Annotated in this window: 91 protein-coding genes (1 of these 91 only partly in view); 63 read left to right on the plus strand and 28 right to left on the minus strand. The window is 72.7% G+C overall.

The annotated features are described in order from the left end of the window. Positions 1 to 423: the 5' portion of a thioesterase II family protein gene (locus ACF059_RS09000; protein WP_392053541.1), read on the minus strand. The gene continues 360 nt to the left of window position 1, outside the view; 423 of the gene's 783 nt are visible here — the first part of the coding sequence; the start codon lies at positions 421 to 423; its stop codon lies off the left edge, out of view. Positions 424 to 529: 106 nt separating this feature from the next. On the opposite strand from ACF059_RS09000, the gene ACF059_RS09005 reads away from it, so the two are divergent. Further along, positions 530 to 2,143, plus strand: coding sequence for a (2,3-dihydroxybenzoyl)adenylate synthase (locus tag ACF059_RS09005; RefSeq protein ID WP_392053544.1), 1,614 nt, complete (start codon positions 530 to 532; stop codon positions 2,141 to 2,143). A 93-nt stretch (positions 2,144 to 2,236) separates the two neighbouring features. Here ACF059_RS09005 and ACF059_RS09010 read toward each other — a convergent pair whose 3' ends face one another. Beyond that, positions 2,237 to 3,295: a cytochrome P450 gene (locus tag ACF059_RS09010; protein WP_392053547.1), complete on the minus strand. Its 1,059-nt coding sequence runs from the start codon at positions 3,293 to 3,295 to the stop codon at positions 2,237 to 2,239. A gap of 490 nt (positions 3,296 to 3,785) precedes the next feature. On the opposite strand from ACF059_RS09010, the gene ACF059_RS09015 reads away from it, so the two are divergent. After that, the gene (locus tag ACF059_RS09015; RefSeq protein WP_392053550.1) at positions 3,786 to 4,013 is read left to right on the plus strand and encodes an MbtH family protein; all 228 of its coding nucleotides are present in this window, start codon (positions 3,786 to 3,788) and stop codon (positions 4,011 to 4,013) included. A 102-nt stretch (positions 4,014 to 4,115) separates the two neighbouring features. Further along, the gene (locus ACF059_RS09020; RefSeq protein WP_392053553.1) at positions 4,116 to 4,616 is read left to right on the plus strand and encodes a winged helix-turn-helix domain-containing protein; all 501 of its coding nucleotides are present in this window, start codon (positions 4,116 to 4,118) and stop codon (positions 4,614 to 4,616) included. Positions 4,617 to 4,774: 158 nt separating this feature from the next. Here ACF059_RS09020 and ACF059_RS09025 read toward each other — a convergent pair whose 3' ends face one another. Further along, entirely contained in the window at positions 4,775 to 5,494 is a 720-nt protein-coding gene (locus ACF059_RS09025) for a tryptophan 2,3-dioxygenase family protein (protein ID WP_361940070.1), read from the minus strand. A gap of 405 nt (positions 5,495 to 5,899) precedes the next feature. Here ACF059_RS09025 and ACF059_RS09030 point away from each other — a divergent pair, with 405 nt between their 5' ends. The 14 genes from ACF059_RS09030 (at position 5,900) to ACF059_RS09095 (ending at position 30,481) form a co-directional block, all read left to right on the plus strand. After that, a complete protein-coding gene (locus ACF059_RS09030) occupies positions 5,900 to 7,729 on the plus strand; it encodes a non-ribosomal peptide synthetase (RefSeq protein WP_392053556.1) in 1,830 nt (609 codons plus the stop codon). A 95-nt stretch (positions 7,730 to 7,824) separates the two neighbouring features. Further along, entirely contained in the window at positions 7,825 to 12,474 is a 4,650-nt protein-coding gene (locus ACF059_RS09035; protein WP_392053559.1) for an amino acid adenylation domain-containing protein, read from the plus strand. Then, positions 12,471 to 16,481, plus strand: coding sequence for an amino acid adenylation domain-containing protein (locus tag ACF059_RS09040; protein ID WP_392053562.1), 4,011 nt, complete (start codon positions 12,471 to 12,473; stop codon positions 16,479 to 16,481). Before ACF059_RS09035 ends, ACF059_RS09040 begins: the two co-directional genes overlap by 4 nt. Further along, positions 16,478 to 17,530 carry a Gfo/Idh/MocA family oxidoreductase gene (locus tag ACF059_RS09045; protein ID WP_392053565.1) on the plus strand — a complete coding sequence of 351 codons (1,053 nt, stop codon included), beginning with the start codon at positions 16,478 to 16,480 and terminating at the stop codon, positions 17,528 to 17,530. Before ACF059_RS09040 ends, ACF059_RS09045 begins: the two co-directional genes overlap by 4 nt. A gap of 173 nt (positions 17,531 to 17,703) precedes the next feature. Continuing rightward, positions 17,704 to 19,464, plus strand: a complete 1,761-nt coding sequence (locus tag ACF059_RS09050) for an ABC transporter ATP-binding protein (RefSeq protein WP_392056541.1) — start codon at positions 17,704 to 17,706, stop codon at positions 19,462 to 19,464. Beyond that, a complete protein-coding gene (locus ACF059_RS09055; protein ID WP_392053568.1) occupies positions 19,461 to 21,176 on the plus strand; it encodes an ABC transporter ATP-binding protein in 1,716 nt (571 codons plus the stop codon). The genes ACF059_RS09050 and ACF059_RS09055 overlap by 4 nt, the downstream gene beginning before the upstream one ends. Before the next feature lie 89 nt (positions 21,177 to 21,265). Then, entirely contained in the window at positions 21,266 to 21,985 is a 720-nt protein-coding gene (locus tag ACF059_RS09060) for a thioesterase II family protein (RefSeq protein WP_392053571.1), read from the plus strand. Between the two features lie 96 nt (positions 21,986 to 22,081). Further along, positions 22,082 to 22,696: an MptD family putative ECF transporter S component gene (locus ACF059_RS09065; protein ID WP_366868085.1), complete on the plus strand. Its 615-nt coding sequence runs from the start codon at positions 22,082 to 22,084 to the stop codon at positions 22,694 to 22,696. Then, a complete protein-coding gene (locus ACF059_RS09070; RefSeq protein ID WP_392053574.1) occupies positions 22,693 to 23,463 on the plus strand; it encodes an energy-coupling factor transporter transmembrane component T in 771 nt (256 codons plus the stop codon). Before ACF059_RS09065 ends, ACF059_RS09070 begins: the two co-directional genes overlap by 4 nt. Then, positions 23,460 to 24,893 (plus strand): ABC transporter ATP-binding protein, encoded by a 1,434-nt coding sequence (locus ACF059_RS09075; protein WP_392053577.1) that lies wholly within the window; start codon positions 23,460 to 23,462, stop codon positions 24,891 to 24,893. The genes ACF059_RS09070 and ACF059_RS09075 overlap by 4 nt, the downstream gene beginning before the upstream one ends. A 123-nt stretch (positions 24,894 to 25,016) precedes the next feature. Continuing rightward, complete coding sequence (gene asnB / locus ACF059_RS09080; RefSeq protein WP_392053580.1) at positions 25,017 to 26,861, plus strand: asparagine synthase (glutamine-hydrolyzing); 1,845 nt, start codon at positions 25,017 to 25,019, stop codon at positions 26,859 to 26,861. 143 nt (positions 26,862 to 27,004) lie between these two features. After that, positions 27,005 to 27,502, plus strand: a complete 498-nt coding sequence (locus ACF059_RS09085; RefSeq protein ID WP_392053583.1) for a hypothetical protein — start codon at positions 27,005 to 27,007, stop codon at positions 27,500 to 27,502. Next, positions 27,499 to 29,094 carry a multicopper oxidase family protein gene (locus ACF059_RS09090; RefSeq protein ID WP_392053587.1) on the plus strand — a complete coding sequence of 532 codons (1,596 nt, stop codon included), beginning with the start codon at positions 27,499 to 27,501 and terminating at the stop codon, positions 29,092 to 29,094. Before ACF059_RS09085 ends, ACF059_RS09090 begins: the two co-directional genes overlap by 4 nt. A 172-nt stretch (positions 29,095 to 29,266) precedes the next feature. Next, positions 29,267 to 30,481 (plus strand): beta-ketoacyl-[acyl-carrier-protein] synthase family protein, encoded by a 1,215-nt coding sequence (locus ACF059_RS09095; RefSeq protein WP_392053590.1) that lies wholly within the window; start codon positions 29,267 to 29,269, stop codon positions 30,479 to 30,481. A 70-nt stretch (positions 30,482 to 30,551) separates the two neighbouring features. Here ACF059_RS09095 and ACF059_RS09100 read toward each other — a convergent pair whose 3' ends face one another. The 4 genes from ACF059_RS09100 to ACF059_RS09115 all read right to left on the minus strand — a co-directional run bounded on the left by ACF059_RS09100 (position 30,552) and on the right by ACF059_RS09115 (position 36,378). After that, positions 30,552 to 32,756: a protein kinase gene (locus ACF059_RS09100; protein WP_392053593.1), complete on the minus strand. Its 2,205-nt coding sequence runs from the start codon at positions 32,754 to 32,756 to the stop codon at positions 30,552 to 30,554. Between the two features lie 3 nt (positions 32,757 to 32,759). Beyond that, positions 32,760 to 33,692, minus strand: coding sequence for a serine/threonine protein kinase (locus ACF059_RS09105; protein ID WP_392053596.1), 933 nt, complete (start codon positions 33,690 to 33,692; stop codon positions 32,760 to 32,762). Positions 33,693 to 33,764: 72 nt separating this feature from the next. Continuing rightward, on the minus strand, positions 33,765 to 35,867 hold the full coding sequence (locus tag ACF059_RS09110) for a PQQ-binding-like beta-propeller repeat protein (RefSeq protein WP_392053598.1): 2,103 nt from the start codon (positions 35,865 to 35,867) through the stop codon (positions 33,765 to 33,767). A 55-nt stretch (positions 35,868 to 35,922) separates the two neighbouring features. Beyond that, complete coding sequence (locus ACF059_RS09115; protein WP_360897754.1) at positions 35,923 to 36,378, minus strand: Lrp/AsnC family transcriptional regulator; 456 nt, start codon at positions 36,376 to 36,378, stop codon at positions 35,923 to 35,925. 128 nt (positions 36,379 to 36,506) lie between these two features. On the opposite strand from ACF059_RS09115, the gene ACF059_RS09120 reads away from it, so the two are divergent. Then, positions 36,507 to 37,508, plus strand: a complete 1,002-nt coding sequence (locus tag ACF059_RS09120) for an asparaginase (protein WP_392053601.1) — start codon at positions 36,507 to 36,509, stop codon at positions 37,506 to 37,508. Between the two features lie 80 nt (positions 37,509 to 37,588). Beyond that, complete coding sequence (locus ACF059_RS09125) at positions 37,589 to 40,849, plus strand: NACHT domain-containing protein (protein WP_392053603.1); 3,261 nt, start codon at positions 37,589 to 37,591, stop codon at positions 40,847 to 40,849. 48 nt (positions 40,850 to 40,897) lie between these two features. Here ACF059_RS09125 and meaB read toward each other — a convergent pair whose 3' ends face one another. From meaB to ACF059_RS09140, 3 genes are read right to left on the minus strand one after another with little or no spacing between them, the layout of a single operon-like run. Beyond that, on the minus strand, positions 40,898 to 41,878 hold the full coding sequence (gene meaB / locus ACF059_RS09130; RefSeq protein ID WP_392053605.1) for a methylmalonyl Co-A mutase-associated GTPase MeaB: 981 nt from the start codon (positions 41,876 to 41,878) through the stop codon (positions 40,898 to 40,900). A 10-nt stretch (positions 41,879 to 41,888) separates the two neighbouring features. Beyond that, positions 41,889 to 44,075 carry a methylmalonyl-CoA mutase gene (gene scpA / locus ACF059_RS09135; RefSeq protein ID WP_392053607.1) on the minus strand — a complete coding sequence of 729 codons (2,187 nt, stop codon included), beginning with the start codon at positions 44,073 to 44,075 and terminating at the stop codon, positions 41,889 to 41,891. Beyond that, entirely contained in the window at positions 44,072 to 45,937 is a 1,866-nt protein-coding gene (locus ACF059_RS09140) for a methylmalonyl-CoA mutase family protein (RefSeq protein WP_392053610.1), read from the minus strand. The genes scpA and ACF059_RS09140 overlap by 4 nt, the downstream gene beginning before the upstream one ends. An 875-nt stretch (positions 45,938 to 46,812) precedes the next feature. Between ACF059_RS09140 and ACF059_RS09145 the strand changes: the two genes are divergently transcribed. The 6 genes from ACF059_RS09145 (at position 46,813) to ACF059_RS09170 (ending at position 52,676) form a co-directional block, all read left to right on the plus strand. Then, on the plus strand, positions 46,813 to 47,754 hold the full coding sequence (locus ACF059_RS09145; RefSeq protein ID WP_392053613.1) for a TauD/TfdA dioxygenase family protein: 942 nt from the start codon (positions 46,813 to 46,815) through the stop codon (positions 47,752 to 47,754). Positions 47,755 to 47,792: 38 nt separating this feature from the next. Then, on the plus strand, positions 47,793 to 48,356 hold the full coding sequence (ssuE, locus tag ACF059_RS09150) for an NADPH-dependent FMN reductase (RefSeq protein WP_392053617.1): 564 nt from the start codon (positions 47,793 to 47,795) through the stop codon (positions 48,354 to 48,356). Positions 48,357 to 48,395: 39 nt separating this feature from the next. Next, positions 48,396 to 49,430 carry an ABC transporter substrate-binding protein gene (locus tag ACF059_RS09155; protein ID WP_392053620.1) on the plus strand — a complete coding sequence of 345 codons (1,035 nt, stop codon included), beginning with the start codon at positions 48,396 to 48,398 and terminating at the stop codon, positions 49,428 to 49,430. 8 nt (positions 49,431 to 49,438) lie between these two features. Beyond that, positions 49,439 to 50,233 carry an ABC transporter ATP-binding protein gene (locus ACF059_RS09160; RefSeq protein ID WP_392053623.1) on the plus strand — a complete coding sequence of 265 codons (795 nt, stop codon included), beginning with the start codon at positions 49,439 to 49,441 and terminating at the stop codon, positions 50,231 to 50,233. Beyond that, complete coding sequence (locus ACF059_RS09165; RefSeq protein ID WP_392053626.1) at positions 50,230 to 51,063, plus strand: ABC transporter permease; 834 nt, start codon at positions 50,230 to 50,232, stop codon at positions 51,061 to 51,063. Before ACF059_RS09160 ends, ACF059_RS09165 begins: the two co-directional genes overlap by 4 nt. Positions 51,064 to 51,335: 272 nt before the next feature. Continuing rightward, positions 51,336 to 52,676 (plus strand): LLM class flavin-dependent oxidoreductase, encoded by a 1,341-nt coding sequence (locus tag ACF059_RS09170; RefSeq protein ID WP_392053629.1) that lies wholly within the window; start codon positions 51,336 to 51,338, stop codon positions 52,674 to 52,676. A gap of 27 nt (positions 52,677 to 52,703) precedes the next feature. Here ACF059_RS09170 and ACF059_RS09175 read toward each other — a convergent pair whose 3' ends face one another. Together ACF059_RS09175 and ACF059_RS09180 are read right to left on the minus strand one after the other, a co-directional pair. After that, positions 52,704 to 53,624: an NADP-dependent oxidoreductase gene (locus ACF059_RS09175; protein WP_392053632.1), complete on the minus strand. Its 921-nt coding sequence runs from the start codon at positions 53,622 to 53,624 to the stop codon at positions 52,704 to 52,706. An 85-nt stretch (positions 53,625 to 53,709) separates the two neighbouring features. Further along, positions 53,710 to 54,423 (minus strand): DUF2470 domain-containing protein, encoded by a 714-nt coding sequence (locus ACF059_RS09180; protein ID WP_392053634.1) that lies wholly within the window; start codon positions 54,421 to 54,423, stop codon positions 53,710 to 53,712. Positions 54,424 to 54,579: 156 nt separating this feature from the next. Here ACF059_RS09180 and ACF059_RS09185 point away from each other — a divergent pair, with 156 nt between their 5' ends. The 4 genes from ACF059_RS09185 to ACF059_RS09200 all read left to right on the plus strand — a co-directional run bounded on the left by ACF059_RS09185 (position 54,580) and on the right by ACF059_RS09200 (position 57,348). Further along, positions 54,580 to 54,975 carry a cell division protein SepF gene (locus ACF059_RS09185; protein ID WP_392053637.1) on the plus strand — a complete coding sequence of 132 codons (396 nt, stop codon included), beginning with the start codon at positions 54,580 to 54,582 and terminating at the stop codon, positions 54,973 to 54,975. 67 nt (positions 54,976 to 55,042) lie between these two features. Continuing rightward, entirely contained in the window at positions 55,043 to 56,353 is a 1,311-nt protein-coding gene (locus ACF059_RS09190; RefSeq protein ID WP_392053640.1) for an AAA family ATPase, read from the plus strand. After that, a complete protein-coding gene (locus tag ACF059_RS09195; protein WP_361940136.1) occupies positions 56,350 to 56,739 on the plus strand; it encodes a nucleotide pyrophosphohydrolase in 390 nt (129 codons plus the stop codon). Before ACF059_RS09190 ends, ACF059_RS09195 begins: the two co-directional genes overlap by 4 nt. A gap of 123 nt (positions 56,740 to 56,862) precedes the next feature. Further along, positions 56,863 to 57,348 carry a DUF6099 family protein gene (locus ACF059_RS09200; protein WP_392053643.1) on the plus strand — a complete coding sequence of 162 codons (486 nt, stop codon included), beginning with the start codon at positions 56,863 to 56,865 and terminating at the stop codon, positions 57,346 to 57,348. 115 nt (positions 57,349 to 57,463) lie between these two features. Here ACF059_RS09200 and ACF059_RS09205 read toward each other — a convergent pair whose 3' ends face one another. Further along, positions 57,464 to 57,718, minus strand: a complete 255-nt coding sequence (locus ACF059_RS09205; RefSeq protein ID WP_392053646.1) for a hypothetical protein — start codon at positions 57,716 to 57,718, stop codon at positions 57,464 to 57,466. A 201-nt stretch (positions 57,719 to 57,919) separates the two neighbouring features. On the opposite strand from ACF059_RS09205, the gene ACF059_RS09210 reads away from it, so the two are divergent. The 9 genes from ACF059_RS09210 to ACF059_RS09250 all read left to right on the plus strand — a co-directional run bounded on the left by ACF059_RS09210 (position 57,920) and on the right by ACF059_RS09250 (position 70,181). Beyond that, the gene (locus ACF059_RS09210) at positions 57,920 to 58,843 is read left to right on the plus strand and encodes an LLM class F420-dependent oxidoreductase (RefSeq protein ID WP_392053649.1); all 924 of its coding nucleotides are present in this window, start codon (positions 57,920 to 57,922) and stop codon (positions 58,841 to 58,843) included. A gap of 17 nt (positions 58,844 to 58,860) precedes the next feature. Next, positions 58,861 to 59,760 (plus strand): homocysteine S-methyltransferase, encoded by a 900-nt coding sequence (gene mmuM / locus ACF059_RS09215; RefSeq protein WP_392053653.1) that lies wholly within the window; start codon positions 58,861 to 58,863, stop codon positions 59,758 to 59,760. Between the two features lie 38 nt (positions 59,761 to 59,798). Next, positions 59,799 to 61,289 (plus strand): 3' terminal RNA ribose 2'-O-methyltransferase Hen1, encoded by a 1,491-nt coding sequence (locus ACF059_RS09220; RefSeq protein WP_392053656.1) that lies wholly within the window; start codon positions 59,799 to 59,801, stop codon positions 61,287 to 61,289. After that, a complete protein-coding gene (locus ACF059_RS09225) occupies positions 61,286 to 63,841 on the plus strand; it encodes a polynucleotide kinase-phosphatase (protein ID WP_392053659.1) in 2,556 nt (851 codons plus the stop codon). The genes ACF059_RS09220 and ACF059_RS09225 overlap by 4 nt, the downstream gene beginning before the upstream one ends. A gap of 176 nt (positions 63,842 to 64,017) precedes the next feature. After that, positions 64,018 to 64,494, plus strand: a complete 477-nt coding sequence (locus ACF059_RS09230) for a hypothetical protein (RefSeq protein ID WP_392053662.1) — start codon at positions 64,018 to 64,020, stop codon at positions 64,492 to 64,494. A 46-nt stretch (positions 64,495 to 64,540) separates the two neighbouring features. Then, complete coding sequence (locus tag ACF059_RS09235; RefSeq protein ID WP_392053665.1) at positions 64,541 to 65,770, plus strand: arginine deiminase; 1,230 nt, start codon at positions 64,541 to 64,543, stop codon at positions 65,768 to 65,770. Positions 65,771 to 65,909: 139 nt separating this feature from the next. Continuing rightward, positions 65,910 to 66,932, plus strand: a complete 1,023-nt coding sequence (gene argF / locus ACF059_RS09240; protein WP_361940157.1) for an ornithine carbamoyltransferase — start codon at positions 65,910 to 65,912, stop codon at positions 66,930 to 66,932. 95 nt (positions 66,933 to 67,027) lie between these two features. Further along, on the plus strand, positions 67,028 to 67,855 hold the full coding sequence (locus tag ACF059_RS09245) for an enoyl-CoA hydratase family protein (RefSeq protein WP_392053668.1): 828 nt from the start codon (positions 67,028 to 67,030) through the stop codon (positions 67,853 to 67,855). A gap of 4 nt (positions 67,856 to 67,859) precedes the next feature. After that, the gene (locus ACF059_RS09250; protein ID WP_392053671.1) at positions 67,860 to 70,181 is read left to right on the plus strand and encodes a bifunctional salicylyl-CoA 5-hydroxylase/oxidoreductase; all 2,322 of its coding nucleotides are present in this window, start codon (positions 67,860 to 67,862) and stop codon (positions 70,179 to 70,181) included. A 43-nt stretch (positions 70,182 to 70,224) separates the two neighbouring features. Here ACF059_RS09250 and ACF059_RS09255 read toward each other — a convergent pair whose 3' ends face one another. The 3 genes from ACF059_RS09255 to ACF059_RS09265 form a co-directional block, all read right to left on the minus strand. After that, complete coding sequence (locus ACF059_RS09255) at positions 70,225 to 71,064, minus strand: GNAT family N-acetyltransferase (protein ID WP_392053673.1); 840 nt, start codon at positions 71,062 to 71,064, stop codon at positions 70,225 to 70,227. A gap of 76 nt (positions 71,065 to 71,140) precedes the next feature. Continuing rightward, a complete protein-coding gene (locus ACF059_RS09260) occupies positions 71,141 to 71,941 on the minus strand; it encodes a PaaX family transcriptional regulator C-terminal domain-containing protein (protein WP_392053676.1) in 801 nt (266 codons plus the stop codon). 4 nt (positions 71,942 to 71,945) lie between these two features. Next, positions 71,946 to 73,595: an AMP-binding protein gene (locus tag ACF059_RS09265; protein WP_392053679.1), complete on the minus strand. Its 1,650-nt coding sequence runs from the start codon at positions 73,593 to 73,595 to the stop codon at positions 71,946 to 71,948. Between the two features lie 120 nt (positions 73,596 to 73,715). Between ACF059_RS09265 and ACF059_RS09270 the strand changes: the two genes are divergently transcribed. Next, positions 73,716 to 74,912, plus strand: a complete 1,197-nt coding sequence (locus ACF059_RS09270; protein ID WP_392053682.1) for an acyl-CoA dehydrogenase family protein — start codon at positions 73,716 to 73,718, stop codon at positions 74,910 to 74,912. After that, positions 74,909 to 75,307, plus strand: coding sequence for a RidA family protein (locus ACF059_RS09275; protein ID WP_392053685.1), 399 nt, complete (start codon positions 74,909 to 74,911; stop codon positions 75,305 to 75,307). The genes ACF059_RS09270 and ACF059_RS09275 overlap by 4 nt, the downstream gene beginning before the upstream one ends. Positions 75,308 to 75,447: 140 nt before the next feature. Here ACF059_RS09275 and ACF059_RS09280 read toward each other — a convergent pair whose 3' ends face one another. Then, positions 75,448 to 75,867: a VOC family protein gene (locus ACF059_RS09280; RefSeq protein ID WP_392053688.1), complete on the minus strand. Its 420-nt coding sequence runs from the start codon at positions 75,865 to 75,867 to the stop codon at positions 75,448 to 75,450. A gap of 288 nt (positions 75,868 to 76,155) precedes the next feature. Here ACF059_RS09280 and ACF059_RS09285 point away from each other — a divergent pair, with 288 nt between their 5' ends. The 4 genes from ACF059_RS09285 (at position 76,156) to ACF059_RS09300 (ending at position 80,112) form a co-directional block, all read left to right on the plus strand. Beyond that, on the plus strand, positions 76,156 to 77,814 hold the full coding sequence (locus ACF059_RS09285; protein ID WP_392053691.1) for a hypothetical protein: 1,659 nt from the start codon (positions 76,156 to 76,158) through the stop codon (positions 77,812 to 77,814). A 50-nt stretch (positions 77,815 to 77,864) separates the two neighbouring features. Then, positions 77,865 to 78,743 (plus strand): hypothetical protein, encoded by an 879-nt coding sequence (locus ACF059_RS09290; RefSeq protein ID WP_392053694.1) that lies wholly within the window; start codon positions 77,865 to 77,867, stop codon positions 78,741 to 78,743. Positions 78,744 to 78,892: 149 nt separating this feature from the next. Then, positions 78,893 to 79,600 (plus strand): DUF4304 domain-containing protein, encoded by a 708-nt coding sequence (locus ACF059_RS09295; protein ID WP_392053697.1) that lies wholly within the window; start codon positions 78,893 to 78,895, stop codon positions 79,598 to 79,600. Positions 79,601 to 79,929: 329 nt separating this feature from the next. Beyond that, positions 79,930 to 80,112, plus strand: coding sequence for a hypothetical protein (locus tag ACF059_RS09300; protein ID WP_392053700.1), 183 nt, complete (start codon positions 79,930 to 79,932; stop codon positions 80,110 to 80,112). A 54-nt stretch (positions 80,113 to 80,166) separates the two neighbouring features. Here ACF059_RS09300 and ACF059_RS09305 read toward each other — a convergent pair whose 3' ends face one another. Beyond that, positions 80,167 to 80,931 (minus strand): SDR family NAD(P)-dependent oxidoreductase, encoded by a 765-nt coding sequence (locus tag ACF059_RS09305; protein ID WP_392053703.1) that lies wholly within the window; start codon positions 80,929 to 80,931, stop codon positions 80,167 to 80,169. A gap of 108 nt (positions 80,932 to 81,039) precedes the next feature. Here ACF059_RS09305 and ACF059_RS09310 point away from each other — a divergent pair, with 108 nt between their 5' ends. Both ACF059_RS09310 and ACF059_RS09315 read left to right on the plus strand, forming a co-directional pair. Beyond that, on the plus strand, positions 81,040 to 81,966 hold the full coding sequence (locus ACF059_RS09310) for a LysR family transcriptional regulator (protein ID WP_392053706.1): 927 nt from the start codon (positions 81,040 to 81,042) through the stop codon (positions 81,964 to 81,966). Positions 81,967 to 82,040: 74 nt separating this feature from the next. Next, positions 82,041 to 83,936, plus strand: a complete 1,896-nt coding sequence (locus tag ACF059_RS09315; protein ID WP_392053709.1) for a protein kinase — start codon at positions 82,041 to 82,043, stop codon at positions 83,934 to 83,936. A gap of 53 nt (positions 83,937 to 83,989) precedes the next feature. On the opposite strand, the gene ACF059_RS09320 is transcribed toward ACF059_RS09315, so the two are convergent. Next, positions 83,990 to 85,360 (minus strand): aminopeptidase P family protein, encoded by a 1,371-nt coding sequence (locus ACF059_RS09320; protein WP_392053712.1) that lies wholly within the window; start codon positions 85,358 to 85,360, stop codon positions 83,990 to 83,992. Positions 85,361 to 85,560: 200 nt separating this feature from the next. On the opposite strand from ACF059_RS09320, the gene ACF059_RS09325 reads away from it, so the two are divergent. The 14 genes from ACF059_RS09325 (at position 85,561) to ACF059_RS09390 (ending at position 101,845) form a co-directional block, all read left to right on the plus strand. Beyond that, entirely contained in the window at positions 85,561 to 87,954 is a 2,394-nt protein-coding gene (locus ACF059_RS09325) for a collagenase (protein ID WP_392053716.1), read from the plus strand. A gap of 81 nt (positions 87,955 to 88,035) precedes the next feature. Next, positions 88,036 to 89,184 carry an NAD(P)/FAD-dependent oxidoreductase gene (locus ACF059_RS09330; protein ID WP_392053719.1) on the plus strand — a complete coding sequence of 383 codons (1,149 nt, stop codon included), beginning with the start codon at positions 88,036 to 88,038 and terminating at the stop codon, positions 89,182 to 89,184. Continuing rightward, positions 89,181 to 89,510 (plus strand): (2Fe-2S)-binding protein, encoded by a 330-nt coding sequence (locus ACF059_RS09335; protein WP_392053722.1) that lies wholly within the window; start codon positions 89,181 to 89,183, stop codon positions 89,508 to 89,510. Before ACF059_RS09330 ends, ACF059_RS09335 begins: the two co-directional genes overlap by 4 nt. Next, positions 89,491 to 91,023, plus strand: a complete 1,533-nt coding sequence (locus tag ACF059_RS09340; RefSeq protein WP_392053725.1) for an NAD(P)/FAD-dependent oxidoreductase — start codon at positions 89,491 to 89,493, stop codon at positions 91,021 to 91,023. The genes ACF059_RS09335 and ACF059_RS09340 overlap by 20 nt, the downstream gene beginning before the upstream one ends. Positions 91,024 to 91,098: 75 nt before the next feature. After that, on the plus strand, positions 91,099 to 92,013 hold the full coding sequence (locus ACF059_RS09345) for a dihydrodipicolinate synthase family protein (RefSeq protein ID WP_392053728.1): 915 nt from the start codon (positions 91,099 to 91,101) through the stop codon (positions 92,011 to 92,013). A gap of 21 nt (positions 92,014 to 92,034) precedes the next feature. Beyond that, positions 92,035 to 93,039, plus strand: a complete 1,005-nt coding sequence (locus ACF059_RS09350) for a proline racemase family protein (RefSeq protein WP_392053731.1) — start codon at positions 92,035 to 92,037, stop codon at positions 93,037 to 93,039. Beyond that, positions 93,036 to 94,055 carry a proline racemase family protein gene (locus ACF059_RS09355; RefSeq protein WP_392053734.1) on the plus strand — a complete coding sequence of 340 codons (1,020 nt, stop codon included), beginning with the start codon at positions 93,036 to 93,038 and terminating at the stop codon, positions 94,053 to 94,055. Before ACF059_RS09350 ends, ACF059_RS09355 begins: the two co-directional genes overlap by 4 nt. A gap of 110 nt (positions 94,056 to 94,165) precedes the next feature. Next, positions 94,166 to 95,083, plus strand: a complete 918-nt coding sequence (locus ACF059_RS09360) for an ornithine cyclodeaminase family protein (protein ID WP_392056543.1) — start codon at positions 94,166 to 94,168, stop codon at positions 95,081 to 95,083. 56 nt (positions 95,084 to 95,139) lie between these two features. Continuing rightward, positions 95,140 to 95,856 carry a GntR family transcriptional regulator gene (locus ACF059_RS09365; RefSeq protein ID WP_361940226.1) on the plus strand — a complete coding sequence of 239 codons (717 nt, stop codon included), beginning with the start codon at positions 95,140 to 95,142 and terminating at the stop codon, positions 95,854 to 95,856. 188 nt (positions 95,857 to 96,044) lie between these two features. Next, positions 96,045 to 97,787 carry an ABC transporter substrate-binding protein gene (locus ACF059_RS09370; protein WP_366864312.1) on the plus strand — a complete coding sequence of 581 codons (1,743 nt, stop codon included), beginning with the start codon at positions 96,045 to 96,047 and terminating at the stop codon, positions 97,785 to 97,787. A gap of 20 nt (positions 97,788 to 97,807) precedes the next feature. Next, a complete protein-coding gene (locus tag ACF059_RS09375; RefSeq protein WP_392053738.1) occupies positions 97,808 to 98,833 on the plus strand; it encodes an ABC transporter permease in 1,026 nt (341 codons plus the stop codon). After that, positions 98,830 to 99,816 (plus strand): ABC transporter permease, encoded by a 987-nt coding sequence (locus ACF059_RS09380; protein WP_360897653.1) that lies wholly within the window; start codon positions 98,830 to 98,832, stop codon positions 99,814 to 99,816. The genes ACF059_RS09375 and ACF059_RS09380 overlap by 4 nt, the downstream gene beginning before the upstream one ends. Next, positions 99,816 to 100,826, plus strand: coding sequence for an ABC transporter ATP-binding protein (locus ACF059_RS09385; RefSeq protein WP_361940235.1), 1,011 nt, complete (start codon positions 99,816 to 99,818; stop codon positions 100,824 to 100,826). Before ACF059_RS09380 ends, ACF059_RS09385 begins: the two co-directional genes overlap by 1 nt. Then, positions 100,823 to 101,845 (plus strand): ABC transporter ATP-binding protein, encoded by a 1,023-nt coding sequence (locus ACF059_RS09390; protein WP_392053742.1) that lies wholly within the window; start codon positions 100,823 to 100,825, stop codon positions 101,843 to 101,845. The genes ACF059_RS09385 and ACF059_RS09390 overlap by 4 nt, the downstream gene beginning before the upstream one ends. A 79-nt stretch (positions 101,846 to 101,924) precedes the next feature. Here ACF059_RS09390 and ACF059_RS09395 read toward each other — a convergent pair whose 3' ends face one another. Continuing rightward, on the minus strand, positions 101,925 to 103,991 hold the full coding sequence (locus ACF059_RS09395; protein ID WP_392053745.1) for an alpha/beta fold hydrolase: 2,067 nt from the start codon (positions 103,989 to 103,991) through the stop codon (positions 101,925 to 101,927). An 83-nt stretch (positions 103,992 to 104,074) separates the two neighbouring features. Here ACF059_RS09395 and ACF059_RS09400 point away from each other — a divergent pair, with 83 nt between their 5' ends. Next, entirely contained in the window at positions 104,075 to 105,628 is a 1,554-nt protein-coding gene (locus tag ACF059_RS09400) for an MFS transporter (RefSeq protein ID WP_392053748.1), read from the plus strand. 29 nt (positions 105,629 to 105,657) lie between these two features. Here the strand turns inward: ACF059_RS09400 and ACF059_RS09405 are convergent, their stop codons facing one another. The 5 genes from ACF059_RS09405 to ACF059_RS09425 all read right to left on the minus strand — a co-directional run bounded on the left by ACF059_RS09405 (position 105,658) and on the right by ACF059_RS09425 (position 110,457). Further along, positions 105,658 to 106,905 (minus strand): hypothetical protein, encoded by a 1,248-nt coding sequence (locus tag ACF059_RS09405; RefSeq protein ID WP_392053751.1) that lies wholly within the window; start codon positions 106,903 to 106,905, stop codon positions 105,658 to 105,660. A gap of 210 nt (positions 106,906 to 107,115) precedes the next feature. Further along, positions 107,116 to 107,619 (minus strand): FBP domain-containing protein, encoded by a 504-nt coding sequence (locus tag ACF059_RS09410; protein WP_392053754.1) that lies wholly within the window; start codon positions 107,617 to 107,619, stop codon positions 107,116 to 107,118. Further along, positions 107,603 to 108,274: a hypothetical protein gene (locus ACF059_RS09415; RefSeq protein ID WP_392053757.1), complete on the minus strand. Its 672-nt coding sequence runs from the start codon at positions 108,272 to 108,274 to the stop codon at positions 107,603 to 107,605. The genes ACF059_RS09410 and ACF059_RS09415 overlap by 17 nt, the downstream gene beginning before the upstream one ends. Before the next feature lie 24 nt (positions 108,275 to 108,298). Continuing rightward, positions 108,299 to 109,750 (minus strand): cytochrome P450, encoded by a 1,452-nt coding sequence (locus ACF059_RS09420; RefSeq protein ID WP_392053760.1) that lies wholly within the window; start codon positions 109,748 to 109,750, stop codon positions 108,299 to 108,301. 116 nt (positions 109,751 to 109,866) lie between these two features. Further along, positions 109,867 to 110,457: an excalibur calcium-binding domain-containing protein gene (locus ACF059_RS09425; protein WP_392053763.1), complete on the minus strand. Its 591-nt coding sequence runs from the start codon at positions 110,455 to 110,457 to the stop codon at positions 109,867 to 109,869. Positions 110,458 to 110,664: 207 nt separating this feature from the next. Here ACF059_RS09425 and ACF059_RS09430 point away from each other — a divergent pair, with 207 nt between their 5' ends. Together ACF059_RS09430 and ACF059_RS09435 are read left to right on the plus strand one after the other, a co-directional pair. Next, a complete protein-coding gene (locus tag ACF059_RS09430; RefSeq protein WP_392053766.1) occupies positions 110,665 to 110,991 on the plus strand; it encodes a GYD domain-containing protein in 327 nt (108 codons plus the stop codon). A gap of 106 nt (positions 110,992 to 111,097) precedes the next feature. After that, a complete protein-coding gene (locus tag ACF059_RS09435) occupies positions 111,098 to 112,444 on the plus strand; it encodes a lipase family protein (protein WP_392053769.1) in 1,347 nt (448 codons plus the stop codon). Positions 112,445 to 112,552: 108 nt separating this feature from the next. Here ACF059_RS09435 and rocD read toward each other — a convergent pair whose 3' ends face one another. The 3 genes from rocD to ACF059_RS09450 all read right to left on the minus strand — a co-directional run bounded on the left by rocD (position 112,553) and on the right by ACF059_RS09450 (position 115,306). Continuing rightward, positions 112,553 to 113,803 carry an ornithine--oxo-acid transaminase gene (rocD, locus tag ACF059_RS09440; RefSeq protein WP_392053772.1) on the minus strand — a complete coding sequence of 417 codons (1,251 nt, stop codon included), beginning with the start codon at positions 113,801 to 113,803 and terminating at the stop codon, positions 112,553 to 112,555. Further along, positions 113,800 to 114,615, minus strand: coding sequence for a dimethylargininase (ddaH, locus tag ACF059_RS09445; protein WP_392056546.1), 816 nt, complete (start codon positions 114,613 to 114,615; stop codon positions 113,800 to 113,802). Before ddaH ends, rocD begins: the two co-directional genes overlap by 4 nt. A 184-nt stretch (positions 114,616 to 114,799) precedes the next feature. Continuing rightward, positions 114,800 to 115,306: an Lrp/AsnC family transcriptional regulator gene (locus ACF059_RS09450; protein WP_360896337.1), complete on the minus strand. Its 507-nt coding sequence runs from the start codon at positions 115,304 to 115,306 to the stop codon at positions 114,800 to 114,802. Positions 115,307 to 115,343 lie beyond the last annotated feature (37 nt).

A 115,343-nucleotide genomic window follows, 5' to 3' on the forward strand; every position in this document is an offset into this window, starting at 1 on the left:
GTGGGTGGTGCCGCCTCCGGCGTGCCACGGCGCCGGGGCGCCCGACACGAACAGGCAGCGCGGGGGCCTGCCGTTCTCCTGGAGCACGCGCGCGGTCTCGTACGCGACCAGGGCGCCCAGACTGTGCCCGAACAGGGCGCAGGGGGCGGGCTCCAGCCGCATCAGTTCCTCGGCAACCCGCGACGCGATCTCGGCCACGCTGTCCGCGGGCGCTTCGGACATCCGGTCGGCGTGCCCCGGGTACTGCACGGCGAGCAGCTGCGCGGTCGCGGGCATCGCTGACGACCAGGCGCGATAGGTGCCCGCCGAACCCCCGGAATGCGGAAAGCAGACCCATCGGTCAGCCGGGACCTCCACACTGGTCAGGGCCCGCAACCAGCCTCGGTCACGCGTTCGTAAGCGATTCACGCCACCGAGCTTCACCGAAAGCGTCGGCCCGTCCGCGGCAATCTGTCAAAGCTCTGTCGGGCCGTCGACGGCTCCCGGGCCCCGTGCCCGAACCTGAAGGCGTCGCAACCTAGGAGGACACATGCTGGACGGGTTCGTGCCCTGGCCCACCGCCTTCGCCGATCGCTACCGCCGTGCCGGCTACTGGCGCGGCGTCTCGCTGCGGCAGCTGATCGCCGACAGCGCCGGACGCCACCCGGACAAGATAGCCGCCGTGGACGCGACGAGCCGCATCACCTACGCGGAGTTGACCGACCAGGCCGACCGCATCGCGTCGGGCCTGCTGGAACTCGGCATCGCGCCTCGGGACCGGGTGGTGGTGCACCTGCCGAACCGGATCGAGTTCCTGACGGCCGTCGTCGCCATGCTGAGCATCGGCGCGATCCCCGTCATGGCGCTGCCCGGTCACCGCCGCGACGAGATCCTCCACCTGGCGCGCTCCTCGGACGCGGTGGCCTACGTCGGCCAGGACCGCTTCCAGGGCTTCGACTACCGCAACCTCGCCCGCGAGGTCCGCCGCGACGCCCCGAACCTGCGGCACGTGGTGATCGTGGGCGACGCGCAGGAGTTCACGCCGCTGTCCGAGCTCGTCGGCTCCGCCGTACGGGAACTGCCGCCGGTCGACTCCTCCGAGGTGGCGCTGCTGCTGCTGTCGGGCGGAACCACCGGGGTGCCCAAGCTGATCCCGCGGACCCACGACGACTACGCGTACAACATCTTCGCGTGCGCCGAGGTCGTGGAGTTCGACGACAGCGGCGTCTACCTCGCGGCCAACCCCGTGCCGCACAACGCCGCGCTCGGCTGCCCGGGGGCGCTGGGCGCGCTGCTCCTCGGCGGCAAGGCCGTGCTCGCCGCCAACCCCAGCCCCGACCACGTGTTCCCGCTCATCGAGCGGGAGGGCGTCACCCTCACGACCCTGGTCCCCGCACTGGCCCTGCTGTGGGCGGACGCGGCGCGCACCACCCCGGTCGACATGAGCCGCATGACCATCCAGGTGGGCAGCTCGAAGTTCGGGCCCGCCGCCGCGGAGCGGGTCAGCGGGAGCCTGGGCTGCCGCATCCTGAACGTGTACGGCATCGGGGAAGGGCTGATCACCCACACGCGGCTCGACGACCCGCCGGAGGTCGTCTTCGGTACGGAGGGCAGGCCGGTCTCCCCGGACGACGAGGTCAAGATCGTCGACGAGGACGGCAAGGAGGTCGCCACCGGGGTGACCGGTGAGCTGCTGACCCGTGGCCCGTACACGATCCGCGGGTACTTCGCCGCTCCGGAGCACAACCGTCGGTCCTTCACCGACGACGGCTTCTACCGCAGCGGCGACCTGGCCCGGATGACCGAGGACGGCAACGTCATCATCGAGGGCCGGCTGAAGGACATCATCCACCACCTGGGGGAGAAGGTCTCGGCGGAGGAGGTGGAGGGCCACGTGCTGACCCACCCCCTGGTCCTGGACACCGCGGTGGTCGGCATCCCGGACGACGAACTCGACGAGCGGCTCGTGGTGTTCGTCGTCCTCGCCGGCGACGCGGACACGGGCCAGGACGCGGTGGCGCCGCTGACGCTGCGCACGCTCAGGGACCACATCCGCGGCCGGGGGCTGGCGTCCTACAAACTGCCGGACGAACTGATCGTCGTGTCCGACCTGCCCCGTACGCCGGTGGGCAAGATCGACAAGAAGGCGCTGAAGGCCTCGTAGGGGGCTTCAGCGGGAAACACCGCGGGGCAGTGACCGGTCCGGTCACTGCCCCGCGGTGTTTCCCCGAGCAGTCGTGTCGGCGAGGCCGTCGCGTCAGCGGCGTTCGAAGTGGACCGGCAGGCTTTCGTAACCGGTGAGGAAGTTCGAGTAGATGGGGCGGGGCGTCCCGCGCAGCTCCATCCGTCCGACGTGGGCCACCAGGGCGCTGAGCAGCGCCCGCAGCTCCGCCCGGCCGAGGAACGCGCCGAGGCAGTAGTGCGGCCCGTGGCCGAACGAGAGGTGCTTGTTGGGCGAGCGGGACACGTTGAACCGGCGCGGTTCGTCGAAGACCGCCTCGTCGTTGTTGGCCGAGATGTTCCACAGCGTGACGATGTCGCCCTTGCGTATCGTCTCGCCGTGGAGTTCGAGGTCCTCCACGGCGGTACGGGCCAGGTGGATGCCCGGCGTCGACCAGCGGATGATCTCCTCGGCCGCCGACTCGAAGGAGGCCTCGCCCGTCTGCAGCGCGCGCCACTGGTCGGGGTTCTCGATCAGGGCGAGCACCGCGCAGATCGCCGATATGCGGGACGTCTCGTCGCCGCCGAGAATCAGGCTGTAGCAGTTGACGGCGAGCTCTTCGAGGGTGAGCGGACGGTCCTCGACCTCCGCGGTCGCCAGCATGCTGATGACGTCGCTGCCGGGATTGTCCCGCCGCTCCTGCGCCAACTCCATGAAATAGAGCACGATTTCGTTGCGGGCGCTGAGCGCGTCGAGCTCGCTGCCGTCCGCATGGCCCGACGACAGCGCCATCTTGTTCCACTGGAGCAGGTTCTTGCGGTCCCCGAGCGGAATGGACAGGAGATCGCAGATCGTGTTCATGGGAATCTGCTCGGCGACCTCGGCGGCGAAGTCGAAGGTGTCCAGACCGACCACCGTCGACACCAGCTCGGTCGTGCGCTGCTGGACCTTCTCGACGACCTCGCCGAGGACCCGGGGCGTGAACGCGCTGAACAGGACGTTGCGCAGGCGCCGGTGGCGCGGGCCGTCGGTGACCGCCAGCATGCTCCCGCCGGCGGAGTCGTCGCCGCGCAGCACGACGTCGAGGACGTTGCCCCTGACGGACGTCAGGGCTGCGTTGTGGAACAACGACTGGATGTCGGCATATCGGGACACCACCCAGAATCCGGGGTTTCGGTCAGTGGGTTCATGCCAGTAGACGGGTCGTTCGGCACGGACTCCACGCCAGAACTCGTGGACGTCGTTCTCAATGAAAGTGGCCGGATCCGTGAGATCCAGGGAACGAAGATCGAGATCGGACTGACTCATTGCGCGATGGTGACAGGTCCACCCCGCGGGCCGCCGGGACTCTTGCCCGTTCCTTTCCGGCTCCGCTCCGTCCCGGGCGCGCGTCCGGCCCCGGGCCTGGTCCGCCGGCCGGCCCGGCGGCCGACCCCGCGCCGCGCGACGGGGCGCCCCCCGGGCCTGGAAGAGGTCACAGGGGCCCTGTCAATATGCAAAACACACGGGCACGGATGTGGAGTGAATCTGTTTGGTGTGACGTCTGACTGCTAATGTCGATATCGCTTCCAGGGGCCGAGGCAGAGGCAGCTGGAGCATTATTCGAAGGTATCAGAAAATTTCTGCTCGATGAGGGGATCGACGCATGCCTAATGTATTCGAGGACGACAGCCGAGACTATCTGGCACTGCGCAATGATGAAGAGCAGTACTCGCTCTGGCCGCACGACATCGCCGTTCCCGACGGCTGGCACGTCGTATACGGACCCGCGGACCGGGCGACGACCGTCGACTACATCGAAAACACCTGGTCGGACATGCGGCCGAAGAGCCTGCGGGACGCGATGGCCGCCCACGGCGGCACGTCGGCATGACCTGACGACGTGCTGTTCGGAGGGAACTTCGATGGCCGACCGGCTGGAAAGCGCTGCGATTGAGAGTCCTGATTCTCGATGTCAACGAAGCGGGGGATACCTGTGAAGGTAGATGTGAAGGACCGGGTCAAATTTGTTCGCTGGCCTGCGGAAAGCAATATCCGCGAGCAATGTAAGGTGCGGGGGCATCTTTGTCTTCTGGTGGTCGAGCACGGCGCGTCCCCGCCGGAGCATCTGAGCCTCCACGAGGACTGGGTGCGCCCGCCCATCGTCCAGGAAGACCTGCAGGCCCGACTGCGCCAGCTGGCCGATCGGGCCGTTCTCAAGTCGAAGCCTGTGCTGGACCCGGCAGGGATCCTCTACTTCAAGGACTCGTCCGTCACGCTGTCGTTGACACAATGCGAAATGCTCGCTCCCCTGGTGGCGCAATACGGCGAGATAATCTACCGGACTGAATTACGCGATATTCTCGAACACTCCGGTTCCAGCTCGTCCAGCAACGCCCTGGACCTTCATGTGATGCGGCTGCGCCGGCGTCTGCAGCTCGTCGGCCTCGCGGTACGCAACGTCTGGGGACGCGGTTTCGTCCTGGAGCCCATCTAGGGTCCGTCTAGAGCGCGTTCAGGTTGATTCGTCGGCAGTCGGGCCGGGCGGCCGGGCGGTCGGGCAGACGATCGCACCACCGCCCCGTGCCGGACCGCCGGCGAATCAACGACTCAGCAAAGGGGCGATCGGCCGGCGACGGTCACCACGTCACCACGTCACGACGTCGCGACGCTGAGACCGATGTGGGCCTGACTGCGCAGATCACGCAGCTCCGCGAACGGCAGGGTGCAGTGACTGATCAGGTAGTTGGCCCCCGTCGTGCCGCCCGTTCCGGCATGGTTGCCCATCACCCGTGTGATCAGGCTGATGTGGCTGACCTGCCAGCGCCAGTAGCCGTTGCCGACGTCGAGCAGGGCTTCGATGATCCTGTAGTAGACGTCGGCCTCGATGCCCCGCCGGGCCAGGTCGGAAACGGTGTGCCCCGACCTGGCCACCCACGCGACGAACGACTCGTACAGGGGACCGTCCTGCTCGGCGTTGCCGATGAGGTGCGCCAGCCGGTGGAACTGCTTCGACTGCGCACCGCTCGCCGTGCCGAGGTACTGCCGGAACATGGCGAAATCGCGCAGGGGCAGCCGGTCGAGGGCGGTCAGCTGAGTGCTCAGCAGGCGCATGAGTTCCCCGGCGCGCTGCAGGAGATCGACGATCCATTCCGCGTTGGACGTGTCGTCCGTCGTCGTGAAGGTATCGATGGCCGCTTCCAAATCGGCGATGATCTGCGTGAGCCACAGTTCGCTCGCCTGGTGCGCGATGATGAAGAACTGCTCTGACAGCACAGTGGACTTCATGGCTGCGGATCCGGCAGAGCGGGGATTCTGGAGGGACAGCAAAGTATCAAGTTCGAGGTAGTTCTGATACTTCAGTTCGTCGGTCACTTTGATTCCCTCTCTCCGTGACGAACTCGAGCGTATGGCGCGCCCCTACGGGTCGGCGCGGAAGGTGCTGCGCAAGAAGGCGACGGCCGGACTCGCGGAGTCGCCCCCGACGGCCCGTGACCGGGGGCATCCGTACGACGGCTGCGCCGAACCGGTCGGTCGTGGAGCAGCGTTGCCAGGCCCTGGCACATCATGGAGTGATCGGCGGGCCCCTGAGCTTTCGGAGAAAGAGTTCTTTCACGGCCCGGTGGGCCGGCGGAGCCGCGTGTCATCGTCGACGACTGTTGCCCGTTGCGTCTGCTCTCCCGGTGGGCCGGCCAGGCGCACGACCGGTGACGCCGATATATGGGACTCGGGAAGAACACGGCGGGTTGCCGTACTCGCGAACAATATCGCGCCCTATTCATGCTGGAACTCTGTGTCGGAGGCGGAGCGGAGTTGAACACTGTTTCGGACGTATTCGAGTCCGTGGTTGCCACGTCGGGAGACGCCCCCGCGGTCGTCTTCCAGGAGACCGTCGTTGACTATTCCGAGTTGAACGCGAGCGCGAACCGCCTCGCCCGGCGGCTGATCGCCGCCGGCGTCGGGCCGGACTCGCTGGTCGCGGTCGCCGTGCCCCGGTCGGCGCAGCTGATCGTCGCGGTGCTCGCCGTGCTGAAGGCGGGCGGCGCGTACCTGCCGCTGGACCCGAGCTATCCGGCCGAGCGCCTCGCGCACATGATCGTCGACGCGCGGCCGTTGCTGCTGCTGCGGACGGCGGACGTCGCCCCACCCGGCCTGGACGTCCCCGAGTTCGTGCTCGACGACTCCGCCTTCGTCGCCTCGTACGCGCAGGAGCGCGGCGAAGACATCGCCGCCGACGAGCGTCTGGCGCCGCTCACCCCGGCCCATCTGATGTACGTGATCTACACCTCCGGTTCGACCGGAGTCCCCAAGGGCGTCGCGGTCAGCCACGCGGGCGTGGCGGATCTGGTCTCGACACAGGCGAAGCTGTACGGGGTCGGTCCCGGCGACCGCGTCCTGCAATGGGCCTCCTTCAGCTTCGACGCCTGGTTCTGGGACTTCACCCTGGCACTCCTGCACGGTGCGACGCTCGTGATGGCCGAGCAGCACGCCCTGCTGCCGGGCGAGTCGCTGCGCGAGACCCTCCTGAAGTACGACGTGAACCACGCGGTCCTGCCCCCCGTGGCCCTCGGCATCACCGAGAGCGAGGGCCTGCTGCTCGGCGGCACGATCACCTCCACCGGCGACGTCTGTACGGGCTCCCTGGCCGAGGAATGGTCCAAGGGCCGGAGCCTGTTCAACGCGTACGGCCCCACCGAGGTGACCGTCGGCGCGTCGATCGGCGGACCGATCGAGGGCGTCCAGGAAGAGGTGACCATCGGGACGCCGTGGGACGGCGGCGCGGTGTACGTCCTCGACGAGAACCTGCGGGACCTGCGCGACGGCCGGGAGGGCGAGCTGTTCCTCGCCGGAACGGGAGTGGCCCGCGGATACCTCAACCGTCCGGGCCTCACCGCGAGCCGGTTCGTCGCCGATCCCTACGGACCGCCCGGGAGCAGGATGTACCGCTCGGGCGACCGGGGCCGGCACGAGCCCGACGGCGCGCTCTACTTCACCGGCCGGATCGACAACCAGGTGAAGGTCCGGGGCTTCCGCATCGAGCTCGGGGAGATCGAGACGCGGCTGGAGACCCACCCCGCCGTGGAGATCGTCGTCGCGGCCGTGGGCGGTGAGGACGTCTCCACCGAGCACATCGTCGCCTACGTCAAGACCTCGGCGCGGCACGCCGTCTCCGAGGCGGAGCTGCGCGAGTACGCCCGCCGCGCCCTGCCCGAGCACATGGTCCCGTCGAGCATCGTCCTGCTGGAGCGCTTCCCGACGCTGCTGAACGGCAAGGTCGACCGCAAGGCGCTCGCCGAGCGGGCCCGGCGCGCCACCGCCGAGGTTCCCGACGCGGCGGCCGCGGACGACGCCGGTGACGCGGGCGACGCGACCTCCTACGAGCAGATCCTGTGCCGCATGGTGAAGGAGACGCTGAAGATCGGCGCGGCGGCCCCGCAGGACAACTTCTTCGATCTGGGCGGCCACTCGGTGCTCGCCGCGCAGCTGGTCAGCCGGATCCGCAAGGAACTGGGGCTGGCCGTACCGATGCGATCGATGTTCGAGGCACAGAGCCTGGCCGATCTGGCGCAGGTCATGGAGCAGGTCGCGGAGCAGGCCGAGCAGGACTGACGTCGTCGTCGGCCTCATGACCTGTCGCGTCACTGCCCGACCCATGGCTTGGAAGACGACGCTACGGAGTCGATAGCGTGCAAGGGAGCTTGGAAATGTCATCGGAGAATGTTGACCTCGGCGCGGGAAGTCCCGCCGCCACGCATGCCGGGATGGACGCGGACGCCCTGCGCCGCGTGGTGTCCGACCTGCTCGGCATCGAGTTGACCACGGCGGACGACGACAGCAATCTCTTCGAACTCGGCTTGCAGTCGCTGGAGATGATGCGACTGGCGAATCGACTCAGCCGCGCCGGTTCCGAGGTCACGTTCGCGCAGCTGTCCGACGACCCGCGGCTGGAGGCATGGTTCGGCCTGCTCACCCCGGGCGACGGCGCCGGCGCCGAGGCCGTCGCCCTGCCGCAGCAGCGGACCCCCACGGCGGAGCAGGCGGCCCAGGCAGTGCGGGCGGACCGGGACGACCGGGCGGACCGCCCCTTCCCGCTCACCCCCGTCCAGCAGGCCTATCTGATCGGCCGGGCGGACGACCAGCCGCTCGGCGGCGTCAGCTGCCACGCCTACCTGGAATTCGACGCGCGGCAGCTGGACCCGCAGCGTCTGGAGACGGCCGTGCGCGCCCTGATCGCACGGCATCCGATGCTGCGGGTGTCGTTCGCCGACGACGCCACCCAGCACGTCATGGCGCAGTCCCCGTGGCCGGGCGTGACCGTCCACGACCACCGCGACCTCGCGGGCGACGAGGCGGCGGCAGCGGCGCTGGCCCTGCGCGAGCGGCTCTCGCACCGGCGTCTGAACGTCGACCGGGGCGAGGTCATCGACGTCCAGGTGAGCCGGCTCCCCGACGGGGTGGACCGGCTCCACTTCAACGTCGACCTCCTGGCCTCGGACCTCGCCAGCATCCGCGTGCTGCTCACCGATCTGGCCGCCCTGTACGACGATCCCGACGCGCTGGACGCCCTCACCTACACCTTCGGCCGCTACATCGAGGACCAGGACGCGGTGCGCGGCCCGGAGCGCGAACGGGCGCGCGCCTACTGGCAGGAGAGGCTGCCGTCCCTGCCGGGAGGGCCCAGGCTGCCGCTGGCCGTCGACCCCGAGGCGGTCGTCGTACCGAAGTTCGTCCGCCGCTCCTGCGGGCTCACCGCCGACGAGTGGCGCACCATGGAGCGCCGGGCGGGCGAGGCGGGCCTGACGCCCTCGGTGGTGCTGGCCACGGCCTTCTCCATGGTGCTGGCCCGGTGGAGCGGCGACGAGCACTTCCTGCTCAACCTGCCGCTGTTCGACCGCGACCTCGACGCGCACCCGCAGATCAACCGCATCGTCGCCGACTTCACGGGCCTGGTCCTGGTCGAGGTCGACCTGGCCGGCGGCGGCAGTTTCGCCGCCCTGGCCCGCGCGATGCAGAAGCAGATGCACGAGGGGATCGGCCACTCCGCCTACTCCGGCGTCGACGTGCTGCGCGACTTCAACCGCGCCGATCTGGACGCGCCCCGCACGGCGCCCGTCGTCTTCGCGTGCGACCTGTCGGCGCCCCTGGTGCCGGACGCGTTCGTGGACCGCTTCGGCGAGGCCACGTGGATGATCTCCCAGACCCCGCAGATCTGGCTCGACCACCAGGTCTACCGCACCCGCGACGCCGGTGTGCTGCTGGTGTGGGACGCCGTCGAGGAGCTCTTCCCGGCCGGGGTGCTGGACGACATGATGGCGGCCTACGAAGCCCTGGTGCGCGGCCTGTTGGCCGGCGCGTGGGACACCCCGCTGCCCCAGATGCCGCTGCCCGCCGCCCAGCGGCGCCGGCGCGACGCGGTCAACTCGGCCACGCGCACCATGACCGGGAACCTCCTGCACACGGCGTTCTTCGAGCGCGCCGCCGAGCGCACCGGGCAGCCCGCCCTGCTGTGGGGCGAGCGGGAGACGATGGCCCACGACGAGCTGGCGCGGCGCGCGCTGGCCGTCGCGGGCGCACTGGCGCGGCGCGGTGTCGGCCGCGGCTCGTACGTGGCCGTGACCGCCCCGAAGAGCGCCGAGCAGATCGCGGCCGTGCTCGGGGTCCTGGCCGCCGGCGCCGCGTACGTGCCGATCGGCGTGGACCAGCCGGACGAGCGACGCGCCCGCATCCTCGAACTCAGCGGCGTCCAGGTGGTACTGGACGGCCGCGGAACCCCCCAGCTGGCCCCGGCCGGCATCGAGGTCCTGGCGATCGACGAGGCGATGCGCGCGACGCCGCTGGACGCACCGGTCGCCGCCGACCCCGACGACACCGCCTACGTGATCTTCACGTCCGGGTCGACGGGCCTCCCGAAGGGGGTCGAGGTCAGCCATCGCGCCGCGGTCAACACCGTCGAGGACGTCAACGAGCGGTTCGCCATCGGGTCCGAGGACCGGGTGCTGGCGGTCTCGGCGCTGGACTTCGACCTCTCGGTCTGGGACGTCTTCGGATTCCTCGCGGTGGGCGGCGGCGCCGTCCTGGTGCCGGAGTCCGGCCGGCGCGACGCCTCCGAGTGGCTGGCCCTGTGCCGGCGCCACGGGGTGAGCGTCTGGAACACCGTCCCGGCCCTGCTCGACATGGTGCTGACCGCGGCCGACGGGGCCCCGCTCCCCGCCACGATGCGGCTGGCCCTGCTGTCCGGCGACTGGATCGGACTCGACCTGCCCGAGCGGCTCGCCCGTGCGTCCGGCGGCCGATGTCGCCTGATCGCACTCGGCGGCGCCACAGAGGCCGCCATCTGGTCGAACGCGTACGAGGTCGACGCAGTGCCGGACGGCTGGCGCTCGATCCCGTACGGCACGCCCCTGCGGAACCAGAAGTTCCGCGTGGTGGACGGCCGCGGCCGCGACTGCCCCGACTGGGTGCCGGGCGAGCTCTGGATCGGCGGCAGCGGCGTGGCCCTCGGCTACCGGGGCGACCCGGAGCTGACCGCGGCCCGCTTCCCCCACCAGGACGGTGAGCGCTGGTACCGCACCGGCGACCTCGGCCGCTACTGGCCCGACGGCAATCTGGAGTTCCTCGGCCGCCTCGACCACCAGGTGAAGATCAACGGCTTCCGGGTCGAGCTCGGCGAGATCGAAGCCTGCCTGCAGGCGCACCCCGAGGTCGCGCAGGCCGTGGTCGTCCCGTTCACCGAAGGCCGCCGGGAACTGGTCGCCGCCGTCGTCGAGCGCTCCTCGGCGCCCGACCCCGTACGGGAGCCCGCCGGGCACGCCGACGGGGACGGACACCAGCCGCACGCGTTCCTGCCGCCCGCGTCCGACGACGCGGACCGGACCGATCCGCACCTGCACGAACACCAGCTGGTGGAGGCGCTGCTGGCCGGCGTCGTCGCGCCGCTGATCGCGTCCGGCGCCGGGGCGGCGCGCCCCGTGTCCGTCTGCGCCCAGCAGCGTCCGGTGGTGGACGTCTGGCTGGAGTACCTCGCCCAGCGCTCCGTACTGTCCCGCGGCGCCGACGCGGCGTACGCGCACGGCCCCCGCTGGGGCGAGGTCACCGATCCGGTCTGGATCAAGCAGGCGCGCACCGCCACCCACGGCACGTGCCTCGAACCCGTCGCCACCGCGCTGGAATGGGCCGCACCGCTCTTCACGGCCATCGTCTCCGGCGAGGCCGACGCGACCGCACTGCTGGACGATCCGGTCCTGGCCCCCGAGGCCCTGGCCGATCTGACGCCGGGCACCGCCGCCTGCCTCGCAGCCGTCGCGCACGAGCTGCGGGCGGCGCGCACCGCCGGCGACGGCACGCCGCCCGCCGTCGCCGAGTGGGACGTGGTCAGCGGCCGGGGCACGGCCAGGCTGCTCGCCGCACTCGCCCCGGACACGGTCGCGTACACCCTCCTCGGCTCCTCGGTGCCGGCGCTGGCCAAGGCCCAGACACTGCTCGCGGAGCAGGGGCACGCGACGCACACCGCGCTCCAGGGCGCCGCGGCGATCGCCGCGCAGCACGTCCACGCCTTCGACGCCGTCGTGGCGAACAACGTCCTGCACCGGATGGCGGACCCCGAGGCGGCCCTGGCCACCATGGCGCTGCTGCTGGCGCCCGGCGGACGCCTCTACCTGCTGGAACGCGAACATCCGACGCCCCTCGCGCTGATCACGGCCCTGCCGCTGGAGGCGCGCGCGGGCCGGTTCGACGAGGACCGGCCGGGCTCCGCCTGGCTGTACGACCGCGAGCGGTGGGCGCGGGCCTGCGCCGACGCCGGACTGGGCGAGGTACGGGTGCTGCGCGGCGAGGCCACCGGCGAAGTCCTGCTGACCGCGGACCGGCCGGCGACGGCTCACGGCGTCGACGGCGAGCAGCTGCGCCGGTGGGCGGCGCTCAAACTGCCGGAACACATGGTTCCCGCCCACTTCGCCGTGCTGCCCGCCCTGCCGCTGAGCAGCAACGGCAAGGTCGACCGGCGCCAGATCCAGACCGTACTGGAACAGTCCGTCGACCGGCCCCGGGACGTCGGCGAGCCGCCGCGGGGCGCCACGGAGGTCTTCGTCGCCGAACGGTGGACGAAGCTCCTCGGCCTGGACTCGGTGGGCCGCGACGAGAACTTCTTCCGGCTCGGCGGCGACAGCCTGCTCGCGACGCGCTTCGTCGCCGAGGTCCGGGGGGCCTGGGCCATCGACCTGCCCATGCGCGAGGTCATGCGGACCCCGACCGTCGCGGGGCTGAGCGTGCTGATCGACGAGCTCGTGGGCGCCGCCGGTGCGGGCCCGGACGGCGGCTGGGACAACGGCGACGAATGCGAAGAGGGTGCGGTGTGAACGCCAACGACCTGCTCGAAGAGTTCCGAAGCGCCGGCATCCGACTGTGGCGCGAGGGCCAGCAGCTGCGGTTCCGCGCCCCGCGCGGCGTGATGACCGACCAGCGTCTGGCCGACCTGCGCCGCTGCAAGGCGGAGCTGCTGGCCGTCATGGCCGACACCACCGCGAGCCCCGGCGAACCGGTGTGGCAGGACCACCCGCAGGAGCGTGAGCAGCCCTTCCCGCTCACCGACATCCAGTCGGCGTACCTGTTCGGCCGGAACCCGGCCTTCGACTACGGCGGCGTCTCCTGCCACATCTACCTGGAGTTCGCCTACCCGGCGGACCTGGACCCCGACCGGCTGCAACGCGCCTGGGACGGCCTGGTCCGGCGCCACGACACCTTGCGGACGGTCATCTGCGAGGACGGCACCCAGCGCGTCCTTCCCGTACTGGACGACACCCGCATCGAGACCGCCGATCTGCGCGGAGCGCCCTCCGACACGGTCGAGAAGGCCATCGGCCAGGTCCGCGACGAGCTGTCCCACAAGGTGCACCCCGCGGGCGAGCGCCCCATGCACGAACTGCGCCTGACCCTGGCCACCGATCGCAGCGTGCTGCACGTGTCGGTGGACTTCATGGCCCTGGACTGGCTCAGCCTGCAGCAGGTGCTGACCGAGCTGGACCGCCGCTACCAGCAGCCGGACTGCGAACTGCCCGCGGTGGACGCCACCTTCCGGGACTACGTGCTCGCCGAACGACGGCTGCGGGAGACGCCTCAGTACGAGCGCGACCGCGCGTACTGGTGGAACCGCATCGACGAGCTGCCCGGCGCGCCGGCGCTCCCGCTGCGCGACGACCACGACCCCGCCACGACGCCGCCGCTCTTCCGCCGTCTGACGACGACGCTGGACGACCGGGTCTGGCAGTCGCTGAAGGCGCGCGCCGCCGAGCACGGCATCACGCCGGCCAACGCGGTGCTGGGGGCGTACGCGGAGACGATCGGCCGCTGGAGCAGCGCCGAGCGGTTCTGCATCGGGCTGCCCGTGCTCAACCGGATCCCGCTGCACCCGCACGTGGACCGGCTGCTCGGCGACTTCACCTCGCTGAGCCTGCTCACCGTCGACTCCGAGGGCCGGACGAGCTTCGCCGAGCGGGCCCGCGTCCTGGGCGAGCGGATCTTCGACGACCTCGACCACCGGCTGTACAGCGGCGTGGAGGTGCTGCGCGAGCTCACCCGGCGCCGTGGACGCGAGGCGGCGGCGCTGCCGGTGGTCTTCACCGGCAGCATCGGGGTCGGCGGCGGCGCGGTGTCGGCGGCGGGCCGCACAGCGCGCCCCGTGTACGGCATCAGCCAGACGCCCCAGGTGTGGATCGACTGCCAGGTGGGCGACCAGTACGGCGGCCTGGACATCAACTGGGACGTGCGCGAAGGGGTCTTCCCCGACGGCCTGGTCGACGAGATGTTCGCCGCCTTCGAGGGGCTCCTGCACCGGCTGGCCCAGGACGACGCGCCGTGGGCGGCCGTGGATCCCCAGCCGCTGCCCCACCGGCAGCAGAGCCTGCGCGCCGCGGTGAACGCGACCCAGGCCCCGGCCCCCGACGGCCTGCTCCACGACCCGCTCGTGGCCTACGCGCGCGCCTTCCCCGACCGGGTCGCGGTGGTCGACCCGTCCGGATCGCTGACCTACGGGCAGTGGCTCGGCCGCGCCGCCCGGGTGGCCGAGGAGCTGCGGGCCGCCGGGTGCCGTCCCGGCGACTTCGTCGGCGTCCTGATCGACAAGAGCCGCGACCAGGTCGTCGGCGTGCTCGGTGTGCTCCTCGCGGGCGGTGTGTACGTACCGGTCGACCTCGGCCAGCCCCGCGTCCGCCGGGACCGGATCCTCACCGACAGCGGCGCCCGGTTCGCCGTCGTCGCCGACGCGGCCACCGCCACGCCGCCGCCCGGTGTCCGGGCGGTCGAGGTGACCGGCGTGGAGCCGGTCCCCGTGGACCAGATCCCCGAGGGGCCCGCGGTGGCGCCCGGGGAGCTCGCCTACGTCATGCACACCTCGGGTTCGACCGGCGTCCCCAAGGGGGTGATGATCACCCACCAGGCCGCCGCCAACACGGTCCACGACATCAACACCCGCTTCGGCGTCGGTGAGGGCGACCGGATCCTCGGCCTGGCCGCGCTCAGCTTCGACCTGTCGGTCTACGACCTGTTCGGCCCGACGGCCGTGGGCGCCACCCTGGTGCTGCCGGACCCCGCCCGCCGCGGCGACCCCTCGCACTGGGCCGCGATGGTGGCCGAGCACGGCGTGACGCTGTGGAACTCGGTCCCGGCGCAGCTCCAGATGCTGATGCACTACCTCGACGTCGAACCCGCCGACCTCGGCTGCCTGCGGCTGGCGCTGCTGTCGGGCGACTGGATCCCGCTGTCGCTGCCGGCCCACGCCGAACGCCACGTGCCCCGGACCGAGCTGATCAGCCTGGGCGGGGCGACGGAGGCCGCGATCTGGTCGATCTACCACCGCATCGAGACGGTGGAACCGCACTGGCGCAGCATCCCGTACGGGGCTCCGCTCGCGAACCAGCGCTTCCACGTGCTCGACGCCGCCCTGCGCGACCGGCCCGAACTGGTCGTCGGCGAGCTGTACATCGCGGGTACCGGCCTGGCCACGGGCTACCTGGGCGATCCGGAGCGGACGGCGGAGCGGTTCATCCGCCACCCCGAGACGGGGGAGCCGCTCTACCGCACCGGCGACCTCGGCCGTTACCTGCCGAACGGCGAGATCGAGTTCTCCGGCCGCGCGGACCAGCAGATCAAGATCCGCGGACACCGGATCGAGCTCGGCGAGATCGAGGCGGTGCTGGGCGAGCACCCGATGGTGGGTACCTGCGTGGTGCTGGCCGCGGGCAGCGACGCCTTCGAGCGGGCGCTGATCGCCTTCGTGATACCGGCGCAGCAGCCGGCCGCCGTCGAGGGGGCCGAGCTCGTGCGGTGGGTGGCCGAGCGGCTGCCTTCGCACATGGTCCCGGCGCGGGTGCGGATCGTCGAGACGCTGCCGTTGACACCCAACGGCAAGGTCGACCGCAAGCGGCTGCTGGACTCCGCCCCGGCGCCCGCCGCGCCGCGGGGCGCGCCGCCCGAGCCGCCGCGGCCGGGCGTCGAACTGCGCATCGCGGAGCTGTGGGCCGAGGTGCTCACCGGCCAACTGCCCAGCCGGAACCTGGGATTCTTCGACGCGGGCGGCAACTCGCTGCTGGCCGCCCAGTTCGTGGGCCAGCTGCGCGAGCGACTCCCCGAGGCCGCCGAGATCACCTTCGACGTGCTGCTGCGCGCCCTGCTGGACCAGCCCACGGTCGCCGGACTGGCCGAGCGGCTGCAGTCCGCCCCGGCGCCGGAGCGGGCCGCGGCGGCCACCGCGGCGACGGCCCGGCGCTCGCCGCTGGTCCCGCTGGTCCCGCCGGCCGGATCGGGGCAGGGCCCGGTGCGTCTGCTCGTACACGACGAGACGGGAACCCTGGCGTCCTACCGGGCGCTCATCGCCGAACTGGGTTCGGATACCCCCCTGTTGGGGCTCGCCGTACCCGAGGGAGGAAGCGCCCTCGACCTCGCCGCACCGGACCTGGTCGAGGAACTGGCCGCCGGCTACGCCCGCGAGGTACAGGCCGCCGGACACGACGACGTCGAGGTCGTCGGCCACCGCCTCGGCGGCCCGATCGCCCTGGAACTGGCCCGCGCCCTGAGCGAGGCCGGGGTGAGCGTGCGGCAGCTGACCCTCGTGTCCGGCTTCGAGCGGACCACGCCGGCCGCCGCGGGCTACGACCCGCAGCCGTACGCGGGCGACATCACCCTCCTGCGCCCGGCCGAGCCCTCGACCGCCGCGCCCGGCGCCGACGACGCCGCCGGTTTCTGGGGCGAGGTGTGCCTGGGCGACCTGACGGTGGTCGACGTTCCCGGAGACCACCTCAGCTGCCTGGAGCCGCCGCACGTGACGCGGACGGCGCAGGCGATCACGGCGCAGGGGACGGGCCGCCGATGACGCGCGCGACACCGGGCCCGATGCGCGTCGTCGTCTGCGGGACGCGTTTCGGCCAGGTTTACCTCTCCGCCCTGGCCCAGGCCGCGCCCGACCGCTTCCAGCTCGCCGGCATCGTGGCACGGGGCAGCGCCCGGTCCGTCGCCCTCGCCGAGGAGTACGGCGTTCCGCTCTACGACAAGGTCGAGCAGCTGCCCGACGACGTCGACGCCGCCTGCGTCGTGGTCTCGACCGCGGTCGGCGGCGGGCGGGGCGTGGACCTGGCGCAGGCCCTGCTCGAACGCGGGATCCACGTGCTCCAGGAGCATCCCGTCCACCCGACCGAGCTGGCGGACTGCCTGCGGGTGGCGCGCCGGACCGGGACCCAGTACCAGGTGAACACCTTCTATCCGCACCTCGAACCGGTCCGGCGGTTCACCGCGGCCGCCCGCCGGCTGATCCGGCTGCGCAAGCCGGTGTTCATCGACGCCATGTGCGCGGTGCAGGTGTCGTTCGACCTGCTCGACATCCTGGCCGGGATCTTCGACGGGCTGCGGCCCTGGTCGGTCTCCCCGGTCGCCGGCCCCGCCGGTCGCCCGCTGGTCAGCGTGGAGGGGCAGATCGCGGGGGTGCCGCTGACGCTGCGCGTGGAGAACAGGATGCAGGCGGGGGACGACAGTTCGAGCCTGTTCCTGCACCGGATCACCCTCGGTACCGATGCGGGGAACCTGATGCTGGCCAACACCCACGGTCCGGTGATCTGGAGCCCGGTCCTTCGGATCGACGGCCGAGGTGTCACCGCGGACTTCGTGGGTACGCCGGAGACGCCGACCTGGGCGGGCGCCATGGACGAGGTGTGGGGGGAGGGGGTGCTGGCCGCCCTGGAGACACTGCGCGAGCGCGTCGACTCGGGCGTGGACCCTCTGCAGGGCAGCCAGCGCCATCTGACCGTCGCCCGCGCCTGGAAGGAGTTGACCGAGGCCCTGGGCTATCCGGAGGTCGCCGAACCGGATTCCGGGGACCCGTTGACCGTCGCCGATCTCGCCGGACAACCGGAATCCGGACGCGTGTAGGGCGATGGCCGACAACCGCCGTCCCGGTGGTGGCACAGCGGCCCGGTGCGCGGTACGGTGATATCGGAACACGTTTGGAAATCGATGGGAGAGCTATGAGCGCGATCGATCCCGCTGAGGCGAGGGAGCGGTCCACGCCCTTGGCGGACGCCGGTTCCGCCGCGGAACCGGGCATGGGGCGGTTACTCCGTCCCTTTGTCTGGAGCTTCGCGGCAGTTGTGATCTTCCAGGTCATCGGCGCCTTGGCAGGCCTGGCGCCGTTGCTGGCGGTCGTGGAGCTGGGGCGGACCCTGCTGAAGCCGGGGCCGGTCGATCGCGATCACGTCTGGGCCGTCGTGACCGTGGGTGCGGTCGGCATGTTCGTGCGGCTGGTGTTCACGGCGGCGTCGTCGGGGATCGGTCACGTCATGGACGGCAAGGTCCAGTTGGCGTTCCGCCGGCAGCTGGCGGCCCGGCTGGGACGGGTCCCGATCGGGTGGTTCTCCAAGCGCCGGACCGGTGAGCTGGCGAAGGTGGTGGGCGAGGACGTCAGCGCCGTCCACCCGTTCATCGCCCACACCCCCGGTGAGATCGTCTCCGCGTTCGTGGTCCCGCTGGCCTCGCTGGTGTACCTCTTCACCGTCGACTGGCGGTTGACGCTGATCGCCCTGATCCCGGTCGTCGTGGCGATGGGGCAGGTCCCCTTCATGATGACGCCGACCCGGACGCGGGAGCAGGAGGAGTTCGACACGGCCATGGGCCGGATCTCCTCCTCCGTGATCGAGTTCGTGCAGGGCATCGCGGTGGTCAAGGCCTTCGGCCAGTCCGGGCGGGCGCACCGCAAGTTCCTCAAGGCGACGGACGACTTCGTCGTCACCTTCCAGACGTGGGTCCACGGCATCTCCCCGATCGCGGCCCGCATGCAGCTGGCCCTCTCGCCGCCGTTCGTGCTGCTGGTCGTGCTGATCGGCGGCGCCTGGCGGGTCACGGACGGCGACCTGACGCCGGCCGACCTGCTGCCGTTCCTGCTGCTGGGCCTCGGCCTGACCGCCCCGGTCGCCGCCCTCGGCCACGGCTTCGACGACATCCAGGCCGCCCAGCGCGCCGTCGGCCGCATCCGCGAGGTCCTCGACGTGCAGTCCCTGCCGGAGCCGGCGACCCCGGTCGCACCGCAGGGGCACCGCGTGGAGCTGCGGGACGTCCGCTTCGGCTACGAGGAGGACCGCGAGGTCCTGCGCGGCATCGACCTGGTGCTGGAGCCGGGCACCGTCACCGCGATCGTCGGCCCCTCGGGCAGCGGCAAGTCGACCCTGGTGCAGCTGCTTCCGCGCTTCTTCGACCCCACCGACGGCCAGATCCTGCTCGGCGGGGCCGACCTGAAGGAGATCGGCAGCAGCCAGCTCTACCGCATGGTCTCCTTCGTCTTCCAGGACGTCCGCCTCCTGCGCGCCTCGGTCGCCGACAACATCGCGCTGGCGGTGCCCCGGGCCAGCCTCGACGACGTGGTGCGCGCCGCGAAGCTCGCCAACATCCACGACCGGATCCTCGAACTGCCCCGCGGTTACGAGTCGGTGATCGGCGAGGACGCGGGCCTGTCGGGTGGTGAGGCGCAGCGCATCGCGATCGCCCGCGCCCTGCTGGCCGACACCCCGATCCTGGTCCTCGACGAGGCCACCGCGTTCGCCGACCCCCAGACCGAGCAGGCCGTACGCCGTGCACTGGCCACGCTCGAAGGCAACCGCACCGTCCTGGTCATCGCCCACCGGCTCGAGACGGTCGCCGACGCCGACAACGTGGTGATGCTCGAAGACGGCCAGATCGCCGAACAGGGCCGCCCGGCACAACTCCTGGCGCAGGACGGCAAGTTCGCCGCCTTCTGGCGCTCGCAGCGCGCGGCGGTCGCCGATGAGATCGAAGTACCCGGTGGCGTACGGCAAGGAGACGAAACCCGATGATCCGCATGCTGCTCCACGTCCTGGGAGCCAAGTACGCCAGGCCGCTGCGCCGTACGCTGACGCTGATGACGATGACCGCGATCGCGGAGGGCCTGTCCTACGCGCTGCTGGTCCCCGTCCTGCGGGAACTGTTCGGTGACACCCCCGATGACGCCTGGCCGTGGATCGGGGCCTTCGGCGCCGCGTTCGTCCTCTACGGCGTCCTGCGCTACATCAGCGACATGTCCGGCTTCCACGTCGGCACCGAGCTCCTGCGGGGCATGTACCACCGCCTGGGCGACCACCTCGCCAAGCTCCCCATCGGCTGGTACAGCGCCAGCCGCCTGGGCGAGCTGTCCGTCCTGGCCAGCCGTGGCGTCCTGCAGGCGATGAGCGTGATCGCCCACATCCTGGGCCCGTTCATCTCCGCCACCGTCACCCCGCTGACCATCGTCGCGGTCATCCTCGTCTTCAACTGGCAGATGGGCCTGGCCGCCCTGATCGCCGTGCCCGTCGTGGCCGCCATCCAGGCCTTCACCGGACGCACCACCATGGCCGCCGACGCCGAACGCTCCGAGCGCGACGAGGAGGCGACCGGCCGCGTCATCGAGTTCCTCCAGGTCCAGCCCGTCCTGCGGGCCGGCGGCCGCACCGCCGAGCGCTTCAACCTCCTGGACGACTCCCTCAAGGGCGTCGAACGCGCCTCGCGCCGCCTGACCTTCTCCGCCCTGCCGGGCGCCGTGGGCCTGACCCTCACCGTCCAGGCCATGTTCACCGGCCTGCTCGCCCTGGGCGCCTACCTCGCCCTCGACGGCGACATCGGCGTCGCGGAGATCCTCACGATCCTGGTCCTCGCCGCCCGCTGCGCCGACCCCCTCCTGTCGCTGGCCGACATGGGCGGCAAGCTCCGCAGCGCCCGCTCGGTCCTGGACAAGCTCCGCGTCGTCCTGGAGACCGCGCCCCTGCCCGAGCCGGCCAACCCCCTCCAGCCCGCCGACAGCAGCCTCGAACTCGAAGCGGTCACCTTCCGCCACGGCGACCGCACCGTCTTCGACAACGCCTCCCTCACCGTCCCCCAGGGACAGCGCCTGGCCGTCGTCGGACCCTCCGGCGCCGGCAAGAGCACCCTGCTCCAGCTCCTGGGCCGCTTCTACGACGTGGACGCCGGTGCGGTCCGCGTGGGCGGCGTCGACGTCCGCGCGATCGACACCGAAACCCTGATGGCCCAGATCGCCATCGTCTTCCAGGACGTCTACCTCTTCGACGGCACCATCGAGGAGAACATCCGTCTCGGCCGCCCCGACGCCACCGACGCCGAGGTCCGCGCCGCGGCCACCGCGGCCCGCCTCGACGAGGTCATCGAACGGCTCCCCGACGGATGGAACGCCAACGTCGGTGAGGGCGGGGCGCTGCTCTCCGGCGGCGAACGCCAGCGCGTCTCCATCGCCCGCGCCCTCCTCAAGGACGCCCCCATCGTCCTCCTCGACGAGGTCACCTCCGCACTCGACCCCGTCAACGAGGCCGCCGTCCACGAAGGCATCGAACGCCTCATGGCCGGCCGCACCGTGGTCATGGTCGCCCACCGCATGCGCACCGTCCAGCGCGCCGACCGCGTCGTCTTCCTCGACAACGGCCACATCGTCGAAGAGGGCACCCACGACGAACTCCTCCAGCACGGCGGGCGGTACGCCGAGTTCTGGAACATCTCCATGGCACCGGCAACGAGGGAATAAGAGCCGAAATGTTTGTCGATCCTTTGTCGCAGGACCAGCGTGGCGGTGCGTTCCGCCGCCACGCGCCGCGACCGTACGCCCGAGCCCGCGTGCTGCTCTTCCCGCACGGCGGCGGCAGCGCGAGCTACTACCGGTCGTGGGCCGCGGCGGCGCCCTGGGACATCGAGTTCCTCGCGGTCCAGTACCCGGGCCGGGAGGATCGGTACTCCGAACCGGTGCCGGCGGACATCCAGGGCGTCGCGGCCGCACTGGCGGCCGAGATGCCGGCCGACGGTCCGCCGCTGCCGACCATCGTGTTCGGGCACAGCATGGGGGCGGTCGTCGCCTACGAGTTCACCCGCCTGCTCGCGGCGGCGGGTGAACCGCCCATGGGCCTGGTCGTGTCGGGGCACCCCGCCCCGATGCTGACCCGGCCGGGCCAGGTGCACCTCGCGAGCGACGAGGAGCTGATCGAGGAGCTGCGGCGCACCGAGGCCACGCACCGCGACATCCTCGACAACGCCTCGCTCGTCCAGGCGTTCCTGCCCATCATCCGGGGCGACTACCGGCTGAGCGAGACCTACCGGCCGCTGTCCGGCGACCGGCTCAAGCTCCCGGTCACCGTGCTGTACGGCGACCGGGACCCCGAGATCCAGGCGTGGGAGGCCGACGGGTGGCGTGAGGTCACCGGGGGTCCGTGCGAGATACGCACCTTCGAGGGCGGGCACTTCTACCTGGAGGAGCACCGCGACGCGGTCGTGGAACTCCTGACGGCCCAGGCACGTACGGCGTCCGACGCGTCGGCGATCCCGTGGCCGTCCGCCCCGTGAACCCTGACCCCCTGACCCCCTGACGACCGGACAGCAGGCGCCACCGGAGGGCGGCGCGAACCGATTCCTTGCAGCCGAGAGAAGGACAGTGGCGCCGTGACCGTCGAAGCCGTCGACCACCGGATCGACATCCGGATGAGTCCGAGAGACCTCATCAACATCGGGATCTTCGGTGCGCTCTACATCGTGACGGTCGGGGTGTTCAACCTGCTCGAATTCATCTCCCCGGTGATGACGCTCGTCACGAGCGGGCTCAGCATCATCGCGGCGGGGGTGCCGTTCATGCTGTTCCTCACCCGGGTGCGGCATGCCGGCATGGTCACGGTGTTCGCCGTGATCGTGACCGGTTTCATGCTGCTCATCGGCAGCCCGCCCATCACTCTCGTCATCGGGGTGGTGGCGGCGCTGGTCGCCGAGGCACTGCTGTGGATGGGCCGCTACCGGTCACGGCAGCTGAGCGTGTTCGCCTACGCGGTCTTCAGCACCTGGTTCGCGGGGCTGTTCATGCCGATGCTCTACGCCCGCGAGGAGTTCCTCTCCAGCCCGTACATGGAGGGGATGGGCGCCGAGTACGTCGACAAGCTCGACGAGCTGCTGTCCCCGGCCGTGCTGATCGCGTTCGACGTGTCCACCCTGGTGTTCGGCCTGATCGGCGGTGCGCTGGGACTGCGGTTGCTGGACAAGCACTTCCGCAAGGCCGGCCTGGTGTGACCGGCGCGAGTCGGCAGCTCGGCTCGGCCGTACCGCAGGAGCTCGGCCCCGCCGCACCGGAGGGGACCGCCGCACGATCGGTGCTCGACCCGCGCACCGCGGTGGCGGTCCTGCTGGGCGCGAGCATCACCATCATGGCCCCCGGCGGACTGTGGTTCGTACCGGCGGCGCTGACCGCCGGTGTGCTGCTGGCGCTCTCCGAGCGGGCCTGGCGGCGCGCGGTCGCCCTGCCGCTGGCCGCGGGGGCGGCCGCCGCGGTGGCGTTCGTACTGCCGCTGGCCGCCCCGTGGCCGGTGCTCGGCCTGATCGGGGTGATGGGCGAGTTCACGCTGCGGATCGCGGCCGTGGGAAGCATCGCCGCACACCTGGTCCAGACCGTCTCCCCGACCCGGTTCGCCGCCGCGCTGCGCTCGGCGCGGGTGCCGTCCGCGTTCACCGTGTCCGGCGCGGTGATGCTGCGGTTCGTGCCCACGATCATCACCGAGGCGCAGGCGGTGCGCGACGCCATGCGGCTGCGCGGGCTCGGCGGCTGGGGGGCGATGCTGCGCCATCCCCTGCGCGCCATCGAGTACTTCACCGTCCCGCTCATGGCGTCGAGCCTGCGCGCGGCCGAGGACCTCTCGGCGTCGGCGCTGCTGCGCGGGCTGGGCTCCCAGCCGAACCCGACGGCGATGCACCCGCCGCGGTTCGGCCCCGCCGACGCGGTGGCCGTGGCCGTGGCCGCGGTGCTGGTGGCGACGACGCTGCTGTGGAGGTCCGGGCGATGATCCGGCTGAAGGACGTCCGGTGGGTCTACCAGGGCACCGAAACGCCCGTGCTCGACGGGCTGGACCTGCACGTGCGGCGCGGCGAGACCGTGGTGGTGTGCGGGCCGAGCGGCTCGGGCAAGAGCTCGGCGCTGCGGGTCATGAACGGCCTCATCCCGCACTTCCACGAAGGCACCCTCGACGGGGAGGTCCGCGTCGACGGGGAGGCGATCACGGATCTCGCGCAGATCGGGCGGGTGACGGGGACGGTGCTCCAGCATCCGCGCCGCCAGTTCTTCACCGACGCCGTCGACACCGAACTGGCCTTCGCCCTGGAGAACGCCGGTACCGAGCCGCAGCGCATCCGCGACCGGGTCGGCGAGGTCACCGCCGATCTGGGACTGGCCGGTCTCACCGGCCGGCTGCAGCGGCTGTCGGGCGGCCAGCAGCAGCGGGTCGCGTGCGCGGCCGCCATCACGCACGGGCCGCCGGTGCTGTTGCTGGACGAGCCCACCTCCAACCTGTCCGCGGAGGGCATCGCGGACCTCACCGCGACGCTGCGCCACCTCCGGGAGCAGGGGGCGACCCTCGTCATCGCCGAACACCGCCTGCACTACCTGCGCGAACTCGCCGACCGCATCGTGGTGCTGCACGAGGGGCGGGTCGGAAGGGAATGGGTCAGGGCCGAATTCGCCGGGCTCACCGACGCGATGCTGCGCGCCGAGGGATTGCGCAGCCTCGACGCGCCGGAAAGGACCGGTGTGGCGCCGGCTTTCGGCCACGGACCCAGTATCGGGCCGATGGGAACCCGGCCGCCGGAAGCCGGCGGGGCCGGCGTCCTCCTCCAGGGAATTCGCTGCGCTTTTCGCGGACGCCCCGTCATCGACATCGCGGAGGCACATCTGCCGGCCGGCGCCATCACCGCCGTCACCGGCCCCAACGGGGCGGGCAAGACCACCCTGGCCCGCATCCTCGCGGGCCTTCAGCGCCATCGCGGGCAGGTGGTCCTCGACGGGAGCCCGCTGTCGCGCTCGCGGCGCCAGCGCGAGTCGGCGATCGTCATGCAGGACGTCCAGCGCCAGCTCTTCACCGACAGCGTCGACGCCGAACTGCGCCTCGGCGCGACCCCGGAACACGCCGACCAGGCCGCCCGGGTGCTCGCCGACCTCGACCTGGACGCCTTCGGCGACCGGCACCCCCTGTCGCTGTCCGGCGGCCAGCAACAGCGGCTGGTCGTCGCCACCGCCCGCCTGAGCGGCCGCCGCGTCGTCATCTTCGACGAGCCCAGCTCCGGAGTCGACCGCCGGCACCTGCAGTCGATGACCCGCACCATGCGCGACGTCGCCGAGGCGGGGGCGGTGGTCGTCCTCATCAGCCACGACGCCGACCTGCTCGACCTGGCCGCTGACCTGGAGCTACGCCTGCGACCCGTGAAGAATTCACATGGGTAGAGGTGAAATGAACATTGTGACGTGAAGCCTTCGATCGGTACCCTGCCGATATTGATTTAGGTTGAAAATCTCAATTGACTATATTGGCGCCTTTCATTGCGAATTAGCCGGGGGATTCTTTAGATGTGCGGGATTGCAGGCTGGGTTTCATTCGACGCCGATCTGACGCGCCGGGCTGACGTACTCGACGAGATGACGGAGACGATGGCGTGTCGCGGGCCGGACGGCTGCGGCACCTACACGCGCACCCACGTCGGGCTGGGACACCGGCGTCTCGCCATCATCGACCTGCCCGGCGGAGTGCAGCCGATGAGCGTGAGCACGCCCGCCGGCGAGATCGCCATGGTGTACTCCGGCGAGGCCTACAACTTCCAGGAGCTGCGCGAACGCCTTGTGTCCAAGGGGCACGCCTTCCGCACGGACAGCGACACGGAGGTCGTCCTCCGCAGCTACCTGGAGTGGGGCGAGAGCCTCGTCGACCACCTCGAAGGCATGTACGCGTTCGCGATCTGGGACGAGCGCGACCAGAAGCTGCTCCTGGTCCGCGACCGGATGGGCATCAAGCCGCTCTTCTACTACCCGACGCCCGACGGCGTGCTGTTCGGCTCCGAGCCGAAGGCGATCCTGGCGAACCCGATCGCGCGCAAGGCGGTCGACACCGAGGGGCTGCGCGAGCTGTTCGCCCAGACCAAGACCCCGGGCTGGGCGCTGTGGAAGGGCATGCACGAGGTGCTGCCCGGCACGCTGATCAGCGTGGACCGCAGCGGCCTGCGGCAGCGGACGTACTGGCGTCTGGAGGCCACCGAGCACACCGACAGCCGTGACGAGACCGTGGCCCGGGTGCGGGAGATGCTCACGGGGACCGTCGGCCGGCAGCTGATCTCGGACGTGCCGCAGTGCGTGCTGCTCTCCGGCGGCCTGGACTCCAGCGCGATCACCGGTCTGGCGGCGGAGCACCTGTCCCGCCGGGGCGAGCAGGTCCGCACCTTCTCGGTGGACTTCGCCGGCCAGGAGGAGAACTTCGTCCCGGATGAGATGCGCGACACCCCCGACTCGCCGTTCGTACGCGACGTGGCGGCGCACGTGCGGTCCGCGCACCAGGACGTGATGCTCAACCCGGCCGACCTCTCGGATCCCGCGGTGCGGCGCGCGACCGTCGCCGCCCGGGACATCCCCAACGGGTTCGGTGACCTGGACAGCTCGCTGTACCTGCTGTTCAAGGCGATCCGGGAACGCTCCACGGTCGCGCTGTCGGGGGAGTCGGCCGACGAGGTGTTCGGCGGGTACCCCTGGTTCCACCACGAGCCGCTGACCCGCGTCCAGACCTTCCCGTGGATGGCGGTCATCCCCCCGCTGAGCCTGGAGGCGCGGACCGACCACATCGAGCCCGGGCTCCGCGAGCGGCTCGACGTGAAGACCTACACCGCCGACCAGTACGCGACGGCGCTCGGCGCAGTCGACCACCTCGACGGCGAGTCCGAGGTGGACCGGCGCATGCGCACCGTCTCCCACCTGCACCTGACGCGTTTCGTCCGCGGGATGCTGGACCGCAAGGACCGGCTGTCGATGGCGGTGGGACTGGAGGTGCGCGTGCCCTTCTGCGACCACCGGCTCGTCGAGTACGTCTACAACACGCCGTGGGCGCTGAAGTCCTTCGACGGCCGGGAGAAGAGCCTGCTGCGCCAGGCCACGGCGCACGTGCTGCCGCGGTCGGTCGTGGAGCGGGTCAAGAGCCCCTACCCCTCGCCCCAGGACCCCCAGTACGCGGCGAACCTCCAGCAGCAGGTCAAGGAGCTCCTCGCCGCCCAGGACGCGCCGGTGTTCGCACTGGTCGACCGGGCCTGGGCGCAGCAGGTCGGAGCGCAGGACCCGGCGGCCATGACGACGGGCGTACGGGCCGGCCTGGAGCGCGTCCTGGACCTGCACACCTGGATGGAGCTGCACTCGCCCGAGCTCCAGCTCGACTGATCACGCACTGCTGACGTCCCCGGCCTCGGGGCCCGCACCCCCGGCGGGCCCCGAGGCCGTGTTCCCCCCGCCCCCCCGCTGGTTTCTCCCGCTCTCCCCGCCCCGGGACCGGCACCGTTGACACGATGATTGGGAGATTGCAGATGGACCGCGAAGCGGACGTCACCGTGACGTCAGTTCCGGCCGTGGAGGACACCCGGGAGCCGGCCGCACCGGCCCCCCGGCCCCACCGCTGGGCGCTCGTACTGCTCAGGACCGGCGCGGTCCTGTTCCTCCTCGACACGCTCTTCCAGGCGGCCCTGGCCGGCCTGTTCGTGACCGGGGACGTCGACCTCCTGACCTGGCACAAGCACAACGCCGACCTCCTCAGCGCCCTGGTCGCCGTCCAGGCCGTCGCCGCGGGCGTGTTGTGGCGCAAGCTGCGCGCGCCCGTCTGGCCCTTCGTCCTCACCGTGGGCCTGATCGTCCTGCTCATCCTCCAGCAGGGCCTGGGCGAGTCCCGGATGCTCGGCGGTCACATCCCCCTCGGGATGGCGATCTTCGGCGCCGCCGCCGCCCTGACCTACTGGGCCTTCACCTACCGCCCGGCCCCGCCGGTCCAGCCGGTCCTGCCGGCGCAGGCGGACGGAGGACGGCAGTGACCTCGCGTCGACGCTTCCTCGGGCTCGCGGCGGGAGCCGGGGTCGGCCTCGCGATTCCGATCGGCTCCGCGACCTACGCCCACCTGGCGGGGGAGAGCACCGGCGCGCTGCTGACCAGCGCCCTGCCGCTGCCCGAACCCTTCGCCGTACCGCTGCCGGTCCCGCCGCAGGCGCGCGCGGTCCGCAGCGCCGACGGGACCGACTTCTACCAGCTCACGCAGCGGGAAGCCGCCGTCGAGATCGTGCCCGGGACCAAGACCACGGTCTGGGGCTACGACGGGATCTTCCCCGGCCCCACCTTCGTCGGGCACTCCGGCCGCAAGATGGTCGTCGAGGTCGAGAACAAGCTCACCGTGCCCACCTCCCTGCACCTGCACGGCGGTGTGACCCCCGCGCACTCCGACGGCTACCCCACCGACCTCCTGCTGCCCACCCAGTGCGGCGCCGCGATGCGCAACGGCAGCTACAAGTCGCACCAGGGCGAGCACGGCATGCACGTGGAGCCCTCCGACTGGAAGGTCATGGAGGGACTCAAGTCCTACGAGTACCCCCTGGAGCAGCGCGCCGCGACGCTCTGGTACCACGACCACCGCATGGACTTCAGCGCCCCGCAGGTCTGGCGGGGCCTGGCCGGCATGTTCCTCGTCCGCGACGACGAGGAGGAGGCGCTCGCGCTGCCCGGCGGCGACCACGAGGTCCCCCTCATGCTCTGCGACCGCGCCTTCGAAGAGGACGGGTCCTTCCGCTACCCGGGCGTGACCCCCTCCTGCATCGGCGAACCCGGCGTGGAGGAGGCGTACATGGACGGCGTGCTGGGCGACGTCCAGCTGGTCAACGGAGCCCCCTGGCCCGTCCTCGACGTCTCGAACACCCGCTACCGGCTCCGGCTGCTCAACGCCTCCAACGCCCGTCGCTACCGGCTCCGGCTGGAGAAGGCCGAGGGGGGCCGGCTGCCGTTCGTGCAGATCGGCAGCGACGCCGGCCTGCTGTCGGCGCCGCAGCGGCTCGACGCGCTGCCCATCGCCCCCGCCGAACGGTTCGACGTCGTGGTGGACTTCGCCGACTGCCCGGTGGGCTCCGAGGTCACGCTGGTCAACACCCTGGCCGACGGCCGCATGCGCCAGGTGATGCGCTTTCGCGTCACCCGCCAGGAGAAGGACGCCAGCCGGGTCCCGGACCAGCTGTCCAAGGCGGCGGAGCCCCTGGAGCGCGGTGCGTCGGTCGCCGTGCGGCAGTTCGACTTCCGGCGCACGAACAGCGGCGACGGAGCCATGTGGACGATCAACGGCCGCCCCTTCAACACCTCCGAAGCCCTCGCGACCCCGCGCCTGGGCACGGTCGAACGCTGGCGCTTCAGCAGTGACTTCCACCATCCCGTCCACGTCCACCTGGCCCACTTCCAGGTGATCTCCCGCGGCGGCAAGCCCCCGGCAGCCACCGACGCGGGGTGGAAGGACACCGTGGACGTGCGCCCGTACGAGGTGGTCGAGGTCCTCGTCCGCTTCGACGGCTTCAAGGGCCGCTACATGCTCCACTGCCACAACCTCGAACACGAGGACATGGCGATGATGGCCAACTTCGAGGTCGTCTGACGGGCGTGCCGCGCCTTGTGGGAATCCTCTAAGGGACACGCGCTCGAATCGGTCGACTCGGCCCCCTCCTCAGGGGATTTCAGCTGACATGCTCGTCAGGGGATCAGCAAGCATGTTGTGAAGTCCCCACTAGGTCCCCACGAGGTTCCCCACGAGATCAAGGAGTCAGCGCATGGCGGGAAACGGTCAGGTCGTGGTCACGGGCATGGGCGCGATGACGCCGGTGGGCGCCGATGCGCCCTCCTCCTGGTCGGCTCTGCTGGCCGGGAAGTCCGGCGTGCGTCTCCTGGACGAGGAGTGGGCCGCGGACCTGCCCGTGCACGTCGCGGCCGTCCTCGCGGAGGACCCCGCCGCGCTGCTTCCCCGTACGGAGGCCAGGAAGCTGGACCGCGGCCAGCAGCTCGCCGTCCTCACCGCCCGGCAGGCGTGGCAGGACGCCGGCGCGCCGGACGTCGAGCCCGAGCGGCTGGCCGTGGTCATCGGCACGGGCACGGGCGGCATCCTGACCACCCTCGGCCAGAACGCGGTGTTCGAGCGGTCGGGGGCCCGTCGGCTGTCCCCGTTCGCGGTCCCGATGCTCATGCCCAACGGCCCCGCGGCGTCCGTCAGCATGGACCTCGGCGCCAAGGGCGGCGCGCGCACGCCGGTGAGCGCCTGCGCTTCGGGCGCCGAGGCCCTCGCCATGGGCCAGGACCTGATCCGCGCCGGGAGGGCCGACGTGGTGATAGCCGGCGGCGTCGAGGCCGCCCTGCACCCCTTCACCATCGCCGCCTTCGCCCAGATGAAGGCGCTGTCCACCGCATCGGAGAACCCGGAGGCGGTCTCCCGCCCGTTCGACGTGGCACGCTCCGGCTTCGTCATGGGCGAGGGCGCGGGCGTCATGGTGCTCGAACGGGCCGAGTGGGCCCGGGCGCGCGGCGCGCGGACGTACGGTGCGCTGGCCGGCAGCGCGGTCAGCTCCAGTGCCCACCACATCACCGCCTCCGACGCCGACGGGCAGGCCTGCGCCATGGAGATGGCCCTGCGCGACGGCGGCGTCAGCCCGCAGGACATCGGCGTCGTCCACGCGCACGCCACGTCCACCGAGTCCGGTGACGTGGCCGAGGCCGACGCGATCCGCCGGGCCGTCGGCGGGCACGCGGCCGTGACGGCGACCAAGTCGATGACGGGTCACATGTTCGGAGCCTCCGGCGCGGTGGGTGCGATGGTCTCCCTGCTCGCCCTGGCGCAGGGCGTCGTCCCGGCCACGCTCAACCTGGAGCAGCAGGACCCGAGGGTCGAACTGGACGTGGTGCGGGGCGCGAGCCGCACCGGCCGGTGGTCGGCCGCCCTGGCCAACTCCTTCGGGTTCGGCGGGCACAACGTCAGCCTGGTCTTCACGACGTAGCCGCCCGCGCGGTCTCCCGTACGCCGACGGCCGCGAGCCGCCGGCGTGCGGGCGTTCCCGGTGCGCCCCGCTACAGGACCGGCAGTGCGATCAGGGCCCGCTGGTCGCGGAGGTACAGCTGCTTGGCCTGCGGATCGGAGGTCAGGACGTCCGCCTTCGTCTCGTAGCGCCACACGGCACGGTGCGAGCGGGAGTCGACGGCCCGCAGGCCCGCCGCGTCCATGCTGTAGACGTGTTTCGCGGTCACCACCGGGGCGATGTCGCGGTGCGGGTCCGTGCCTTGAGGCGCGCTCTCCGCCCAGCGCAGTCCGCCGGTGCGGGCGTCGAGCGCGACGATGCCGCGGGTGCCCTCCACGACGTACACGACCCCGTCCCGCACGGTCGGGATGCCGTAACGGCGCTGCCCGATCACCCTGCCCACGTCACGGCCCTCGCCGAAGGACCACGCGGGCCTGCCGTCGGTGAGCCGCAGCGCCTGCACGGTCTGGGCACCCAGGTACACGTGGCTCTCGTCCGTGGCCGGCAGGACCGGCGTCGCGCCCGGCGCGGACAGCGACGCCGTCCACCGCTCCGCCCCGCTGTCGGCGTCGTGCAGGGACACGCGCAACGCGTCGCCCTGCTCCGCCCGTTGCCACAGCAGCACCCCACCGCGTACGGCCCGGGCACGGACGGCGGTCGGGTGCTTCAGCTTGACGGCGTCCTTGGAAGGTGCCGCCGTCGGCTGCCGCCACAGCTCCTTGCCGGTCTTCAGGTTCGCGGCCAGTACGGACCACTGCGCGCTCCCCGCCGATCTGGCGCACAGGAACACCGTGTCGCCGTCCACTCCGAGGATCTGGTTGAGCACGTCCGTGCCGTCGTACGCGGGCAGGCGCACGAGCAGGTCCTGCTCCCGGCCGTTCTCCGCGGACCGGGCCACGACGGCCAGGGCCTTGTCCGCGGCGTCCGCGTCGCGCACCGCGTACAGCGCCTTGTCGTCGGTGGCGAAACGCCAGGTGTCCGCCAGCTTGAAGAAATCCGTCACATACGTGCCGTCCTGCGGGGAAATGCCCTGGGTGCCGACCCCGACGACCGTGACGAGCATGCCGCCCACCCGCAGGGGGTGGCCGCCCACCAGCGGGTGGGCCATGTCGGCCTTCCACAGCGGATCCGGCGGCGGCTGCAGGGTGGGCTGCTTGCCGTCCGCAGCCTTGTCCTCGCCGCGGTCACCGCCACCGAGCAGGGCCCACAGGCCGCCGCCCGCGGCCAGCGCCACCCCGCCGGCCGTCGCGCCGCCGACCGCGAACAGCCTGCGGCGCGACATCCCGCCGCCGCCGGCCACGCTGGTGGCCTCCCCGGCGTCGGGGGCAGCCAGCCGCGGCGGTGGCTCCTGCCACACCGCGGCACTGCGACGGGCGATGTCCGCGAGCACCGGCTGCGGCAGTCCGTCCGCGAACGAACCCCCTTCAGACGCGAGGAGTTCGGCCAGCTCGGCGGTCGTGGGCCGCTGCGCCGGATCCTTCACCAGGCAGCGGGCGAGCAGCGGAGCCAGGCCCGCCGGCACGCCGCTCAGGTCCGGCTGCGCGTACCGCACCCGGTACAGGAGGTCGGCGGCCTGCCCGCCGCCGAAGGGGCCGTGCCCGGCCGCCGCGAAGACCAGGACGCCCGCCAGCGCGAACACGTCGCCGGCCGACGAGTGTTCGAGACCGCCGGCCTGCTCGGGCGACATGTAGGCCGGCGTGCCGGCGGCGGTCCCGGTGCCGGTCAGCCGCTCGTCGCCGAGGGCGCGTGCGATCCCGAAGTCGATGACCTTGGGCCCGGCGGCCGTGACCATGATGTTGGAGGGCTTGAGGTCGCGGTGCACCACGTCCGAGCCGTGCAGCTGCCCGAGCGCCCGGGCCAGGTCCGCGCCCAGTGCGCGCACGCACCGCTCGGGCAGGGGACCGCCCAGCCGGACCGCCTCGTCGAGCTGTGGCCCGATGACGTACTCGGTGGCCAGCCAGGGCGTCGCGGCCAGGGCGTCGGCGGCGAAGACACGCGCTCCGTACCGGTCGCCGATGACCCGGGCCGCGTCGGACTCCAGCCTGAACCGGGTACGGAAGGAGGTGTCGGCGGCGATCCGGGCGTGCACGGTCTTGAGCGCGGCCGTCCGCCCGCCCGCCGAGCGGGCCAGATAGACCGTGCCCATGCCGCCGCTGCCCAGCCGGGCGAGCAGCCGGAAGTCACCGACGCTCTCCGGATCGTCGTGCGTGAGCGGAGCGAGCACGCTGCGCGGTGCGGGGGCTGCCGGGGCGGACATCTGTCAGTACACCCTCTGGGTCGAAGTGAACGGCTGGTGCGGGGCGGGCAGTTCGGCGGCGAGCAGGGCGGCGGACTGGGCGGCGAGCGCCGCGACGACGCGGCCCGGCAGCGGTACGGAGGCATGGTCGAGGACCGTTCCGCCCGCCTGCGCGTCCCGGACCGGCGCCGTGCCCGCCCCGGGGGACACGAGCCGGCGCAGGATCTCCGACGCGGACTGCGGCCGGGCCGCCGGGTCGGACGACAGGCAGGCCCCGACCACATCCCTGAGTCCAGCCGGAAGTTCGCTGCGCTCGGGCACGGTGTGGCCGGTCGACGCGTAGGCCAGTACGGCGCCGAGCGCGAAGACGTCCCCGAGTGGTCCCGGCCGGCCACCCGCCGCCTCCTGCCCGGCCAGGCAGCCCGGGTCCAGCCCGGGGATCCCCGCCCGCCGCGCCCCGTCGGGCGCCGCGGACCGCACCGCGCCGAAGCACGTGAGCAGCGGACCGCCGGGGGTGAGCAGCACGGCGGCCGGCGACAGCCCCGCGTGCGTCACCCCCTGGGCGTGCGCGGCGGCCAGCCCCTCGGCGAGCGCGGCGCCGAGCCGGCGCACCGTGATCTCGGGCAGCGGGCCCCCGTACGCGGCGAGTACGGCCGGCAGCGGCAGCGCGGGCGTGTACGGGACCGCGTACCAGGGGAACCCGGCCGTGCCGCCCACCTCCGCGACGCCCAGGAACCGCGGCACGGACAGCCGCCGTGCGCCCTCGGCCTCGATCGCCCACCGCGACGGATCGGCGCCGACCCGGGGCACGCAGACGAGGACGGTCCGCTGCCCGTCGGCGGTGCGCCCGACGTAGCGGCGCTCGGGAACGGTGCGCTCGGCGCAGTCGGCGTCGAGCCGGGCCAGCATCACGTACGGCCCCACGTGCGAGGGGTCGTCCTGACGTAGGCGTTCCATGCGCGCGCTCTCCCGGCTCGGTTGCTCGGCCCCGAAGCCTATGCAGTGCCCGCCGGGCCGCGGGAACCGGGCTCAGTCGAGCGTGGGCATCGCGGTGAGCTTGCCGTCGTTGACGAGGAAGACGCGGTTCCCTGCACCCGACATGCCCCAGGGCCCGCGGGATCCGGGCGACCAGGTCCAGTACCGCCTGCCCACGTCGGTGGAGTGGGCCGAGATGCCCTGTCCGTCCGGCTCGGCGAACCAGAACGTACGCGCCTGCAGGACCGGGGCCGTGTGGGGGAGTGGACCGCGGGGGGTGCTGCCGCGCGGGACGACCAGCCCCATGGCGACGTCCACCTCGCACAGCGCGGTACCGGCCATGACGTACAAGGAGCCGCCGCGCAGGGCCGGCGTCCCCCAGCCGCCCGCGCCCGGCTGCGGTGGCTCGACGGCCGGCGCCCCCTGCACCTTCCAGATCTCCTCGCCCGTCCCGAGGCTCCGTGCCGCCAGGGTCCGCCCGCCGAGGTACACGACGTCCTTCACGACGAGGGGGTGCAGGGCCGACCGCGCCTGGCCTTCGATCCGCCAGGCCGTGGCGCCCGTGGCGGTGTCGACGGCGAGGACGTCGCCGTCGGCGCCGAAGACGACGAGGCGGCCCGCCGCGGCCGTGGCGCGCGGCCCGGAAGCCCGTACCGCTGCCTGCGCGAGCGGAACCGTCCAGCGGACCGTGCGGGCGGCGGTGTCCACGGCGCGCAGCCGGCCGCCGCGCGTCACCAGGTAGACGGCCGACTCGTCCGCGGCCAGGATGCGGCCGGTGTCGGCGCCCGCCACGGACCACGCGCGCTTGCTGGTGGAGGCTTCGTGGCAGAGCAGCCCGCCGTTCGGGCCCGCCGTCACGAAGCGCCGGCCGGGCAGTTCGACGAGCCCGGCCGCCGCCCGTACGTCGGGCAGCCGCCACTTCTCCTTGCCGTCGGTCGTCAGACGGGCCGCCAGCCCGCCGCCCGCGGCCGCGAAGATCACCACGTCGAGTACGGACAACGGGTTGGTGACCACCCCGTCCACCGCCTGAGCGGCCACCGGCAGCGGGCCCCACAGCTCGCGCGGAGGGGTCCCGTACTGCCCGGCGAGACGGTCCAACGGCTCCGCGTCGTGGGCCAGTCCAGCCGGGGGGATCTCCCGCGGCGGATCCTCCCGCAGCAGCCACCAGGCACCCGTGACCCCACCGGCGGCCAGCAACCCGCCCCCCGCCAGCGCGGTGCCCAGCAGCCGCCTCCGGGACGGGCCGCTCCCGGGCGCCCGCCCGATGACCGTGGCCTGACGTGCGGCTTCCGCTCCGCGCTGCGCGATGTCCTCGGCCAGCGGTCCCGTCCGCCAGACCCGCTCGGCTCCGGGTGGCGGCGCGAAGGCGCCCGCGATCTGGTCGGGAGTCGGGCGCCGCGCGGGCTCCTTGGCGAGGCAGGGTTCGATCAGCGGGCGCAACTCGACGGGCACCGTGTCCAGTTGCGCCTCCCCGTGCACCACCTCGTACTGCACGGCGGCCACATGCGTACCGTCGTACGCGCGCCGCCCGGTCGCGGCGTACGCCAGCACCGCGCCCAGCGAGAAGACGTCCGCGGCGGGTCCGACGCGCTGGCCCAGCACCTGCTCGGGGGCGCCGTAGCCGGGGGTGACCGGCACCTGGCCCGTGGTGGTGAGGGTCAGCCCGTGCTCGGGGCGGGCGATGCCGAAGTCGATGACGCGCGGCCCCTCGGAGGTGAGCACGATGTTGGCCGGCTTCAGGTCGCGGTGTACCAGCCCCGCCGCGTGGACGTCCCGCAGGGTGGCGGCGAGGGAGGCGGCGAGCGCGCGGACCCCGTCGGAGCCCAGGGGCCCGTGCCGGCGGACGGCGTCGTCCAGCGTGGGACCGGACAGGAACTCGGTCGCGATCCACGGCCGGCCGTCGTGGTCGTCGATCCGCGCGTTCAGGACGCGGGCGACGCCGCCGCTCGTCACCGCCTGGGCGGTGTGCGCCTCGCGCAGGAACCGCTGGGCGAGGTGCGGGTCGTGCGCGAGCTCGGGCAGCAGCACCTTCACGGCCGCGGTGCGGCCGCTGTCGTCCCGGCCGAAGTAGACCTTGCCCATGCCGCCCTCCCCGAGGACACCGAGGACGCGGTACGGGCCGAGCCGGATCGGGTCACCGGCGCCTAGGGGTTTCATGGGGCGGGCTGCTTCCTGTCGGGGCGGTTCCTGCGGCTTCGTACGGCGGCGCGTCTCAGCGTTCGACCGGCAGGCCGGTCGGCTCCTTGACGCGCTTCATGATGATCTGCGAGTTGACCTCGGTGATGCCGGTCAGGGCCGTCAGCCGCTCGATCCAGAGGCGCTCGTACGCGCGCAGGTCCGCGACGGCGATGCGCAGCAGGCAGCCGGGGCTGCCGAAGAGGCGGTAGGCCTCGATGACGTCGGGGATGTCCTGGAGGGCCGCCTCGAAGGCCTCGACCGACTCCCGGTCGCGGCGGACCTCGACCGAGACGAGCACCTCGAAGCCGCGGCCGACCGCCTCGGGGGAGATCACCGCCCGGTAGCCCTGGATCACCCCGTCCTGTTCCAGCTGCCGCACCCGGCGCATACAGGGGGACGGGGTCAGGCCCACGCGCTGGGCGAGCTCCTGGTTGCTGAGCCGGCCGTCGGCCTGGAGCTCGCGCAAGATATCGCGATCGATGGCGTCCATGACGCAATTATCCCCTACCGCTTCTGGGAGGTGCGGGTGGAAGACGCAATCGTATTGCGGGGAGATCGCTCTATCATTGCTGCTTTGAGCACATATGTACGAGTCGAGTGAAGGGCGGGGCCCACTCCATGGCACGCATCGTCGTCATCAGCACCGGCGGCACCATAGCCAGCCGCTGGCAGGGCTCCGGCTTCGCCGCGGACGCCGACGGGAACGAGGTCATCGCCACGGCGCCGCTGCCCGAGGGCATCAGCGTCGAGCTCGTCGACCTGTTCAGCGTGAACAGCCCCCGCCTCACCACCGCCCACCAGCTCACCCTGCTGCGCACCGTCCACGAGGTACTGGCCGACCCCGGCGTCGACGGCATCGTCGTCACCCACGGAACGGACACCCTGGAGGAGTCGGCCTTCCTGCTCGACCTCCACCACCACGACCCGCGCTCGGTGGTCTTCACCGGATCGCAGCGGCCCATGGGCACCGCCGACGGCGACGGACCGGGCAACCTGTACGACGCCCTGCTCACGGCCGCGAACACGCGCGGCCTCGGCGTGCTGATCGCCTTCGCGGGACGGGTGCACGCCGCGCGGGGCACCGTGAAGACCGAGGCCGTGGCCCTGGACGCCTTCGCGGACCCCTCGAAGGAACTGCTCGGGAAGATCGGCTTCGGCAAGGTCACCATCCTGCGCGCCCCCCAGCGGCCCGCGGCACTCCCGCTGCCCGCGATGCCCCAACTCCCGCCGCGCGTCGACGTGGTGGTCCACCACACCGACGGCGACCCGGTCCTGCTGAACGCCGCCCTCGCGGCGGGCGCCCGGGGCATCGTCCTCGTGGGAACCGGCGCGGGCAACGCCACCCCGGAGATCGTCGAGGCGGTCAGGGCCGCCGTCGAGCGCGGGGTCCTGGTCGCGCTGACCACGCGGGTCATGGCCGGCCCGGTCACCGAGATCTACACCCACGGCGGCGCCGTCGACCTGGTCGCGGCGGGCGCCGTCCCGACGGGCACCCTGCGCGCCGGCCAGGCCCGCATCGCCGTCCTGTCCGCCCTGCTGGCCACCGACAACACGGCCGAGCAGGCCCGCGTCCTCAGGGTCGCCCTGGGCGAGCCGGGCGCGGTCCTGGTGGAGGCGTAGCCCATCGGTCAGCCCTTCGGCCGGCCGACACGACACCCAGTAGGATTCCGGGCAACGGTCGTGCCGCTACGGGGGGTTGCATGGAGCCAGGGACCATCGGCATCCGGCTGGCGTCGGCGGTCATAGGGCCCCTCGTCAAACGGCTGTTCGTCGCCGAAGGCGGCGGGGCCGGTCTCGTCGACAAGCCACTGCGGATCTCCGGCTACGTGTCGTTCAAGGGCGAGAAGCGCTCGCTCACGCCCGCGGATCTCCACACCCTCGCAGCCACGTTGGTCAAGCAGGCGCTCCGTACGGGGGAGCGCCCGATCACCGCCGACGAACAGCAGGCCGTCACCGACGCCCTCGCCACGACCCTGCACGCCCTCGGCGACGTCACGATGACCGACCTGGACGCCGTACGGCTCGGCGCCGCGGACTTCGCCCGGGAACTGCGCCGGGCCGGCGACCGGCCCGAGCGGCACCTGAGCACCGACGCCACGTACTTCTACGAGCGGCTGCTCGAAGCGGCGTGCCTGCACATCCTGCACTTCTTCACGCAGCGCTCGACCTTCGTGGCCCGCGCCCTGGTCCAGCAGACGCGCGGGATCGCCGAGCTGACGGCCAAGGTCGACGAGCTGATCCGCCGCGACCCGCTCCCCGGCGCCGAGGACGCCGCGTTCGAGCAGCTCTACCTGCCGTACGTGGCCAAGAAGCACGCCAAGCTGACGATCTACGGCATCGACCTCGCCAACTCCCCGACCCGGTGGCCGCTGGACGCGGCGTACCTGAGCCTGGAAGCGACCTCACCGACGCGCGACACCCCGGGGGTCACCGGCAACGCCGCAGCCCTCGCCGCTTCCGAGCCGGAGGGGTCCATGCTCCGGGCGTCGGCGCTCTGGGTGCTCCGCGAGATGACCGCGCCGCGGCCGGCCGACGAGGCCCTGGCCGGCAGCCCCCGCGTCCTGCTGCGGGGCGAGGCCGGCTCCGGCAAGACCACGCTCGTGCAGTGGCTGGCCGTCACCGCCGCCCGCCAAGACCTCACCGCGCGCATGGAGTACCTGTACGACCGCGTCCCCTTCGTCCTGCCCCTGCGCACCCTCACCCGACACGGCGAGCGGCTGCCCGCACCCCGGGACTTCCTGACCGCCGCGGGCTGCCCGCTGGGCGCCGCCCAGCCCGAAGGGTGGGCGCACCGCGTCCTCATGGCGGGGCGCGGCCTCGTCCTCGTCGACGGCATCGACGAGGTCCCCGACGGTGAACGGGAGCGGGCCCGCGGCTGGCTGCGGGACCTGATGGACACCTACGGCGGCGACAACCGCTGGCTCGTCACCTCGCGCCCCTCCGCCGTCGGAGCGGACTGGCTCGCCGAGGAGGACTTCACCGAACTGACCCTGTCCGGCATGGGCCCGGCGGACATCGCGACCTTCATCAAGCGGTGGCACGCCGCGGCCCGCGACGGCGGCGACGCGGACACCGATGCGGAGCTGCGGACGTACGAGGCCCAGCTCCTCGCCGCCGTGCGGATCAAGCCCGACCTCGGCCGCCTGGCCACCAGCCCCCTCATGTGCGGACTGATCTGCGCCCTCCACCGCGACCGGCGCGGCTACCTCCCGCACGGCCGCAAGGACCTCTACGAGGCCGCGCTGTCCATGCTGCTGAGCCGCCGCGACCGCGAGCGCGACATGGCGGGCCCGGACCTGCGCGAGGAGCCGCAGCTCGACCTGCTGCAACGCCTCGCGTACTGGCTGATCAAGAACGGCCGCACGGAGATGGACCGTTCCCGCGCCCAGGACATCATCGCCCGGGCCCTCCCCTCGGTCCCGGAAGCAGCCGCCCTGGGCGACGCGCCGGCGGTCTTCGAACACTTCCTCCAGCGCAGCGGGCTCCTGCGGCAACCGGCCCCGGGCACGGTGGACTTCGTGCACCGCACCTTCCAGGACTTCCTCGGCGCGCGGGCCGCGGTGGAGGAGGGGGACTTCGGCCTGCTCACCGCGCACGCCGACGACGACCAGTGGGAGGACGTCATCCGGATGGCGGTCGCCCTCGCCCGGCCCGGAGAGCGCGTCACGCTCATCCGCGACCTGCTCGCCCAGGGAGACGCCTCATCCGAGCAGCGCACCCGGGCGCGCATCTACCTCCTCGCCGCCGCCTGTCTGGAACACGCCACCACCCTCGACCCCGAGGTGCGCGCGGCCGTGGAAGCCCGCACCGCCTCCCTCATCCCCCCGGCGAACGAGGGAGAGGCGCGCGCCCTCGCGGAGGTCGGTCCGCTGATCCTCGGCCTCCTCCCGGGTCCCGACGGGCTCGACGACGTGGACGCCTACCACGTGGTGATCGCGGCGTCCCACGTCAAGTCGGACGCCGCCGTGTCCTTCCTTGCGCAGTTCGCCACGCACCACTGGCTCCCGGTCCGCTCCCAGCTGCTGTGGGCCTGGCCGCGCTTCGACGGCCACGACTACGCCGACGAGGTGATCGCCCGCCTGGACCCGACGGATCTCCGCTACACCGTCCGGTCCGAGGAAGAGCTGGAGCAACTGAAGCGTCTCGCCATCCGGCCGAGCGGCCTGGACATCAGGGCCGAGGGGCCCGTGGAAGGTCTGGAGGAGTACGTCGGCCGGTGCCGGCTCCAGGAGCTGGTGCTCTTGCACTGCCCCGTGTCCGATCTGGACTTCCTGAAGGGGCAGTCCGCGCTCCGGAACCTCGACATCGGCTACTGCCCGGACCTGACGGACCTCTCCGCGATCAGTGACCTGCCGATCCAGCGCCTGCGCATCTGGAACGCCCGACCGGACCTCGACCTGAGCGCGGTCGGCCGGCTCACCGCACTGGAATCCCTCACCCTCAGCGGTACCGCCGCCACCAGCTGGTCCGCGCGGGACCTGCCCGCCCGAGCCCCGCTGCACACGCTGGTGGTGTCCGGCGCCATGAGGCCCGCAGGCGGGCTCGGTGGGCTCGGCGCGCAGCCCGGGCTCGTGAGGCTGTCGCTCAACGACGCGTCCAGTCCGCAGTGGTGGGCCGACTGGCAGGAGATCCGCGACCTGGAGGGACTCGTCGACCTCAAGGTGTCCGCCTCGTCGCTGGAGTCCCTTCCCGCGGGCGCGTCACTGCCGGGGATCCGCATGCTGACCCTCCACGGCGACGGCACGGACGGAGTCGTCCAGGCGGCCGTCCGGCGACTGCCCGCGGCCTTCCCCCGGCTGCACCAGTGCACCCTCGTCGGGGACGTCACCACGGGGGACGGCATCGACATCGCGCCGCTGGCCGAACTGCCCGAGCTGGAGCAGGTCCACATCGAAGGGGACCGCGACCGCGTCCACGGCCGCGAGGCGCTGCCACCGTCCGTACCGGTGCACTGCGAGTGACCGGACCGGACGGCACCGCGCGACCCCGCGGGTGCCGTCCGCCGCCGCTCAGCGCCCGAAGGCCGCCAGGATCCGGTCCGCCGCCGACGTCGGCGTCACCGTGCCGGCCCGGACCGACGCCTCCAGGTCCGGCGCGAGCTCCCGTACCGCCGGATCCGAGCGCAGGCGTTCCAGCAGCTCGTCACGGACCATCGACCAGGTCCACTCCACCTGCTGCGCCGCCCGCTTCGCCGCCAGCCGGCCCCCCGCGTCCAGCAGGGTCCGGTGCTGCTCCAGGCGGTTCCACACCTCGTCCAGCCCGGCCGACTCCCGTGCGCTGCACGTCAGGACCGGCGGCGTCCAGGCCGCGTCCACCGGGTGCATCAGCCGCAGCGCGCCCGACAGCTCCCGCGCCGCCGCCTTCGCGTCGCGCTCGTGCGGGCCGTCGGCCTTGTTCACCGCCAGGACGTCGGCCAGCTCCAGGACGCCCTTCTTGATGCCCTGCAACTGGTCGCCCGTACGGGCCAGGGAGAGCAGCAGGAAGGAGTCCACCATCCCCGCCACCGTGGTCTCCGACTGGCCCACGCCGACCGTCTCGACGAGGACCACGTCGTAGCCCGCCGCCTCCATCACGATCATCGACTCGCGGGTGGCCTTGGCGACGCCGCCCAGCGTCCCCGCCGAGGGGGACGGGCGCACGAACGCCGCCGGGTCCACCGACAGCCGCTCCATCCGGGTCTTGTCACCGAGGATGGACCCGCCAGTGCGCGTGGACGAGGGGTCCACCGCGAGCACCGCCACCCGGTGGCCGAGCCCCGTCAGCATCGTGCCGAACGCGTCGATGAAGGTGGACTTGCCCACCCCCGGCACCCCGCTGATCCCGATCCGGCGGGCCCGCCCCGCGTGCGGGAGCAGCTCCGTCAGCAGCTGCTGCGCCAACGCCCGGTGCGCGGGCAGGGTGGACTCGACGAGCGTGATCGCGCGCGCGATGAACGCGCGCTTCCCGTCGAGCACCCCCTTCGCGTAGGCCTCGATGTCGATCTTCGGCACCGACGGCCGCCTACAGCTCGTGGCCCAGGTCCGCGGCCAGCCGCGTCACCAGGTCGTGGGCCGCGTCCGGGATGACCGTTCCGGGCGGGAACACCGCCGTCGCACCCATCTCCAGCAGCGTCGGGACGTCGGCCGGCGGGATCACCCCGCCCACGACGATCATGATGTCCTCGCGGCCCTCCTCCGCCAGCTGCTCGCGCAGCGCCGGTACGAGGGTCAGGTGGCCGGCCGCCAGCGACGACACGCCCACCACGTGGACGTCCGCCTCGACGGCCTGGCGGGCCACCTCCGCCGGGGTCTGGAACAGCGGGCCGACGTCCACGTCGAAGCCCAGGTCGGCGAAGGCCGACGCGATCACCTTCTGGCCGCGGTCGTGCCCGTCCTGGCCCATCTTGCAGACCAGGATGCGCGGACGGCGGCCCTCCGCCTCCTCGAACCGGTCGATGAGGGCGCGCGTGCGCTCCAGGGACGGGGACTCGCCTGCTTCGGTGCGGTACACACCCGAGATCGTACGGATCTGGCTCGCGTGCCGCCCGTACACCTTCTCCAGTGCGTCCGAGATCTCCCCCACGGTCGCCTTCGCGCGCGCCGCGTCCACCGCCAGCGCGAGGAGGTTGCCGTCGCCGCGCTCGGCGGCGTTCGTCAGCGCCCGCAGGGTGTCCTGCGTGCGCGCCTCGTCGCGCTCCTCGCGCAGCCGCCGCAGCTTGGCGATCTGCTGGCTGCGCACCGAGGAGTTGTCGACCTTGAGGACCTCGATCGCTTCGTCGTTCTCCACCCGGTACTTGTTCACGCCGATCACCGGCTGCCGGCCCGAGTCGATCCGCGCCTGCGTGCGCGCCGCGGCCTCCTCCACGCGCAGCTTCGGGATGCCCGCGTCGATGGCCTGCGCCATGCCGCCGGCCGCCTCGACCTCCTCGATGTGCTGCCAGGCGCGCCGGGCCAGGTCGTACGTCAGCTTCTCGACGTACGCGCTGCCGCCCCACGGGTCGATCGAGCGGCAGGTCCCCGACTCCTGCTGGAGCAGCAGCTGGGTGTTGCGGGCGATGCGCGCCGAGAAGTCCGTCGGCAGCGCGAGCGCCTCGTCGAGGGCGTTGGTGTGCAGCGACTGGGTGTGGCCCTGGGTCGCCGCCATCGCCTCGATGCAGGTGCGCGTCACGTTGTTGAAGACGTCCTGCGCGGTCAGCGACCAGCCCGAGGTCTGCGAATGCGTGCGCAGCGACAGCGACTTGGCGTTCTTCGGGTCGAACTGCTTGACCAGGCGCGCCCACAGCAGGCGGGCGGCGCGCAGCTTCGCGACCTCCATGAAGAAGTTCATGCCGATCGCCCAGAAGAACGACAGGCGCGGCGCGAACGCGTCGACGTCCAGGCCCACGGCCTGCCCGGCGCGCAGGTACTCCACGCCGTCGGCGAGGGTGTACGCCAGCTCCAGGTCGGCCGTGGCCCCGGCCTCCTGGATGTGGTAGCCGGAGATGGAGATCGAGTTGTACCGCGGCATCTTCTGCGAGGTGAAGGCGAAGATGTCGGAGATGATCCGCATCGACGGCGCCGGCGGATAGATGTAGGTGTTGCGGACCATGAACTCCTTGAGGATGTCGTTCTGGATGGTCCCGGCGAGCTTGTCGGGGGAGACGCCCTGCTCCTCCGCCGCCACGATGTACAGCGCGAGGACGGGCAGCACCGCGCCGTTCATCGTCATCGACACCGACATCTTGTCCAGCGGGATCCCGTCGAACAGCTGCCGCATGTCGTAGATCGAGTCGATCGCCACGCCCGCCATGCCGACGTCACCGGTCACGCGCGGGTGGTCGCTGTCGTAGCCGCGGTGCGTGGGCAGGTCGAAGGCCACCGACAGGCCCTTCTGGCCGGAGGCCAGATTGCGCCGGTAGAAGGCGTTCGACTCCTCGGCTGTGGAGAAGCCGGCGTACTGCCGGATCGTCCAGGGCTGGTTCACGTACATCGTCGGGTACGGGCCGCGCAGGTACGGGGCCACGCCCGGGTACGTCCGCAGGAAGTCCAGGCCCTCCAGGTCCCGGCCCGTGTACAGCGGCTTGACGCCGATGCCCTCGGGCGTCTCCCACAGCAGGTCCGCGGCCGCGGTGCCGGTGGACTCCTTCACCGCGGAGCGCCACTGGTCCTCGGAGACTCCGGCGGCGGCGGCGGGACCGAGCGCCAGCTCGGAGAAATCGGGGATGCTCAAGACGGCACTCCCATCCGGTCGAGTACGGAGGACAGCACGGCGACGGCGTCACAGCCGGCGAAGACGTACTCGTCCACGGAAGCCTCAGCGGTGCCCGGCCTGCCGGCGAGGAACACGGTCGTGGCGCCCGCGGCGCGCAGGGCCCCGGCCACCTCCGCGGCCTGCTCCTCGTACAGCGCGTCGCTGGAGCACAGGACGGCCATGCCGTCCGCGCCGCTCGCGGCGTACGCCTCGGCCGCCGTCGCCGGGTCCACGCGGACCGGGTCGTGCACGGGCTCGATCCCGCCCGCCTGGAACAGGTTCGAGGCGAAGGTGGCGCGCGCGGTGTGCGCGGCCGCCGGGCCCAGCGCGGCCAGGAAGATCCTCGGCCGCGCGCCGGTCGCCGCCAGGTGCGCGTCGCTCCGGGCGCGCAGCGCCTCGTACGCCTCGTCGCGCCGGACGCGGGGCAGCCCACCGGAGGGCGCCGCGGGCGCGGGCTCGCGCACGAGCGGCTTCTGCGACAGCAGCGGGAACTCGCTGACGCCGGTGATCGGCTCGCGGCGCTTGGCCAGCTTCTTGGAGCGCTCCGCCCAGGTCGCGGCGAGACGGTCGGCGACCAGCCCGGAGCGCAGGGCGGCCGCCTGGCCGCCGGCCTTCTCCAGGGTCTGGAAGAACTCCCAGGCGGCGTGCGCCAGTTCGTCCGTGAGGCGCTCGACGTAGTACGAGCCGCCGGCCGGGTCGATCACCCGGGCCAGGTGCGACTCCTCCAGCAGGATGGTGGAGGTGTTGCGGGCGATCCGCCGGGCGAAGGCGTCCGGCAGGCCCAGCTCGTGGTCGAAGGGGAGCACGGTGACCGAGTCCGCGCCGCCCACGCCCGCGGCCATGCAGGCCACGGTGGTGCGCAGCATGTTCACCCAGGGGTCACGGCGGGTCATCATCACCGGCGAGGTCACCGCGTGCTGGAGCTGGGCGCCCGCCTCCGGGGCCCCCGAGGCCTCGGCGATACGGGACCACAGCCGGCGCGCGGCGCGCAGCTTGGCGATGGTGAGGAACTGGTCCGCGGTGGCGGCGTAGCGGAACTCCAGCTGGCCGAGCGCGGCTTCGACGCTCAGGCCGCCCTCGGTGAGGGCGCGCAGGTAGGCGACACCGGTGGCCAGGGACAGGCCCAGTTCCTCGGCGGCGCTGCCGCCCGCCTCGTGGTAGGGCAGGGCGTCCACGGTCAGGGCGCGCACGCCGGGCCAGTGGGCGGCCGCGTCCCGGGCCAGCTCCACCGCGTCGGCGAGGCCGAGGGCCTCACCCGTACGGGCCTCGTGGCCCAGCGGGTCGGCGCCCAGCGAGGCCCGTGCGGCCTCGGGGGCCACCGCGCTCTCGGTGAAGAGGCGCAGCAACGCGCGGGCGGCGTCGGCGTATTGGGCTCCGGCGTCCAGGACGACCGGGGCGAGGTCCAGGTACACCCCGTCCAGGGTCCGGGCCACGGCCTCGACCGGGATGCCGCCCTGGCCCACGGTGAGCCAGAGGGAGGTGACCCCGTTCTCCAGGTCGGCGAGGGCCGCCTCGTTCAGGCGCTGGGGATCGGTGCCCGCGAGGCGCTGGCGCACGTCCCAGCCGTTCGCGGTGGTGCCCTCCGGCCTGCCTCCGCGTACGAACGGGGCGAAACCGGGGAAACCGGTGTCGGGAGCCGACCCGTCGGGCGGCGCGGTGTAGAGCGGGCGCGTGGTGAGCCCGTCTTCGAGTGGGGTGGACAACGCGTCTTCTGCGGCCTCGCCGGAGGCTTCCTTGCCCGACTTGCGCAGTACGCCTTCTACAAGGCGCTGCCACTGCTCATGCGTCGCGTCAGGGAACTCGGCGGCCAGGGAGAGCCCGTCGTCAGGCAGGACCGTCATGGCTCGAATGTAGGGGAGGGCGCTCAGGTGGCACCATACCGTCGGGTGTGATCTCGCACTCTCACAGCGGCCGGGCGGCTCCCGCCCACCCGGCTGAGCAGCGCCGTTGCCGCGCGTGCAGCCGCCCGGGCCGGGGATCACGATCCGCTACGGGGTGACGCACGTGCGAGCGGGCCGCATCGCGGCGTCCCGCGTCTCCTGCGGAGGACGCCTCCCGCCGGCGCCCGCCGGGACGGTCGCGGCCACGACCCTCCGATTGCAGACATCCGACAGAAGGCCCGCCGCCGCGGCGGCGGCCGGGGCGCTCCCGGTCCCGCCGCGGCGCACGTATGGCGGCCGCGTTGCGGGGCCATGAAATCCAGCCACGGTTTTCGGCCGCCGCGGCGGGGTGCGGTGGCGGTCGGCATAGGCGGGAAACCGCAGGTCAGAGTCCGTCCCCCGGGGTACTGGGAAGACCGGTGGCAGGGGCGCTCGGCGGCCGCGGACGGGGGTTGACCGGGGGCCCGGGCGCTGCGACGCTCCGGGACATGTCCGCGAACGAACTCCTCGTCCCGCGGCTCCACACCCCCGGCCCGTGTACCGCGCCGGGCGAGTGTCCGGGCCGCTGTCCGGCCCCCCGCCGGGTCTGAGCCCCGCCGCCCTGCGGCCCTTCGGCCCCCTCGGCCGGCTGCTCTCCCCGCACCCTTCCCTCCCCGCGTCGCCCCGCGCGTAGGGCACAGCCGCGCCCCGGCGCCCCGGCGTGCTCCCGCGTGCCGTGCCGCCGTACGCCACCACGCCCGCGCCGCACCAGGCGCGGCCCCCTGCCCTGCGCCGCGCCCTCGCCCCGCACACCCTCGCCCTGCCCGCCCGCATTCCCTCCCGACCAAGGAGCCACCATGACCACGGCCACCCGCACCGCCACCACCGTGACCAGGATCGGCGGCCGCCTCGGCGCCGAGATCGGCGGCGTACGCCTCGGCGGCGACCTGCCCGACGCCACCGTCGCCGAGATCCGCGCCGCACTCCTCGCCCACAAGGTCGTCTTCTTCCGCGGCCAGGACCACCTCGACGAGGCCGGCCACGAAGCCTTCGCTCAGCGGCTCGGCACGCCCGTCGCGCATCCCACGGTCCCCTCCGCGGACGGCCGGTACGCCCTCGGCATCGACTCCGACCACGGCGCCCGTGCCAACCAGTGGCACACCGACGTCACCTTCGTCCCCGCCTACCCCGCCTTCTCCATCCTCCGCGCCGTGACCGTGCCCCCGTACGGCGGCAACACCCTCTGGGCCAACACGGCCACCGCCTACAGCCACCTCCCCGAGCCGCTGCGCGCCCTCGCCGACAGCCTGCGCGCCGTCCACTCCAACGCGTACGACTACGCCGCCCTCAAGCCCGACGCCCTGCCCGAGGCCCTGGCCCAGTACCGGGAGGTGTTCACCTCCACCACCTTCCTCACCGAGCACCCGGTGGTCCGCGTCCACCCCGAGACCGGCGAGCGCACCCTGCTGCTCGGCAACTTCGTCCAGCGCATCAAGGGCCTCACCGGACGCGACTCCCGCACCCTCCAGGACCTCTTCCAGGCGCACATCGAGAGCCCGGAGAACACCGTCCGCTGGCAGTGGCGGGCCGGCGACGTCGCGATCTGGGACAACCGCGCCACCCAGCACTACGGCGTGGACGACTCCGACGACCACGAGCGCACCCTGCGCCGCGTCACCGTCGACGGGGACGTCCCGGTCGGCCCCGACGGCGAGCCCTCCCGCCTGATCAGCCCGGACGCCGTCCCGGCCCCCGCCTTCGGCATCCCCTCCGGCACCTCCACCACGACCTCCGCCTGACCACCCGCGCCCGCAGCCCACCCCACCCAGGAGTCCCCGTGCCCAAGCTGCTCGCCCTCACCGGCAGCCCCTCCGCCCACTCCCGTACCGCCGTCGTCGCCGACCACGTGCTGCGCCACCTGACCCACTCCCACTCCGGCTTCGAGACCGCGCACCTCGCCGTACGCGAGCTGCCCGCCGCCGACCTGCTCGCCGCCCGGCGCGGCGAGCCCGAGATCCGCCGGGCGCTCGAAGCCGTCGCCGCCGCTGACGGCCTGGTCATCGCGACCCCGGTCTACAAGGCCTCGTACACCGGCCTGCTCAAGGCCTTCCTGGACCTGCTCCCGCAGGACGGCCTCGCCGGCAAGACGATCCTGCCCCTGGCCACCGGCGGCAGCCTCGCGCACGTCCTCACCATCGACTACGCGCTGCGCCCCGTGCTCGCCGCCCTCGGCGCCCGGCACGTCACCGCCGGCCGGTTCGTCCTGGACTCCTCCGTCGAACGCGGCTCCGGCGCCGACCGGCTGCGCTTCGAGGCCGAGTTCGACCTCCTCCAGGCCGTCGACGAGTTCGCCGACGCCCTGCGCGCCGCGGACCCCGCCGCGCTCACCGTCACCCCGTAACAGCACCGGCAACGCCCCGCACCCCGACAAGGAACCGTCATGCCCGCAGCCTTCACCTCCACCCCCACCTCCCGACGCCAGTTCCTCGCCCTGCTCGGCATCTCGGCGGCGGCGGTGAGCTGCGGTACGGCCACCGCCACCGGGGGCGGCTCCGGCCGCCAGGTCACGACCCTGAAGTACCAGGGCTCGGCCGGCGCCGTCACCCTCCCCGAACTCGCCGCCGACCTCGGCTACTTCGAGGACGTGACACTCGAATGGGTCGGCAACACCATCAGCGGCCCCCAGGACATCCAGGCCGCCGCCACCGGCCAGACCCACTTCGGCAGCGCCTTCAACGGGGCGGTCATCAAGCTCGCCGCCGGCAAGGCGCCCATCAAGGCGGTCATCTCCTCGTACGGCTCGGACCAGTACTCCTACGCGGGCTACTTCGTCCTGGAGGACAGCCCGATCCGCTCCGCCCGCGACCTGATCGGCAAAAAGGTCGGCATGAACACCCTGGGCGCCCACTACCAGGCGCTGCTCGACACCTACCTCGCGCGGAGCGGCCTCTCCAAGACGGACGCGGCCAAGGTCGAAGCGCTGGTCATACCGCCCGTCAACACCGAACAGGCACTGCGCGCGAAGCAGGTCGAGGTCGGGGTGCTCACCGGCATCCTGCGCGACAAGGCCCTCGCCTCCGGCGGCATCCGCCCGCTGTTCACCGACGTGGAGCTGCTCGGCCCGTTCAGCGCCGGCACCTACATCATGACCGAGCGCTTCATCAAGCAGAACCCGGACACCGTACGGACCTTCGTGACCGGCGTGGCCAAGGCCATCGAGTGGTCCCGCACCACCCCGCGCGAGGAGGCCGTCGCCCGGATGACCGAGATCGTCAAGAAGCGCGGCCGGGGCGAGGACACCACCGCCCTGCAGTACTGGCGCTCCTTCGGGATCGCCGAGACGGGCGGCCGGATACCCGACCAGGAGTTCCAGCTCTGGCTCGACTGGCTCGGCGAGCGCGGCGAGATCAAGCAGGGGCAGTTCAAGCCGTCCGACCTCTACACCAACGAGTTCAACGCCTACGGAAAGGGGTGACGGCCGCCATGGCGAAGATCGTGTTCGACGCGGTGACCAAGACCTTCGGGGAGTTCACCGCCCTCGACGGCATCGACCTGGAGATCCGCAGCGGGGAGTTCCTGGTGGTCGTGGGCCCCAGCGGCTGCGGCAAGTCCACGCTCCTCGACCTCCTCGGCGGACTCTCCACCCCGACCGCCGGGCGGATCCTGCTCGACGGCAAGCAGGTCACCGGGCCGGGCCTGGACCGGGGCATCGTCTTCCAGCAGTACGCGCTGCTGCCGTGGCGCACCGCCCAGGGGAACGTCGAGTTCGGCCTGGAGGCCACGGGCGTGCCGCGCCGGCAGCGCGCGGCCCGGGCGAAGGAGTTCCTGGACCTGGTCGGACTGACCGGCTTCGAAGACCGCCATCCCCACCAGCTGTCCGGCGGCATGCGCCAGCGCGTCGCCATCGCCCGCTCCCTGGCGTACGACCCGGACGTGCTGCTGATGGACGAGCCGTTCGCCGCGCTCGACGCACAGACCCGCGAGTCCCTCCAGGACGAGCTGCGCCGCATCTGGCAGCGCACGGGCAAGACCGTCGTCTTCATCACGCACGGCATCGAGGAGGCGGTCTACCTCGGGCAGCGGGTGGCCGTCATGACGTCCCGGCCCGGTCGGATCAAGGACGTCGTGCCGGTCTCCTTCGGCGACCGCGACGGACTGCTGGGGGAGGCCCTGCGGTCCAGTCCGGAGTTCGCCCGGTACCGGCACGAGATCTGGAACCTCCTCCACGACGAGGTGGCCCGCGCCCAGCGACTGGAGAAGGAGGCGGTTTCCGCATGACCACCGACACCACCGCCCTGGCAGCCCTGGCGGCCCCGCCCCGTTCCCACCACACCGCCGCCCCGACCGCCGTACGCGCCCTGAAGGCCATAGCCGTCCGGAGCGCCGCGATCCTCGCGCTCGTCGCCCTCTGGGAGTTCGCCCCCCGCGCCGGCCTGGTCGACGCCACCTTCCTGCCCCCCATCAGCGAGGTGGCCGCCGCCTGGTGGGACCTGGCCACCGGGGGCCAGCTCGCCGAACACACCCGGGCCAGCCTGATCCGCTCCTTCGGCGGCTTCGGCATCGCCGTGGCCGTAGCCGTCCCCCTCGGCCTGCTCATCGGCTGGTACCGGCCCCTCGCCGACTTCCTCGGCCCGCTCCTGGAGGTCTTCCGCAACACCGCCGCCCTCGCGCTGCTGCCCGTCTTCGTCCTCCTCCTGGGCATCGGCGAGACCTCGAAGGTGTCGATCGTCGTCTACGCCTGCCTCTGGCCCGTCCTGCTCAACACCATCAGCGCCGTCCGCAACGCCGACCCCACCCTGATCCGGCTCGCCCGGTCGATGGACCTCTCCACGCCCCGCCTGTTCCAGAAGGTGATCCTTCCGGCCTCCGTACCGGCGATCTTCACCGGCATCCGGCTCGCGGGCGCCGTCTCCATCCTCGTCCTGGTCGCTGCCGAGATGATCGGGGCCAAGGCGGGCCTGGGCTACCTGATCAACGCCTCGCAGTTCAACTTCGCGATCCCGCAGATGTACGCGGGCATCATCACGATCTCCGCGATCGGCGTCGCCTTCAACCAACTCCTCGTCACCCTGGAATCCCGCCTGAGCACCTGGCGCATCCCCACCTGACCGCCCGGCGCCGAACGACGCCCGCACGTGACCGCACCCACCGGTTGTGACGGGGTCGGGTGTGTGGCGGGGTGTCCCCGCAGGGCGTCGAACGCACCGCCGCCGCACCCCCCGACCCCCCGAACCGTTCGGCGCCCGAGGAGACACCCCGGCGCGCGCCCGGCCCCGGCGCGACCGGCCCCGCAGCCCGCCCCCGGGCCCCGCCCCGCAGCCCGCCCCGCCCGGCGAAGCAACCGGCGGAGCCCCCCGCCCAACACCCCCAAGGAGCAGACATGACCACCTCCCCGGCCCCCAGGACCCTCCACCTCAACGCCTTCCTCATGAACGCCGGCCACCACGACGCCGCCTGGCGCCACCCCGCCACCCAGCCCGAGCGGATCACCGACGTCCGCTACTTCCAGGAACTCGCCCTCACCGCAGAACGCGGCAAGCTCGACTCCATCTTCTTCGCCGACGGCGTCGCCCTCTGGGGCAAGGCCCGCTACAACGCCCTCGGCGGCTTCGAGCCCCTCACCCTGTTGTCCGCCATCGCCGCCGTCACCTCCCGCATCGGCCTCATCGCCACCGTCTCCACCACCTTCAACGAGCCCTACAACCTGGCCCGGAAGTTCGCCTCCCTCGACCACATCAGCAGCGGCCGCGCCGGCTGGAACATCGTCACCTCCGGCACCCTCGACGAGGCCCGCAACTTCAACCGCGAGGAACACCTGGCCCACGGCCTCCGCTACGACCGCGCCCGCGAGTTCCTCGACGTCGCCACCAAGCTCTGGGACAGCTGGGAGGACGACGCGATCGTCCTCGACAAGGAGCGCGGCATCTACGCCGACACCGACAAACTGCACCCCGCCGCCCACCGCGGCGAGCACTTCGGCGTGGCCGGTCCGCTCAACGTCCCGCGCGCCCCCCAGGGCCACCCGCTGCTCGTGCAGGCCGGTTCCTCCGAGGACGGCAAGGAGTTCGCCGCGCAGTACGCCGAGGCCGTCTTCACCGCCCAGCAGACCCTCTCCGACGGCCAGACCTTCTACAAGGACCTCAAGTCCCGCCTCGCCCGCTACGGCCGCGCCGAGGACGACCTGCTCGTCCTGCCCGGCATCGCACCCGTCATCGGTTCCACCGAGGCCGAGGCACGGGCCCTGGAGCAGGAGCTGACCGACCTCCAGGTGCCGGAGTACGGCCTCGCCCAGCTCTCCGGCATGCTCAACGTGGACCTCAGCGGCCTGCCCCTGGACGGCCCGCTCCCCGACCTGCCCGAGGAGCGGGACATCAACGGCAACAAGAGCCGTTTCACCCTGGTCGCCGAGCTCGCCCGCCGCGACGGCCTCACCCTGCGCGAGCTGATCGCCCGCCTCGGCGCCGGCCGCGGCCACCGCACCTTCGCGGGCACCCCCGAGCAGATCGCCGACCAGCTCCAGGAGTGGTTCGAGAACGGCGCCGCCGACGGCTTCAACATCATGGCGCCGGTCCTGCCCACCGGCCTGACCGACTTCGTCGACCACGTCGTGCCGATCCTCCAGCGCCGCGGCCTCTTCCGCACCGAGTACACCGGCCGCACCCTGCGCGAGCACTACGGCCTGCCGCGCCCGGCCGGCCGCTACACGCGGGGGGCCGTATGACGTCCGGGTCGCACGCCGTCCGGCCCCTCAGACCGTCAGGACGATCTTGCCGCGGGTACGGCCCGCGGCGCTCAGCTCCCAGGCCCTGGCCGCCTCGGCGAGCGGCAGCGCGTGCTCCACGTTGACCGTGAGCCGGCCGGAGTCGGCCAGCTCCGCCAGGAAGGTCAGGTCGGCGGTGTCCGGGCGTACCCACAGCTGGTGGGCGCCCTTGGAGGCCGCCTCGTAGTCCGCGATGGAGACGACCCGGTCGCGCTCCTTGACCAGTGACTGGAGGATCTCGACGGCGCCGTCCCCGTAGAAGTCGAGCCCCGCGTCGACGCCCTCGGGCGCCAGCTCGCGGATGCGGTCCGCCATCCCCTCCCCGTACAGGACGGGTTCGGCGCCGAGCGAGCGCAGGTAGTCGTGGTTGTGCGCGCCGGCCGTGCCGATGACGCGCAGGCCGAGCGCGACCGCGATCTGCACGCCGAAGGAGCCGGTGCCGCCCGCCGCGGAGTGGATGACGACCGTCTCGCCCGCCTTGAGGTTCACGCGGGTGAGCGACTGGTACGCGGTGAGGCCCGCGAGGGGGATGCCGGCGGCCTGCTCGAAGCTCAGCTCGCGGGGCTTGTGCGCGAGGGTACGGACGGGGGCGCTGACCAGTTCGGCGTAGGTGCCGAGCTCCACCCACTCCTTGCGGACGTAGCCGTACACCTCGTCGCCGACGGCGAAGTCGAAGGTGTCCGGACCGACCGCCTCGACGACGCCGGCGACGTCCCAGCCGGGTATGACGGGGTAGCGGACTTCGAGGATCGGGTCGAGCCACCCGGCGGCGAGCTTCCAGTCCACCGGGTTCACGCCGGCCGCCCTGACGCGGACGAGGACCTCACCCGGTCCCACCTTGGGCTGCGGCACGTCAACGACCTTGAGGGTCTCGGGAGTTCCATATGCGCTGTATGTAATGGCCTTCATGATCGCCCCAACACGCCCCGCACGACCCCTATTCCGCCCGCACCGGCCCGCCCGGCCCACACGGCCCCACCCTCCGCGGCCCCGCTCAGGCCGGCAGCGTGTTGCGGTGCGAGCGCCGCCGGGCCGCGCTGAAGAGCGCCTGGATCTGCGCGCCCGACTGGTCGACGTCGTCGAGGGGCGAGGGGAAGGGCAGTCGTACGTCGCGGTGGCCGCGCCGTTCCTCCAGGCGCAGGGTGATCCCGTACCGGTCCATGGCCACCGGCAGCGCCCGCACCACGGCGGCGGTCGGCTGCGGCTGGACCAGGCGCAACAGCAGGGTGACCAGGTCGGGGTGGTCGTCGAGCAGGTGCGTGAGCATGCCCGCCTCGTACGGGGCGAGCGGGTCCGGGCAGGCAGCGTCCAGCTCTTCGAGGCCGACGTGCGCGAGGCCGTCGGGGGTCTCCAGGACGGCCCGGTCGAATTCCACGCACGTGGACCCGGCGGAGTCGGCCGGCTCGGCGTACGGGGTGAGCAGGCGACCCAGCAGGGTGACGCGGGCGCGCACCCGGTCCCGTACCGGGGTGGGCGCCACGTCGGTGAACTCCAGCCGGATCGCGGGCCGGTACTTGTCCGCGCCGCCGGGCTCGGCGGGGTGCAGGTGCAGGCGGCCCATCGGGTCCGTGCCGTCGAGGTGGCGGACCTCGGTGCGGAGCCCGTCGGTGACCACGGTCATGGAGTGGGCGGCGGTCAGGACCGACCGGATCCGCTCGGCGTCGGTGGGCCGGGCGGCCGCGGTGTCAGGGGCACCGGACGTGCGCATGAGGTCTCTCCCTCGTCCGAATAACTTAGGTATGCCTAACCTAACTCATCTCGCCCTCCGAGAGTACCCGGCGTGAGTCGTGTCGTTGTTGGGCTGAACGGGTGAAACGCGAGAGGATGGGGGGATGCACATGAAGCGCACGGCCGAGGCGGCCCGGTGAGCAGGTACGACGTCACGGACGAACAGTGGGAGGGGCTCGCGCAGGTGGTCCCCCTGCGCAGTCGCAACGAGTGGCCCTCCCGGGTGGACCACCGCACGATTCCCACGGCGCCCGGAGCGGCGACGGCGGAGCAGCGGCGCTTCGTGGTGATCAGAGTTCAGATCTTCGCGGACGCGCGGGAGGTTGCGGAGTACCTGATCGCCCAGATCCCGGTGCTGCTCGACCTCACCGGCGCGGACAGCGAAGTGGCCAAGCGGATCCTGGACTTCAGCAGCGGCGTGGTCTTCGGACTGGGCAGCGGGATGCACCGGGTGGACCGCAACGTCTTCCTGCTCGCCCCCGTGGGCACCGAGGTCGAGGGGATCGCGGCCGCGGCCGTCCCCCGATCGTAGGAAGGTCCCGGCGCGGGAACGGTTCGCCCGGCCCACGGGGGGCCCGGCGGCCCGTACCGTCCCGCGCATGGACGCCACCCTGGACGAGGCGGCGGTGCGCACCGCCGCCACCGTCGCCGCCGCGTTAGCCGACACCCCCACCGTCCCGGCCCAGGCCGGACCCGCCGGCGCCCCGGTCGCCCGGCCCGCACCCGCCGCGGCGCACGCCCGGCCCGCGTCCGCCGCCCCGGCCCCGGCCTCGGCGCCGAGCGCCCCGCAGCACCGGCCCGTGCTCACCGAGCTGAGGCTGTCCGCCTTCGGGCCGCACCGGTCGGCGCTCTTCCCGCTCGGCCCCCTCACCCTCTTCGCCGGGCCGAGCGGCAGCGGCAAGTCCCAGGCCCTGGCCGCCTACGAGGCGCTGGCCGGGCTGGGTTCCGGCGCCACGCTGGAGGAGGCCTTCCCCGACCCGCGCTCCCGCATCCCGGACCGGGCGGTCCCCGACGCGCAGCGGCGGCGCGGATTCCGCCTCGGCTGCACGGTCGACGGGCCCGCCGGTCCGGTCCGGCTCGACCTCGCGGTCCAGGCCGAGCCCACCCTGCGGATCGTCGGCGAACGGCTCTCGCAGAACGGGCAGATCCTCCTCGCCACCGCCCTGCGCGACCCCGGTCGGCGCTCGGTGCAGGCCGCCTGGCTGACCGGCGGCGCCGTCGGCGTCACCCGGGCCCCGCTGCCCGACGACCGGCTCGGTACGGCGCTGCTCCCGCTCCGCGTCGCCGGCGCCACGGCCGGGCAGCGTCAGGTGCTGGCCGCCGCCGAGCAGGCGGTGGTGGCCCTGCGCTCGGTGTTCCCCTGCGACCCCCGCCCGGACCGGATGCGCGGGCCGGCCGCGCCGGGGACGGGGCGGCTGCTGGGCGACTGCGCCAACCTGGCCGACGTACTGCGCCGGACCCGCCACGAATGCGGCACCCGCCACGCGCTGCTGGCCGAGGCGGCCCGTACCGGCTGCGCGGGGCCCGTCGAGGGGCTGGACGTACGGGAGCCCGCGGGCGGCCCGGTCACGGCGGTACTGGACCGGGGGCCCGCCCGGCCCGCCACCGAACTGGCCCGTCTCGGCGGGGGCGAGCTGCGCTTCCTCGCGCTGGCGCTGGTCCTGCTGACCGGGCCGGGGGTGCTGGCCATGGACCCGGCCGCCGAACTGCCCTCCGCGCAGCAGGCGCTGACGGTCCTGGCCGACGGCTTCGACCGCGGCCTGGACCGGCGCCAGAGTGACGAGCTGCTGCGCCTGGCCCTGCTGTCCTGCGGCCGCGGCCACATCCGGCTGGTGGCGGCGGTGGGGGAGCGGACCGCGGCGGCCGCCCGGCGCCTGCCCGGCGCGGCGGTGGTAGACCTGACCGCATGAACGAGACGCAGGAGCAGCCGCCCGAGCAGCGGCCCGAGGAACGGCTGGACCGACTGCAGCGCCGGCTCGCGGACTTCGCGGCGGCGCGCGGCTGGGAGCCGTACCACACGCCCAAGAACCTGGCGGTGGCGCTGAGCGTGGAGGCGTCCGAACTGGTCGAGATCTTCCAGTGGCTGACGCCGGAGCAGTCGGCGAGGGTCATGGAGAAACCGGAATCCGCCCATCGCGTGGCCGATGAGGTCGCGGACGTGCTCGCGTACCTGCTGCAGTTCTGTGAGGTCCTCGGGGTGGATGTGCTGGACGCGCTCGCCGCGAAGATCGAGAGGAACGAACTCCGCTTCCCCGTGCCGGGCGGGCCGGCCTCGGATCGTCACTCTTCGGAGTGAGACGATCGTCCGTCATCACGATTCTGTCCACATTTTCCGAATACCCCTGGCTTTACCGAGTCATTGCCCTCACTCTGGGTAGTGGTGAGGAGAGCGGAATGTCGTGCGGACGGGGGACGGCAGATGGATGCGGTACGGCTCATCGCGGCCGGCCGGCACGCGCTGGCACAGAGTGGGGCTGCGTGGGACATCGTGGGCGAGGCCTGGCAGGCCCAGGCGCTCGCGCAGGGCATAGGGGGCTATCTGGCGGTCACCGGGCCGCCGGAGCTCAGATCGGAGGCACGGGGACTGGGGGAAGCGGGAGGCAGAGGCTGCGGGGTGCTCGACAGAGCGGCCCTGCGCGGCGAGGGCAGTACGCCCGAATACCCGCCGCGAGCCGCGCAGTTGAGCGAGGTGTCGGACGTCCGGCAGGCGCTGCTCGGGCTCCAGGCACTGCTCGGTGAAGTGGGGATAGCCCTGGTCGGGGTGGCCTGCGGGACGGACGACGAGTCCCTCTACTGGCAGTGCATAGAGTCCATCGACGCCGCCGACGAGTCGAGCGACCGGGTCCGGGCGATCCTACGCCGGATGTCGGTCAGCGAGCGGGGCTCCGCCTCGGGCGTGGCCTGAGTCGGGGCGCCCCCGGACGGCGCGGGGTGCGACGGCGCGGCGCGGCTGTGACGGCGCGGTGCGACGGTGCGGCGCTGAGGTCCGGGTCCCGCCGTGCGCGACGGGACCCGCCGGGTCAGGACGGCCGGGAGGACGGGCGCTCGCTCTCCGGGCTGACCGGGGTGCGCTCGGCGGATGACTGTAGATCGGCGTCGAGCTGCGAGAGGTCGGCGTTCAGCGCCGCCATCAGCTCTTCCATCTGCTGCAAGAGGCCCTTCGGCGCGCCGCCGGCCTGCGCGGGCACCGCGGGCTCCCGGCCCGCGGGGGCGTGTGCCGCCTGTCCGGTCGTCGCGTTCTGTCGCGGGGTCTGCGGCACGGCCTCGTGGGACATGCGGCCTCCTCGGCCCGGCCCTTCCGAGGCGGAAGGGGGCGGTGGACGCACCGGCGAGAGGCCGCCGGCACGCGGGCCGGGCGGTCCGGCTCCGCCCGGGCCAACGATCTCCGTCCGGGCCGGTCACTGGCGGGCCCGGCGCCGGACACGTCCGGTTGACGAGGATTCACCCTGCCGGGGCGGGAAGGGCAGGATGGGAGCATGGATCTTCGCATTTTCACCGAGCCCCAGCAGGGCGCGAGCTACGACACCCTCCTGACCGTCGCCAAGGCCACCGAGGACCTCGGCTTCGACGCGTTCTTCCGCTCCGACCACTACCTGCGGATGGGCTCCTCCGACGGCCTGCCCGGACCCACCGACGCCTGGATCACCCTCGCCGGCCTGGCCCGCGAGACCCGGCGGATCCGCCTCGGCACCCTGATGACGGCCGGCACCTTCCGGCTGCCCGGCGTCCTCGCCATCCAGGTGGCCCAGGTCGACCAGATGTCCGGGGGACGCATCGAACTCGGCCTGGGAGCGGGCTGGTTCGAGGAGGAGCACACGGCGTACGGGATCCCCTTCCCGGCGGACCGGATGGCGCGGCTGGAGGAACAGCTCGCCATCGTCACCGGCCTGTGGGCCACCCCGCCCGGCACCACCTTCGACTTCGAGGGCAGCCACTACCGGGTGGAGAACTCGCCCGCGCTCCCCAAGCCCGCCCAGGCCAAGGTCCCCGTCCTCATCGGAGGCCACGGAGCCCGGCGCACCCCCCGGCTCGCCGCCCGGTACGCCGACGAGTTCAACATGCCGTTCGCCTCGATCGCCGACAGCGAGCGCCAGTTCGGCCGGGTCCGGCAGGCGGCCGAGGAAGCCGGCCGCAAGCCCGACGACCTCGTCTACTCCAACGCCCTCGTGGTGTGCGTGGGCAAGGACGACGCCGAGGTGGCCCGGCGGGCCGCCGCCATCGGCCGCGACGTGGACGAGCTCAAGGCCAACGGCCTGGCCGGTTCCCCGGCCGAGGTCGTCGAGAAGATCGGCGCCTACGCGGCCACCGGCTCCTCCCGCGTCTACCTCCAGCTCCTCGACCTCGACGACCTGGACCACCTGGAGCTCATCTCCGCCCAGGTGCTCTCCCAGCTCGGCTGACGAAGGACGGACCCCCGATGCCCCGTGCGTCCGGCCCGCTGGCCCAAGCCCTGGCCCGCCGGGCCGTGCTCCTGGACGGCGGGCTGAGCAACCAGCTCGCCGCCCAGGGCTGCGACCTGTCCGGCGGCCTGTGGACGGGCCGGGTGCTCGACGAGCGCCCGGACCAGGTGCGGGCCGCCCACACGGCCTACGCCCGGGCCGGCGCCGAGGTACTGATCACCGCGAGCTACCAGGTCGGCCCCGGCCACGCCCGGGCCACCGCCCTGCTGCACCGCAGCGTCGCCCTGGCCGCCCGCGCAGCCGAGACCGCCGACCACGAGGTGTGGGTGGCCGCCTCCGTGGGCCCGTACGGGGCGGTGCTCGCGGACGGCTCCGAGTACCGCGGCCGGTACGGCCTGAGCGTGCGCGAGCTCGCCGCCTTCCACCGGCCCCGCGTCGAGGCCCTGCTCGCCGCGGGCCCCGACGTCCTGGCCGTGGAGACCGTCCCCGATCCGGACGAGGCCGAGGCCCTGCTCACCGTCCTCGCGGACACCGGCGCCCGGGCCTGGCTGAGCTACACCGTCGCCGACGGCCGCACCCGCTCCGGCGCGCCCCTGCCCGAGGCCTTCGCCCTCGTCGCCCGGGCCCCGGAGATCATCGCGCTCGGCGTCAACTGCTGCGACCCCGCGGAGGTCCTGCCCGCCCTCGAAGCGGCCGCCGCCGTCACCCGCAAACCGCTCGTCGCCTACCCCAACGACGGCTCCGTCTGGGACGCCGCCACCGGCACCTGGCACGCCCCCGCGGCTCCCGCCCCCTGGCCCACCGCCGCCTGGCACCGCGCCGGCGCCCGCCTCGTCGGCGGCTGCTGCCGCATCGGCCCGGACCACATCGCACAGCTCGCGGCGCGGCCGCCCGGCGACCGGGCCGCCGGAAAATAGGGCGCACGCGGGCCGGGTGACCAGCAACAATCGGGCGTGTGTTCCTGACGATCTCCACCACCGGCACCCCCGAACGACCCGCCACCGACCTGGGGCACCTGCTGCACAAGCATCCCGGGAAGACGCAGGCGTTCTCCACCTCCTACGGCACCGCCCACGTGTTCTACCCCGAGGCCACGGCCGAGCGGTGCACGGCGGCCCTGTTGCTGGAGGTGGACCCCGTCGCGCTCGTGCGGCGCGGCCAGGGCAAGGGCCGGGGCGCGGCGCCCGACACCGCGCTCGCGCAGTACGTCAACGACCGCCCGTACGCCGCGTCCTCGCTGCTCGCCGTCGCCCTCAGCGCGGTGTTCCGCACCGCGCTCAAGGGCCGGTGCGTCCTGCGCCCGGAGCTGCCGGAGCAGCCGCTGGCGCTGCGCGTCGAGATCCCCGTGCTGCCCGCACGGGGCGGCGCGGGCCTCGTGCACCGGCTGTTCGACCCGCTCGGCTGGGACCTCGTACAGGCCGAGGCCCTGCCGCTCGACGAGCGGTTCCCCGAGTGGGGGGACTCCCGCTACGTACGGCTCGTACTGGAGGGCACCCTGCGCCTCGCGGACGCCCTGCGGCAGCTGTACGTGCTGCTGCCCGTGCTGGACGACTCCAAGCACTACTGGATCGCCCCCGACGAGGTCGACAAGCTGCTGCGCGCCGGAGACGGCTGGCTCGCCACCCACCCCGAGAACGGGCTGATCAGCTCCCGCTACCTGGCCCGCCACAAGCGGCTGACCCAGGACGCCGTCGAGCGCCTGGAGCTGGTCCGCCTCGCCGAGGCCGACGGCAGCGAGGTCGAGGAGCTCGACAACGCCGTCGCGGGGCCCGGCGACGGTGACGTCGAGGAGCCCGCGGAGCGGTCCGTACCGCTCGCCGTGCAGCGCCGCGACGCCATCCTCACCGCCCTGCGCGCCGCCGGCGCCGCCCGGGTGCTGGACCTCGGCTGCGGCCAGGGGCAGTTGGTGCAGGCCCTGCTCAAGGACGTGGCCTTCACCGAGATCGTCGGCATGGACGTGTCCGTGCGGGCCCTGCAGGTCGCCGCCAGGCGGCTGCGGCTGGAGCGGCTGGGCGAGCGGCAGGCCGCGCGCGTCACGCTCCTGCAGGGCTCGCTCGCCTACACCGACAAGCGGCTGGCGGGCTACGACGCGGCCGTGCTCAGCGAGGTCGTCGAGCACCTCGACCCGGAGCGGCTGCCCGCCCTGGAGTACGCGGTGTTCGGCGCGGCCCGATCCCGTACGGTCCTGGTCACCACCCCCAACGTCGAGTACAACGTGCGCTGGGAGACCCTGCCCGCCGGGCACGTCCGCCACGGCGACCACCGCTTCGAGTGGACCCGCGAGGAGTTCCGCGCCTGGGCCGGGGAGGTCGCGCGCCGGCACGGCTACCAGGTCGCGTACGTCCCCGTCGGGGACGACGACCCCGAGGTCGGACCGCCGACGCAGATGGCCGTCTTCACCCAGACCGACCGCACCGACACCCCGAAGGAGGGCGAGGCAGCATGACCGGCACCGAGACCCCCCGTACGCGCGCCCTTCCCGTCACCGACCTGTCCCTCGTCGTCCTGATCGGCGCCACCGGATCGGGCAAGTCCACCTTCGCCCGCAAGCACTTCAAGCCCACCGAGGTCATCTCCTCCGACTACTGCCGGGGCCTGGTCTCGGACGACGAGAACGACCAGAGCGCCAGCCGGGACGCCTTCGACGTCCTGCACTACATCGCGGGCAAGCGCCTCGCCGCCGGCCGACTCACCGTCGTCGACGCCACCAGCGTCCAGGCCGACGCCCGCCGCGCACTGGTCCGGCTCGCCCGCGAGCACGACGTACTGCCCATCGCGATCGTCCTGGACCTGCCCGAGGAGGTCTGCGCCGAGCGCAACGCGGCCCGCCCCGAGCGGGCCGGTCTGCCCCGCGCCGTCATCCAGCGGCACCGCCGCGACCTGCGCCGCTCGCTGCGCGGCCTGGAGCGCGAGGGCTTCCGCAAGGTCCACGTGCTGCGCTCCGTGGAGGAGGTCGAGAACGCCGAAGTCGTCCTGGAGAAGCGGTTCAACGACCTCAGGCACCTCACCGGTCCCTTCGACATCATCGGTGACATCCACGGCTGTTCCTCCGAGCTGGAGACCCTCCTCGCCAAGCTCGGCTACGAGGACGGCGTCCACCCCGACGGCCGCACCGCCGTCTTCGTGGGCGACCTCGTCGACCGCGGCCCCGACAGCCCCGGCGTCCTGCGCCGCGTCATGGGCATGGTCAAGTCCGGCAACGCCCTGTGCGTGCCCGGGAACCACGAGAACAAGCTCGGCCGCCACCTCAAGGGCTCCAAGGTCCAGCGGACCCACGGCCTCGCCGAGACCATCGAGCAGCTCGCGGCGGAGCCGGAGGAGTTCGTCCAGGAGGTGCGCGAGTTCATCCGCGGCCTCGTCAGCCACTACGTCCTGGACGGCGGCCGGCTGGTGGTCTGCCACGCCGGCCTGCCCGAGAAGTACCACGGCCGGACCTCCGGCCGGGTCCGCGCGCACGCCCTGTACGGGGACACCACCGGCGAGACGGACGAGTTCGGCCTGCCCGTGCGCTACCCGTGGGCCGAGGACTACCGCGGCAAGGCCGCCGTGGTCTACGGCCACACCCCGGTCCCGGACACCAGCTGGATCAACAACACCCTGTGCCTCGACACCGGCGCCGTCTTCGGCGGAAAGATGACCGCCCTGCGCTGGCCGGAGCGCGAACTGGTCGACGTCCCGGCCGAGAAGGTCTGGTACGAGCCCACGCGCCCGCTCGCCGCCGAGGCGCCCGGCGGCCAGGACGGCCGCCCGCTGGACCTGGCCGACGTGCACGGGCGCCGGGTCGTGGAGACGCGGCACCTGGGCCACGTCACCGTGCGCGAGGAGAACGCGGCCGCGGCCCTGGAGGTCATGAGCCGCTTCGCGGTGGACCCGCGGCTGGTCCCGTACCTGCCGCCGACCATGGCGCCGACCGCGACCTCCCGCGAGGAGGGCTACCTGGAGCACCCCGCCGAGGCCTTCGCCCAGTACCGCAAGGACGGAATCGCCCAGGTGGTGTGCGAGGAGAAGCACATGGGCTCCCGCGCCACCGTCCTGGTCTGCAAGGACGCCGACGCGGCGCGCGAGCGCTTCGGGGTGGAGGGGCCGACCGGTTCCGTCTACACCCGTACCGGGCGGCCCTTCTTCAAGGACGCCGACGTCACCGAGGAGGTCCTCACCCGGCTGCGCGCGGCGGTCACCGACGCGGGTCTGTGGGAGGAGCTCGGCACGGACTGGCTGCTGTTCGACGGGGAACTGCTGCCCTGGTCCCTGAAGTCCGCCGGCCTGCTGCGCAACCAGTACGCCGCCGTGGGCGCGGCCTCCGGCGCCGTCTTCCCCGGCGCCCTGGCCGCCCTGGAGGCGGCCGCCTCCAGGGGCGTCGACACCGGCGACCTGCTGGAGCGCCAGCGCGGCCGGGCCGCCGACGCGGCCGCCTTCACCGAGGCCTACCGCCGCTACTGCTGGAGCATCGACGGCCTGGACGGCGTACGGTTCGCGCCGTTCCAGCTGCTGGCGGCGGCCGGCCGGTCGCTGGCCGCGGTACCGCACGACGAGCAGCTGTTCTGGCTGGACCGGCTGTGCGCCGCGGACGAGGCGGCCGGGACCGGACTGCTGCGCCGCACCGGCCGCGTCCTGGTGGACACCGCCGACGAGGACTCCGTACGGGCGGGCACCGACTGGTGGCTGGAGCTGACGGCCGCCGGCGGCGAGGGCATGGTCGTCAAGCCGCTCCAGGCGTACGCCCGGGACGGCAAGGGCCGCCTCGTGCAGCCCGGCGTGAAGGTGCGCGGACGCGAGTACCTGCGGATCGTCTACGGTCCGGAGTACACCCGTCCGGACCACCTGGAGCGGCTGCGGGACCGGTTCCTCGGGCACAAGCGCTCGCTCGCGCTGCGCGAGTACGCGCTCGGGCTGGAGGCGCTGGACCGGCTGGCGGCCGGCGAGCCGCTGTGGCGGGTGCACGAGGCCGTCTTCGCGGTGCTGGCGCTGGAGTCGGAGCCGGTCGACCCGCGGCTGTGAAGTAAAGCGGACACCCCCGTACGGCCTGTAATTAGGTCGTATGGGGGAACTTTCGCGGAGAACTCCGGGAAACCCACCGGCGGGATCGTTCATCCAGGGCAGCGGAATGTCCGCGACCCTGGAAGGACGGAACGTCACCTATGAAGATGACCGCGCGCGGAAGCCTTGCGGCACTCATGACCTGTATGGCCGCGGCCGGCGCGGCCACCCCGGCCGTGGCCAACTCGGTGCCGGTGGGTGTCCCGCTGGACGCCGTGAAGACCACGCTGGGCGTGGACACCCCGCGTCTGGCCACCGGGGTGCCGATTCCGGTCGTCGGAGCGCCCGAGGCGCCCCGCTTCCACAAGGGGGACATGCTCCCGACCCCTCTGCTCCCGGTGCTCCCGATCGGCACCGAGCTCGGCGAGACGCTCGTCACCACCCCGGTGCCGAACCTGCTGGGCGAGCCGGAGACGGACGGCGAGGGCTCGCTGGAGGCTCCCGCCACCGACCTGCTCACCCGGACCCCCGGGCTGGTCGCCGGCGGCCTGCTGACCATGCCGGACGCCTCCAACTCCGGAGTGCCCAACCTCAAGTCGCCCGAACTGGGTCTGATCGCCCCGGAAATCACCGGTGCACCGGAGGCGCTCCTGGGCCTCGCCATGCCCCGCTGAGCCGACCCCGCCTCACAGAGCCGTCCGGTCTGGGAATGTGTACGGCATGGGATTCCATGTCGACTCCGAGACCGGGCGGCTTCGCCGCGTCATCCTCCACCGGCCCGACCTGGAGCTGAAGCGGCTCACACCGAGCAACAAGGACGCGCTCCTCTTCGACGACGTGCTGTGGGTGCGCCGGGCCCGCCAGGAGCACGACGGCTTCGCGGACGTGCTGCGGGACCGGGGCGTGGAGGTCCACCTCTTCGGGGACCTCCTGTGCGAGGTCCTGGACATCCCGGAGGCCAGACACCTCGTACTGGACCGGGTCTTCGACGAGAAGGAGTACGGGCCGCTCGCCACCGACCACCTGCGGTCGGTCTTCGACGGCCTGTCCTCGGCCGAGCTGGCGCAGGCGCTGGTCGGCGGCATGACCAAGCGGGAGTTCCTGGAGCGGCACGCCGAGCCGGTGTCGGTGCGCTTCCACGCCCTGGAGCTGGACGGCTTCCTGCTGCGGCCGCTGCCCAACCACCTCTTCACCCGGGACACCTCCGCCTGGATCTACGACGGGGTGTCCATCAACGCGATGCGCTGGCCGGCCCGGCAGCGCGAGACCGTCCACTTCGAGGCGATCTACAAGCACCATCCGCTCTTCACCACCAGCGGGGCCTTCCACTACTGGTCGCAGGGGCAGGCGGACTACCCGTCGACCATCGAGGGCGGGGACGTGCTGGTCCTCGGCAACGGCGCGGTGTTGATCGGGATGAGCGAGCGGACCACGCCGCAGGCGGTGGAGATGCTGGCGCGGGGCCTGTTCGCCGCCGGGTCGGCGACCTCCATCGTGGCGCTGCACATGCCCAAGCGGCGCGCCTTCATGCACCTGGACACGGTGATGACGATGGTGGACGGAGATACGTTCACTCAGTACGCGGGGCTGGGGATGCTCCCCTCCTACACGATCGCGCCCGGAGACGGGCCGCAGGAGCTGAAGGTGACCGACCATCCGGCGGAGCACATGCACCGGGCCATCGCGGCGGCGCTCGGCCTGGACTCGATCCGGGTGCTGACCGCGACGCAGGACGTGCACTCGGCGGAGCGCGAGCAGTGGGACGACGGGTGCAACGTCCTGGCCGTGGAGCCGGGCGTGGTCGTCGCCTACGAGCGGAACGTGACGACCAACACGCACCTGCGCAAGCAGGGCATCGAGGTGATCGAGATCCCGGGCAGCGAGCTGGGCCGGGGCCGGGGCGGGCCGCGCTGCATGAGCTGCCCGGTGGAGCGGGACGCGGTGACCTAGAGGCGCGGGGCCGACGGGGGCGGGGCGCGGCGGGCGCCGCCGGACGCAGAGCGCGGGCAGGGGAGGGGCTCCGTATATCAATACGGAGCGTCGTATAGACTTCCACCACCCCCTGTCACCGTGACGCTGGAGCGACCCCATGGCCACCGACCTCGCAGGCCGTAGTTTTCTCAAGGAGCTGGACTTCACGGCCGCCGAGTTCCGCGGCCTGATCGAGCTCGCCGCCGACCTGAAGGCGGCCAAGAAGGCGGGGGCCGAGCAGCGCCTGCTCCAGGGCCGCAACATCGCGCTGATCTTCGAGAAGACCTCGACCCGGACCCGCTGCGCCTTCGAGGTCGCCGCCGCGGACCAGGGCGCCCACACCACCTACCTGGACCCGGCCGGCTCCCAGATGGGCCACAAGGAGTCGGTCCGCGACACCGCCCGGGTGCTCGGCCGGATGTTCGACGCGATCGAGTATCGGGGGGACAGCCAGCAGGCCGTCGAGGAGCTCGCCCGCCACTCCGGCGTCCCCGTCTTCAACGGCCTCACCGACGACTGGCACCCCACCCAGATGCTGGCCGACCTGCTCACCATGACCGAGCACAGCACCAAGCCGCTGGACCGGATCGCCTTCGCCTACCTCGGCGACGCCCGCTTCAACATGGGCAACTCCTACCTCGTGACCGGGGCGCTGCTGGGCATGGACGTACGGATCGTCGCCCCCCGGGCCTACTGGCCGGCCGAGGCCGTGGTGGCCGCGGCCCGCTCGCTCGCGGCGGAGAGCGGCGCGCGGATCACCCTGACCGAGGAGGTCGCCGAGGGCGTCGCCCAGGCGGACTTCGTCGTGACGGACATCTGGGTGTCCATGGGGGAGCCGAAGGAGGTCTGGGACGAGCGGATCGCGGCCCTGTCCCCGTACGCCGTGACCATGGACGTGCTGCGCGCCACCGGCAACCCGGACGTGAAGTTCATGCACTGCCTGCCCGCCTTCCACGACCTGGGCACCCAGGTGGCGCGGGAGATCCACGAGCGGCACGGGCTCGACTCCCTGGAGGTGACGGACGAGGTGTTCGAGTCCGAGCACTCCATCGTCTTCGACGAGGCCGAGAACCGGCTGCACACCATCAAGGCCGTGCTCGTCGCCACGCTCGCCCGGCCGGGCCGTCGGAGTGACGCATAGTCATGCGCCGGCCGCGCGGGTCCGCCGCGCGGTCGCCCGCCCCACGTGTCGCGCTTCTGTGACGGTGGTCAGGATTTGGTGATACCGTCGAGGGTGTGAGCCCCTTCACCGGTTCCACAGCCTCGACCGAACGGTGGCAGCACCTGCGGATCACCCGCCAGGACGGCGTCGCCACCGTCACCTTCGACCGCCCCGAGAAGCTGAACGCGCTCACCTTCGGCGCCTACGCCGACCTGCGCGATCTGCTGGCCGAACTGTCCCGCGAGCGTTCCGTACGCGCCCTCGTGCTGGGCGGCGAGGGGCGCGGCTTCTGCTCCGGCGGGGACGTGGACGAGATCATCGGCGCCACCCTCGCCATGGACACCGCCCAGCTGCTCGACTTCAACCGGATGACCGGCCAGGTCGTGCGCGCCCTGCGCGAATGCCCCTTCCCCGTGATCGCCGCCGTGCACGGGGTGGCCGCCGGGGCCGGCGCCGTCCTCGCGCTCGCCGCCGACTTCCGCATCGCCGACCCCAGCGCCCGCTTCGCCTTCCTCTTCACCCGCGTCGGCCTCTCCGGCGGGGACATGGGCGCCGCCTACCTGCTGCCCCGGGTCGTCGGCCTCGGCCACGCCACCCGCCTGCTCATGCTCGGAGAGCCCGTACGCGCGCCCGAGGCGGAGCGGATCGGCCTGCTCAGCGAACTCACCGACGAGGGCAAGGCCCACGTACGGGCCGCCGAACTCGCCGCCCAGCTCGCGGAGGGCCCCGCCCTCGCCTACGCCCAGACCAAGGCGCTGCTCACCGCCCAGCTCGACATGCCGCTGGCCGCGTCGGTGGAACTGGACGCCTCCACCCAGGCCCTGCTCATGCACGGCGAGGACTACGCGGAATTCCACGCGGCCTTCACCGGGAAGCGGCCGCCGCAGTGGAAGGGCAGGTAGCGCGATGTCCCCGGGCGCCCTGCGCGTGGCCGTCGTCGGCGGAGGACCGGGCGGCCTGTACACGGCCGCCTTGCTGGCCCGGCAGGGCCACGCGGTGGAGCTCTGGGAGCGCGGCGCGCCGGACGACACCTTCGGATTCGGCGTGGTGCTCTCCGACGAGACCCTCGGCGGCATCGAGCGGGCCGACACCCTCGTCCACGCCGCCCTGAGCGCGGAGTTCGTGCGCTGGGACGACGTGGAGATCGTGCACCGGGGACGGCTGCTGACCTCCGGCGGACACGGCTTCGCGGCCATCGGGCGCCGCCGGCTCCTGGAGATCCTGCACGAGCGCTGCGCCGGGCTCGGCGTGCGGCTGCGGGTGCGCGCCGAGGCCCCCGACGTGCGCGCGCTCGCGGCCTCGTACGACCTGGTGGTCGCGGCGGACGGCGTGCACAGCGCGATCCGCGAGGCCGGGGCCGCGCACTACCGGCCGACGGTGACCAGCGGACGCTGCCGCTACATCTGGCTCGCAGCCGACTTCGCCTTCGAGGCCTTCCGCTTCGAGATCGCGGAGACCGAGCACGGGATCGTGCAACTGCACGCCTACCCCTATGCCCGCCCGTCGCCCGACCACCGCCCCTCATCGAGGCCTTCCGGGCCGCAGAGCCAACTCGGCGCCTCCACGGTGATCGTCGAGATGCGCGAGGAGGTCTGGCGGGCGGCCGGCCTCGACCTCTGCGACGAGGACGAGTCGGCGGCGCGCTGCGCCAAGATCTTCAGCGAGGCCCTGCGCGGGCGCCCCCTGCGCGGGAACCGCTCGGCGTGGACGCGGTTTCGCACCGTCGTCAACGAGCGCTGGTCGCACGGCAACGTGACCCTCCTGGGAGACGCCGCGCACACCGCCCACTTCTCCATCGGCTCCGGCACCAAACTGGCGGTGGAGGACGCGCTCGCCCTCGCCGAAGCGGTGGCCGGCGCGGAGGGGGACGTACCGGCCGCCCTCGCCGCGTACGAGACGGCCCGCCGCCCGGCGGTCGCCAGCACCCAGCGGGCCGCCGCCGCGAGCCGGCACTGGTTCGAGGAGATCGCCGGGTACGTCGGCCAGCCCGCCCGGCAGTTCGCCTTCAACCTCCTCACCCGCAGCCGCCGCGTCACGCACGCCAACCTGCGGCTGCGCGACGAGCGGTTCACCCGTGCGGTGGAACGGGAGTTCGGCTGCCCGCAGGAGGGCCCCGAACAGCGCACGACCCCGCCGATGTTCACCCCCCTGCGGCTGCGCGGCCTGACCCTGCGCAACCGCATCGTCGTCTCCCCGATGGACATGTACTCGGCCGAGGAGGGCGTGCCCGGCGACTTCCACCTCGTCCACCTGGGCGCGCGGGCCCTCGGCGGGGCGGGCCTGGTGATGACCGAGATGGTCTGCGTCAGCGCCGAGGGCCGGATCACCCCCGGCTGCACCGGCCTCTACAACCGCGAGCAGGCGGCGGCCTGGCAGCGGATCACCGACTTCGTCCACACCAGCGCACCGGGCACCGCGCTCGGTGTCCAGCTCGGGCACGCGGGACGCAAGGGCTCGACGCGGGTGATGTGGGAGGGCATGGACGAGCCGCTCCCCGAGGGCAACTGGCCGCTGGTGGCCGCCTCGGACCTGCCCTACCGGCCGGGTGTCTCGGCGCACCCCCGGGCCCTGGCCCACGCGGACCTGGCTGAGCTGCGCTCGCAGTTCGCGGACGCCGCCTCCCGCGCCGCCGGCTGCGGCTTCGACCTGCTGGAACTGCACTGCGCCCACGGCTACCTGCTCTCCGGGTTCCTCTCCCCGCTGACCAACCACCGCACCGACGCCTACGGCGGCAGCCTGGAGAACCGCCTGCGCTTCCCGCTGGAGGTCTTCGACGCGGTCCGCGCGGTGTGGCCCGCGGAGCGCCCGATGACGGTCCGCCTCTCCGCCACCGACTGGGCGCCCGGCGGCACCTCGCCCGAGGAGTCGGTGGCGATCGCGGCCGCCTTCGCCGCCCACGGCGCGGACGCCATCGACGTCTCCACCGGCCAGGTCGTCGCGGACGAGGCCCCCGAGTACGGGCGCTCGTACCAGACCCCGTACGCCGACCGGATCCGCGGCGCCCTCGGCGGCCCCGTCATCGCGGTCGGCGCGATCTCCTCCTGGGACGACGTCAACTCCCTGCTGCTGGCCGGGCGCGCCGACCTCTGCGCCCTGGGCCGCCCCCACCTCTACGACCCGCACTGGACCCTGCACGCGGCCGCCGAGCAGTCCTACGAGGGCCCGGCCGCCCCCTGGCCCGCCCCCTACCGCGCGGGCAGCCGCCCCCCGCCCACCGGCCGCGGCTGAGGCGCGTCCTCCCGTACTGCCCCCTCCTGCGCTCCTTCCGTGATCACGCGGGGACGATCTCGGCGCGGTCCTCGACCGGGGTGTAGCCCAGGCGCAGGTAGACGCCGTTGCTGGTCGGGTTGGCCAGGTCCGTGAAGAGCAGGACCTCCGAGGCGCCCGCCGCGTACGCCGCCTCGCTCGCCGCGTGCGTGACCCCGGCGGCGTAGCCGCGGTTGCGCAGCTCGGGCGGGGTGTAGACCGGGCCGACGCGGCAGGCCGAGCCGACCGGGCGGGAGAAGGCCGCCAGCGACACGGGCCGCTGCCCGTCCTCCCAGAGCAGGACGCCGCCGTACGAGATCCGGTCGCGCAGCACGACCTCGGAGGCGGCCCCCGGTACGTCCGCCTCCGCGTTGAAAGCCGTGACCCACTCCAGCAGCAGAGGGAGGTCCGCCTCGGTCGCGGTCCGGGCCCGCCCGGCCGGGGCGGGGTCGGGGGCGGTCAGGCCGTCCAGCCGGTACAGGCGGATCTCCTCGGCGACCCGGGAGGGCCGCCCCCAGGCCTCGGCCAGTACCTCCGCGTCGGGGCGGCGGGCGTTGATCCCGTGCGCCCCGGCGAGCAGCGGTTCGGTGGCGAGCGCGGCCCCCAGCTCCCGGACCGCCTCCCCGGGCACCACGCCGAGCACCATCGGGAACGGCGGGGTGCACAGCAGGCCGCCGGCGACGGCCCCGTCGGCCCCGGTCCACCAGCCGAAGAAGGGCGGGGCGGCCCCGTAGGCGCCGGGCCCGCGCCGCACCAGCGCGTCGGCCACGGTCAGCAGGAGCGTGTTGGAGACGGGCCGCTCGGCCGCGGCGGGCCCCGCCGCGGCCAGATAGGCCTCCAGGTCGGAGGTGAAAGTCCAGGTCATGGCCCATCCTGGCGCGGCGCGACGCCCGCGCGCATCCGGTTTTCCCGCGGACGGAACCGACGCCGGCCCGGCCCGCTCACGCCTCCACGAAGGCCGCGCCCAGGTCGTGCAGGCGGTCGTGGAGCTCGGCGAAGACGGCCGCCGCCCGGTCGCCCGGCCAGTCCGCCGGGAGCAGCTCGCGCGGCAGACCCGGGTCGGCGTACGGGAGGCGGCGCCAGCCGTCCAGGGCGAGGAGGTAGGCGCGGTAGGCCTCCTGCGGGGTCGGGTCCGGGCCCGTCCGCAGGGCGCGCAGGACCGGCTCGTGCAGGTCCAGGAACTCCTCGTGCTGCTTGGCCAGGGAGGTCAGGTCCCACCAGCGGGCCACGGCCTGCGCGGTCGGCGCGAAGCCGAGGTGGGCGCCGCGGAACAGCTCCACGTACGGCGTCAGCTGCAGGCGCTCCAGGGTGTGCCCGGTCTCCTCGGCCAGCCGGGCCGGGGCGATCCAGACACCCGGCGCCACCGCTCCGAAGCCGAGCCGGGCCAGGCGCGAGCGCAGCAGGTGCCGCTTGTGCCGTTCCTGCTCCGGGACGGAGAACACCGCCAGCAGCCACTCGTCGGAGGCCTCCCGGCTGCCGTAGATGCGCCGGTCGCCGTCGTCCAGCAGCTGCCGCGCCTCCTCGGAGAGCTTGTACGCCGCGGAGCCGTCGGAGGCGCGCTCGGGCAGCAGGAAGCCGCGCCGCTTCAGCCGGGACACCGACGAGCGGACGGCCGGGGCGTCCACGCCGACCGCGCCCAGCAGGCGGATCAGCGCGGACACCGGGACGGCGTCCTCGAAGGCCCGTCCGTAGGCTCCGTAGAACGTGACGATCAGAGATCGCGGGGTGTGCTGCTCGACCACGGGTTCACTCTAGAACCTGTCCGTCCGCGCCATGATCGCGCAGCCGGAAACGCTGGAGCTTGCCCGTCGCCGTCCGGGGGAGCGCGGGCAGGAAGACGAAGGTACGCGGGCACTTGTGCGGGGCCAGTTCCGCCCGCATGAAGGCGCGCAGGGCCTCCTCCGTCAGCACCACGCCGTCCCGCGTGACGGTGTACGCCACCACGACCTGCCCGCGTCGCTCGTCCGGGCGGCCCACCACCGCCGCCTCGACCACGTCCGGGTGGCGCAGCAGGGCTTCCTCCACCTCCGGGCCCGCGATGTTGTAGCCCGCCGAGACGATCATGTCGTCGGCCCGGGCGACGTAGCGGAAGTAGCCCTCCGGGTCGCGCACGTAGGTGTCGCCGGTCAGGTTCCAGCCGTCCCGTACGTACTCCCCCTGCCGGGGATCGGCCAGGTAGCGGCAGCCGACCGGCCCCCGCACGGCCAGCAGCCCCGGCTCGCCGTCCGCGACCGGCAGGCCCGACGGGTCCACCACCCGGGCCTCCCAGCCCGGGACCACCCGGCCGGTCGTACCGGGGCGGATGTCCTCGTCGGCGGCGGAGATGAAGATGTGCAGCAGCTCGGTCGCCCCGATGCCGTTGATGATCCGCAGGCCGGTGCGCTCGTACCAGGCCCGCCAGGTCGCGGCCGGCAGGTTCTCCCCGGCCGAGACGCAGCGGCGCAGCGCGGAGAGGTCGTACGCACCCACGTCGTACGGCCCCAGCGCGTCCAGCATCGTCCGGTACGCGGTGGGCGCGGTGAACAGCACCGTCACCCGGTGCTGCGCGAGGGCGGGCAGCAGCCGCCGCGGCGCCGCGTCCTCCAGAAGCAGCGCGCAGGCCCCCGCCCGCAGCGGGAAGACGACCAGCCCGCCGAGCCCGAAGGTGAACCCGAGTGGCGGACTGCCCGCGAAGACGTCGTCGGGGCGGGGCCGCAGCACGCGGCGGGAGAAGGTGTCGGCGACGGCCAGCAGGTCGCGGTGGAAGTGCATGCAGCCCTTGGGACGCCCGGTGGTCCCCGAGGTGAAGGCGATCAGGGCGACGTCGTCCGCGGAGGTCGGGACGGCCGGGAAGGGCCCCTCGTGCCGCTCGGCCAGCCGGAGCAGGTCGTCCTCGGCCCCGCCCCCGTAGGCGGTGATCCGCAGCCCCGGCACCTCGGCCTTGACCAGGTCGTCCAGGACGTCCGCATGGCACAGCGCGTGCCCAACCCGGGCCATCGCGCACACCGTGGCCAGCTCCCGCGCGCGCTGCTGGGGCAGTACGGTCACGGCCACCGCGCCCGCCTTCATCACCGCGAGCCAGCAGGCGGCGAGCCAGGGGCCGGTGGGACCGCGCAGCAGCACCCGGTTGCCGGGGACGACCCCCAGGTCGAGGGTGAGCACGTGGGCGAGGCGGTCCACGCGCTCGCGCAACTGCCCGTACGTCCACACCTCGCCCGCGGCGCTGCGGAAGGCCGGGCGGTCGGCGCCGGCGGGACCGAACCGGGCGATGGTCGCGTCGAGCAGCTCGGCGCCGCAGTTCAGGCGGTCCGGGTAGGCCAGTTCGGGCAGTTCGAAGAGCAGCTCCGGCCAGGTGTCCACGGGGGGCAGATGGTCACGGGCGAAGGTGTCGACGTGAGCGGAAGGCTTGAGCTCCAAGGCGGGTTCGCCCCCTTGCGACGGTCCCGGGTGAGGTGGATCCGGCCGTGCGACTTCCTCACGAGCGTATCGTGATGGTGACGGCAGTCAACAGGACGCGATAGATGCGGGGACATTCGGATGACCGGATTCGCGCTCGGGGTGGACCAGGAGGAATGGTGCGGGCAGCTGCGCGCACTGTCGGCCGAGCGGCTGAGGCCGCTGGCGCAGAAGGGGGAGCCGGGCCGGGTCAACCGGCCGTTGCTGGCCGCGCTGGGGGAGCTCGGCCTGCTGGAGCGGGTGTTCGCCTCCGGCGCGCTGGACCTGTGCCTGCTGCGCGAGTCCCTCGCCTACGGCTGCACGGAGGCCGAGACGGCGCTCGCCCTCCAGGGGCTGGGCGCGTACCCGGTCCTGCGGGCGGGGAGCGAGGCGCAGCGGGAGCGCTGGCTGCCCCAGGTGCGCGCGGGGCGGGCGGTGGCGGCCTTCGCGCTGAGCGAGCCGGGGGCGGGCTCGGACGCGGCGGCGCTCGAACTGACGGCCGCGCCGGCGGCGTCGGGCGGGGGCTGGGTGCTGACGGGCGAGAAGCGCTGGATCTCCAACGCCCCGGAGGCGGATTTCTACACCGTGTTCGCCCGGACGGGTGAGGGGCCGGGGGCGAAGGGGGTGTCGGCCTTCCTGGTCCCGGGGGACCGCCCCGGGCTGCGCGGTGAAGCGCTGGACATGCTCTCCCCGCACCCCATCGGCGCCCTGTCCTTCGACGGGGTGCCGGTCGGCCGGCGGGACCTGCTCGGCGAGCCCGGGCGGGGCTTCCGCGTCGCGATGGACACCCTGAACCTCTTCCGGCCGAGCGTCGGCGCCTTCGCGGTGGGCATGGCCCGGGCGGCGCTGGACGCGACCCTGGCGCACACGGCGGGCCGGGCCGCGTTCGGGGGGAAGCTGAGCGACCTCCAGGCGGTGGCGCACCGCGTGGCCGAGATGGCCACGCGCACGGAGGCGGCCCGGCTGCTGGTGTACGCGGCGGCGGGGGCCTACGACCGCGGAGCGGCGGACGTTCCGGGCCGGGCGGCGATGGCGAAACTGCTGGCCACGGAGACGGCCCAGTACGTGGTGGACCACGCGGTCCAGCTGCACGGCGCGGTCGCCCTCCAACGGGGCCACCTGCTGGAGCACCTCTACCGGGAGGTGCGGGCGCCGCGGATCTACGAGGGCGCGAGCGAGGTCCAGCGGACGGTGATCGCACGCGAGCTCTACAGGGCGGCGCGGGTGGCGGGGACGGGCGAGGGTGCGGGCGCCGCTGCCGGTTCTGGTTCCGGGGCGGGGGAGGTGGTGGCGGGATGAGCCTCGACCGGATCAACCCGGCATCGCTGTCGCCCCCCACGGGCTTCTCGCACGCCGTGGCCGCGACCGGCTCGCGCCTGGTGTTCCTGGCGGGTCAGACCGCACTGGACGCCTCGGGCAAGGTGGTGGGGCAGAGCCTGCCGGAGCAGTTCGAGGTGGCCCTGACCAACCTCCTGGCGGCCCTCGCCGCGGCGGGGGGCGGCCCGGCGGACCTGGCCAGGGTGACGGTGTACGCGGTGGACGTGGCGTCGTACCGCACGCACGCCCCCGAACTGGGCCGCATCTGGCGACGCTTGGCCGGACGCGACTACCCCGCCATGGCCGTCATCGGCGTGGTCCGCCTATGGGACGAACAAGCCCTGGTGGAGCTGGACGGCCTGGCGGTCCTCCCGTAGGGGCAGGCCGCTGCGACCTGACTGGACATCAAGGGCTTTCGGCCAGGAGTGTCGCCTGCGAGGGTCCTCCGGTGACCTTCGCGGGCGCCGCGTCCACTCCCGGGGCGGGCGTCAGGGCCTTGGGGATGGGGTGATCGTCGTCAGGCCGGCCCGGGTGGGCCGAGGGCGACGAGTTCGACCTCGAAGCCGTCCGCGTTCTCCAGGTAGGCGGCATAGGTGTGTTCGCCGCCGGCGTGCGGGTGGCGGTCGGGGAACAGGAGGCTCCAACCGTGCTGCGACGCCTCGGCGACCAGCGCATCCACGGTGGCGGGACTTTCGACGTGGAACGCCAGATGGTTCAGGCCGGGCCGACACCTGTCGTGCCCGTCGGCGGTGAGGGCGGGGGACTGCTCGACGACCAGGTAGGTCGCCCCGAGCCGCCAACTGCGGCCGTTGCTCCAGCTCTGAAAGAGCGTGTAGCCCAGCGCCTCCAGCAGCCAGCCGAAGGAGACGGCCGCCCGCTCCAGGTCGGGCACCCAAAGCTCCACGTGGTGCAGCATCCCGCCGACCGGCCGTGTCATACCGCCACCGCCCGCTGGCGCGCGTTGACCGCCCGCCAGCGGTGTGGCGAATGCCGTGCCGGCCCGGGCCGCGTGTTCGTGGTCATCGGCACTGTGGATGTCCTCCATTCGACGCCGTCCGCGACGGCCCAGCGTCGCACGCTCGCAGCGCCGGTCACGCTTCACTGCTGCCGCTGATCTGGGGAATCCTTCGGGAAGTCTGACGCGTTGACGGTTGGGACCGTTTGCCTGCTCCTACTGTGCTGGTCGGCACGCAATCGCGCCGGTGCGGTCAGGGTAAGGACACGTATGCCAGCCCACTCGCAGGACGAATCGCCGGACGGTGACCGTCGTGGCTCCGTCTGGCTGTGGTCGCTGCTCGGTGTCTTCGCGGCGTGCGTCCCCTGTGCGCTGCTCGTGGTGGAGAAGTCCGGTTCCGCTCTTTCGCCGGTGCCGCTCGCCCTTGTGATTCTGGCCGCGCTCGCCGGATACGTGCTGGCAGTCCGTTCCGTAGTGGAGGAGAAGTTCCGACAGCGTTCCCGCCGGTCCCAGGTCCTGGTGTGGGCGGCGGCCGCGGTCCTCTTTCTCGGCAGCGTGAGCGTGCTCTTCGCGTTCCGTCCCCCGCCGCCCCCACTCGCCCGGATGAGCGGGGCGCGCGACGTGGCCGTGGTCGGCTTCACCCAACCCGAGGGGCGCCGGGACGAGCGGGTCCTGATCGACCTTGCCGACACCTTCGCCCACGACATGGCGGGCCGTATCCCCACCGCGACCAGCGTCCGCAGCTACGCCGGCGAGGTGTCGCTCCCGCTGGCCGAACTCCAGGGAAACCACCGGGCCGGGCTGGAGCGGAAGACTGCCCGGTTCGCTGAAGAGACAAATGCCGAGATCGTCGTCGGCGGCCTGGTGAGCATGGACCCGGCCGGCCAGACCTCCCTGCGCCCAGCCGTCTACGTCAGGGCCGATCAGGTCCCGGACTCGCCCGAGCTCGCCGGCTGGTTCCTCAGCGAACCCATCCTCGTCGCCCGCGGCTGGGAGTCGGCACGAGGCCGCTCCCAGCTGAGCGCGGAGCTGACGCGCCGACTCAGCACCCTCGCCGAGTTCGTCGACGCCTTGGACACTTGGCGCAACGGCAGTCCCGAAGAGGCCGCCCGGATCCTCGACGGCCTGCTCGACCCGAAACGACAGCCCACCAGGGACGGCTTCGTGCCGCTCGATCTGGTCCGGCTGTTCCACGGCCATGCCCTCCAGGAACAGGCGACCGGCCAGACCAGCTCCAGCCGCCAGAAGCTGCTGGACGCTGCCCGAGCCGACTACCTCGCTGTCGACAAGGACTCGCCCGCGGGGTGGCGCGCTGCCCTCAGCCTGCAGGGCAACACCTACCGCCGAGCTTTGGGCCCGGAGCACACCTGCAAGCCGGGGACCGTCCAGGCACGGGATCTCGCTCAGGTGTCACAGGCGATGCGCGCCTTCGCCGAGGACCGGGACATCACCGAACGCGGACGGCTCACCGCCACGGTGTACCTGGCGCAGGTCGAGCAGTGCAGGATCACGGCCGGGCTGGTGAAGGACGACGGCACGGTGGAGCGGGCCGTAGCGACAGTCCGAGCGGCCCAGGACGGTACCGGTACCGCTGACCTCCTCGCGCTGGTGGAGTCCGTCGTCGCCCTCCAGGCCGCGAGCCGTGGTGATACCGCGGCCGCCGAAGGCCACATGCGCGAGGCCATCGCGCACGAACAGGACCCGGTCCGACGGGCCATCTGGCACGGTTTTCTGGCGGTCTGGAGCCTGAACCGCTGCGATCTGGCGGGCGGCCGTGCAGCCCACCAGGACGTGTTGCGCCAGCTCGCTGCCGCAGAACAGGCAGGCAGGGCGAGCAAGAAGCTCCGCGACCAGTACGAGCAGACCTTCGCGACGGAACTGCGTCGGGCCGAGCAGACCTGCGAGACCCGACGAGGGGATGAATCGTGAGAGGACGAAGGGTGAGCAGACGTCTGTCGTGTTGGCTGGCAGGGCTGTGCGTGATCGCCATCACCAGCTGCACGGCGGAGCACGGACCCCCAGCGCCCTCGCTTACGAAACGCGGCAGCGCGACCGCCACACAGCCGAGACCGTCGAGCCATGCCGTCCCGGATTTCCTGCTGTCCCAGCAGTTCGACCTCGGGGGGTCGGCAGGGACTCAGTTCGGCTGTAGCGAGGACCTGAACGATCGTGCGAAGGACCGCCCGTTGGTCTGGTTGACGTCGAGCGAAGACGAGAACGTACGGGCCATGCTGAACAGACAGTCGCTTCTGTGTCTGTACGGGTTTCCGAAGAGCAAGACGATCACCGTCACGGTGACAGCGGGAGGCCGGGCCTACGCCACTCCCCTCAGGCTTGTCAGCGAGCTCAGCAGTGAGGGAGGAGGTGGCGATCTCTTCAACGGACGGCCGATCGAGGTCCAGGACCAGGGCGACGGCGTGCTGCAGAGCGAATATCTGTGGTTCTTCCCGCCCGACCCGGCTCGCGAGGCCATCGCCTTGGACGGGCGACTCCGTCTGGCGGCAAGCTCGGGTGATCTACGTACTGCGAACGAGGTGCCACTGGGCTGGGAAGAGGGAGCCGGCGCTACCGAGGCGGAGTGGAAACGCCACCAGATCGCCGTCTACGGATATCCGCCCGGCACGCGCGTCCCGATCGGGCTCTACCGGGTACACGACGACGAAGACACGGAAGGCGAAGTCGCCGTGCTGAAGCGTCGGGTAGGAGAAGTCGTCATGCCTGAATCGCGCATTGCGGTCTTCACCATCCCCGAGGACGTGTTCCGCATCGTCAGCGCGGAGCCCGAATCGGGTGGGCAGTACTACTGCCTGTCCGTTCCGGGCGCCGAAATGCGGGATGAGCCGACATGCGTCTTCTAAGGGCTGCCCCGTAGACGTCTCCGAGCCTCCGCGGACTCCCTCCCAGGCCCTGCGGTCGTTGCGGTTCCCGGCCGCTGCCGATCTGGACATCCCGCACAGCGGGGCGAGCTGGCGCAGGGGTAGGGTCGTACGCCAGTGAGGGGGTATGGATGAGACCGCTGGACCTGCTGGTCAAGCAGTATGTGGCCCCGGTGATGAAAGCGGCGGGCTACAAGAAGTCCGGCCGCACCTTCCGCCTGATCGCGGGAAACGGTGACCAAGCCGTTCTCGGGTTCGCCCGTCACTACGTAGACCCTGAGGCGGCCGTCTTCGAGGTCGGTTACCGCATCGTGCCGGCGCCGTACAGGGAGTGGATTCACCGGCACTCAGCCATCGGCGACACACGAGCCCCCGTCGCCTTCGGCCCCGCGGTGCTGGCCGGCAGCGTGACCCCGCCGACGCAGGCAGCGCATGCCCCGGACTCCCCGATGCCGTTTCGTGAGCGCTGGGCCCTGCGCGAGGACAACGGCCTCACCTGCGGCGAGGCCCTGGCGACGGTCCTGCATGACGAGGCCGTCCCGCAGATCGCCCACCTTCTCGACCGAAGGAATCTACTGCAGGAGTGCCGCCACCCGGCTCTGCCGGTCGTGCGACTCGTGCCGCTCACGCGGGTGGAGATCCTCCTTCGAGTCGATGACGCTCCGCATGAGGAGATCGAATCCCTACTGGCAGACGTACAGTTGGCCAGCCCACACGACGAGTTCATCACCTGGACGCGCCGGCGGCTGGCAGCGCGAAGCGGGACAGAGCCGCTGGAGGGGGAGCCAGCTGACGAGGTCGATCAGACGACCGCCGACTGGAGGGGGCGGGATGGATGACACCTCCGCCCCGCCTCCCCGCGACGTATGGAGACGCAATGCCTTGGCGTCGGTTCCCCCTGGCGATTCGACTGTTCGTCCTGGCCGGCGTGTTGCTGCTGTCTGCGTGTGGTGGCTCGGAAGAACCGCGAGCGGTGGCGGATAGCGGCGGAATCACAGGCGAATGGGTCACAGGAGCAGGCGCCAGCCTGGTCTTCCAGGCGGATCACACGTTCGACTCGCAGGGGCTGAGGCTTGATCCCTCGCTCGTGCGCGGCTGCCCCAGCGGCGCGGCTCACGGGAACTGGGCCTTCCTCGTGGACAAGGGAGCTCCTGGGGGACTGGTGGGCATGGACCGGAATGCGCAGTCGGGCGAAACCGTCGGGGTCACCTTCCGCGACATCCCCCAGGGAGACTGCGGCATCACATTGAGCGTCATCAGGGACGGCTCGGTCCTCTGCGTCTCCATGGACCTGGACCAGGTGTGCTCGTTCAAGGAGCGCTTCACCCGCGTGGAGGGCGACCACGGCTAGGGCGAGGCCCGCCCCGCCCCGTCGATCGTGTGGTCGGCGGGGCGGAGGGCTGGGTTAGGCGCGGCCCGTGACGTGGCCGCCGTCCACGCGGAGGGCGTGGCCCGTGACGAAGGTGGCGCCCGCGAGGTACAGCACCGCCTCGGAGATCTCGTCGACCTCGCCGACCCGGTCCAGCAGGGCCAGTCCGCCGAAGGAGTCCACGTCGGAGCCGGCGTGCAGCGGGGTGCGGATGATGCCGGGCGCCACGAGGTTCACGCGGATGCCGTCGGCGGCGAGTTCGGCGGCCAGGCTCGTCGTCAGTCCGTGCACACCGGCCTTGCTGACCACCGGCGCGGAGCAGGGGAAGCCCGCCAGGCCGTGGTCCACCAGGACCGTGCCGATGTTGACGATGCTGCCGCCACGGCCCTGCGTGCGCAGGGCCCGTACCACGGCCTGGGTGGTGAGGTAGGTGCCCTTGAGGTTGCCGGTCAGGAAGCCGTCGAGCTCCTCCTCGGTGACCTCGGTGAAGGGCTTCGGCGCGAAGGTGCCGGCGTTGTTGACGAGGACGTCGATACCGCCGAAGCGGTCCAGCGCGGTGCGCACGAGCGCCTCGCCGGTCGCCGGGTCGGCGATGGCGCCCGCGACCCACGCGGTGCGCTCCGGGTGGCCGAGACCGGCCGCGGCCTTCGCGAGGCGGTCGGCGTCCCGGCCGTTGAGGACGACGTTGGCGCCGCTCTCCAGGAAGGCGCGGGCGATGTCCAGGCCGATGCCGCTGGAGGAACCCGTGACCAGGGCGGTGGTGGTCGTGGTCGTCGTGGCGGTCGTGGTGGTGTCGGTCATGAGGTGGGGGCCTTTCACGGCGTGGTTCGTTCGGCTGACACCAGAAACCTACGGAGCCGCAACTCATAACACCACGACGTAAATTGGAGCATGTCATAATCCTGCGTTATGGACATGGATCTGCGTGACCTGGAACTCCTCGACGCCACCGCCGAGGCCGGCTCGCTGACCGCGGCCGCCGAGCGGCTCTACGTGAGCCAGCCCGCCCTCAGCCAGCGGCTGACCCGTCTCGAAGCCCGCCTGGGCATGGCGCTGTTCGACCGCAAGGGCCGTCGGCTGGTTCCCAACGCCGCCGGGCGGCGGATGCTGGTGGCGGCCCGCCATGTCCTCGGCGAGCTGGAGTCGGCCACCCGTGACCTGCGGGAGATCCGCGACGGGCGCGACCGCCGGGTCCGCTTCACCGCCCAGTGCAGTACCACGCTCCCGTGGCTGCCGCCCGTGCTCCGCGCCTTCCGTGCGCGCGAGCCCGACATCGACGTGCGCATCGAGGCCGTCCCGGACGACGCGCCGATCCCGGCGCTGCTGGCCGACCGGATCGACGTCGCCCTCGTCACCAAACCCGACCTCCAGATGGACCGGGTGTCGCTGACCAGGCTGTTCGACGACGAGATGATGGCCGTGGTGCCGGCCGGGCACCCGTGGGCCTCGCGCGCGCACCTGACCGCCCGCGACTTCGACGGCGCCGACCTGGTCCTCTACGAGTTCTACGACCAGAAGCGCATCCCGTCGATGCCGCTGCCGATCCCGGCGGGGGCCCGCCCCGCCCGCATCACCCTCATGCCGGTCGTGACCGACCTCGTCGTCGAGATGGTGGCGGGGGGCCAGGGCGCCACGGTGCTGCCCAACTGGGCGGCGGCCCCGTACGTCGCCTCGCACGGCCTCGCCCTGGTCCGCATGGGTGCGAAGCCGCTGACCCGCACCTGGTTCTGCGCCACCCGTACGGGCCCGCGGCCGCCGCACGTCGAGGCCTTCGTCGAGGAACTCATGGGCCGGCTGGGGAGGTCCGGCGCCAGTGCTGTATCGGCCAATTCCTAAAGCAGGAGAGGCGGTTGGGTTTCGAGGCGTCAGGTAGATTCCTGGGGACTGATTCCAATCCAGACGGGGCTGACGTGTTGGAGCTGAGGGGGAGCGGGGCCGGGCCGCTGGAGGCGGAGGATCCGCGGCAGATCGGGTCGATACCGCTGGTGGGCCGGCTCGGGGCCGGGGGGATGGGGCGGGTGTACCTCGGTGTCCGAGAGGGCCGGTACGTTGCCGTCAAGCAGCTGCTGCCCTCCGTCGTCGGCGAGGACAAGGACTTCCTGCGCCGTTTCGGGCACGAGCTCGACAACCTCGCCCGGCTGCCCGAAGGGGCCACCGCGCCGCTGCTCGACAGCGACCGCACCGCGCGGCCCCCGTGGTTCGCCACCGCGTACGTCCCCGGGCTGACCCTGAGGGAAGCCCTCGAACTGAACGGCAGCCCCCTGCCCGCGCGGGCGCTGTGGCTGCTGCTGCGCGAGGCGGCGGCCGGCCTCGCGGCGGTGCACGCGCTGGACATGGTGCACCGGGACCTCAAGCCGTCCAACGTCATGCTGACCCTCGACGGCCTCACCCTCATCGACTTCGGCGTCGCCCGGGCCGCCGAGCAGAGCCAGCTGACCCGGACCGGCATGGTCGTGGGCACGCCCGCCTACATGGCGCCCGAACAGGCTTCGGGGACGCGTCAGTTGAGCGGGGCCACCGACGTGTTCGCGCTGGGTTCGGTGCTCGCGTACGCCGCGAGCGGCCGGCCGCCCTTCGGTGACGAGTCGGGGCACGGCGTGCTGTACCGCATCGTCCACGAGGAACCGGACCTGGGGCCTCTGCGGGAGCTGGAGCCGGAGCTCGCGGACGTCGTCGCGGCGTGCCTGCACAAGGACCCCGACGAGCGGCCCACCGCGGCCGAACTTCTCGAACGCGCGTCAAGCCGTGGGCCGTTCGAGGCCCCGCTGTGGCCGGCGGCGATCACCGCGCGCCTTTCGGAGCGGGCGGCCTTCGCCGCCGACGTGCAGGAGGTCGACGTACCCACCCTCCCGCTCGCCGGAGCCCGGCCGGACCCGGCGAAGGGGCCCGGGGGCGAGCCCGCGACACCCTCGGTGAAGGAGCCCGCGGAGGAATCGGCGAAGGAAGCGGTGAAGGAACCCGCGAAGGAATCCGCCAAGGAGCCCGCGCCCGAACGCCGGCGCAGGACCCGCGTGTTCTTCGCGGTCGTCCCCGTCGTCCTGGTCGCCGGCGGTACGACGCTCGCCCTCCAGTACCTGCCGCACACGTCCACGCTGCAGGACGGGGCGGGGGCCGCCCCCTCCACCTCGGTGGTGGCGCCCGCCGACCCGACGGCCTCCGCGGGCAGCAGCCAGCCGGGTGCGGCGTCACCGCCGCCGGCCCCCGCCGAGGGCACGGTCGAGGGGGCCGCCGCGAACCAGGGCCAGGCCGGGAGCGCCGGGACCAACGTCTCGGGCGCCGGCGGTACGAGCACCGGCGCGGGCACCGGCACCGGCACCGGCGCGGGCAGCAGCAGCGGCAGCGGTACGTCGAAGGGCGCGGGCGGTTCCGCGACCTCCGGCACCTCGACCGGCGCCGGCACCCCGGCGCCCTCCGGCGGCGGGGCGACCACCGCCGCCCCGCCCCCCGCGTCGGGCACCTACCGCTACCGCAACGGCGACAACGGCCACTGCATCACCCAGGTCTACGGGTCCTCGGACCACGGCGACTGCGCGGACGCGTCCGCCAAGTGGAAGGTGCAGAGCAGGTCCGACGGCAGTTTCAAGCTCGTCAACCAGCAGAGCGGCGGCTGTCTGTACGCCAACATGCTCGGCCAGGCCGTCTTCGTGGGCGACTGCGCCCAGGACGCCAACCGGGTGTGGCGCACCGGTTCGGACGGCAGCCTGCGCAACGACTCCAACGGAGGCTGCCTCGACCTGGGCATGAGCCAGGGCCTGGTGACGTCGACCTGCGCGGGCGACGCCTCGCAGCGCTGGACCAGGCAGTAGGCGGCCCGCCGGGGGAGAGGAGCCGGTCAGGGAGCGGGTGGTGACCTGTCCGGTCACAGCCCCAGCAGGGCCCCCATCCACTCCTCGATCCCGGCGACCGTGCGCGGCAGCGCCCCCGACATCAGGCGCGCCCCGTCCGCGGTGATCACCAGGTCGTCCTCGATGCGGACCCCGATGCCCCGGAGTTCCGCGGGGAGGGTCTCGTCGTCCGGCTGGAGGTAGAGGCCCGGTTCCACCGTCAGGACCTGGCCCTCCTCCAGGACGCCGTCCAGGTACGTCTCCGCCCGCGCCTTGGCGCAGTCGTGCACGTCCAGGCCCAGCATGTGCCCGCTGCTGCACAGGGTGTAGCGCCGGTGCAGGTCGCCCTCCGCGTCCTTCAGGACGCCCCAGTCCGCCAGTCCCTCCGCGATCACCCGCATGCCGGCCCGGTGGAAGTCCCCGAAGCTCGCCCCGGGGCGCAGCGCTGCGATGCCCGCCTCCTGGGCCGCCAGGACCAGCTCGTAGACCTGCCGCTGGACGGGGGAGAAGCGGCCCGACAGCGGGAGGGTGCGGGTGATGTCGGCGGTGTAGAGGGTGTCGGTCTCCACGCCGGCGTCGAGGAGGAGGAGCTCGTCACCGTTCAGCCGGCCGTCGTTGCGGATCCAGTGCAGGACGCACGCGTGGGCGCCCGACGCCGCGATCGTCTCGTAGCCGACGCCGTTGCCCTCGGCCCGTGCGCGCAGGCCGAAGACCCCTTCGAGCCAGCGCTCCCCGCGCGGATGGGCCAGGGCGCGCGGCAGGGCCCGTACGACGTCCTCGAAGCCCGCCGTCGTGTGGTCGACGGCCAGTTGGAGCTGCTCGACCTCCCACGCGTCCTTCACCAGGCGCAGCTCCGACAGCGCGGAGGCGAGCTCGGCGTCACGGGCCGCGTCGCGGCCCGCCGGGGTGCCGAGCGCGTCCAGGTGTGCGCAGCGGATGCCGGTGAGGCGCTCCGCCTCCGCCAGGTCGGGGCGCCGGCCCACCCAGAACTCCCCGTAACGCCGGTCCCGGAAGAACTCGCCGGTGCCCTCGGCCCGCGGTGAGCGCGGCCGCAGGTACAGCACCGCCTCGTGGGCGTGCGGGCCCGAGGGCTCCATGACCAGGACGTGGCCCGCCTGGTCCTCGCCCGTGAGGCCGGTCAGCCAGGCGTAGGCGCTGTGGGGGCGGAAACGGTAGTCGCAGTCGTTGGAGCGGACCTTCAGCTCCCCGGCGGGGATGATCAGCCGCTCGCCGGGGAAGCGGGCGGAGAGCCGCGCCCGGCGGGCCGGGGTGACGGCGTGCCCCGGGACGCGGGCCGAGTCGGGCAGGGGGGAGGCGGCCCAGTTGCCCGCCATGAATCGGGACAACTCCGGGGATACCGGTCGGTCGTGACTACCCGTGTTGAGGCGGGCGGCGGTGTCGGTCACGAGGCTCCTTCAAGAAAGATGCGAACTGGTGGGCGCACAGGTCTTGTCAGTGCAATTTCACATTACTATGTTACAGCTCACATCGCGGCACGTTAACTCCCGTCAAACGCCGTGTGACGCAGACCAGTTGACGCAGATCCGTCGACCCTGCGCGGTTCACGCACCACCCCCCACCTCAGCCTCTCCCTTCAGGAGTTCCGGTGCTCAAGCACAGAGCTGTGCGCTCTTCCCTTCTCGCCTCCGCCGTTGCCGTGACCCTCCTCGCCACCGCGGGACAGGCCACGACGCAGGCCGCCGAGACCGCCGCCCCGTCCGCCTTCACCGGAGTGCAGGCCCCCCAGGCCGCCCCGGCCCCCGGACCCACCGGGAACCCCTTCGACGAGGTCGACCACCTCGCCAACCCGAAGGACAACACCCCGGCGCCCGCCCCCGCACCCGGCGGCCAGGCCCTCAACGGACAGGTGCCCGGGGCCTCGACGGCCGCCGCCGACACCGTGTCCCACCAGGGCGTCGAGAAGACCAGCAAGGCGGTCCAGACGGCCCCGGTCGCGCGGAGCGTCGCCGCCGGCGTCCCCTGCACCCTCGACGGGATCAAGAACCTCACCCCGGAGCAGTTCGCGGACTTCCTCGCCGACCAGGCCGTCACCGCCGACGGCTGCCTGCGCGGACTCATCTGGACCTGGGACGCCCGGCTGGCGCCCGTGATGTCCGACGCGCACGTCCAGGCCGTCTCCCGCCGCATATCCGGCCTGGCCGCCGCACACGACGGCCGCAACTCCTCCCACCTGGAGGAGATGTTCACCTACCTGCACGCGGTCGCCTACCACGACTACTCGCGCTCCGAGATCGACGTCACCGACGCCCCGACCGTGGACGCCATGCGCCGGGCGATCGCCGACTTCGGCAACGCGGCCCGCACTTTCGACGTCACGCCGTCCAACGCCCGCACCCTGCGCGAGGCCCTGTACGCCGGCAGCGCCCCGGGCCTGCGCCACCACCAGCTCGGCCTCATCAAGAAGGTCCTGGCGACCATGGACCCGGCCCACCCCGCCACCCACCACGACGCCGCCTGGGCGGGCGCCGCGCTGGCCGGGCTCTCGGTCAACTACCTCGGCGTCTACCCGGGCAACCAGGACGCGGCCTTCCACACCGCGGCCGCCGCCGATCCCTCGTACCGCGCCACCTTCAAGGCCTTCGCGACCTACACCCACCTCAAGGGCACGGCCAACGCCTGGCTGGTGCGCGACGCGATGTCCGAGTACGGCCGCTTCGGCCAGATCGACGGCCTCAAGGACCAGACCGTCACCGACCTCGGCGGCCTGCTGGAGACGGCGAAGACCAACTTCGGCAACGGCAGCGAGCCGTGGGCCTCGGTCGTCTCCTGGCTCAACGTCTACGACGCGTGCAAGCCGTACGGGGTGTGCAAGGAGGACATCGAGAAGATGCTCTTCCCGAACACCTACACCTACGACAACGGCGCCATCAAGGTGCGCACGGCGCTGGACCGGGCCACCGTCGACCAGCTGTACTACGCGAGCAAGCAGGTCAAGGCGCAGTTCCACCGCGTGCTCGGCACCGAGCAGCCGCTCGCCGGGGACCCCAACACCACGCTGAACATCGTGCTGTACGCCTCCCGCGCCGACTACGTGACCTACCAGACCATGCTGACGGGCTACGGCACCAACAACGGCGGCATGTACATCGAGAACGGCGCCACCTTCTACACCTACCAGCGGCGCGTCCCGCAGGACTCCTCCCTCACCCTGGAAGAGCTCTTCCGCCACGAGTACACGCACTACCTCAACGGCCGCTTCGCGGTCCCCGGCTTCTTCGGTGAAGGCCCCTGGTACGAGGGCGACCGTACGACGGCCATGGACGAGGGCACGGCCGAGTTCTTCGACGGCGCCACCCGCGACAACGGCATCGCCGTCCGCAAGTCCCTGGTCAAGAGCATCATCAGCGACACGGCCGGCGGCGGCCCGCGCATGAGCGTGGAGCAGCTGCTGAACGCCACCTACGACGGCGACGGCTTCCGCTTCTACGGCTACGCGGGCACCTTCTTCGAATTCCTGTGGACGGAGAAGCCCACCCTTCTGCGCGAGATGTACACCCACCTGCGGAACAACGACGTGCAGGCGTACGACGCCTGGCGCCACCGCATGGGCGCCGACACCTACCTCCAGCGCGACTACGACCGCTTCCTGGACGCGCAGATCGCCAAGGTCGACCAGCTCTACGTGCCGAACACCACCTTCACCCCCAACGACCAGCTGCGGGATTCGGCGCTCTCGTCGGTGAAGTCGGCCTTCGCCACGGCCACGTACAACACCCCGGACTGCGTGGAGAACGGCGACCCCGGCAAGCGCCGCTTCACCTGTACCGGACGCATCACCGCGAACCTGAAGAACTGGCGCAGCGACGACCAGAACTTCAAGGACGTGTCGGAGACGGTCGACTACTTCATCCTCGACCGTGCGGGCGCGGCCTCCAACAACCTCGCCGACATGAACTGCTCCTTCGGTCAGCTGGAGATCTGGTCCAACAAGGTCGCCGGCACCACGAGTTACAGCTGTGAGGGCCCCCTCCGCAGCTGATCGGCTCCCGGCCGGTCCCGCGCCTGAGGAGGGTGCGGGACCGGTCTGGGCAGGCACTAAAGAATGTGACATATTACTGTCGTGCTCAACAGACACTCCCTGGACGCCGTGATCATCGGCGCCGGCGTCGTCGGTGCGGCGTGCGCGTACTACGCGGCCCGCGCCGGCCTGCGCGTGGCCGTGGTCGACCGCGGCCCCGTCGCGGGCGGGACCACCGGCGCCGGCGAAGGCAATCTGCTCGTCTCCGACAAGGCGGCCGGACCGGAACTCGACCTCGCCCTGCTGTCCACCCGGCTGTGGACCGACCTCGCGGCGGTCCTCCCGCGCGAGATCGAGTACGAGCCCAAGGGCGGACTGGTCGTCGCCCCCGACGAGACCACGCTGAAGGCCCTGCGGAGCTTCGCGGACGGCCAGCGCGCGGTCGGCGTCGACGCGGTCGAGGTGGCGGCCGACGGCCTGCACGACCTGGAGCCGCACCTGGCCCCGGGCCTGGCGGGCGGGTTCCACTACCCCCAGGACGCCCAGGTCCAGCCCGCCCAGGCGGCGGCCCGGCTGCTGGCCGCGTCCGGCGCCGAGGTGTACCTCGGGGAGGAGGTCACGGGTGTGCTCCTGGACCGCGGTGCCGTACGAGGGGTCAGCACCGCGCGCCGCGAACTCCTGGCCCCGGCCGTGGTGAACGCGGCCGGCACCTGGGGCGGCCACATCGCCTCGCTGGCCGGGGTCACCCTGCCCGTCCTCCCCCGCCGCGGCTTCGTCCTGGTGACCGAGCCGCTGCCGCGGGTGGTCCGGCACAAGGTGTACGCCGCCGACTACATCGCGGACGTCGCGAGCGGCTCGGCCTCGCTCCAGTCCTCGGCCGTGGTCGAGGGCACGCCCTCGGGCCCGGTGCTGATCGGCGCCACCCGGGAGCGGGTCGGCTTCGACCGCAGCCTCTCGACCGAGGCCCTGCGCCGTCTGGCCTCCCAGGCGGCCGCGCTCTTCCCCGTCCTGACCGACGTCAAGGTCCTGCGCACCTACCACGGCTTCCGCCCCTACCTTCCCGACCACCTCCCGGCGATCGGCCCGGACGCCCGCCGCCCCGGCCTGCTGCACGCCTGCGGCCACGAGGGCGCGGGCATCGGACTGGCCCCCGCCACCGGCCTGCTGATCGCGGCCGCCCTGACGGGAGCCGAACCCGCCCTGGACCCGCACCCGTTGCGCCCCGACCGATTCGAGGAGGCAGCCCGATGACGGCACACCACCCCGGCCGCACTCCCCGCGCGCTGGTCGGCGGCGCCCCGCTGGCCACGTACGAGATCACCTTCGACGGGCGGGAGCTGCCCGCGCAGGAGGGCCAGAGCGTCGCCGCCGTCCTGTGGGCCGCCGGGATCCTCGCCTGGCGCACCACCCGCGAGGGCGGCGCCCCGCGCGGCGCGTTCTGCGGGATCGGCAGCTGCTACGACTGCCTCGTCACCGTCAACGGCCGCCCGAACCAGCGCGCCTGCCTGATTCCGGCCCGCGCCGGCGACACCATCACCACCCAGGAGGGAACCGGCCATGCCGACCTCACCGTCTGAGCCGCGCCCCGCGGGTCACGCGGGCCGCGTGGATCCCGCAGTGTCGGGGCAGCCCGCCGCGGTGTCGGCGCCTGCCGCCGCCGCGCCCGGGCGGGTCGATCTTGCCGTCGTCGGGGCCGGGCCGGCCGGGCTTGCGGCCGCTGTCGTCGCGGCCGGGCTGGGGTTGCGCGTCGCGTTGCTCGACGCGGGGGAGCGGCCCGGGGGGCAGTTCTATCGGCAGCCCGCTCCGGGGCTGGGTGCGGTCCGTCCCGAGGCCCTGCACCACGGCTGGGGCGAATTCGCGCGTCGGGAAGCCGCCCTGCGGGCCCACACCGCGGCCGGACGGATCACCTATCTGCCCCTTCACCACGTGTGGACGGTCGTCCCCGGCACGGGCACCGGCGCGGGCCGCGCTGAGTGGACCCTGCACGCCGTCGCCGGCCCCGACGAGCGCGCCGCGACCGTCGGGGCCGCGGCCGTGCTCATCGCCACCGGAGCCTACGAGCGGCAACTGCCCTTCCCCGGCTGGACGCTGCCCGGGGTGGTCGGGGCCGGCGGAGCCCAGGCCATGCTCAAGGGCGGGCTCGTGCTGCCGGGCCGACGGGTCGTGGTCGCCGGGAGCGGTCCGCTCCTGCTCGCCGTGGCCGGGTCCCTCGCCGGCGCCGGAGCCACCGTGCCCGCCGTGGTGGAGGCCGCCGCCTACACCGCGTACGCCGGCCAGGTCCCCGCCCTGCTGCGCAACCCGGGCAAGCTCGTGGAGGGGGCCGTCTACGGCGGGGCCCTGGCCAGGCATCACGTCCGGCTCCTGACCCGGCACGCCGTCACCGAGGCGCACGGCACCGACCGCGTCGAGGCCGTCACCGTGGCCCGGCTCGACCGCACCTGGCGCCCGGTGCCCGGCACCTCACGGCGGATCCCCTGCGACGCCCTCGCCGTCGGCCACGGCCTCGTGCCCCAGCTCGAACTCGCCACCGGACTCGGCTGCGCCACGCGCCGCAGCCCCGACGGCACCGTGGCCCTGGAACTGGACGCCGGGCAGCGCACCACCGTCCCCGGCATCTGGTCCGCGGGGGAGACCGGCGGCGTCGGTGGCGCCCAACTCGCCCTGACCGAGGGCGAGATCGCCGCCCACGCCATCGCCGCGCGCCCCGCGCCGCCCGCCCTCCTGCGCCGCCGCGCCCGGCTGCGCGCCTTCGCCGACGCCATGGCCGCCGCCCACCGCCCCGGCGCGGGCTGGACGGGCTGGCTCCGCGACGACGCCGTCGTGTGCCGCTGCGAGGAGGTGCCCGCCGCCCGGATCCGCGAGGCCGCCGGGGAGCTCGGCGCGCGCGACGCCCGCACCGTCAAACTCCTCACCCGGGCCGGCATGGGCTGGTGCCAGGGCCGGATGTGCGGTCCGGCCGTCGCCGCCCTCGCCGGCGAGGCGACACCCGGACCAGGCGGCTGCGGCGGCGAGCCCTCCGCCGACCGGCGGCCGCTGTCCTGCCCGGTCCCGCTGCGCCACCTCGCCGAACTTCCCCCGGTCGACCGCTGATCGGGGGTGCCCCGGCCCTTGTGGCCGCCCCACACCCACTAGTAAAATGTCACACATCACTCTAGGGAGCCTCACATGACCCACGCGCACACCCCCGCGCCCCGCACCCGCCCCTGGCACGGAATCATGGTCGCCACCGCGCTCCCCCTGCGCGAGGACCTCACCGTCGACTACGACGCCTACGCCGAGCACGTGGCCTGGCTGATCGCCAACGGCTGCGACGGCGTGGTCCCCAACGGCTCCCTCGGGGAGTACCAGACCCTCACCGACGAGGAGCGGGCGCGCGTCGTGCGCACCGCCGTCGAGGCCGCCGGCGACGGCGCCCGCGTCATGCCCGGCGTCGCGGCCTACGGCAGCGCCGAGGCCCGCCGCTGGGCCGACCAGGCCGCCGAAGCCGGCGCCGGCTCCGTCCTCCTGCTGCCCCCCAACGCCTTCCGGGCCGACGAGGAGACCGTCCGCGCCCACTACGCCGAGGTCGCCCGCGCCGGCCTGCCCGTCGTCGCGTACAACAACCCGATCGACACCAAGGTCGACCTGACCCCGGCCCTCCTCGCGCGGCTGCACGCCGACGGCTCCATCGTCGCCGTCAAGGAGTTCAGCGGGGACGTGCGCCGCGCCTACGAGATCGCCGAGCTCGCCCCCGGCCTCGATCTGCTCATCGGCGCCGACGACGTCCTCCTCGAACTGGCCCTCGCGGGCGCCGTCGGCTGGATCGCGGGCTACCCCAACGCCCTGCCGCAGTCCTGCGCCACCCTCTACCGCGCCGCCGTCGCCGGGGACCTCGCCACCGCCCTGCCGCTCTACAAGTCCCTGCACTCCCTGCTGCGCTGGGACTCCAAGACCGAGTTCGTCCAGGCCATCAAGCTCTCCATGGACCTGGCCGGCCGCCCCGGCGGCGGCACCCGCCCGCCGCGCTTCCCGCTCACCGGGGACGTCGAGGCCGCCGTCCGCGCCGCCACCGAGAAGGCCCTCGCCGAGGGTCTCAACTAGCCACCGTCCGGAGGGGACTCCATGCGTACGCGCCACGTCTACCACGCGGTGGACTCGCACACCGAGGGCATGCCGACCCGGGTCATCACCGGGGGCGTCGGGGTGATCCCCGGCGCCACGATGGCCGAGAAGCGGCTCCACTTCATCGAGCACACGGACCACGTCCGGACCCTGCTCATGTACGAGCCGCGCGGGCACTCCGCGATGAGCGGCGCCATCCTGCAGCCCCCCACCCGGCCCGACGCCGACTACGGCGTCCTCTACATCGAGGTGTCGGGCCTGCTCCCCATGTGCGGGCACGGCACCATCGGGGTCGCCACCGTCCTCGTCGAGACCGGCATGGTGCCCGTCGTCGAGCCCGTCACCACCGTCCGGCTCGACACCCCGGCCGGACTGGTGAGCGTCGACGTCCGGGTCGAGGACGGGGCGGCCACCGCCGTCACCTTCACCAACGTCCCCTCCTTCAGCGTCGGCCTGGACCTCAAGGCAGAGGTCCCCGGCCTGGGCACGGTCACCTACGACCTGGCCTACGGCGGCAACTTCTACGCCTTCGTCGAACTCGACTCCCTCGGCCTGCCCTTCGACCGGTCCCGCAAGGACGACCTGATCGCGGCCGGACTCGCGATCATGGAGGCGGTCAACTCCTCCGCCGACCGGCCCGTCCACCCCGAGAACCCCTCCATCGGCGGGATCAAGCACGTGTACCTCGCCGCCCCCGGCTCGGACGCCCGCCGCTCCCGGCACGCCATGGCCATCCACCCCGGCTGGTTCGACCGTTCGCCCTGCGGTACGGGCACCAGCGCGCGGATGGCCCAGCTGCACGCCCGAGGCCTCCTGGAGCTCGGCACGGACTTCGTCAACGAGTCCTTCATCGGAACGGAGTTCACCGGCCGGCTGGTCGGCGAGAGCACCGTCGGCGGGCTCCCGGCCGTGATCCCCACGGTCACGGGGCGGGCCTGGATCACCGGCACGGCCCAGTACTTCCTCGACCCCAGTGACCCCTTCCCCGGAGGATTCCTGTTGTGAGCACCGTCCGCACGGTGGACTACCACGCCGCCGGCGAGCCCTTCCGCATCGTGGACGTCGCCGCCGAGGGAATGCCACCCGTCCCCGGGGACACCGTCGCCGAGCGCTGCGCCACCGCCATCGGCCCCGGTGGATCCGCGACCGCTCCGCGCCGGGGCGAACTGGACGACGTACGGCGCCTGCTCGTGCAGGAGCCGCGCGGGCACGCCGGGATGTACGGCGGGTTCGTGGTCCCGGCCGACGACGACGGGGCGCACTTCGGCGTGCTGTTCTGGCACAAGGACGGCTACTCCACCGCCTGCGGGCACGGCACCATGGCCCTCGGGGTGTGGGCCGTGGACAGCGGCCGGGTCGCCGCCCCGGACGACGGGGACGCCCAGGTCCGCATCGACGTACCGTCGGGCCGGGTCACCGCCACCGTCCACCGGGCCGGGGGCCGCACCACCGGGGTCACCTTCCGCAACGTCCCGGCCCGGGTGAGCGCCCGCAAGGTCCCCGTCGCCACCACCCTGGGGCTCGCCGAGGTGGACATCGCGCACGCGGGGGCCTGCTACGCCTCGGTGCGCGCCCGGGACCTCGGCCTGGACGTCTCCCGGGCCGCCCTGCCCGGCCTGGTGCGGGCCGGGCAGGAGATCCGCGCCGCGCTGGCCACCCACCCCGCCACCTGGCACCCGGGCGGACCGCTGCTGTCCGGGGTCTACGGGGTGATCCTCCACGAGGAGCTGCCCGCCACCCCCTTCGGGCCGCACCAGCGCAACGTCACCGTCTTCGCCGACGGGCAGGTCGACCGCTCGCCCTGCGGCTCCGGCACCTCGGCGCGGCTCGCGCTGCTGGCGCAGGACGGGCGGCTCGGCCCGGGTGAGGACCTGCTGCACGAGTCGGTCACCGGCACGGTGTTCACCGGCCGGATCCTGGAGGTCGGGGTCACCGAGGTCACCGGCACCGCCTACCGCACCGGTGAGCACGCCTTCGCGGCCGACCCGCACGACCCGCTCGGCACCGGCTTCCTGCTGTGAAGGGGCCTGTTGTGAAGGGGCCTGCCGTGAAGGGGCCCACCGCCGACGGGCCGGCGGACGGACGGGCGGACGGACTGGCGGACCGGCTCCCGCAGTTCGGCGCCGCCGCCATGGCCGGGCTCCTGACGCCTGCTGAGGCCGCCGACGCGCTGGCCGCCGCCCTGCTCGGCGGCCTCGACCCGGAGAGCAGCCCGCAGCGCACCATCGTCCCCGTCCCCGAGGGCGAACTGCTGCTGATGCCGGCCGCGTCCGGCGCCTACGCCGGGGTCAAGATCGCCGGGGTGGCGCCCGGCAACCCGGCCCGCGGGCTGCCCCGCATCACCGGCTCCTACCTCCTGCTGGACGGGCCCACCCTGCGCCCGCTGGCCCTGTTCGACGGCGCGGCCCTGACCACCCTGCGCACCCCCGCGGTGTCCGCCCTCGCGCTGCGGCACCTGGCCCCGGCCGGGCGGCCGCTGCGGCTGGTGCTCTTCGGCTCGGGACCGCAGGCGTACGGGCACCTGGAAGCGACCCTGGCCGTCAGGGAGTTGGCCGAGGTGGTGGTGGTCGCCCGCAACCCCGAGGGCGCGGACCGGCTCGCCGCGCACGCCTGCTCCCTGGGGCCGGCCGCCCGTACCGGCACCGCGGCGGCGGTCGCCGACGCGGATCTGGTCATCTGCTGCACCACGGCCCGCGAACCGCTCTTCGACGGGCGCCTGGCCGGGCCCGGCTGCACCGTCGTCGCCGTCGGCTCGCACGAGCCGACCGCCCGGGAGACGGACACCGCCCTCGTGCGACGTTCGGCGGTGTACGTGGAGTCGCGCGCGGCGGCCCTGCGCGAGGCGGGGGACCTCCTGGTCCCGGAGGCGGAGGGGGCCATCGGGCCCGGCCACATCACCGGCACCCTCGCCGATCTGGTCGCCGGGCGGATGCCGGCGGGCGGGGCGCAGAGTTGTCCACAGCTCTTCAAGAGCGTGGGCATGGCCTGGGAAGATCTTGCCGTGGCGGTCGCGTTGTACGAGGCCACGGGGGCATGTGGCACAACGTGACATTGTACGCTGTTCCTCTGCCCATCGCCGGTGTCGGGCGTCTCGGAGGAAATGCAATGGGTGACCTGAAGCAGCACAGTCTCATCAAGGCCCAGGAACGGCTCCGCGACCAGGTCGGCCATGCCCTCCGAGCAGCCCTGATAGCGGGCGAACTGCGGCCCGGGAGCGTCTACTCCGCCCCCGGTCTCGCGGCCGAACTCGGCGTCTCCGCCACCCCGGTGCGCGAGGCCATGCTCGACCTGGCCCGGGAGGGCCTGGTCGAGCCGGTCCGCAACAAGGGCTTTCGGATCACGGAGGTCAGCGAGCGCGACCTCGACCAGTACACCGAGCTGCGCACGATGATCGAGGTACCGACCATCGGCCGGATCACGAAGATCGCCACGGTCGAGCAGCTGGAGGCGCTGCGCCCCATCGCCGAGGAGATCGTCACCAGCGCGCGCGAGCACAACCTCATCGGCTATCTGGAGGCGGACCGCCGCTTCCACCTGACGCTGCTCGGGCTCGCGGGCAACGACCGGCTCGTCGAGACGGTCGGCGACCTGCGCAAGCGCTCCCGGCTGTACGGACTGACCGGCCTGGACGAGGCCGGCAAGCTGGTGTCCTCCGCGCAGGAGCACATCGAGCTGCTCGACCTGATGCTCAGCGGCGACGCGGCGGCGGCCGAGGCGTGCATGACCCGCCACCTCGGGCACGTCCGTTCCCTCTGGGCCCAGGGTCGCGACGAGCCGGTGGGCCGCACCCCGGGTCGCCTCGGGGGCACCGCCAAGGGCTGACCCCCTCGCAAGCCGAACACCGCATTCCCCTCAGGGCCCGGACCACATTGGTCCGGGCCCAACTCGCTTTCCGGAGCGGGCATTTGGACACGGCTGGATAACGACGGCGCCAACCCCTTGTCAGTACAATTTCACATTACTATGTTACCGGTCACATCATAGAGCGCGGCCCTTCACTGGAGTGACCCATGACCAAGCGCACCCAACTCGCCCTCGCCACCGCCCTGGTGGCAGCTCTCGCACTCGGCGCCTCGGGCTGCTCCGACACCAAGAAGGGCTCGTCGGGCGCGGGCGCCTCCAACCCCGCGGCGGCCAACGACGGCAAGGTCCTCGGCGGCACCCCGGTCAAGGGCGGCACCCTCACCGTCCTGTCGAACCAGGACTTCGCCCACCTCGACCCCGCCCGCAACTGGGTCATGCCGGCCATGGACTTCGGCACCCGCCTGCTCTACCGCACGCTCGTCACCTTCAAGGCCGAGCCCGGCAAGGCCGGCAGCGAGCTGGTGCCCGACCTGGCCACCGACCTCGGCACCCCCTCCAACGGCGGCAAGACCTGGACCTTCACCCTCAAGGAGGGCGTGAAGTACGAGGACGGCTCGCCGATCAAGGCCCAGGACGTCAAGTACAACGTCGAGCGCTCCTTCGCCCCCGACCTCACCGGCGGCCCCGACTACGCGGCCCAGTACCTGGCCGGCACCGAGGGCTACAAGGGTCCGCTCCAGGGCCAGCACCTCGACTCGGTGAAGACCCCCGACGACCGCACGATCGTCTTCGAACTCAAGCGGCCCGTCGCCGAGTTCTCCGCGACCGCCACCCTGCCGACCTTCGCGCCCGTGCCGCAGTCCCAGGAGAAGGGCACGCAGTACGACGCCCGCCCGTTCTCCTCGGGCCCGTACAAGATCGAGTCGTACGACCGCGACAAGAAGCTGGTCCTCGTCCGCAACGAGCACTGGGACGCCAAGACCGACACCGTGCGCAAGGCCTACCCGGACAAGTTCGTGGTCGTCATGGGCCTCAAGGGCGGTCAGATCGACGACCGGATCATCGCGGGCGAGGGCGCCGACGCCTCCACCGTCCAGTACATGGACATGCGGCCGGAGAGCGCGCCCAAGGTGCTGCCCAAGCCCGACGTGAAGGCGCGCCTGCTCGCCGAGTCCCAGGGCTGTACCGAGATGCTCCACCTGAACAACTCCCGCGCCCCCTTCGACGACCCCAAGGTCCGCGAGGCCATGCAGTACGCCGTCGACAAGGAGGCCGTCGTCACCGCGGGCGGCGGCCCCGCCCTCAACGAGGTGGCCACCGCCTACCTGCCCCCGGCCCTGTCCGGCGGCAAGCAGGCCGACACCCTGAAGATCGCCCCCGCGGGTGACCCGGACAAGGCCAAGGAACTCCTCAAGGCCGCCGGCAAGGACAAGCTCAAGGTCTCCCTCGCCGTCTCCACCGGCGACAAGGGCAAGGCCGAAGCCATCCAGCAGGGCCTGTCCCGCGTGGGCGTCGAGGTCGTCGTCGACACCATCGACCCGGGCGCCTACTACGACGTCATCGGGGACCTGTCCACCACCCCGGACATGACCCTCTCCGGCTGGTGCCCCGACTACCCGTCCGGGTCCACCTGGATCCCGTTCGTCTTCGACGGACGGACCATCAAGGAGAAGGGCAACCAGGGCAACAACGCCCAGTTCCGCGACGAGGCCACGATGAAGCGGATCGACGAGATCAACGCCATGGCCGACGCCCGGCAGGCCAACCAGGCCTGGATCGACCTCGACGCCGAGATCATGAAGAAGTCCCCGGCCGTCCCGCTGCTGCTGGAGCGCAAGCCGCTGCTCGTCGGCTCCAACATCGCGGGCGCCTTCGGCCACCCGGTGTGGACCGGCACCATCGACTACGGCACGGTCGGCCTGAAGGACCCGTCGAAGAGCCAGGGCTGAGGAACCGGGACCCCGACACCATGACCACCACCCCACCGGTCCCCGGCGACCGGGCGGCTCCCGCCCCCGGCCCCGGCCCCGATCCGGCCCTCGGACCCGCCCCCGATCCGGCCCCCGACGCCGCCACGCCCCGGCCCGCGGCGGCACCCGGCAGCAGCCCCTGGCAGCTCGCCCGGCAGGAGCTGCGCCGCCGCCCCGCGGTCCGCGTCAGCCTCTGCGTCGTCCTCCTGTTCGTCCTCATGGCCGTGACCGCCCCCTGGCTGGGCGCGCTCGGCGGCTGGGGTCCGAACGAGTTCGACAAGACCGCCATCGACCCCTACCTCGGGGGTCAGCCGCTCGGCTCCTTCGGCGGGATCAGCCCCGAGCACTGGCTCGGCGTCGAACCGGTCACCGGCCGCGACCTGTTCGCCCGCGTCGTCCACGGCGCGCAGGTCTCGCTCCTGATCGCCTTCGCCGCCACCGCCATCGTGGTCCTCGCCGGCACCGCCGCCGGAATCGCCGCCGGCTACTTCGCCGGGCGCACCGACGCGATCCTGTCCCGGCTGATGGACCTGACCATGTCCTTCCCCTCCCTCATCTTCATGATCGCGATGCTGTCCGTGGCCAAGGACGTCAACCGCATCGTGCTGATGACCGCCGTCATCGGAGTCTTCGGCTGGCCCGGCGTCGCCCGCGTGGTGCGCGGCCAGACCCTCTCCCTCAAGCACCGCGAGTACGTCGACGCCGCCCGCGTGGGCGGCTCCAGCCCCTGGCGGATCCTGACCCGCGACATCCTCCCCGGTGTCTCGGGCCCGGTCATCGCCTACACCACCCTGCTCATCCCCGGCATGATCAGCACCGAGGCCGCCCTGAGCTACCTCGGCGTCGGAGTCCGTCCGCCCACCCCCTCCTGGGGCCAGATGATCGCCGAGTCCGTGGCCTACTACGAGACCGACCCCATGTACTTCGTCATCCCCAGCGTCTTCCTCTTCCTCGCCGTGCTCGCCTTCACCCTGCTCGGCGACGCGCTGCGCGACATCCTCGACCCGAGGGGCGGCCGCAGTTGATCCTCTACCTGGCCCGCCGCCTGCTCGCCCTCGCCGGCGTGCTCCTCGCCATCGCCGCCGTCACCTTCCTCATCTTCTACGTCCTGCCCTCCGACCCGGCCGCGGCCGCCTGCGGGAAGACCTGCAGCGCCGAGCGACTGGCCGACGTACGGGCGTACCTGGGCCTCGACCAGCCCCTGTGGCGGCAGTTCGCCGACTTCCTGACCGGCATCTTCACCGGCCGCACCCTCGGCACCGGGCAGTACGCCGTGCAGTGCGACTTCCCCTGCCTGGGCTACTCCTACGAGAACTCCCTGCCCGTGTGGGACCTGCTCATGGACCGGCTCCCGGTCTCCGCCTCCCTGGCCGTCGGCGCCGCCGTGCTGTGGCTGGTCCTCGGCCTCGGCGCCGGGGTCACCGCCGCCCTGCGCAAGGACACCGTCACCGACAAGGCCCTGATGGTCGGCGCCGTCGCCGCCGCCTCGCTCCCGGTGTACTTCACCTCCGTGATGCTCATCTACGGGGTCATCCGCATCGCCGGCCTCCTGCCCTACCCCACCTACCAGGCCTTCACCGAGAACCCGCTCGGCTGGGCCTCGAACCTGCTCCTGCCGTGGACCGCGCTCGCGCTGCTGTACGCCGCCATGTACGCGCGCCAGAGCCGCGGTTCGATGATCGAGGCCATGGCCGAGCCGTACATCCGCACCGCCCGCGCCAAGGGCATGCCGGAGCGCACCGTCGTCGTCAAACACGGGCTGCGCTCCGGGATGACCCCCATCCTGACCATCTTCGGCATGGACCTCGGCGGACTGCTCGCCGGGGCCGTCATCACCGAGTCCATCTTCGGACTCCCGGGGATCGGGCGGCTGTTCTACGGCGCGCTGGTCAGCTCCGACCAGCCCGTGGTACTCGGCGTCACCCTGCTCGCCGCCTTCTTCATCGTCGTGGCCAACCTCCTCGTCGACCTCCTGTACGCCGTCATCGACCCGAGAGTGAGGTACTGATGACCGCCTCCGTGGCCGCTCCCCTTCTCGAAGTACGCGATCTGGGCGTCACCTTCACCACCGGGCGCGGCACCGTACGGGCCGTCGACTCGATCGGCTTCACCGTCGAGGCCGGACGCACCCTCGGCATCGTGGGCGAGTCCGGCTCGGGCAAGTCCGTGACCTCGCTGGCCGTCATGGGCCTGCACCGGGGGGCGGTCGAGGTCAGCGGCTCGGTCCGGCTCGCGGGCCGGGAGCTGACCGGCCTGTCCGAGCGCGAGCTGTCCCGCGTACGGGGCCGCACGATGGCCATGATCTTCCAGGACCCGCTCTCCAGCCTGCACCCCTACTACACGGTCGGCGAACAGATCGCCGAGCACTTCCGCGTGCACTTCAGGGCCGGGCGGGCGGCCGCCCGCAAGCGGGCCGTCGACATGCTCGGCGAGGTCGGCATCCCCGAACCGGCCCGCCGCGCCGGGGAGTACCCGCACCAGTTCTCCGGCGGCATGCGCCAGCGCGCGATGATCGCCATGGCCCTGGCCTGCGAGCCCGACCTCCTGATCGCCGACGAGCCGACCACCGCCCTGGACGTCACCGTGCAGGCGCAGATCCTGGAACTGATCGCCCGGCTCCAGCAGGACCGAGGGCTCGGCGTCGTGATGATCACCCATGATCTGGGCGTCGTCGCCCGCGTCGCCCACGAGGTGCTCGTCATGTACGGCGGCCGCGCTGCCGAACAGGCCACCGCCGACGACCTGTTCGCCGACCCCGCCCACCCCTACACCCGGGGCCTGCTCGACTCGCTGCCCCGCCTCGACACCGCCGACGACCAGCCGCTGCCCTTCATCCCCGGCTCCCCGCCGTCCCTGCTCGCGCCGGCCCGGGGCTGCGCCTTCGCCCCGCGCTGTACGCGGGCGGCCGCGCGCTGCACCGACGTCCGCCCCGAGCCGCAGGCGTACGGGGAGGGGCCGGGCCGCATGGTGGCCTGCCACTTCGCCGGGGCCCGTACCGCCGAGGAGGCGGCCCGATGACCGGGACCGAGACCGCGACCGACACCGGGACGACGACCCCCGGGAAGACCGCCACGCCGCTGCTGTCCGTTCGGGACCTCACCATGACCTTCCCCGGGAAGCGATCGGTGACCGGGCGCCGGGGGGCGCCCGTACGCGCCGTCGACGGGGTCTCCTTCGACCTGGCGCAGGGCCAGACCCTGGGCCTGGTGGGAGAGTCGGGCTGCGGGAAGTCCACCACCGGCCGCATGCTGGTGCGACTGCTGGAGCCCACCTCGGGGCAGGTCGCCTTCGAGGGCAAGGACATCAGCCGGCTCTCCCAGGGCGCCCTGCGCCCGCTGCGCAAGCACATCCAGATGGTCTTCCAGGACCCGCACTCCTCCCTCAACCCCCGCCAGACCGTGGCCCGGATCATCTCGGACCCGCTGCTGGTGCAGGGCTGGAGCGCGGCGGACGCCCGCCGCCGCGCCGCCGAGCTGATGGAGCTCGTCGGGCTGATCCCCGAGCACATCGACCGCTACCCGCACGAGTTCTCCGGCGGCCAGGCCCAGCGCATCGGCATCGCCCGCTCGCTGTCCACCAGCCCCCGCCTCATCGTCGCCGACGAGCCGGTCTCGGCCCTGGACGTCTCCGTCCAAGCCCAGATCGTCAACCTGATGGAGCGGCTGCGCGCCGAACTGGGCCTGGCCTACGTGTTCATCGCGCACGACCTCTCCGTCGTCAAACGGGTCAGCGACCGGGTCGCCGTCATGTACCTCGGCCGGATCGTCGAGATCGGGGACAAGAAGTCCCTCTACGAGAACCCGCAGCACCCGTACACCCGGGCGCTGTTGTCCGCCGTACCGCTGCCCGACCCGGCGGCGGAACGGCGGCGGGAGCGGATCGTGCTGCTCGGCGACCCCCCGAGCCCGGCCGCTCCACCCCCCGGCTGCACCTTCCACCCGCGCTGTCCCAAGGCGCAGGAGATCTGCCGCACCGAGCGTCCGCTGCTGCGGATCGCCGCCTCCCGTGAGGTGGCCTGTCACTTCCCTGGTGACTGACGGGATCCAAGGGAAAGCCGAAGGGCCCCGGAGCCAATGGCGTCTCCGGGGCCCTTCGTGCTGCCTGTGCGGTGCGGACTCAGGCCAGTGCGCGGCGGAAGAAGTCCAGTTCCAGCGCCATCAGCTTCTCCCGGGTGCCGCCCGGGGTCATGTGGGTGACGCCCGGGAGGGCCAGCAGCTGGTGCGGACGGCCCGCGTCCGTCAGGGCCTGGGACAGGCGCAGGGTGTGGGAGGGGTGGACGTTGTCGTCGGCCAGGCCCGTGATCAGCATGAGCGGGCGGGTCAGGCGCGGGGCGTCCGCGATGAGGGAGTCCCGCTCGTAGACCTCCGGGTTGTCCTGCGGCAGGCCCAGGTACCGCTCGGTGTAGGCCGTGTCGTAGTGCCGGAAGTCGGTCGGGGCGGCGCCGGCCGCCGCGGCGTGGAAGACGTCCGGGCGGCGCAGCACCGCCATGGCCGACAGGTAGCCGCCGTAGGACCAGCCGCGGATGCCGACCCGGCCGAGGTCGAGGTCGGCGTGGCGTGCGCCGAGCGCCTGCAGCGCGGCGACCTGGTCCTCCAGGGTGACCTCGGAGAAGCCGCGGTACATGGCGTGGGTGTGGGCGGGGGAGACGTACGCGGTCCCGCGGTTGTCGACGGTCACCACCGCGAAGCCCTGGTCGGCCCACCACTGGCGGGCCTGCCAGCGGCGGGGTTCGGCGGTGACGTCCTGCGCGCCGGGACCGCCGTAGCTGTCCATGAGGACGGGCAGCCGGCGGCCCGGGACGTGGTCGCGGGGGAGGACCAGGGCGGTGGGGACGGCGTGTTCGGTGACCCGCTCCAGGACGGGGACCACCCGGTACGGCATGGGCTCCGAGAGGTCGGCGGGGATCAGCTCCCGCCCGTCGGGGGTGCGCAGGACGCGCCGGATCCCGTCGGCGTCGGCGCAGGTCAGCAGCAGCGTGCCGGCCGAGGCGGACACGGAGTGCACGCCGGGCCCGTCGGCGAGCGGGGTCAGCTCCCCGGTGGCCGGGTCCAGCAGCAGCACCTGCTGCTCGGAGGGGTCGCGCAGGGCGGCCTCGATCAGCAGCCGGTCCTCGTGCACGCCGGCCACGCGGCGGACCTGGAGCCCGTCCCCGGTGAGCGGTTCGCCGTCCACCGCGAGGGCGCGTGCGGCTCCGCCCGGGGTGTCGGCGGCGGTCAGCATCCGGCCGTCGGGGAGCCGGGCGGGGGTGCCGGGGACCAGGGGGTCCACCCACCGGGGGTGCGTGGTGCGGGAGAGCTCGCGGGTCCGGCCGGTGGCCGGGTCGGCGCTGAGCAGCAGGACGCGTTGCTGGAGCCGGTCCTGGACGGTCAGCAGGATCTCCTCGGCCGACTCCCAGCCCGCGTCGGAGACGTAGGGGTAGGTCTCGGCGTCCCAGTCGAGCCGTATCCGGGTCCCGTCGGCACCGTCCCCGCCCAGGACCCACAGCTGGACGTCGGCGTTGGGGCCGCCCGCCTCGGGGTAGGCGATGTCCTCGCCGGGCAGTTCGGGGTGCGCCGGGTCGGTGAAGTACCGCCGCTGGAGGGCGGATTCGTCGACGCGGGCGGCCAGCAGGGTGACCCCGTCCGGGGACCACCAGTGGCCCCGGGAGCGGTTCAGCTCCTCGGCGGCGGCGAACTCGGCGAGGCACCAGCGGGCCCCGTCGTCCGGGCTGACCCGGCCGCCCGGGGCGACGTACAGGACGTCGTCGGCGACGTACGCGGTGCGCGAACCGTCGGCGTTGGGCCTGGGGTCGACGGCGGGCCCGGCGGCGGGGATCTCCTTCGGCGTCCCGTCCTGGTCCGCGCTGACCTCGTAGAGCCGTCCGTACAGCGCGAAGACGGCGCGGCGGCCGTCGCCGGAGAGGGCGTACGAGCCGATCCCGGCGGCGACGAGCCGGATCCGCTCGCGCAGCCGGCGCTCGGCGTCGGGGAGGGGGCCGGGCTCGGGGCACAGCTCGCGGGGGTCGGCAAGCCGGGTCTCGGTGCCGGTGGCGGTGTCGAGCACCCAGAGGCCGTCGAAGGCGTCGGTGGGACCGGTGGAACGGAGGAACCAGAGCAGCCGGCCGCCGTCGCCGAAGGAGAAGGCGCGCGGGGCCCCGTAGGAGAATCGGGCCGTTCGCGCGGAGAGCCTGAGGAAGTCATCCATGAGCGTAGTGTGACATGTGAAATGTCACTGCCACTAGGCCGTTCGAGTGGTGACACCCCGGGTGCGGGCTTAGCGTCGGAAAGGTGGACCCGAACGTATCGCCGAGCACCAACGGGACCGACGGCAAGGTCCGAGGAAGCGGGAACGGTCTCGCACTGTTCGTCATCGCCTCCTGCCAGCTGATGGTGGTCCTCGACATCACCATCGTGAACATCGCGTTGCCGCACATCCAGATCGCCCTCGACTTCTCGACCGAGAGCCTGTCCTGGGTCGTCAACGCGTACACCCTCGCCTTCGGCGGCCTGCTGCTCCTCGGCGGCCGCGCCGGCGACATCCTCGGCCGCAAACGCGTCTTCATCTTCGGCGTGCTGCTCTTCGGGCTGGCCTCCCTCCTCGGTGGACTCGCCCAGAACGCAGGGCAGTTGATGGCGGCCCGGGCCCTCCAGGGGGTCGGCGGAGCCATCGCCTCCCCGACCTCGCTCGCGCTGATCACCACCACCTTCCGCGAGGGACCCGCGCGCAACCGCGCCTTCGGCGTGTTCGCCGGAGTCTCCGCCGGAGGCGGCGCGATCGGTCTGCTCGCGGGCGGCATGCTCGTCGAATGGCTCGACTGGCGCTGGGTGCTCTTCGTCAACGTGCCCATCGCGGTGCTGATCGCCGTGCTCGCCAAGAGGGTGCTCCGCGAGTCCGAACGCCACCCCGGACACTTCGACTTCGCCGGCGCGCTCCTGTGCACCACCGGCATGGTCGCCCTCGTCTACGGCTTCATCCGCGCCTCCCAGGACGGCTGGCGCGACGGCTGGACGCTCGGCTCCTTCGCCGCGGCCGTGGTCCTGCTGACCCTCTTCATCCTCAACGAGAGGCGCTCGCCGCAGCCGATCACCCCGCTGCACATGTTCGCCGACCGCAACCGGGCGGGGACCTACGGGCTCATGCTGATGCTCGCCTGCGCGATCTTCGGCATGTTCTTCTTCCTGACGCTCTTCGTGCAGAACGTGCTGGGCTTCAGCCCCCTGCGCGCCGGCCTCGCCTTCCTCCCGGTCAGCGCGGTGGTCGCGGTGGGCGCCGGCATCACCTCGCAGCTCCTGCCGAAGTTCGGCCCCAAACCCTTCATGGTCGCCGGCGCGCTCTGCTCCGCGACCGGGCTCGCCTGGCTGACGCAGACCGACGTCCACTCGACGTACCTGGGCAGCATCCTCGGCCCGCTGCTGATCTTCGGCCTCGGCATGGGCCTACAGTTCGTCTCGCTGACCCTGATGGCCCTGTCCAACGTCCCCGACCGGGAGTCGGGCGCGGCGTCCGGGCTGCTCAACACGACGCAGCAGGTGGGTGGTTCCCTCGGCCTGTCGATCCTGGTGACCGTCTTCGGCACGGCCAGCCGCAACGAGGCCAAGGACCAGGCGGCGGGCTTCCTGCGCACCGCCAGTCCCGAGCAGATGGCCTACTTCCAGCGCACCGGGCAGTACCCGAAGCCGTGGAGCGACCAGGTGCTCACCTCGGGCATCAGCGCGGCCTTCGTGGTGGCGGCCCTGTTCACCCTGGTCGGCGCGGTGATCGCCCTGGTCGCCATCCAGGTCAGGCCCTCCGACCTCGAACGGCTCCAGGGCAACCACTCGCCGACGGCCGACCGTGTCTAGGGCCGGCCGTCTGCGCTGATCGCGGGGAGCTAGCCCAGATTCCCGATCCGTTCCACGATCCAGCCGCCGAGCTCCCTGGTCATGAGGGTGTGCGGCTCGTTCTGCGAGGCCAGCCTGAACTCGTCGAGCTCGCTCTCCTCCGGTGCGAGGCCGTCGATGTTCACGTACAGGTCGGCGTCGGTGGTCACCTCGCGGACGGCGACGGCGCTGACCGAGGGGACGAACGCGTGGTGGCGGACGTGGGCGTCGGTCTTGAGTCCGTAGAGGGGCGGCTGTTCGTTGAGCTTGTCGGCCAGGATGCCGAAGCCCTCCAGGGTGCCACCGGGGGCCCCGTCGATCTCGGGCAGGTCGTCGGTCGGTACGTCCTTGGCCGGCGGCAGGGTGACCAGCCGCAGGTTCGCGACGATCTGGTTGTCGCCGCCGCGCTGGGCGTACAGGTGGGTGCCCACGATGCTCAGGCCCTTGCCCTCGACGGCGTGGTCACCGGGCTTGATGCCGTTGCCCCGGCCGGTTCCGACGCCGTTGGCGACACCGATCTTGACGGGGATCGCGGGCCAGTTGCCCATCTGTTGCAGCTCGGCGAGGAGCTGGTGGCGCAGCTCGTCCACGCGGGGCTTGTCGTCCCACTCCTCGATGTGCCAGGCCAGCAGCTGCCGGGCGGCCGGGCTGTTGATCTGGCGGGAGAAGCCGTCGTTGAGCTTGCGCGAGTAGTGCGCGAACGCCTGGAGGCCGAGGGGGATCCAGGCGCCGCGGTGCGGGGTGTCGTAGGACCAGTAGAGGCCGGTCTGGTGGTCGATCCGCCGGGTCTCCATCTTGGCGAGGGCGTAGCGGGTGACCAGACCGCCCATGCTGAAGCCGCCGACGGCGAGCCGGTGGTCACCCTGCCGCTCCTCGCCGGCGCGCATGATCGCGGCGATCGCGGCTTCCGCGTTCTCCTGGATGGCGACGCTGCGCTCGTGGAAGCCGAGGACGACGACGCCGTGCCCGCGGCGGCGCAGCTCGCTGAAGAAGGCGTACTGCCCCCAGTCCAGGCCCTGCCACAGCATGCCGATGTCGCTCGGTCCCATGTTGAACCCGTCGGCGGCGATCACGGGCTTGGTCAGCCGGTCGCTGCCCTCCGCGTAGTAGACCCAGGCGGTGCCACCCGGGAGATCCCAGACGTCGTTCGGCACCGGCGGGATCCGGGTGGGCGGCTCGTGGGGCCCGGGGGCCAGGATGACGGGCTGGTCGGCGAGGGCCTCGCGAAGCTGCTGCTCGGTGACCTGGGGCTCACTCATGAACGGTTCCCTTCAGGGGATTGGTTACGGTGAGCTGCCATTCCAGCACGGAGCGTGGTCATTGATCCAGTGCGTGTGTGCGCGGAAGGAGGGGGCGGGGCGGGCCGGTGTGCCTGAGGCGCCCGCGAAGACGCGGACGCAGCCACCCACACGGATGACCGTGCGTACGTAATAACGAATCTTCCTGTGGTCCCTGGCCCCCGAGCCGGCTCAGCTCGCGGTGACCCTGGCCGCGAAGGCGTCCAGGTTCTCCGACATCCGCGCGAGGCGCTCGTCGAGCGTCAGGGACTCCTCGTACCGCGTCGTGCGCAGCTTCGGCTGCCGCTTGCCCCGTACGTACAGGGGGCAGGCCAGGTCGGCGCAGATGTAGGTGCCCACCGTGTTGCCGTCGCGGCCCCGGGCGCCCGCCAAGGGGGCGGCGAGCAGGGTGACCCCGGAGGAGGCGTGCCCGGTCAGGCAGATCTGGCACAGGCTGGACTTCAGCGCACTGCTGCGGCCCACGGACGGTACGCGCAGGGAGATCCCCAGCGGACCCTGGGCGCGGGGCAGCACGAGGTGGGCGCGCAGCGGCGCCGCGGGATCCACCCACCCGAGGAAGTCCAGGTCGTCCCAGGGCAGTTCGGCGAAGTCGAGCGGCAGGCGCAGCCGCGCGGCCTCGCCCTTGGTGCAGTTCACGAAGGACGCACGGATCTGTTTCTCATTGAGTGGTTCCACGTTCATCGACCTTATGGGCCGCCCGGGCCGGCCCGCATCCGAATATCCGTGGCCTCTGCACGGGGTCTACGAGCTGAGCGCGCAGCCGCGCCGCGTCGGCGCGGGTGTCCATCCGCAGGGCAAGCCAGGAGCCGTCGTCGAAGGCCAGGTCCACGCGGTACGGCCGGCGGCGCAGCCGGGGGACGCGGCGCAGCGAGCAGACGGCGGTGTGGAGCTCGCGGGCCGGGTCGCCGCGCCGCCACGGCGGGCGGACGGTGATCTTTCCGGAGCTGCCCGGTTCCACCGCGAAGGTGCCGCGCGGCCCGCGCGTCTCCGCGTGCCAGTGCGTCCAGTGGAAGCCGTACAGGGCCAGGGCGACGCGGCCCGCCTCGCTGCGCCAGCCGCCGCGCAGGGCCGGGCCGTGCAGGAGCCGCCCGACGAGCCGGGCGACCCGTTCGAACGGGTCGAGGAGCGCGGCCACCGCGTCGGCGAGGTCGTCGGGCAGCGCGGTCAGGAACCGGACGAGGAAGAAGCGGCCGATGCGGTGCTGGAGCCGCTCGGGGGCCGGCGAGCCGGGCAGCAGGGCGCGCCCGGGCCGGTGCGCGTACGGCGACAGCCTGCCCGGGATCTCCTCGCCCGGCCCGTCTGCGCCATCGGCCCCGTCCGACCCGTCCATCCGGCCATGATGGCCGGGCGGGCGCTACCCGTCCACGCGACGGACCCGGCAGCGCGCCGTGCCGTCCGTTCGCAGGGTGATTCCGGCGCTGACCGGGACCTCGGTGTCCACGGCCTCGAACTCGTAGGCCCGCAGGACCATCGCCAGCGCGATCACCGACTCCAGCATCGAGAAGTGCTGCCCGATGCAGGCCCGCGGGCCGCCGCCGAAGGGGAACCACGCGTAGCGCGGCCGGCCCGCCTCCGCCTCCGGGGTGAAGCGCTCGGGGTCGAAACGGTCCGGGTCCGGCCAGTGGCGCGGCAGGCGGTGCGTCACCCACGGCGCCACGATCACGTGCGCGCCGGCGGGGACGACGTGCTCGCCGATCCGGGTCTCCGCGACGGCCTTGCGGCCCATGACCGGCGCGGCCGGGTACAGCCGCATGGCCTCCTTGAGCACCTGGGTGAGGTACGGCAGCCGGTCCAGGTCGGCGGCCTCGGGCGTACGGTCGCCCAGCACGCGGGAGATCTCCTCGCGGGCCCGGTCCTGGAGCCCGGGGTGGAGGGCCAGCAGGTGGAGGGCGAAGCAGAGGGAGGTGGCGGTCGTCTCGTGACCGGCGAGCAGGAAGATCAGTACCTGGTCGCGGAGCTCGGAGGCGTCGAACTCCCCGTCGTCCGAGCTCTTGGCCGCGGCGAGCAGCGTGAGCAGGTCCTCACCCGGCTCGCCCGCCTCCGACCCGGCGCCCGCGGCGTCGCGCCGCCCGGCGATGATCTCGTCGCACGCCCCGTAGAGCTCGTCCAGCGCTGCGGCCGCCCGCTTGTTGCCCGGGGTCGGCCAGCTGCGCGGGATGTTGGCGGGGGAGTAGCCGCGGCGCAGCACGTACTCGGTCAGGACCGGGAAGCACCGGCCCACGACGTCGACGGTGGTCTCGACGTCGGTGCCGAAGAGGATCCGGGCGACCGTGCGCAGGGCGAAGTGCATCATCTCGCCGGACACGTCGACGATGCCGTCGGGAGCCTGCGCCCACCGGTCGATGACCGTCTGGGTCTCGGCGGCGACGGCGCCGGCGTAACCGTCCACCCGGCGCCGGGTGAACAGCGGCTGGATCAGCCGGCGCTGGCGCAGGTAGTCCTCGTCCTGGCTGGTCAGCAGCCCGTTGCCGAAGGAATCCCGGAGCTCCTGGTAGAAGGGGTTGTCCTTGCGGAAGTTGGCCGCCTCGGTGGCGAGCACCTGCTGGGCGCCCTGCGGGGAGAACACGCAGTACAACTCGGCGCGCAAACCGGGCGGGCCGGCCGTGATCCGCACGAGGTCGCCGTGCTGGTGCTGGGCGCGCAGGTAGGTGCCGAGCGAGTCGGTCTTCATGTCGAAGAGCGACCCGAGCAGGGGCTTGCCCGCGAGCACGGGCACCTCGGCGCCCGCCCCGGTCCCCGTCCCCGTCCCCGCAGTCGCATCCGTACCGGTACCCGCACCGGTATCCGTCGTCGTCCCTGACCCCATGACTGCCCCCTCGTCCCATCCCGTAGGCCTGATTCTGCCGGGCCGCCCCCACCGCTGGCGAGGGCCCCCAGTCGATCAGACCGAAAAACGCGCGCCCAACTGGCCCCCCAGCTGCACTACTTGTCGCAGGCGACGCCGTCCTTGTCCCGGTCGAGCGCGTCGCGATAGCCGGGCTGACCGCGCCGGATCGGCGCCGCCCCGGCGGCCTTGGCCGCGTCGCAGTTCTTGTAGTAGACGCCGGCGCCACCGCCGCTGGACGGGGTCGGCTCGGCCGTCGGGGACGCGGAGGGGCGCGAGGCGGCGCCGGCCTTCTCCGGGCAGGGCGTACCGGGCGCGACCAGCGAGACCTCGACGGCGCTCGTGGCCGTCACGGCCGCACCTGCGGCCGGGGTCTGGAAGCAGACCGCCCATGCGCCGTGGTCGGCCGCCAACGGCACGTCGCCGTACGCGCTGCGTGCCTCGACCGGTGTACTGGTCAGCTTCTTGACGCTCGCCCCGGCGTCGGTGAACCTCTGCCCGACGAGCGCCGGCATCACGAGCTGCGCCGCCGCTGTGGTCGCCGGGGCGGGGGCCGAGACGGCGCCCCCGCCGGGTGTGCCGGAACCCTTCCCGGCATCCGGCTTCCCTCCGGAGCCCCCGCACCCGGCCCCGAGCAGCATGAACGACGCCATGACGGCTGCGACGGTGATTCCCTGACGGTGGAACATGCGTGGCCCCCCAGATCGAGACGAGAACGCCGCAGCCTACGGGTGTCGCCCCGCCGCGGCTGACGTTCTTTCACATCAGCTTCCCGCCGTCCCTGCGAGGCGGACCGCGCCGGTGATCCGACCCGGCCGTCCGGGGGACTCCGGGCCGGGTCCGGCGCGTTTTCCGCCGTGCCGGGGCATCTCTTGGCGGGACGAAAGGGAGACACGATGCCGCTCTACCTATCGAGGTTCAGCTACACACCCGAGACCTGGGCGAGGCTGATCGGCCACCCCGAGGACCGTACGAAGGCAGCTCGGGCGTACATCGAGTCCGTCGGCGGGAAGCTCCACGGCTTCTGGTACGCCTTCGGCACGCACGACGGCTACAACCTCTGGGAGGCCCCCGACAACGTGTCCATGGCGGCGGTCGCCCTGGCGATCAGCAGCGGCGGCGCGCTCAGCTCGTTCGAGACGACGGTCCTGCTGACCGTCGACGAGACCCTGGAGGCCCTGCGCCAGGTCGAAGGGGTCAAGTACAGGCCGCCGGGGGCCTGAGGACGCCGCCACTTCCGAGGCCCACGACCTATCCGCAGAGCATTACCTCCGGTAACTTACCGCCCGGTAGACACGTGATCCAGTTCACTCACGCACCGGGGGAACCATGAACCGAAGGGCCGTCGGCCTGCTGGCCGCCGTCGTCGCCGCCGCCCTCACCGTCGCCGCGGCGCCGGCGGCCACGGCCGCACCCGTTGCGGGCGCGGAGGCGCTCACCACGCCCTCCGACCCGTTCTACCGCTACGACGGCAGCAGGCCGCTGTCCGAGTACCGGCCCGGCGACGTGCTGAAGCAGCGCACCCTGGACTACCACGTCCTCGGCATCCCCACACCGGTGAAGGCCGTCCAGCTCCTCTACCGCTCGACCGACGCCCGGGGCCGGCCCTCGGCCAACGTGACCACGGTCGTGCGCAGTCACCTGGGCGACGGCAGCAAGGCCGTGTCGTACCAGTCGTTCTACGACTCCCTCGACCCGGAGGACGGCCCCTCGCGGGCCATCGCCGGTGGCCTCTCCCTCGGCGGCGTCATCCCGCACGCCGAGGCCCTCGTCATGGGCCCGCTGCTGCTCAAGGGCTATGACCTGGTCATCCCCGACACCGAGGGCCAGAGCGCCGAATTCGCCGCCGGCCCCGCCTACGGGACCAACACGCTCGACTCGATCCGGGCGAGCACCCGGGCCGAGGGGACCGGCCTGCACGCCGGCACCCGGTTCGGCCTGTTCGGCTACTCCGGCGGGGCCATCGCCACCAACTGGGCGGCGGCCCTGGCCCCCCGGTACGCGCCCGAGGTGAACCGGCAGCTCGTCGGCTTCGCAGAGGGCGGCCTGCTCGTCGCCCCGGCGCACAACCTCCGGTACGTCGACGGCTCCCTGGTGTGGAACGGGGTCATCCCCATGGCGCTCATCGGCCTCGCCCGCTCGTACGGCATCGACATCCAGCCGTACCTCAGCAACCAGGGCCTCAAGGTCCTCGGCGAGCTGGAACACGGCTCGATCACCGACGCGCTGGGCCACTACCCGGGGATGACCTGGAAAGACCTGGTGAAGCCGGAGTACAAGGACCCGAACTCCATCTCCGCCTTCGTCGAGGCGGTCAACGAGGTCAACATGGGCCAGGCCGCCACACCGACCGTCCCAGGCTTCATCGGACAGGGGAACGCGGGCTGGCTGGAGGGCACGTTCGCCTCCCCGCAAGGCATCGGCGCGGGCGACGCCGTCATGGTCGCCGGCGACGTACGGGCGCTGGCGCGGCAGTACTGCGCCACCGGCAACAGGGCGATCACCTACGAGCAGTACGACCTGCTCAGCCACAACGGCGCCATGCCCTACTGGGCGCCGCGCGCGATGGCCTGGCTCGACGCACGCTTCGCGGGCAGGACCGCCCCCACCAGCTGCGGCCTGATCCCCGCGGGCAACTCGCTGGAGCCGGAGCGCCCGGTCGTCGTGGCGAACTGAAGCGACCCGCCCGCCTCGCTGCCGCCATGAGCGGACCCGTCGACCGCAGCAGCGCGGCCCCGCGACGCTCGCGGGACCGCGCTGCTGTCGGCCAGGTGCCGGGGAAGGCTACGACAGGACCCCCTTCAGGGCCTCCAGCGCGAACCGCAGCTCGTCCTCCGTGATGGTCAGCGGCGGCGCCAGCCGGATCGTGGACCCGTGGGTGTCCTTGACCAGCACGCCTGCGGCGAGGAGCCGCTCGCTGATCTGCCTACCCGTGCCGAGCGCGGGGTCGATGTCCACCCCCGCCCACAGGCCCCGCGACCGGTAGGCCGTGACCCCCGAGCCGACGAGCGCGGCCAGGCCGCCGTCCAGCACCTCGCCCAGCTCGGCGGCACGCCGCTGGAACTCGCCGGTGGCCAGCAGGTCGAGGACCGACGAACCGACCGCCGCCGACAGCGGGTTGCCGCCGAACGTCGAACCGTGCTCACCGGGCCGGAGCACCGAGAGCACCTCGCGGCGGGCGACCACGGCCGAGACGGGCACGATGCCGCCGCCCAGGGCCTTGCCCAGGAGCAGCACGTCCGGCACCACCGACTCGTGGTCGACGGCCAGGGTGCGGCCCGTGCGCCCCAGGCCCGACTGGATCTCGTCGGCGATGAAGAGGCACCCCGCGCGCCGGGTCAGCTCCCGCACACCGGTGAGGTAGCCCTCGTCGGGGATGACGACGCCGGCCTCGCCCTGGATGGGCTCGATCAGCACGGCCGCCGTCGTCTCGTCCACGGCGGCTTCCAGCGCGGCCAGGTCGTTGTACGGGACGACGCGGAAGCCGGGGGTGAACGGTCCGAAGCCGCCGCGGGCCGTCTCGTCCGTGGAGAAGCTCACGATCGTCGTGGTGCGGCCGTGGAAGTTGCCGTCGGCGACGACGATCGTCGCCCGGTCCGGCGCGACGCCCTTGACCTCGTACGCCCACTTGCGGGCCACCTTGACGGCGCTCTCCACGGCCTCGGCCCCGGTGTTCATCGGCAGGACCATGTCCAGGCCGGTCAGCTCGGCCAGCCGCTCGGCGAAACCGGCCAGCCGGTCGCTGTGGAAGGCCCGCGAGGTGAGCGTGACCTCGTCGAGCTGGCGGTGCGCGGCTTCGACGAGGACGGGGTGGCGGTGCCCGAAGTTGAGGGCCGAGTAGCCGGCCAGCATGTCGAGGTAGCGGCGCCCCTCGACGTCCTGCACCCATGAGCCCTCCGCACGGGCGACGACCACGGGCAGCGGGTGGTAGTTGTGCGCGAGGACCGGGCCCTCGGCGTGGATCAGCTCCGCCGACGAACGCGTCTCGGACGCGGAGCGGGGGGCGGTGGGGGTGGTGGCGGCCGTGGTGGTCATGAGCGGATCTCCTGGGTGCAGCACTTGATGCCGCCGCCGGCCTTGCGGAACTCGGACAGGTCGACGGGGACGGGGACGTAGCCCCGGTCGGCGAGCTGGTCGATCAGGGCGGGGGCCTGGGGGGCGATGAAGACGTGGTGGCCGTCGGAGACGGAGTTGAGGCCGAAGGCCAGGGCGTCCTCCTCGGTCGCGATCACCGCGTCCGGGTAGAGCCGGCGCAGGACCTCACGGCTGCCGGGGGAGAAGGCCGCCGGGTAGTAGGCGACGTTCCCGCCACCGGCACCGCCGCCGGCCCCGTCGCCTCCGTCCGCCTCACCGCCGAGGTGGAACAGCGCGGTGTCCAGGTGGTAGAAGCGGGGATCCACCAGGTCGAGGCTGATGACGGGCCGGCCGAAGAACTCCTGCACCTCGCGGTGAGCGGCCCGGCGGGTACGGAATCCGGTGCCCGCCAGCACGTACGCGCCGGCCGGGACGAGGTCGCCCTCGCCCTCGCAGACCGACTCGGAGCGGTGGACCTCGTAGCCGGCCTCCTTGAACCACTGCGCGTACGCCACGGACTCGGGCTGCCGCTCGGGTGCGTGGAAGGACGAGCCGAAGACGCGGCCGTCGACGACGAGCGCCGCGTTCGCCGCGAACACCATGTCGGGCAGGCCGGGCTCCGGGGCGACCGTCTCGACGGTGTGTCCGTGGTCCCGGTAGGTCTCGACCAGGGTCCGCCACTGGTCGCGGGCGAGCTCGCGGTCGACCGGCGTGTCGGTGTCCATCCACGGGTTGATGGCGTAGCGCACCTCGAAGTAGCGGGGCTCGCACATCAGATAGCGCCTGGGGCTCGGGTCGTGGCCGAGCGGGGCACGTGCTACGGGCACAGAGGATTCCTCCGCCTCTACGGTGACGATGGGGGTGTCATCACCGTAGGAAGCGGCCGGTACCCGGGACAAGGATGAAGAGCTGCGCGCACGCGCAGGAATGCTGCGCAGATGAGCCTTCGAAGCAGGTTCACTGCGTCACGACGGCTCCGGCGTCCGGCGCGGCCTCGCTGGCCCCCGCCTCCGGGCTCTCGGGCAGCAGGTGGGAGAGCACCATGTAGCTGATCGTCTTGCGGATGAACGGTTCGCTGCGGATCCGCTCCAGCACCTCTTCGAAGTGCCCGACGTCGGTGGCCCTGACGTGCAGCAGTGCGTCGGCGTCGCCGGTCACCGTCATGGCCGCCACGATCTCCGGGTACTTGCGCGCCACCTCCGAGAGCCGCCTGGGCGGCGCCGCGCTGTCGCAGTACACCTCGATGTACGCCTCCGTGCGCCAGCCGAGGGCCGCAGGACGGACCGTGGCCCGGAACCCCGTGATGACACCGGCCGTGCGCAGCCGGTCGACGCGGCGCTTGACGGCGGTGGCCGACAGGCCGATGGCGGTGCCGATCTCCGCGAAACTCGCGCGGGCGTTCGCGATCAGGGCAGTGATGATCTTCCGGTCGAGCTCGTCGAACGGCGTGGGCTTGGCGGTCATGGTCGGGCGATCTTCTCCTCGTGCCGCCCCGGGAAGG

The organism is Streptomyces sp. NPDC016562, assembly GCF_043076955.1.
In the GTDB taxonomy this organism is placed as follows: Bacteria; Actinomycetota; Actinomycetes; order Streptomycetales; family Streptomycetaceae; genus Streptomyces.

Bases quoted from the DNA above. Each gene is read 5' to 3' on its own strand.
- argF (WP_361940157.1), top strand. From the start codon at position 65,910: ATGGCCACCGACCTCGCAGGCCGTAGTTTTCTCAAGGAGCTGGACTTC.
- asnB (WP_392053580.1), top strand. From the start codon at position 25,017: ATGTGCGGGATTGCAGGCTGGGTTTCATTCGACGCCGATCTGACGCGC.
- ACF059_RS09255 (WP_392053673.1), bottom strand. From the start codon at position 71,064: ATGACCTGGACTTTCACCTCCGACCTGGAGGCCTATCTGGCCGCGGCG.
- ACF059_RS09095 (WP_392053590.1), top strand. From the start codon at position 29,267: ATGGCGGGAAACGGTCAGGTCGTGGTCACGGGCATGGGCGCGATGACG.
- ACF059_RS09170 (WP_392053629.1), top strand. From the start codon at position 51,336: ATGACCACCTCCCCGGCCCCCAGGACCCTCCACCTCAACGCCTTCCTC.
- ACF059_RS09430 (WP_392053766.1), top strand. From the start codon at position 110,665: ATGCCGCTCTACCTATCGAGGTTCAGCTACACACCCGAGACCTGGGCG.
- ACF059_RS09350 (WP_392053731.1), top strand. From the start codon at position 92,035: ATGCGTACGCGCCACGTCTACCACGCGGTGGACTCGCACACCGAGGGC.
- ACF059_RS09395 (WP_392053745.1), bottom strand. From the start codon at position 103,991: ATGGATGACTTCCTCAGGCTCTCCGCGCGAACGGCCCGATTCTCCTAC.
- ACF059_RS09425 (WP_392053763.1), bottom strand. From the start codon at position 110,457: ATGTTCCACCGTCAGGGAATCACCGTCGCAGCCGTCATGGCGTCGTTC.
- ACF059_RS09375 (WP_392053738.1), top strand. From the start codon at position 97,808: ATGACCACCACCCCACCGGTCCCCGGCGACCGGGCGGCTCCCGCCCCC.
- ACF059_RS09270 (WP_392053682.1), top strand. From the start codon at position 73,716: ATGACCGGATTCGCGCTCGGGGTGGACCAGGAGGAATGGTGCGGGCAG.
- ACF059_RS09280 (WP_392053688.1), bottom strand. From the start codon at position 75,867: ATGACACGGCCGGTCGGCGGGATGCTGCACCACGTGGAGCTTTGGGTG.
- ACF059_RS09165 (WP_392053626.1), top strand. From the start codon at position 50,230: ATGACCACCGACACCACCGCCCTGGCAGCCCTGGCGGCCCCGCCCCGT.
- ACF059_RS09105 (WP_392053596.1), bottom strand. From the start codon at position 33,692: ATGGAACGCCTACGTCAGGACGACCCCTCGCACGTGGGGCCGTACGTG.
- ACF059_RS09115 (WP_360897754.1), bottom strand. From the start codon at position 36,378: ATGGACGCCATCGATCGCGATATCTTGCGCGAGCTCCAGGCCGACGGC.
- ACF059_RS09285 (WP_392053691.1), top strand. From the start codon at position 76,156: ATGCCAGCCCACTCGCAGGACGAATCGCCGGACGGTGACCGTCGTGGC.
- ACF059_RS09225 (WP_392053659.1), top strand. From the start codon at position 61,286: ATGACCGGCACCGAGACCCCCCGTACGCGCGCCCTTCCCGTCACCGAC.
- ACF059_RS09015 (WP_392053550.1), top strand. From the start codon at position 3,786: ATGCCTAATGTATTCGAGGACGACAGCCGAGACTATCTGGCACTGCGC.
- ACF059_RS09140 (WP_392053610.1), bottom strand. From the start codon at position 45,937: ATGACGGTCCTGCCTGACGACGGGCTCTCCCTGGCCGCCGAGTTCCCT.
- ACF059_RS09345 (WP_392053728.1), top strand. From the start codon at position 91,099: ATGACCCACGCGCACACCCCCGCGCCCCGCACCCGCCCCTGGCACGGA.
- ACF059_RS09415 (WP_392053757.1), bottom strand. From the start codon at position 108,274: ATGGACGGGTCGGACGGGGCCGATGGCGCAGACGGGCCGGGCGAGGAG.
- ACF059_RS09085 (WP_392053583.1), top strand. From the start codon at position 27,005: ATGGACCGCGAAGCGGACGTCACCGTGACGTCAGTTCCGGCCGTGGAG.
- ACF059_RS09360 (WP_392056543.1), top strand. From the start codon at position 94,166: ATGGCCGGGCTCCTGACGCCTGCTGAGGCCGCCGACGCGCTGGCCGCC.
- ACF059_RS09235 (WP_392053665.1), top strand. From the start codon at position 64,541: ATGGGATTCCATGTCGACTCCGAGACCGGGCGGCTTCGCCGCGTCATC.
- ACF059_RS09190 (WP_392053640.1), top strand. From the start codon at position 55,043: ATGGACGCCACCCTGGACGAGGCGGCGGTGCGCACCGCCGCCACCGTC.
- ACF059_RS09250 (WP_392053671.1), top strand. From the start codon at position 67,860: ATGTCCCCGGGCGCCCTGCGCGTGGCCGTCGTCGGCGGAGGACCGGGC.
- ACF059_RS09340 (WP_392053725.1), top strand. From the start codon at position 89,491: ATGCCGACCTCACCGTCTGAGCCGCGCCCCGCGGGTCACGCGGGCCGC.
- ACF059_RS09230 (WP_392053662.1), top strand. From the start codon at position 64,018: ATGACCTGTATGGCCGCGGCCGGCGCGGCCACCCCGGCCGTGGCCAAC.
- ACF059_RS09195 (WP_361940136.1), top strand. From the start codon at position 56,350: ATGAACGAGACGCAGGAGCAGCCGCCCGAGCAGCGGCCCGAGGAACGG.
- ACF059_RS09435 (WP_392053769.1), top strand. From the start codon at position 111,098: ATGAACCGAAGGGCCGTCGGCCTGCTGGCCGCCGTCGTCGCCGCCGCC.
- ACF059_RS09155 (WP_392053620.1), top strand. From the start codon at position 48,396: ATGCCCGCAGCCTTCACCTCCACCCCCACCTCCCGACGCCAGTTCCTC.
- ACF059_RS09180 (WP_392053634.1), bottom strand. From the start codon at position 54,423: ATGCGCACGTCCGGTGCCCCTGACACCGCGGCCGCCCGGCCCACCGAC.
- ACF059_RS09005 (WP_392053544.1), top strand. From the start codon at position 530: ATGCTGGACGGGTTCGTGCCCTGGCCCACCGCCTTCGCCGATCGCTAC.
- ACF059_RS09050 (WP_392056541.1), top strand. From the start codon at position 17,704: ATGGGGCGGTTACTCCGTCCCTTTGTCTGGAGCTTCGCGGCAGTTGTG.
- ACF059_RS09125 (WP_392053603.1), top strand. From the start codon at position 37,589: ATGGAGCCAGGGACCATCGGCATCCGGCTGGCGTCGGCGGTCATAGGG.
- ACF059_RS09370 (WP_366864312.1), top strand. From the start codon at position 96,045: ATGACCAAGCGCACCCAACTCGCCCTCGCCACCGCCCTGGTGGCAGCT.
- ACF059_RS09145 (WP_392053613.1), top strand. From the start codon at position 46,813: ATGACCACGGCCACCCGCACCGCCACCACCGTGACCAGGATCGGCGGC.
- ACF059_RS09030 (WP_392053556.1), top strand. From the start codon at position 5,900: ATGCTGGAACTCTGTGTCGGAGGCGGAGCGGAGTTGAACACTGTTTCG.
- ACF059_RS09075 (WP_392053577.1), top strand. From the start codon at position 23,460: ATGATCCGGCTGAAGGACGTCCGGTGGGTCTACCAGGGCACCGAAACG.
- ACF059_RS09210 (WP_392053649.1), top strand. From the start codon at position 57,920: ATGGATCTTCGCATTTTCACCGAGCCCCAGCAGGGCGCGAGCTACGAC.
- ACF059_RS09100 (WP_392053593.1), bottom strand. From the start codon at position 32,756: ATGTCCGCCCCGGCAGCCCCCGCACCGCGCAGCGTGCTCGCTCCGCTC.
- ACF059_RS09310 (WP_392053706.1), top strand. From the start codon at position 81,040: ATGGACATGGATCTGCGTGACCTGGAACTCCTCGACGCCACCGCCGAG.
- ACF059_RS09045 (WP_392053565.1), top strand. From the start codon at position 16,478: ATGACGCGCGCGACACCGGGCCCGATGCGCGTCGTCGTCTGCGGGACG.
- ACF059_RS09365 (WP_361940226.1), top strand. From the start codon at position 95,140: ATGGGTGACCTGAAGCAGCACAGTCTCATCAAGGCCCAGGAACGGCTC.
- ACF059_RS09385 (WP_361940235.1), top strand. From the start codon at position 99,816: ATGACCGCCTCCGTGGCCGCTCCCCTTCTCGAAGTACGCGATCTGGGC.
- ACF059_RS09035 (WP_392053559.1), top strand. From the start codon at position 7,825: ATGTCATCGGAGAATGTTGACCTCGGCGCGGGAAGTCCCGCCGCCACG.
- ACF059_RS09295 (WP_392053697.1), top strand. From the start codon at position 78,893: ATGAGACCGCTGGACCTGCTGGTCAAGCAGTATGTGGCCCCGGTGATG.
- ACF059_RS09335 (WP_392053722.1), top strand. From the start codon at position 89,181: ATGACGGCACACCACCCCGGCCGCACTCCCCGCGCGCTGGTCGGCGGC.
- ACF059_RS09055 (WP_392053568.1), top strand. From the start codon at position 19,461: ATGATCCGCATGCTGCTCCACGTCCTGGGAGCCAAGTACGCCAGGCCG.
- ACF059_RS09305 (WP_392053703.1), bottom strand. From the start codon at position 80,931: ATGACCGACACCACCACGACCGCCACGACGACCACGACCACCACCGCC.
- mmuM (WP_392053653.1), top strand. From the start codon at position 58,861: ATGCCCCGTGCGTCCGGCCCGCTGGCCCAAGCCCTGGCCCGCCGGGCC.
- ddaH (WP_392056546.1), bottom strand. From the start codon at position 114,615: ATGTGCGAGCCCCGCTACTTCGAGGTGCGCTACGCCATCAACCCGTGG.
- ACF059_RS09205 (WP_392053646.1), bottom strand. From the start codon at position 57,718: ATGTCCCACGAGGCCGTGCCGCAGACCCCGCGACAGAACGCGACGACC.
- ACF059_RS09300 (WP_392053700.1), top strand. From the start codon at position 79,930: ATGGACCGGAATGCGCAGTCGGGCGAAACCGTCGGGGTCACCTTCCGC.
- ACF059_RS09450 (WP_360896337.1), bottom strand. From the start codon at position 115,306: ATGACCGCCAAGCCCACGCCGTTCGACGAGCTCGACCGGAAGATCATC.
- ACF059_RS09390 (WP_392053742.1), top strand. From the start codon at position 100,823: ATGACCGGGACCGAGACCGCGACCGACACCGGGACGACGACCCCCGGG.
- ACF059_RS09120 (WP_392053601.1), top strand. From the start codon at position 36,507: ATGGCACGCATCGTCGTCATCAGCACCGGCGGCACCATAGCCAGCCGC.
- ACF059_RS09160 (WP_392053623.1), top strand. From the start codon at position 49,439: ATGGCGAAGATCGTGTTCGACGCGGTGACCAAGACCTTCGGGGAGTTC.
- ACF059_RS09275 (WP_392053685.1), top strand. From the start codon at position 74,909: ATGAGCCTCGACCGGATCAACCCGGCATCGCTGTCGCCCCCCACGGGC.
- ACF059_RS09175 (WP_392053632.1), bottom strand. From the start codon at position 53,624: ATGAAGGCCATTACATACAGCGCATATGGAACTCCCGAGACCCTCAAG.
- ACF059_RS09405 (WP_392053751.1), bottom strand. From the start codon at position 106,905: ATGAGTGAGCCCCAGGTCACCGAGCAGCAGCTTCGCGAGGCCCTCGCC.
- ACF059_RS09200 (WP_392053643.1), top strand. From the start codon at position 56,863: ATGGATGCGGTACGGCTCATCGCGGCCGGCCGGCACGCGCTGGCACAG.
- ACF059_RS09110 (WP_392053598.1), bottom strand. From the start codon at position 35,867: ATGAAACCCCTAGGCGCCGGTGACCCGATCCGGCTCGGCCCGTACCGC.
- rocD (WP_392053772.1), bottom strand. From the start codon at position 113,803: ATGACCACCACGGCCGCCACCACCCCCACCGCCCCCCGCTCCGCGTCC.
- ACF059_RS09420 (WP_392053760.1), bottom strand. From the start codon at position 109,750: ATGGGGTCAGGGACGACGACGGATACCGGTGCGGGTACCGGTACGGAT.